An 89,196-nucleotide genomic window follows, 5' to 3' on the forward strand; every position below is an offset into this window, starting at 1 on the left:
CGGAGCTCGTAGAGGCGGTCGGCGTACGGCTCCAGTTCGTGGGCGTCGGGGTCGACGATCTCCGGCTCGAACGAGAGCCCGAGCTCGTCCGCGGTCCGGCGGATGCTGTCGCCGTCGCCGAGCAGCACCGGCTCCGCGATGCCCTGCTCGGAGAGCTGGTAGGCCGCGCGGATCATCTTCTCGTCGGTCCCCTCCGCGAGCGCGATGCGCTTCGGCTCGCTTTTCGCCTTGTTGAGCACGACGCGCATCATCTCGCGGGACTTGCCGAGCCGCGCCTCGAGGCGCTCGCGGTACTCCTCGGGGTCGACCGCGGTCCGGGCCGCGCCGGAGTCCATCGCCGCCTGCGCGACCGCGGGCGCGACCTCGAAGAGGACGCGGGGGTCGAGCGGCTTCGGGATGACGTAGTCGGGGCCGAACTGGAGGGGGTCGTCGCCGTACGCCTTCACGACCGCGTCCGGCACGTCCTGTCGCGCGAGGTCCGCGAGCGCCTCCGCGGCGGCGCGTTTCATCTCCTCGTTGATCTCCGTCGCGCGCACGTCGAGCGCGCCGCGGAACAGGAACGGGAACCCGAGCACGTTGTTCACCATGTTCGGGTAGTCGGAGCGCCCCGTCGCCATGATGACGGTGTCGTCGCGGGCCGCCTTCGCGTCCTCGTAGGTGATCTCCGGGTCCGGGTTCGCCATCGCGAAGAGGATGGGGTCGTCGGCCATCGACTGCACCATCTCCTGCGAGACGATGCCGCCGACCGAGAGGCCGACGAACACGTCCGCGTCCTCCATCGCGGCCGCGAGGTCGCCGCCCGACACGTCGCGCGCGAACTCCCGCTTGTACTCGTTCACGTCGCCCGCGTCCGCGCGCTCCTGCGTGATGATCCCCGAGGAGTCGCACATGGTGATGTTCTCCTTCTCGGCGCCGAGCGAGACGTAGAACTTCGCGGTCGCGATCGCGGACGCCCCCGCGCCCGAGAAGACGATCTCGAGGTCCGAGAGGTCCTTATCGATGATGTCGGCGGCGTTCAGCAGCGCCGCGCCGGAGATGATCGCGGTGCCGTGCTGGTCGTCGTGGAAGACGGGGATGTCCATCCGCTCGCGGAGCTGGCGCTCGATCTCGAAGCACTCGGGGGCCTTGATGTCCTCCAGGTTGATCCCGCCGAACGTCGGCTCCATCGCGGCGACCGCCTCCACGAAGGGGTCGACCTCGGCGATGTCCAGCTCGACGTCGAACACGTCGATGTCGGCGAACCGCTTGAACAGGACGCCCTTCCCCTCCATCACCGGCTTGCTCGCCTGCGCGCCGATGTCGCCGAGCCCCAGCACCGCGGAGCCGTTGGAGACCACGCCGACGAGGTTCCCCTTCGCGGTGTACTCGAACGCCTTCTCGGGGTCCTCGTCGATGTCCAGACACGGCGCGGCCACGCCCGGCGAGTAGGCCAGGCTCAGGTCGCGCTGGGTGTTCGTCGGCTTCGTCGTCGCGATCTCGATCTTTCCGGGGGGGTCCTCGCGGTGGTACTCCCGCGCGTCGTCGTCCAGTCCCATACCGTCGCTTCCCCCGACCGAACCAAAAAGGTATCCGATGGCGTCGAGCCTCTCGTTCGACGCGCGTCGAACTACTCTCCGGTCCCGGACGCCGGTTCCGTGCCGTCTCCGGACGCGGGTCCCGTATCGTCCCCGGACGCCTCGTCCGCGTCGTCGACCTCGTCGTCGCCGGACAGCACGACGGGCGCGTGCCGCTCCAGCGTCAGGTCGGGGACGCCGTCGAGGTCGACCGCGTCGACCGCGATCGTCGGCCACCGACCGGTCTTAGTGAGGTTCTCGACGCGGTCGTCGGTGACGAGGTGGGTATCCTCGCTTTTCGCGCCCTGGACGGTCGGGTTCCAGGCGTAGCCCATCGGCGCCGTCACGGGGTCGTCGGCGTCCGGGGTCGCGATCCACTCCCGGCCCGCGAAGCCCGCCGCGCCGCCCTGGTGGTGGTGGCGCCACTCGCCCTCGAAGCCGACCGCCTCGTAGGCGTCCTGGACGACCGCGAACACGTCGCCGGCGGTATCCGGTTCGGGGCCGTCCGTGAGGTCGCCGCGCGCGGCCGCCTGCGTCGCGGCCAGCGCGGTGACCTCGACCCGGCTCGCGGCGTAGTGGCGCCCCTTGAGCCAGTCGGGGGCGTCGAAGACCACACAGCGGGTGAGCGACGCGTAGAGCCCGTCGCGCTCGGCGGTGACCGACACGAGCGCGTAGTCGCCGAGCTCGGCGTCGGTGGGCGTGTAGTGGCGGTACGACCGCGCGCGCTCGCTCCCGCCCACGAGCACGACCGGGGTGTTCACGCCGCGCGAGGCGAGCGCGATCTCGAGGCCGGCCGCGACCTCGTACTCGGGGTCGGTCGGCTCCAGCTGGCGACAGACTGTCTCCAGCGCCGCCGCGGCCTCCCGACCCAGCTCGCGGTACCGCTCCGCGTCCCCCTCGGTGAGGGGCTGTCGGAGCCGGCCGGCGTCGACGGCATCGAACCCCGGCACGTCGAAGTCCGCGGCCGCGGCCTCGGGCGAACGCGCGGCGACCGCCTCGGCCAGCGACCCCTCGTGCCAGGGGCGCTCCTCGACCGCGAACGCGTCCGGGAGTTCCTCGTCCCGGAGCCGGTCCGCCTCGATGTTGTCGGTCACGACGCGGAACGAGCCGTCGTAGCCCGCCGCGGCCACGCCGACGTCGGCGTCGCCGTCGACGACGTTCGAGCCGCCGGTGAGCCACGCGAAGCCGTTCGGTCGCGCGAACCAGACGACGTCGAGGTCCCGGTCGTCGAGGTACGCGTCGAGGCGCGCTGCGCGCGCGGAGAGGTCGACCATACCCGAGGGTGACCGTCGGCGAACTTGAAGAACCGGGGATCCGGCGCGCGGGCCGGGCGTCCGGGGTCCGCCGTCGCGCTCAGTACGGGATGACGGTGAGCGCGACCGCGAGGAACGGCACGAGCAGCAGCAGCATGGCGATGGCGTAGCCGAACATCTCGCGGGCCTTCACGCCGGTGATCGCCAGCAGCGGCAGCGCCCAGAAGGGGTTCAGCAGGTTGGTGTGGGCGTCGCCGACCGCGTACGCGATCGTCGCCTTCCCGACCGGAACGCCGAGGTTGTTCGCCGCCTCGATCACCGAGGGGCCGAGGACGATCCACTCGCCGCCGCCGGAGGGGACGAACACGTTGACCACGCTCCCCGTGATCCACGCGACGATCGGGAACGTCTGGGGCGTCGAGACCGCGAACAGCGCGTCCGCGAGCGTCTGCGAGAGGCCGGAGGCGTTCATCATCCCCTGGATGCCGGCGAAGAAGGGGAACAGCAGGATGATCCCCGCGGCGGCGCCCGCCGCCTCGCCGAACTTCTCCCGGTAGTGCTGGGGCCGCAGGTAGATCAGCAGGCCGCCGAACAGGAACATGAAGTTGACCAGGTTCAGCGTCCACGCGTCGAGTCCGCCGGCGAGCAGCTGGCTGACGACCATCAGCACGCCCGTCAGTCCGATGATGCCGCCGAGGATCCGGCTGTTGTTGAGCCGGTCCGCGATCGTGTCGCTCTCGACGATGTCGCTGACCTGCTCGTCGGGTTCGGCGGGCGCGGCGTCCGAACCGCCGTCCGCGGCCGCGTCGAACAGCTCGCTCTCGTCGACGTAGTGGGCGATCCCGCGCGCGCGGTCGCCCGTCGGCGCGAGCAGGTAGAGCATCGCCGCCCCGAACAGGGTCGAGGTGACCGTCAGAAGGAGCGCGTACGGCGAGAAGATGGTCATCGACGTGCCGACGACGCCGTCGAGGATACCCTGCTCGATGAAGGCGTTCCCGGGCGTGTTGATCTGCAGCGGCGCGGAGCCGGACAGTCCCCAGTGCCACGTCAGCCCGAGGCCCATGTAGCCGGCGACACAGAGGATCGGGTAGTGGACGTCGATGCCGCGCTCGTGGGCGGCCTTCCCCATCTCGCGGGCGAAGATGGCCCCGAGGATGAGGCTCAGCCCCCAGTGGAGCCACGCGATCGCCATCGCGAACGCGCCGACGAGCGCGGCCGCTCCCTTCCCCGAGTTGGGGACGGACGCGAGCTTCACGATCAGGTCGTTCACCCGCGGGTGGTACGCGATGACGAAGCCGGTCATCAGGATGAGCGTCATCTGCATCGCGAACGTCAGGAACGCCCAGAAGCCGTCGTACCAGAAGCCGACCATCTCGACCGGTCCGTTCCCCTCGACGAGGATCCCCGCGAGGAACACCAGGTACGAGAGGATGATCGCGAACAGGAACGGGCTCGGCATCACGTTCTCCACGATCGTCGCCATCCGGAGACCGAACCGCTCGATCGCCGACGGTTGTGTGTCGCTTACACCCATGGGAGAGCGAATCAGACTAAGGAGCCTTAAAGTATCGGTATTCATCTACAAATCGAACCGAGAATCCCGCGACAGCGTCGGCCTTTCTCGCCGGCCCCGGCACGGTGCGGACGCGTCACGGCGGGAGCACGCGGCGCGTCCGCGGCCGGCGGCGACCGACCGCGACCGACCGCGAACCCCCGCCGACGGCGGATCGTCGGGCGTATAAGTGGGTGACGGAACGCCGATCCGGGCCGGCGATTCGAAAGGTTCATTTATACTGGCCGGGTACGTCGAAACGCGTCAAGGAAGCCCCCGAGCGGGTTGGTGGTCTAGTCTGGTTATGACACCTCCTTGACATGGAGGAGGCCGGCGGTTCAAATCCGCCCCAACCCATTTCTCGTCGACTCAACACCGGAGAGCGCCGCCGCCGTTCGTCGATAGTTCTTCCTCCCGACCACCGTCACAAGCCCTTTTGACGCCCGCGAGCGACGTGTTCCCCATGACGCACTTCGTGCCGTTCGACGGTGGGGAGCTCTCCCGGATGGCGCTGCGGCGCGCCGCGACGCTGGGAGCGGCGACGGGGGAGCCGGTGCTGGCGTTCGCGGTGATCCCGAAGAACAACGAGGCGTACGCCCGCGACCGGTGGCTCGACGAGGACGAGGCGTACGACCGCGACCGGATCTTGGAGCGGCTCCGCGAGTCGGTCACGTCGATCGCGCCGAACGCGGCGTTCGACCACGAGGTCGTGGGCAAACACGCCCAGAGCGGCCGGATCGCCACCGCGATCCGCGAACGCGCCGAGGAGGCGGGTGCCTCGGTCGTGTTCATCGGCAGCGAGAACGCCGGCCACATCGTCTCCTCGGTCGCGGACGTGGGCCCGACCGTCGCCGCGGACGACACCTACGACGTCTACATCGCGCGGTCGACCGCGGAGTAGGCCGGCCCCGCGGCGCGAGCGTGAGTCGGCCCTCGCCGTGTCGAGGGCGGTCCGCGGAGCGACTCCGAATGCCCCCACTTTCAATACCTGTCCCGGCGTAGGTCCCGATTGGACCATGAACATTGCCGATATCGCAGTGCCGGAGTACGTCGAGGTCGAGGCCGACGAGCGGTTGGCCAAGGTCCGCTCCATCTTCGAGCGCGAGAACCCGAAGGGGATCATCGTGACCGAGGGCGGCGAGTACGCCGGCGTCGTCGGGGAAAAGCAGCTGATGCGGTCCCGGATGGAGGACGACACGAAGGTGTCGGCGGTGATGACCCCCGCGCCGGAGATCGACCGCCACGAGGACATCCGCGAGGCGGCGCGGCTCCTGCTGGAGGGGAACGTCAAGGCCGCGCCCGTCTACGAGGGGGAGAAGCTGTTCGGCATCGTCACCGTGGACGGGATCCTGGCGGCCGTCATCGACAGCTTCGACGCCAACACCGTCGAGCAGGTGTACACCGACGACGTGGTCACCATCGGCGAGAAGGAGCACGTCGGACAGGCGATCAACCGCCTCCGCAAACACAGCGTCTCGCGGCTCCCCGTCGTCGACGAGGACGACCAGCTGACCGGCGTCGTCACCACCAACGACATCGTCGACTTCGTCGTCCGCGACCAGGAGCGGCAGGGCAGCGGCGACCGCGCGGGAGACATCGACCGGATGCTCGACCTCCCGGTCTACGACGTGATGTCGAGCCCGGTCCTCACCGCCCAGCCCGGCGAGACGACGAAGGCGGCGCTGGAGCGCATGTTCGACAACGACGTCTCGGGGCTCGTCGTCACGCCGACCGCCTCCGAGGAGACCGTCTCGGGCGTCATCACCAAGACGGACATCCTCCGCTCGCTCACGTTCACGGAGGAGCAGTCGATGGACGTCCAGATCACGAACATCAACCTGCTCGACAACATCTCCCGCGAGCACGTCGTCGACGCCATCGAGCAGGTCGCCGACAAGTACGGCGCGATGCAGGTGTTCCACGCGCACGTCCGCCTCCACCAGCACAAGGAGAAACTCCGCGGCACGCCCCTGATCCAGTGTCAGATCCGGCTCCGCACCAGCGAGGGCCAGGTCGCCGGCACCGGTGAGGGGTACGGCGCCGAGCACGCGTTCCACGTCGCGCTCGACAAACTGGAGCGCAACGTCCTCGAGCTGAAGGGGATCAACGCCGACGAGCAGTACCGCGGCCAGCTGCTCCGCAAGCTGGGCGAGCTGTAGCGACGGATCGACTGCACGGCGCGGCGCGCTCGGCACGCGCGATACGGCTTTTTTGAACTGCGGTTCCGGTCGGCTCGCTCGACCGCGCCTCAGGCGGAGAACTCGTCGGTCCCTTCGACGCCCGCGTCCGTGATCCGGAACGCGGCCTTGTCGCCGGCCGCCTTCGAGCGGTGTTTCTCGAGCGTGGCGCGGCGATTGCCGCCGCGGAACCGGTCGATGCGGAGGATCGCGCCCGTCCAGTGTTCGAGCGTGTTGCCGCCGAGCGGCCGCGTGCGGTCCGAGTCCGGGTCCGAGAACACCTGGTTGGTGAGGACGACCGCGAGGTCGTGGCGGCGCGCCAGCGACAGCAGGTGCGTCACCTGTTTGGCCACCTGTCGGAGCGAGTCGCCGCCGTGCGCGTCGCCAGCGCGTTCGATGCGGTAGAAGCCTGTCGCGGAGTCGAGCACGATCAGGTCGACCTCCTCCGCGAACTCCGCGGCGTCGCGGACCGCCTCGGCCTGGTCCTCGAAGTCGTACGCCTCGGTGATGATCAGCCGCGAGGCGACCTCCTCGACCGGTTCCTCGCATCGGTGTTCGACCATCTGCCTGAAGCGGTCGATGGAGAGCCCCTCGGTGTCGATGTAGAGAACGCGCCCGCCGCCGGCCGCGACCTCCACCGCCGCCGCGAGCGCGAGGTTCGTCTTGCCGGCCGCCGGCGGGCCGTACAACTGGGTGACGACGCCGGGCTCGAAGCCGCCGCCGAGCAGGTCGTCGACGGGATCGCAGCCGGTGGTGACGGGGTCGGACACTGGCGACCGTTCGCGGTCGGCCGAGAAAAACGCGGTGGTCGCGGGGCGAGGTCGCCCCGCGGTCGCCGAAACCGCCACGTCACGGCCTCGCACCCGGCCCGTGAACGGCAACCGTTTTGAGTCGGACACGCGGAGTGAGGATATGTTGTTGACAGTCTCCGGCCCGCCGGGGAGCGGGAAGAGCACGAACGCGAAGGGGCTCGCGGACGCGCTCGGCCTCGACCACGTGAGCGGCGGCGACATCTTCCGCGAGATGGCCGCCGAGCACGACATGACGCCGGTCGAGTTCAACGAGCACGCCGAGGACGACCCCCAGATCGACCGCGACCTCGACCGCCGCCTGTACGAGGTCGCGACGGAGCGCGACGACGTGGTGCTGGAGTCGCGGCTCGCCGGCTGGCTCGCGGGCGACCACGCCGACCTCCGGATCTGGTTCGACGCCCCGGTGCAGGTGCGCGCCGAGCGCATCGCGGAGCGCGAGGGCAAAACCGTCGAGCAGGCCCTCGAGGAAACGCAGCGCCGGGAGGCCTCGGAGGCGAAGCGCTACCTGGAGTACTACAACATCCCCATCGAGGACCTCTCCATCTACGACTGCGTCTACAACACCGCGCGCTGGGGGCCGGAGCGGTTCCTCGACGCGCTCGTGGCGACCGTCGAGGCGTACGACCCCACCCACGACGAGGGGAAACACCCCGTCGAGGGCGTCGAGTACGACTTTTAACCCCAGCCGCCCCACTCCCCACAACCCACCGTGACGGACACAGACACCGACGACGTCGACGCCACTCCCGCGACCGGCGGCGCCGACGGCGATCCACTCCGCGCCGCGCCCGCGGAGCGCTCGCCGGCCGCGCTGTTGCGCTTCGGCGTCGTCAACCTCGACAAGCCCGCCGGCCCCTCCTCCCACCAGGTCTCCGCGTGGGTCAAGCGCCTGATCAACGAGGCGCTCGCGGACCTGGACCCCGAGGGTCCCCGGATCGACGGCGTCGCGCACTCGGGGACGCTCGACCCGAAGGTGACGGGCTGTCTGCCCACCCTCACGGGGACCGCGACCCGCGCCGCCCAGGTGTTTCTGGAGGGGACCAAGGAGTACGTCTCCGTGCTGGAACTGCACAAGCCGGCCCCCGCGGACCTGCGCTCGGTCGCCGCGGAGTTCGAGGGCGAGATCTACCAGAAGCCGCCCCGCAAGAGCGCGGTGACCCGCCGGCTCCGCACTCGGACGATCCACGACCTCAACGTGCTCGAGGTCGCGGAGCGGCAGGCGCTGATCCGGATCCGCTGTGAGTCGGGTACCTACGTCCGCAAACTCTGCCACGACCTCGGACTGGCGGCCGGGACCGGCGCGCACATGGGCCACCTCCGCCGGACCGCCACGGACCCCTTCGACGACCGCGACCTTCACACCCTCCAGGACCTGACGGACGCGCTGGCGTGGGCCCGCGAGGGCGACGCCGACTTCCTCCGCGAGGTCGTTCGCCCCGCGGAGGACGCGCTGACGCACCTGCCGCGCGTGGAGATCGCCGCCTCCGCGGCCCGCGAGGTGGCACACGGCGCGCCGGTGTACGCCCCCGGCGTGCTGGACGCGCCCGACGACCTCACCGCGAGCGCCGACGACGCCCCGCTCGTCGCCTGCTTCGCGCCGAACGGGAGCGCGGTCTGTCTCGGTCGGCTGGTCGGCGACCCCGACGCGGACTCGGGGACGGTCGTCGACCTCGAACGCGTCCTGCTGTAGGCGCGCCGTTCCGGGTCCGCGGTCGGCTCCCCCGCGGAACCCCCCGTCCCGCACCGCGAGGCTGACGCTTTTGTCCCGGCCGCGATACCGGCGCACATGCACCTCGGAACGGCGGAGGCGGCCCCGGGCGAACTCGCCCGCGGCTGGCTCGACGTGACGGACCTCCCGACCGGCGGCGCAGAGCGTCTCCCGATCCTGATCGCGAACGGCGTCGACGACGGCCCGACGCTGTGGCTCACCGGCGGCGTCCACGGTGACGAGGCGACCGGCGTCGCGGTCGCGCAGGACGCGATGCGTGAGGACCTGCCCGAGCGGCTCGCGGGCGCGGTCGTCTGCGTGCCGGTCGTCTCCCCGGCCGGCCTCCGGCGCAACGCCCGCCACACCTACTACGGCGACGACGACCCGAACAGACACTTCCCCGACGCGGAGCGGGACGCGAGCCGACCGCCGGAGGTCCAAGAGCGGATCGACCGCCGGCTCTACGAGGCCATCGTCGGCGAGCCCGCGCCGGGCGGGGACGACGGAGAGGCGGAGAACGACGACGAAGGAACGGAGACCGGCGACGACCTCGCGGTCGACGCCAGTCCCAAAGTCGCCGCGGATGCGCTGATCGACCTCCACACCGCGGGCGTCGGCTCGGTGCCGTTCACCATCCGCGACCGCGTCCTCTACGGCGAGCGCCGGACCGAGGCGGAGGCCGAGGCGCTCGCCGCCGACCTCGACCGCCTCGCGGACGCCTTCGGATTCCCGGTCCTGACCGAATATCCCGCCGAGGAGTACCTCGACCAGCGCCTCCAGCGCTCGACCGCCGGCGCGGCGCTCAACACCGGCGGCGTGCCCGCGATCACCGTCGAGCTGGGCGCCCACAGCGTCGTCGAGGAGGACACCCGCGCCGCGGGCGTCGCGGGTGTGTACGCCGTCGCGGCCGAGTTCGGCCTGCTGGACGCCGCGGACGTACCCGACGACCTCCCGGCGCCCGGCGAGGGGATCCCCGACGCGCCCGTCGACTTCCCCGTCCGGCGCTTCCGCGGCCCGCGCACCGAGACCGCGGGCCTGCTCCGTCACCGCGTCGCGGCCGGGGACGCGGTCGAAGCAGGCGATACGGTCGCCGACGTGGTCTCCCCCACTGGGGAGCCGCGCGCCGAGGCGACCGTCGACCGCGACGGCTACGTCCTCGGCCGCGCCGAGGGACTGGCCGCCTACGAGGGTGACGCGGTGGCGAGCCTCGCGGTCCGCGACGACGGCGACCTCGTCGTCCCGCGGGACGCGAACGAGGACTGAACCGGGCGACTACGGCCCGACACTGCCGGACGACACCGTGAGACACGGGGCGCGCGAAGCGAAGTTCTTAATTACGGGACTCTCGTTGCTTCGGGTGTAGTTCGGGACCGTGGGGTAGTGGTATCCTCTGCCGATGGGGTCGGTAGGACCTGAGTTCGACTCTCAGCGGTCCCACTCAATTTCTACAGCAGTCCATCCGCGTAGCGGCGCTACTACGGCGAGGGCTTTTCTCGTCGGCACCCCACCTCACCATCGTGACCGACGACCCACCGAGGAACTGGACCATAATCCCGAGCGACTTCCTGCTGCCGGTCGCGGTCGCGGCGCTGTACGGCGTCGTCTACCTCGCGCAGCTAACGACGGTGGTTCGCGTCGGGGGTGAGGCGCACGTCTTCTGGTTCCTCGCGACCGCCGACCCCTCGCCGGGGTGGCTGCTCGCGCCGTTCGCGCACGCGAGCCCCGGTCACGCCGCGACCAACGCGGCGCTGACGGCGCTGTTCGGCGGGCTGGTGGTCTCGCTTGCGGGGCGGCGGACGTTCCTCGTGCTGTTTGGGGCCGCGTCGTACCTCGCGATCGGGGGGTCGGTGGTGCTGTACAACCTCGGGCCGCTGGCGGGCGGGGCTGCGGGTGCGAGCGCGGCGGGGTTCGCGTTCGTCGGGTACGTCGCGGTCCGGTCGCGGGACCTGCTGTCGCCCGCCGCTGCGTCGGGGACCGACCGGCACCGGATCGCGGCGGCGGGGGCCGGCGCCGTGCTCGTCGCGGTCGTCGGCGTGCAGGTGGCGGCGGACCTCTCCGCGGTCCGCGGGCTGGAGGGCGTCGCGGCCGCGTACGGCCACCTCGTCGGCGCCGCGGTCGGCGTTGCGGCAGCGCGGCGGGACGAGTAGCGGAGCCAGCTATTTATCGCGACCTACCGACGGGGCAGGCATGAGCGACGACCGACCGTCGGCGGGCGGGGACGGGGGAAGCGATCCGACGTCCGCGAGCGGTGACCACGGTCCCGAGAACCCGGACGTCGACGACCTGCTGGCGAAACTCGACGCGCTGGAGGATGTCGTCGACGACCCGGACGAGCGCCGGAAGGTCCGACAGACCATCTCGCTGGTCGAGCGGATGCCCGGCAGCGCCGCGTTCACGGAGCGTATCAGCAAGTACACCACCCGCGACATGGCGGAGGCGTTCGTCGGTGCGGTGCTGTTCGCGCTCCCGCTGCTCGTGGAGGGGGGCGTCTTCGAGATCGCGGCGTGGTTCGCGAGCGTCCGGGTCGGCCCGGTGCCCGTGATGTTCCTCGGCAACGCCGTCTTCGTCGTCGCGATGACCGTCGGCCTGTTGTACGGCGCCGACTTCCGGCAGGTGCAGATCAACAACCCGATCCTCGGCGTGGTCCCCCGTCGGCTCGTGGGCGTGCTCGTCGTCTCCCTGATCGCGACGGTGCTGTTGATGGTGCTGTGGGGGCGGCTGTTCGAGGCGGGACCGACGCGCTTCGAGGCGGTCGCGCGGATCAGCGTCGTCTGGGCCGCGGCCGCGTTCGGCGCCGGACTGGGCGACATCCTCCCCGGCGAGTCCGTCGGCGACGACATCGCCGAGCACATCGACGACATCGGCGACCGGATCGGGTTCGACGACTGATGGCGTGCTCGCCGTCGAGCGGGAAGCGCGTCGCTCGAGGCGAGCGACGGTCCGTAACCGCATCGGCGGTCGCGGGAGGTGTCAGAAACGGCCGCAGCGAGTGGAAAACCGGTCGGGCGCTACTCGTCGTCCGCGTCGTCGTCGATCAGGTCGGAAAGGTCGAGGTCGCCCTCCACGTCCCCCTCGTTGATCTCGTGGGGCGCGGTGTGGGTCCACGTCTCGAACCCCTCGATCTCCTCGATGGCGGGACGCGGGCGCCAGTCGGTGTGGTTGCGCATACCTACACTGTCCACGTTCGAGGGTATAATTCTTTCCTGCGGCGTCACGCTCGCGGTGGGCCCGCAGTCAAGTGCTGACGTAAGAGTGGGTGCGAGCCGCCGCTACAGAAACGTCGCCACAGAAATGCTGCCGCAAAAAAGCCGCCACAGAAGTGCTGCCGCAAAAACGTCGCCGTCAGCGTCCGCCGGGGTTCGGGTTGGGGTCGAAGTCGGCGGTGACGCCCGGGTCGTCGGGGCCGGTGGAGTCCTCGGAGAGGAACGCCCCCGCGAACAGGTCGACGTGGAGCGCAAGCACCGTCTCGGGCTCGATCCCGGCGGTCTCGGCCTGCTCCTCGAGGAACGCCGCGAGGTCGTCGCTCGGCTCGTAGACGAGGACGCCGTCCTCGATCTCGAACTCCACCTCGTGGGCGCCCGTGACGAGGTGCTCGATCTCGAGGACCGCCTGCTCGGCCTTCGACTCCAGCGCGGCCGCCTCGGTCATCACGCGCTCGTCGGCCCACTGGGCCGCGGCCTCGTGGAACCGGTCGGTGAGTTCGACCCGCACGATTACTCGGACTCGGGGGGCCACTCCGCCGGCGCGGGCTCGGGCTCCGCGAGCGTGCCGTAGGCGGTGAGCGTGAACGCCAGGATGACGAGCAGGGCGGCGATACCCACGATGCCGCCGATGCCGTGCTGTCCGACCCAGTTGCTGGTCGAGATCGACCCCATGCTGTTGGCGACGTTGAGCAGCGTCAAAGCCGTCCAGCCGGCGAACAGCAGGGCCCCGACGAGGACGAACTTGTTCTGCTCGTAGGCGGTTCGCATCGACATGACGTGAACCACATGGGACAGCACCGTCTAAACAGTTTGGTTGGCGGGGGTCCCGCCGCGGCGGCCCGAACGAGCGAGCGACCGGGCGGGGCTACGTCTCGTGGTCCCAGCCGGCCTTCTCCGCGGCCGTCTCGAACGGCACGAACTCCCAGCCGGCCTCCTCGGCGATCCAGCGGTCCGCCTCGGTGCCGACCAGTACCATCCGCTTCGCGTAGAACATGGAGGTCTCGCCGACGTTCGCCAGCCGCTCGGCCGGCCCGGTCCCGGTGCCGTTGAAGAAGTCGGCGTCCACGCGGTGTTCGCGCTGGAACTTGTTGATCACGGGCGCCTCCACCTCGCCGACGATGCCGACCCAGTCGGCCCACTCGCGGGCCTTCGCGACGGTGAGCTGCGGGTCCGACAGCTGCGACATCGCGCGGAACGACAGCGCCATGGTCATGTCGTCGGCGCCGCCGCCGTGGGGACCCTTCGCCTCGGCCGCGCCGGCCGCGACCGCCTTCCGGGCGGCGTTCGTTCCCGCCTCGTGGTTCGGGCCGTCCGCGGGCGCGCTCCCGTCGCCGGATTCGGTGCTCTCGGTCGCCTCCGTGGCCTCGTCCGTCGACATCGCGGAGCCGGGACCGGCGCCGGCGCCCGCACCGCCGACGCCCGAGGGGACGCCGACCGGCTTGTCGGCGTTCTCCCTGGGGACGCGGGGGATCGCGGCCGCCTCGTCGGCGTCATCAGTAGCGCCCGAATCGGCGTCGTCACCAGCAGCGTCCGGGTCGGCATCGTCACCAGCAGCGCCCGGGTCGTCAGTATCCGGGTCGTCACCGTCCGCGTCGGGGTCCGTCGCCGGGGACTGCTCGGCTTCCGCTTCCTGTTCCATCAGCCGCGAGACGCCGGACTCGGCGGGGTCGCGCTCCGGCGCGTCCGGCTCCGCGTCGGGGTCGCCCTCGCCCTGCCAGAACCAGTCGCCCCGCCGGGCGTCGGGCTCGTCGTCGGTCGCGTCGTCGGTCAACTCGTCGAGGTCGATGCGGTCGGTGTCTGTCATGGCGTGTCCGGGTCGTCGGCGTCGTTCGTCGGTGCGGTCGCGTCAGCCGGCGGGCGTCCGTCTTCCTCCTCGCCCGCCGACGGCGTCGGCGGGTCGCGGCTCGCGGTCGGGGTCTCCGCGTCGCGGACGCCGGCCAGTTCGAGGCGGTCGAGCGTCTCGGCGGTCGGAACCCCGTCGGCGCCCCAGCCGCGGGCCGCGTAGTAGGCGTCGAGCAGGGCCGCGAACCCCTCCGGATCGATCCGGCTCCCGGCCGCGGGACCGTCCGCGATGGGCTCGCGCAGGGCGTCCGGCAGCGCGTCGTCGTCGCGGTCGGCGCCCTCTCGGACGTTGAACAGCCGGACCAGCGTCCAGATCCGCTCGCCCGTCCGCCGGATCGCGGTCGGGTCGGTCGGGTAGTCGATCCCGGTGTGGTCGGCCAGCGCGGCGAGGAACGGCGCGCCGCAGTCGCGCCACATCGTCTCGCCGGCGAAGTCGTCCGCGACGAGGCTCCACAAAAGCGACCGGGTGTCCTGTGCGGTGATCACGGCCGAGACGCGGTCCTCGCGGTCCCACGCGTCGAACACCTCCTCCTCGATGGGTCGGGCGCGACGGTGGCACCCGCCGCGGTCGCTGGTGGCGTACGCCAGCGCCATTCCCGCGGCCGCTCGCGGGTCGTACGCCGGCAGTTCCATCGACTTCACCGTCGGGATGTCGTCGGCGCCGAACCGCGCGGCTGCGGCGTCGACCCCCTGTGCGAGCGCCGCTGCGACGCCCGCCTCACAGGGGCCGTCCGCGCCGGTCGCGATCGCCTCGATCAGCGCCCGCGCGGCGTCCGGATCGCCGAAAGAGAGGTCCGCTTCGACGGCGCCGGACTCGGCCGCGCGCGCGGCCCACGCCACCGCGTTGCCCGCGGAGATCACGTCGACGCCGAGGCGGTCGCACAGTTCGCCCAGCGCCGCCACCGCGTCGAAGTCGTCGACGCCGAGGCCCGCGCCGAGCGTCATCGGCGCGGCGCCGCGCGGGACCGTCTCCCCCGCGTCGGTCTCGACCCGGAAGCCGCCGGGGACCGCGTCGTCGGGGTTCTCGCGACCGACGGCGGCGTCCTTGGCGGCCTCGATCCCCACGTCCTCCGTTCCCGCGAAGCGGCCCTTCTGCCACCCCTCCGTGGCGAGCGCGCCCACCTCGTTGGCGAAGTCGACCGATTCGAGCGTCTCGCCGGCCGCCTGCCAGCGCCCCGTCTCCTCGTCGGCGAAGCGCTCGCCGTACTCGTCGCGGAGGGCGGCGAGCGGCTCGGGCGGTTCCGGCGGACCGTCCAGCGCCAACACCGCCTTCAGCCCCTTGGCGCCCATCACGGCCCCCGCGCCGCCGCGACCGGCGTGGTGGTCGCCGGCGTCGGAGGCGATCGTCGCGTACGCGACCCCGCGCTCGCCCGCGGGGCCGACGCACGCGACCGCCGCGTCGGGGTGTGCCTCCGCGGTCGCGACCGTGTCTTCCCCCCACGTCTCGGCCGGCCGAATGTCGGCCTCGCCGCCCTCGATCTCGATCCGGACCGGCTCGTCGCTCTCCCCGGTCACCAGCAGCGCGAGGCAGTCGTCGAGCGAGCCGGCCAGTCGGGCCGCGAACTCCCCGCCGGCGTAGGAGTCGAGGAACAGCCCCGTCAGCGGCGACTTCGTCACCGCTGCGTAGCGCGGTTCGCCGGGCAGCGCCCCGGAGAGCGGACCGACGCAGAAGGCGAGCAGATTCTCGGAGCCGAGCGGCGCCGCGCCCGCATCGAGCTCCTCGTAGAGGTAGCGCGCGCCGAGCCCCTTCCCGCCGAGGAACCGGCGGTGCCACTCTTCGGGCACGCGTTCGCGCTCGACGGTGCCCGCCGAGAGGTCGGCTCTGAGGACGTGCGTGCGCCCGGCCATCGTTGCGTCACCGGTTGCCGCTCGGCGCGTATATGCTGTTGGGTCCGGGCCGGCTTCGGGGGGTAGCCGGGAGGTGGCGCCACTCCTCAGTCGAACGCCACGTCCGCGAGCGCGGTCGTCTCGCCGAACAGCCAGTCGGCGTGGTCGACCGCGTACGCCTTGTGGTCCGGCTCGATGTAGCCAAGCGCGTCCGTCACCAGCACCGGGCGGTAGTCGCGCAGCCCCGCGCTGCCCGCGGTGTGGAGCACGCAAACGTTCGCGAGCGTGCCGCAGATCAGCAGGTCGTTCACGCCGTGGGCGTCGAGCCACCCCGCCAGCTGGGTCTCGTGGAACGCGTCGTAGGTGTGTTTCTCGACCACCAGGTCCGACTCCCGCACGTCGAGGTCGTCGTGCAGTTCCGCGCCCCACGTCCCCTCGACGACGTGTTCGCCCCAGCGGTCGAACTCGTCGTAGTAGTGGTTCCCGTCGAACTGCTCGGGGGGATGCACGTCGCGCGTGTAGACGACGCGTGCGCCGGCCGCGCGCGCCCGATCGACCAGGTCCGTTACCGGTCCGATCGCGGACTCGCTGGGCGGCGCGAAGAGGTTCCCGTCGGGGTGACAGAAGCCGTTCTGCATGTCGACGACGACGACCGCCGTCTCGCTCGGGTCGTAGCCCATGGGTGCGGGTTCCGCGGCCGCCGACAAAAACCGTTCGCGGCCCGCACCCGGCGGAGGGCGGGTTTCGCCAAGGTACTTACCCCGGTGGCCGTTAGGAGGGGTATGCGACGGGTTCTCACTGCCCTGGTCGCCGCCCTGTTGGTGACGGCGCTGGTCGCGCCGGCCGCGGTCGCCGCGTCCGGACCGAGCGCGAACGGCGCTGGGACGCTTTCCCCCTCCGAAACGCCCGCAAGCACCGGCCTCGAGGACGCACCGCGGAGCGTACAGGCCACCGACCCGGCCGCCTGCGAGGACGAGAGCGACAACGACCTGATCGGGTGCTGGAACGGCGTTCACTACAGCGAGGACCCCGACGTCGACCGGAGCGACGGCTTCAACGAAACCGAACTCGACCGGTTCGCGGACCTCCAGATGGCCCGCGTCGAGCACCTCCGCAACCGGACCTTCCGGGAGGACGTGCCGGTCGAGACGATCAGCCGGACGGAGTACGCGGAGTCGGTCGGAAACGGCTCGTCGAACGCGACCTACGAGCGCTGGAACGACCAGGTGTGGAAGGGGCTGTTCATAATCGGCGAGGACGGCTCCTCCGGCGAGGAGATCGACTCCACGCTCTCGGGGTCGGTCGCCGGGTTCTACTCCCCCGCACAGGACCGTATCGTGATCGTCGTCCCCGACGGCGAGGAGGTGCAGGTCTCGCCGGCGACGCTGCTGCACGAGCTCGCACACGGCATGCAGGACCAGTACCACGACCTCACCGCCCCCCGATACGCCGGCGCCACGCAGGACGCCGACCTCGGCATCGACGGCATCGTCGAGGGCGAGGCGGCGTACCTGGAGGCCCGGTACGCGGAGCGGTGCGACGACGAGTGGACGTGCCTCGACGAGCCGTCGAGCGGTGACGGCGGCGACGGGAGCGCGAGCCAGCCCAACCTCGGGATCCTGTTGGTCCTGCTCCAGCCGTACTCCGACGGGCCGGCGTACGTCGACGAACTGGTGGCCGAGGAGGGATGGAGCGCGGTCGCGGAGCTGATGGCCGCGCCGCCCAACGCCTCAGCGGAGACGATCCGCCGCGAGCCGGTCGCCCCGACGCCGATCGACTTCGAGGACACCGCCGAGGGCGGCTGGGAGACGTACGAGGGACAGGGCGTCGACGGCGCGGACACGGTCGGCGAGGCGTCGATCTTCGCGATGTTCTGGTACCAGCAGGAGCGCTACGACGCCGACACGATCGACCGGAGCCTGCTGTTCGACACCTCCCACCCGTACCAGGACTACAGCTACGTCTCCCCGCCCTCCGACGGCTGGGCCAACGACGAGCTCTACCCCTACCGCGACGACACGGGCGAGGAGCCGCGGGACGGCTACGTCTGGGTGACGGAGTGGGAGTCCGCCGAGGACGCCGCGCAGTTCCACGAGGCGTACCTCGCGATGCTCGCGGCACACGACGCGACCCACCGCGAGAACGGCGTTCGGGAGGTCACCGACGGCCCCTTCCGCGGCGCCTACGGCATCGACCGCGACGGGACCACCGTGACGATCGCTCACGGACCCGACCCCGACGCGGTCTTCGAGCTTCGCCCGGACATCGACCTCGCGGAGCCGGAGCCGACGGAGACGGGAACCGACGAGCCGCCGGCGGACGGCGAGGGGGACGGAACGACGGAACCGACGAGTAGCGAGACGACCAGCGACGACGCGCCCGGGTTCGGCGCGCTCGCCGCCGCGATCGCGGTCGTGGCGGCCACGCTGGTTGCGCGGCGGACGTAGAACGGCGCCGACCGCGAACCGGCGCCGACCGACGAACAAACGGCGGCGCCCGCGACCCGGGTGGCTTTTTGCGCCCGCCGGGCGAAGCGCGACGCATGACCGAGTTCGACATCGTCGGCGCCGACGCCATCGCGTCGGGGCGGGCGACGGACGCCTACTTCGAGCGGACCGAGGCGGTGCTGGAGGCGGCGGGGCGGAACCCGGAGGTGGTCGCGGAGGTGACCGCCGACCAGTTCCCGACGGGCGACTTCGAGCTGCTCGCCGGGGTGAAAGACGCCGCCGCGCTGCTTTCGGGCCACGACGTTGACGTGGACGCGATCCCCGAGGGACGACTGTTCGACGGCGGTCCAGTCCTGCGGATCCGCGGGAACTACCTGACGTTCGCGCGGCTGGAGACCTCGCTTCTGGGCTTCCTCTCGCACGCCTCCGGGATGGCGACGGCGGCGCTCGACTGCCGCGTCGCCGCGCCCGACTCGACGGTGCTGTCGTTCGGCGCCAGACACGTCCATCCCGCGATGACCGTCGCCGTCGAGCGCTCGGCGCTGGTCGCGGGCCTCGACGGCTTCTCGCACGTCGCGGCGGGCGACCTGCTCGGCCGCGAGGCCGGCGGGACGATGCCGCACGCGCTCATGATCTGCTTCGGCCGCGGGAACCAGGAGGCGGCGTGGGCCGCCTTCGACGAGACGGTCGAGGAAGGGGCCCCCCGGATCGCGCTGTGTGACACCTTCTCGGACGAGAAGGACGAGGTGCTGCGCGCGGTCGAGACGCTCGGCGACCGCCTCGACGGCGTCCGACTCGACACCACCGGCTCCCGACGCGGCGACTTCCGACACATCCTCCGCGAAGTCGCGTGGGAGCTCGACGTCCGCGGGCACGAGGACGTGGACCTCTACGTCTCCGGCGGTCTCGGGCCCGCGGACCTCCGACGCCTCCGAGACGTCGCCGACGGGTTCGGCGTCGGCGGGACCGTCTCGAACGCCGACCCGGTCGACTTCGCGCTCGACATCGTGGAAGTCGACGGCGAGCCGGTCTCCAAGCGCGGGAAGCTCTCCGGCGTCAAGCAGGTCTACCGCACGCCCGACGGCGGCCACGGCGTCGGGCTCGCCGACCGCGAGGGGCCCGCGGACGCGGAACCGCTGCTGGAGCCACTCATCCGGGACGGCGAGCTGGTCGACGGCCGGGAGTTCGACGTCGACGCGGCCGCCGAGCGCGCCCTCGCGGACGCGGGCCGAGTCGGCTACGGCGACGAAGCGCCCTGACGGTCCGCGCCCATCCCCGACTGCACTCACGGCGGGGATCGCTCGGCATCGCTGAAAAGCGTCCGGGGGAGGACGGTGTAGTGGCGGTGGTGGTACGGTGGTGGTACGATGGTGGTGCGGTGGTGGTGCGGTGGTGGTGCGGTGCTGCGGTGGTGGTGATGCGGTGCTGTGCTGCCGGCGCGCGCCGCGGCGACCCTGTGTCGCCGCGACCGCGCGAGGGAGGGCTGGACGCGGCCGCGATGCGGTGCGGTTCCGCGGCCGCGTCCAGCCCGAGGCTGGGGAGGCGTGAGGCTGCTGTGCGGTGTGGTTGCGGTGCTGTTGCGGTGCGGGGTGGGACTGAAAGGGGCAGCCGGCTCGGTCCCGCCCGGACGAAGTAAGCACTCGCGGCGGGCGTTGCTGAGAGACGCGAGCGCGCAGCGAGGCCCGGCGGGTCGAGCCGGCTGGGGCTTTCTGGGTGTTGCTGTCCCGATCAGCAGGATCAACAGCAGTTCCAGATCAGTATGAGGGAGAGCCGGCTGGGGCTTTCTGGGTGTTGCTGTCCCGATCAGCAGGATCAACAGCAGTTCCAGATCAGTATGAGGGAGAGCCGGCTGGGGCTTTCTAGGTGATGCTGTCCAGATCAGCAGGAGCTACGACGGAAACAGACCCGTCTCGCGCGGACCCCTCGAAGTAGACTCAAACCTCCCGCACGTACTCCGCGTCCGTCACCGTCTCGCCGAACAGGTCGCTCTCGCGTTCCTCGTACAGCGAGAACCCCCGCGAGCGGTAGAAGGCGCAGGCACGGTCGTTCTCGGCGAGCGCGATGGCGTGCACGCGGTCGTAGCCCGTCTCACGACACGTTTCCAAAAACGCCGACAGCAGGGCGCTTCCGACGCCGTCGCCCCACCGATCCGGACGGACGTAGATGGAACCGAGGTGGATCCCGCGACCGTCCTCCCCGGCTTCCCGACCGGCGCTGGCGTAGCCGACGATGTCTCCGGCTCCGGCTCCCACGACCAGAAACGTCCGTTCGCCGTCGACGCGCTCGCGAAGGACCGCCTCGTCGTACCACGCATCGAGTGCGCGGTCGATCGTCTCCTCGCGGAGGAGGTCCGCGTACGCTGTTCGCCAACAGGTCTCCGCGACGGCCGCGATCCGGGGGTCGTCGGCCGGCGCGGCGTCGCGAACGGTCACGCGGTCGGTCGCGGGATCGCGCACGTCCGGAGCGGAGGTCGAGCATTGAAAAGCGTTCGCCGTCCGGCGAAAGTGGTCTCGGGGAGGGACTTCGGCGCCCGTTCCGGCGCAACCGGCGCGTCGAAGCCGCAATCGGCGCGTTACGGTCCCGACCCCCACGTCATGCGTGGCAGACACACGCATTCCGCGCGGAACCGTGCTTCTTAAGGGTGAAACGGCTGTTGTTCAGCCCATGAGCGACCAAGAGCAGGCCGACGCGGCCGACGACGCCGAAGAGGCCGAGAGCGAGGAAGCGACGGAAGAAGAGACCGGCGGCCTGCAGGACGGCGACTTCGTGCGCATCGCCTACACGATCCGCACGGTCGACGACGGACAGGTCATCGACACGACCGACGAGGAGACCGCCGAGGAGGCGGAGATCGACACCGAGGAGTACGAGTTCGAGCCCCGCATCATCGCCATCGGCGCGGGCCACGTCTTCCCGTCGGTGGAGGAGGCGCTTATCGGCCAGTCCGTCGGCGACACCGGCACGATCGAGATCCCGGCCGCCGAGGCGTTCGGCGAGTTCGACGAGGAGGAGGTCAAGACGGTCAAGGCCGACAAGATCCCCGAGGACGACCGCTATCCCGGCGCGCAGGTCCAGATCGACGGCGAGCAGGGCCGCCTCGAGACGATCATCGGCGGCCGCGCCCGCGTCGACTTCAACCACCCGCTCGCGGGCGAGGACCTCGAGTACGAGTACGAGATCCTCGAGGAGGTCGACGACCGCGAGGAGCAGGCGGCCGGCATGCTCGGCATGTACCTCCAGGAGGCCCCCGAGGTCCGCATCGAGACGGTCACCGAGGAGGAGGAGGTCACCGTCGAGTCCGACGACGAGGACGGCGAGCCCGAGACCGAGACGCAGGAGGTCGAAAACGAGGTGCTGTACATCGAGGCCACGCCGCAGATGACGATGAACCAGCAGTGGATGTTCTCGAAACAGCAGATCGCGCAGGACCTCATGCAGCGCCTCGACCTCGACAAGGTCATCGTCGAGGAGGTCATCGACGGTGGCGGCATGGGCGGTCTCGGCGGCATGATGGGCGGCATGGGCGGCGGCGCCGGCGGCGCCGACATCGAGGAGGCCCTCGAGGAGGCCGACGTGGACGCCGACGAGCTCGTCGAGGAGCTCGACGAGGAGTAACCCAGTAACCCCGCGGTCGCCCGGACGCGCCCCGACCCGCGGCCGGGGCCGTCCGCCCGCACCCCGTCGCGAACCGAGATCTTTTGAACGGTCACGTGCCGTAGCCACGGGCATGGAACTCGACCGCGCCCGCGAGGACGTGTTCGTCGCCGCCGTCGCCGCGCTCGGCACCGTCGCCGTGACGCTCGCGGTGCGGTTCGGCGGGCTCGCGGACCCCGGCATCCTTGTCAGGCTCGCGCCGCTTTTCGTCTACTTCCTGTACCTGTTCACGCGGTCCGGCCTGCCGGACCTGCGGTACGACACCGCGCGGAACTGGGCGCTCGCGGCCGTCCTCGTCGCGCTCGCGGCGCTCGGCTACGCGGTGACGCTGTAGGGGACCGGCGCCGGGAGCGGGGACGGGGCGGGCTGACCGCGGTCAGGCGATGTCCCGGCTGGTGTCGATCCGGACGCTCTCCTCGAGGTTCAGCTTCATCGGCTCGTCCAGCGATCCGCCGCCGCGGAACTTCGGGACCGCGAGGCGGTTGATCACCTCGGTCGGCGTCACCTCCGTCTGGAGGTCGAACACGACGTCGGCGACGTGTTGGGTGATGTCGCGGTTGTTCGCCACCTCCTCGCCCTTCAGGGCGTGGAGGTAGGCGATGCCGCCGGTGTTGACCATGTGCGTCTGGAGCTCGTTGAGGAACCGCCGGTAGCGCGAGGGCTCGCTTCGCTCCAGCGGGTCGACGGGGTCGAGGATCAGGTTCGCGCCGTCGGGCAGCGTCGACACCAGCCCGTTCGCCTGGTCGAGCGCCGTCGCGCCCTCGAGTTCGCGAACGGTCGGCGCGTCGGCACCCGTGCGCTTGAACCCGTCGCGGACCGCGCTCTCGGACCGGACGCTGGTGAGGTACAGCGTTCCGCGCTCGGCGGCCAACTCCGAGAGGAACAGCTCGGACTGGCTCGCCGGCTCCGCACAGAAGGCCACGACGGTCCCGGCCGGAAGCCCGCCGCCGAGGCGGCGGTCGAGAACGGAGATCCCGGTCGGGAGTCTGTTCATGGGCCTCACAAGGACTTCCAGCGTTAATTGTCTATCGGGAGCCAGTGTCAGACCTCCGTCCGACAACCGCCGAGAACCGGGCGAGCGGCCGATCGCCACGAGCGGCCGCTCGGTCGCGACCGCCACGGATCGATCGCCGCCGATCGATCGTCGGTCAGTCGAGCGACGTCGCCGCCTCGGCGTACGCCGCCCGCGGACCCGACCGACCGAGAACGGGCGCTGGAACCGGCGGAACGGCGGTCAGTATCGGACAGCCGAGGAGGTCGGCGACCCCGGAGAGTCGCTTCCGAGCGCGGACGAGCACCGTCCCGACCGGCGGCGCATCGAGCGCGCGGGCGAGCGCCGCGGTCTTGACCGTATCCCGAAGCGCAGGCGCGGAGAGCGGCGTCACCAGTACCGACGCGTCCGCGATCCGGAGCGGCGCCGCGGCGTCCGGTGCGGCCCCGGCCGGACAGTCGAGCAGCACCGGATCCTCGCCGCCGAGGCGGTCCGCGCGCGAGAACACGGCGGCCGGGTCCGGATCGACCGAGGTACGGGGTGCCGGAACGACCCGCACCGAGCGGGTCGCCTCGGTCGGGGGCGGTGCGTCATCGCCCCCTGGAACCGCGAGGGGGAATTCTCGCGGCACGGCGTTCGCGGCCGCCGTGAGCGCCGCCGCAGTCGGATCGCGGTCGACGCCCGCAAGCGCGTGCAGGTTCGGGAGATCCCAGTCGGCGTCGACGACGGTCGGAGTCCCCGGCAGTGCCGCCGCCAGCCCGAGCGCGGTCGTCGTCTTGCCGGCGCCGCCCTTCCCGCCTGCGATGGCGATCATGGGCGGTGTGGCGCGCTATCGGACAAAAGGGTCGGGACGGAAAGCGACGGTGCGGTGAGGCGGGCCTGGAAAAGCGAGGGGCAAAGCGGAGCGCCGAACCGACCGGCGCGCCGAGCGTCGTCAGTCCTGACAGCAGCCGCCGGCCTGGCCGCCGAAGTCGACGTCGAGCGGCGCGGAGATGGCCTCGTTGACCGTCTCCAGCGTCTCGTCGAGCTCCTCCTGCGCCTCGAGGAACTCGCTCATGACCGGCATGGAGTGGAGCTCCTCCTGTGCGCTCTGGACCTCGTGGAGGTCGGACTGCGTGGCCTGTCCGCTGCCGCGAGCGGCCATGAACTCCTCGCGGAGGCGCTCGAACTCCTCGATCTGCGCCTGGACCTCCTCGTCGCGCTGGACCGCCTCGCGGGCTTCCTCGAAGCGCCGGTACTCCGGCGTCTTCGCGATGCGTTCGCCCAGTTCGCGACCGAGGTCCTCGATGGTCACCTGTTCCGCACTCATGGTTTCGGGTTCGGCCGCGATCCGTTTGAAGGTGCCGAAAGGGGTCGGTGCGGCCGGGGATCGGTCGCTGTGCGGCCGACGCTCGGTCGCGGTAGCCTCGTCGGCGAAACGCTTGTGTCCCGTCGAACCAACCGTGTACCGTGCCACCAGTCCCCGCGGACGTGCTCGCGCGGCGGTTCCGACGCCTCTCCGCGAGCGACCGCCGACGCTTCCTCGCGGCGCTGTGGGCGGCACGCGGGTACGACACCGAAGTCTCCGAGGACGGCATCGTGCGGGCGACGACGGGCGGGCGCACCGTCCGCGTCGACGTCGCCGGGCTGCTGTCGCCGGCGTCCCCCGAAGCGGACGTCGTCGTCGGTACTCGATCCTCGGACCGACTCCGGCGGCGCGCCACGGAGGCGGACGCCGAGTTCCTCGACCCCCACGACCTGCGCGACATGCTGTGCTTCGGCGTCGACCGCGCGGAGGGGATTCGGGTCGGCGAGGAACGCCTCGGACTCGACCCCTGGGTCGATCCTGAACCGGCGACTGCGACGGGGAAGTCGGTCCCACGCCGCATCGCGGTCGTCGCGGTGCTGCTGCTCGCGGCGGCGACGCTGCTCGCGGTGTCCGGCGTGGGCGTTCCGCTCCTCGACGGCGCGGGCGGCGGCGGCGCGGAGTTCGGAACGCCGGGCCCGGCCGGGGAGACGACCGTCGTCTCGACCGCCGCATCCGGGGAGAACAGCGTCGCGGGAGACCCGTCGAACGCGAGCCTCTACTCGCCGGGGCTGAACGCGTCGGGAGTCTCGAGCGTTTCGACGGTCGTCGGGACGCACCTCTACCGGACGCAGCAAGCGCCGCGGAATCTCTCGATGACGTACGTCGGCCCGGCCGAGGACCCCCTGCTCGCCGGGGTCGTCCGGCACGAGTCGACGGCGTCGATCTACACCGCGGAGCGGTTTCTGCTGTCGGCGCGCAGCTACGAGACGAACGGCGAGAACGCGACGCCGACCCGCACGACGGACGCGTGGGCAGACGGCGAACGCGTCCATCGGCTGACGAACGGAACCGTCGCGGAGCGCCGCTACGGGACGCGACCGCTCGGCGAGTACTCGCTCGTCGACGCCTACGAGTCGTTCGTCGTCGACCGCCTCCGCGAACTGCTGACGGCCGAGGAAACGACGGTCAGTACGTCGAGCGACCGCGAGAACTCGCTCGTCATCGTGACCGGAACCGGGGCCTCACACGGCCTCGCCGTCAACGCGACCGACTACCGCGCTACCGCCTTCCTCACGCCGCAGGGACGGCTCGTTCGCCTGACCGTGAGCTACGTCCACGCGCCGACCGGCGCCGAGGTTCGAGTCGACGTGGCGTACAGCGATTTCGGCACCGTGTCCCCGCCGCGCGAGCCCGACTGGGTGACCGAGCCGCGGTGGGAGTGACACCGGCACTGACCGCGCGGTATCGGTCCACCGGCAGCGGCCACACCGACGTCAGTAGTGCTCCTCGACGAACGCGACCAGGTCGGCGAGCTCGTCCGGGCCGATGCCGTGGCCGGCCTGGTACGTCTCGAAGGTCACGTCCGCTCCGACCTCCCGGAGTCGCTCCGCGGCCGTTTCGGCGCGCGTGACCGGAATGACGCGGTCCCCCTCGCCGGCGCCGACGAACACCGGTGCGCCCTCGATGTCGTCCGGATCGAGGTCCGCGTGGCTGTCCGCGAGATACCCGTGGAGCGCAGCGACCCACCGGTAGCGGCCGGGGTTCTCCAACAGGAGGCTCATGCTGGTGATCGCGCCCTGACTGAACCCGAGCAGTCCGAGGCGGTCGGGATCGAGGTCGAACGCCTCGACCGCCGCGTCGACGCTCTCGGCCACCAGGTCGAGGCTCCGTCGGAACTGCTCGGCGTGGGGCTGGCTCTCGTGGAGCCCCCCGCCGGACAGGTCGAGTTCGTACCACGTGTAGCCGCCCTGCAGGCGGTCGGGCGCACGCAGGCTCACGACGTGCATGTCGTCGGGGAGTTCGCGCGCCACCGGCAGCAGGTCCTCCTCGTCCGCACCGCGGCCGTGCAGCACGAAGACGGCCGGGGCGTTCGCGGGCGCGTCGTCCGGCGCGACGTGGATGTGGGTCAGCGGGATCTCCGCATCGGTCTCGCTCATGGGTCCCGTTCGGACGCACGGGGCATGTCGGTGTCGCTCGCGGAAACGGGCTGGTGTCGCTCGCGGAAACGGGCTGGTGCCGCTCGCGGAACCGCCCGTCCGTCGCAGTCCGGGGCCGCTCTCGTGTCGGTCGCGATCCCGTGCGGTTCCGGCAGTTCTGGGGCCATAAATGCCGCAAAAACGGTTCGAACGGATCGAACGAACCGCAACGGTCGGCCCGCTTGAAGTGGTGTGCGCGCACCGTCGGAAGCATGGAGTGGGACGGGTCGGTCGTCGTGGCGGTGGAGAACGAGCGGACGCGCCGGCGCATCGAGACCGCGCTGTCGGACCGCGAGATAGAGGTCCGCGATCCGGCCGAGTGGTCGGTGGGCGACGAGCGCGCGCGACCGGGCGTCGCCGTGGTCGAGGCGGACGCCGCGCCGCAGTGCGACGACGGGACGGGTCGGGACGACGCGACGAGTCGGGACGACGCGGACGACGCGGACGACGCGGACGACGCGGCGGACCGGGACGGGGGAGGCGACGCGGTGGTGGTGGTGACCCGCGGGACGGCCGACGACCGATGCCGGACGCTCTCTCGTCCCGTCGGCCCCAACGTGGTTCGTGCAGCCGTCGACCGTGCGGCGCGGCGCGTCGCTTACGCCGAGGGGCTCGACGCGTTGGCGACCGCCGCGACGACCTCGGCGCGGACGGGGGACGACACCGCGGGTTCCCAGGTGCCGTCGGCCGGGTTCGCTCCCACCGCCGCCCGGCTCGATGAGGTCCTCGCGGAGTTCGACCACGAGGACTTCGTGGCCGCGTTCCGAACCGCGGTTGGCGAAGCCCACTGAACGGCGGGGAGGCTCGCGCCGCCGCGGGACCGAGTCGCGGCGAGGATCGACCGCGGGGTCGGGGCGCCCGGGTCCGACCGCGGTCCGAGCCCGACCGCGGTCCGAGAGAACGTCTGTCCGAGAGCGTGAGGCGGTCGCACGGCGGCGCACGGAGCGCGCTACTTAACCGTCGCGGGTCGCAAGTCGGGGGCATGAGCGGTGGGTCCACGGAAGGCGATCTCACGAAGACCGGGATGGCCCTGAAACACGACCGAGAATGGGACTACGAACTCGAGCGCATCCTCGAGGAGATCGACGAGCGCGACGCGACGAAGGTCGGGCTGCAGTTCCCCGAGGGGCTCAAGCGCCGCGGCCCGAAGGTGGCCGACGACCTGCGCGAACTGGCGCCCGACGACGTGACGTTCATGTTGTCCGGCCAGCCCTGCTACGGCGCCTGCGACCTCGACACCTACCTGATGCGGCGGACCGACGTGTTCGTCCACTTCGGCCACACGCCGATGAAGGAGTCGGACAAGATCATCTACGTCCCCCTGTTCTCCAACGTCGACCCCTTCTCGATCATGGAGGAGTCGCTGGAGGAGCTCGCGGACCCCGACGACGACCCCGACGTGGGCCTCGTGACGACGGCCCAGCACATGAACCGGTTCGAGGAGATGACGGAGTGGCTGGAGGAGCGCGGCTACGAGGTCCACACCCGGCGCGGCGACGACCGCCTCACGAAGGAGGGACAGGTGCTCGGCTGCAACTACGCCTCCGCGGACATCGACGCCGACCAGGTCCTGTACGTCGGCGGCGGGAAGTTCCACCCCCTCGGGCTGGCGATGGAACACCCCGACAAGACCGTCGTCATCGCGGACCCGGTCAACAACGTCGTGAAGATCGCGGACCACGAGAAGTTCCTCAAGCAGCGCTACGGCGCCGTCCACCGCGCGATGGACGCCGAGAAGTGGGGCGTCATCTTCTGTACCAAGATCGGGCAGGGGCGCTGGGAGCAGGCCAAGGAGATCGTCGACAACAACGACGACGCGTACCTGATCACGATGGACGAGGTGACGCCGGACCGCCTGCGCAACTTCGACATGGACGCGTTCGTCAACACCGGCTGCCCGCGGATCACGACGGACGACGGCCCGCGGTTCCACAAGCCGATGTTGACCCCAGGCGAGTACGAGGCCGCGATCGGGGAGCGCCCCCTCGACGAGATCGAGTTCGACACGTTCCACGGCACCTGGTAGGCAGGTCGCCGCCGTCTTCGACCCTCGAGAGACGCGTTTTCTCCGCAGTTCGAGTTCCGTAACGCGCGGTTCCGAACGCCGTCCTGTCCGCAGAACCACGGCACTCCGGAGGGGAACTTTGAAGAATCCGGTGGGAGAGTAGCCGGACATGGTCCCCCTCTCCATGCTGACGGACCTCCCGGTCGCCGCCGCCGCGGTGCTGGGACAGACACAGCCACCGACCGGACCCACCTCGCCGACGGCGGGGCTGGAGTGGCACATCCGGTTGGCGATCAGCTTCGTCGTCTCGTTCGTCGTGAGCGCGGTCGTCGCGGGCATCGTCTACGGCGTCAGTCCCGGCTTCACCGAGGACGGCGTCCGCGAGGTCCGCGAGGACCCCGTGGGCACGTTCCTGACCGGCCTGATCGCCAACGTGGTCATCATCATCGCGGCGGTGCTTCTGTCGATCACCGTCATCGGCCTGCTGGTGGTGATCCCCGGGATATTCGTGCTGATCTTCCTCGGGATCGCGGGCAACGCGGTCGGCACGATCGCGCTCGGCGCGGCGCTCACCGCGAACGGCGCCGGCGTCGGGGAGGCGGGGAAGTCGATCCTCGTCGGCGCCCTGACGCTCGCGGTCGTCGGCCTTATCCCCGTGGTCGGCGGGATCTTCTCGTTCCTCGTCTCGACGGCCGGCTTCGGCTACGTGATCAACTACCTGCTGGAGCGCCGCCGCGAACGCAAGAACGGCGGGGCCTCGTCGGACGCCCCGAGCGCCGGCGTCTGAACCGGCGGGCGCTTTTGCCGGTCCCGGCGGTCGACGCTGCGACGGTCGCCGGATCAGGCGTCGCCGTCGGACTGTCCCGGCTCGCCGACCGCCTCGACCGGGAGCACGTTCTGAAGGGCGTCGAACAGGTCCCCCGGGTCGTCGAACGCGTCCGGATTCGTGTCGTCGACCAGTTCGCCGAGGTTCGCCTGTCCGTCGGCGAAGGTGATCGTGACCTCGTGGAGCTGGACCGCCGCCTCGTCGCGATGGACCGGGTACGACAGCTCCGCGAGCCGGTTCTGCACCCTGCTTAGTTTGATAGTTTCTCCCATACTCATGTGTTTGACACCCCGCCACTTAGCTTCGCTGGCGTTCGCGGGCGCTCGCGGCGAGTGCGGGTCCGCGTTTCGGTCCTCGCAGCGGCCGCTCCGCATCGCACCCCGCAGCGGCCGCTCCGCATCGCACCGGCCGCGTCGGCTTCAGAAGGGCCTTTACCCGACCCGTCGAATCGGGGCGTAGATGGGCCTCCCTCTGCCGTCGTTCGTCACGGACACGGACCGGCGCGTGATCGTCCTCGCGCTGGCGCGAATGGTCGGCGCAGTCGGTAACTCCTTCCTCATCGTCGTGTTGCCGCTGTACATCGCCAGCGAGGCGGTCGACGTGGAGGCGCTGCTCGGAACGACGGTCGGAACCGGGGCGCTCGCGGTCACGCTGACGGAGCCGCTACTGATCGGCGTCGTGCTCTCGCTGTTCGGCTTCCTCAACAGCCTCTCGCAGCCGTTCACGGGGCGCCTCTCCGACCGCATGGGGCGCCGCAAGCCGTTCATCCTCGCGGGGATCGCGCTCCTGGGCACCGCGAGCGGGCTGTACGTGCTCGCGTCGAACTACTACGCGCTCGTCGTCCTGCGAGCGCTGCAGGGGCTCGGCGCGGCGCTTACTATCCCCGCGACGGTCGCGCTCGTCAACGAGTACGCCGCCTCCGCGAACGAGCGCGGCGGCAACTTCGGCGTGTTCAACACCTTCCGACTGATCGGCTTCGGCTTCGGGCCGGTGCTCGCGGGCGGGGTCGTCTCCGCGGGCCCGTACGACCTCGGCGTCGTGGGCATCGACCTCGTCGTCTCGGGCTTTAACGCCGCCTTCGTCGCGGCGTGTGCGGGCGCGTACCTCTCGTTCGGCCTCGTCGCGCTGCTGGTCAACGACGCCGCCAGCTCCGCCGAAGCAGCCGGCGACGACCTCTCGGTCCGGATCCGGGGCGAGGGGCAACTGCTCGACCCCGTGTTCGCGCTCGGGCTGGCGACCATCGCGATGGGGATCTGCATCGCGCTGTACGCCACGCTGCAGGTGCAGGTGAACGCCCGACTCGACCAGGCGCCGGTGTGGTTCGGCGCGCAGTTCGCGGCCGTCACCATCTCGAACGTCCTCCTCCAGGTGCCGGTGGGCCGCGCTGCCGACCGGATCGGCCGACGGCCGTTCCTGCTGGCGGGCTTCGCGCTGTTGATCCCCTCGACGCTGCTGCAGGGGGTCGTGCTCTCGCCGGTTTCGATGATGGCCGTTCGGCTCGTGCAGGGCGTCGCGGTCGCGTTCGTCTTCGCGCCCTCGCTGGCGCTGGCGGGCGACCTCGCACGCGAGGGCGAGTCCGGGTCCACGCTGTCGATCCTCACGATGGGGTTCGGCTTCGGCGTCGCGCTCGGCCCGCTCGTGTCCGGGTTTCTCGTCACCGGGTCGTTCCTGGCGCCGTTCGCGCTCGGTGCGGTCCTGGCGGTGGTCGCGCTCGCCGCGGTCGTGACCCAGGTCGAGGAGACGCTGGATACGGACGGTTCCGAGAGCGAGCCGGCGGGTGGATAACCGGGGGCAGGGGAGAGGCACCCCGAAATCGGTACCGTAGATGTCGACGCGCGGCCCCCGACCACGCCGGCATCGAAACCCGGATGGGGGCGGCACGCCTCCGCACGATAAATGGAACGCGGCGCCATCGACATCGCCGACCTCGACGGGGCGTTCGACCTCCAGTCGACGGTCGAGAGCGGACAGAGCTACCTGTGGGACCGCGCCGACGGCGGGATGTACGAGCGGACGGCCGCCCACGGCGGCGACCACTGGTACGAGACCGTCGTGCCGCCGATCGACGGCGTGACCGACGAGCGCGCGGTCGTCCGCGTTCGGGAGGTCGGCGGGCCGCGGGAGGGAACCCTCGAGTGGGAGTCGACGGTCGACGCGGTGCCCCTGTTGACGCACCTGCTCAGGCTCGACGACGACCTGGACGCGATACTCGGGGAGACGCCGGATCTACCCCTTCTGAGCCGGGCGTACGACGCCTACGAGGGGATGCGGCTCGTCCGCGACCCGCCGTTCCCGTGTCTGATCTCGTTCATCTGTTCGGCGCAGATGCGCGTCGAGCGGATCCACGGCATGCAGCGCGCGCTGGCTGAGGCGTACGGCGATCCGGTGACGCTCGCCGGGGAGACGTACGAGGCCTTCCCGACCCCGGAGCAGTTGGCTGCGGCCGGCGAGGCGGCGCTGCGCGACCTCTCGCTCGGCTATCGCGCGCCGTACGTCGAGCGGACCGCGGAGATGGTGGCGACCGGGGAGGCGCACCCGAGCGAGGCGGCCGGACTGTCCTACGAGGAGGCCCGCGAGTCGCTCACCCGGTTCGTCGGCGTCGGCGACAAGGTGGCCGACTGCGTGTTGCTCTTCTCGCTCGGCTACCTCGAGGCCGTACCGCTTGACACGTGGATCCGCTCGGTCATCGCGGACCACTACCCCGACTGCGACCGCGGCTCCTACGCCGAGACGTCGCGAGCGATCCGTCAGCAGTTCGGCGGCGAGTACGCCGGCTACGCGCAGACGTACGTGTTCCATCACCTCCGGTCGGGCGGGGAGTAGCCGGCGAGAGAGAGGAGGGGCGGCCCCGAATGAGGCGAGTGCGATCCGGGGGCGAACCTTCATGCCCTCGGGTGCGGTACCACACCACACAAATGGACCGTCGCGTGGTCGTCGAGGCTGCCGTCCCCGTCTACGACGTGGAGACCCCCGAGGAGGCGATCCGCATCGCCATCTCGAAGACGGGCGAGATGCTGAACCCCGACCTCAACTACGTCGAGATCGAGATGGGGTCGCGGAGCACGCCGGAGGGAGAGTCGCTGCCGCCCGCGTTCATCGCGGCCGACGAGGCGCTCGTGGCGCTGGAACTGGAGATGACGGTGTTCAACGTCGACCGCGACGAGCACGCGAGCCGGATCGCGCGCAAGGAGATCGGCCAGCGCCTCCGGGACATTCCGCTGAAAGTTCTCCGAGTCGAGGCCGTCGACGACGCGAACGAGAGCGAGTCCGCGCAGGCTCTCGCGGACGAGACGGGCGAGACGGGCGAGGCGGGCGAGGCGAACGAAGCGGACGAAGCGGAAGACGATGCGATAACCGGAGACGAGTGAGTGCTCGGTGACGGACGAAGCAGGCGGTCTCCGGGCCGCGTCGGGCGCGCGCGGACGCGTCGCTACGCGGTGTGAGTATCGCCGAGGAGTGTCCTCGAAGTGTTCAGTCGGCCGTCGGGGCCAGCGGTTCGGACTCCGCGTCTCCCATCGGTGCCGTGATTCCCTTCGCGAGTTTGAAAACAGCCGCCTTGTGGTCGGTCTTCGATTTGTGGATGGATGTCGGCTTGACGCCCATCGTCTCGTACTCCTCGAGCGCGAGGTCCTCGTCCCAGTCCTCACACTGCTGTCGTACCTCGGCAAGAAGACCGTGAAGGTGAATGAGTTCCTGCTTCTTCATGAGCAACCTCGAATAACGACCGGAGGGTTATATTACTATCCTGAGAACCGTTATCATGCATTACCCTCAAGAACCCCGATATCCGCCGCGAACGGAGGTTTCCGTCCGATAGCCATGAACGCTTAACAGCTTCCGGGCGTATCCTTCGGGCATGGAGTACGACGATCAACTCGACCGCGCGCTGGAGGAGACGCCGGACATCGACCAGCAGGCGAGTCGGTTCGAGATACCGGACCCCGAGGTTCGGTCGGAGGGACACGAGACGGTCTTCGAGAACTTTCAGGACGTCGTCAACCGACTGGACAGGAACGAGGACCACGTCCTCCAGTACCTGCAGGGGGAACTGGGGACGAGCGCCTCGATCGACGAGAAGGGGCGCGCCCGGCTCACCGGCGACTTCCGCCGGAGCCGCATGGCGGACACCGTCGAGGAGTACGCCGAGGCGTACGTCTTCTGTCCGGAGTGCGGGCTCCCGGACACGCGACTCGAGACGCAGCAGGGCGCGAAGGTCATCAAGTGTGAAGCCTGCGGCGCGATCTCGCCCACCGGCGAGTGAGCGGCCGCGAACGACCGCGTTACTGGAACTCGCGGACGACCTCGAGGTCGCGCTCCGTCCGCATGAACTGCGTGAGGCGGCGGGTCGCGTGACAGTCGGGGCAGCTGAAGTTCTTCTGTAGATCGGGGAGGTCCGTCGGCGTCTCCTCCCAGTCCTTCTCGCATTCGGGACACAGTAGACGGACAAACGCTTCGACCATACCGTCCACTCTCGTGGGCGGAGTAAAAGAAGGTGTGGCCGATTCCGATCGGGTGTCGGTCGTGGCGGTCGTGGCGAACCACCCCGGTTGCCGGGCGGAGGCCGACTCAGACGAGGTCGGGGTGACCGGCCTCGAGCAGCTCCTTGTACCGGTTGCGGATCGTGACCTCGGAGATGTCCGCGACCGCGCTCACCTGGCTCTGGGTCACCTTCTCGTTCGCGAGCAGGGCGGCCGCGTACACCGCGGCGGCGGCGAGCCCGACCGGCGACTTGCCGCTCGTGACCCCGTCGTCGGCCGCGGCCCGGAGCAGTTCACGCGCGGTTCGCTCGACCTCCTCGGAGCAGCCGAGACGCGAGGCGAACCGCGGGACGTAGCTCTCGGGGTCGGCGGGCTTGACCTCCAGTTTGAGCTCGCGGATCACGTAGCGGTACGTCCGGGTCAGCTCGGTCTTGTCGACGCGCGCGACCGCGGTGAACTCGTCGAGGCTCCGCGGGGTGCCGACCTGTCGCGCGGCCGCGTACAGCGCCGCAGTCGCGACGCCCTCGATGGACCGGCCCGGCAGGAGGTTCTCGTCGAGTGCGCGGCGGTAGATGACGGAGGCGGTCTCGCGGACCGTCTCCGGGAGACCGAGCGCGGAGGCCATGCGGTCGATCTCGCCGAGCGCCTGCTTGAGGTTGCGCTCCTTCGAGTCGCGGGTGCGGAACCGCTCGTTCCACGTCCGCAGGCGCTGCATCTGGCGGCGCTTCTCGGGCGAGAGCGCCTTCCCGTAGCTGTCCCGGTCGCTCCAGCCGATGTTCGTCGAGAGCCCGTTGTCGTGCATCATGTTCGTGGTCGGCGCCCCGACGCGCGACTTGCTGTCGCGCTCGCCGGCGTCGAACGCGCGCCACTCCGGCCCGCGGTCGACCGACTCCTCCTCGACGACGAGCCCGCAGTCCACGCAGACGGTCTCGCCGTGCTCGGTGTCGCTCGCCAGCCGACCGCGGCACTCGGGACAGCGAGTCGTCTCGTCGGCGGTCTCCGTCTCGGGCTCCGTGACGCGCCCGCCGGTTCGCTCTCGCTCCGTCTCGGTCCCGCCCCTCCCGGTGCGGTCCCGCTCGCTGCTGCTGGTGAACTCGCGTGTTTCTGTCTCTGTCATGGTGGCTCCGGATCGAACGCCGGCGAAGAAATCGTCGGCCGAGGCGGCTCGATTGCTACCCTCACGTAAGTGACGTTAGTATATATACTTGCCGTAGATAGATCAGGCGGATTGATAGCCGTACATCGGGCTCTGCGGCTCCCTTCTACCATTTCCTCGGATTTTTGTTCCTCAGGTCTCTCGGATCGTCGAAGAGAAGACCGCACACGAGAACATAAATAGGTGTCGTCGATAGAGGGCCGGGGCGCAGCGGCGACCGCCGGAGAGCGGTCGGACGCGGTTCAGTCCCGACGGACCGCGACGAGCGCGGCGGCCAGGAGCGCGACCAGCGCGACCGCGACGCCGAAGCCGGGCGCGTCGTCGCCCGTTTCGTCCATCGTCTCGGTCTCGTCGTTCATCATCTCGGTCTCCTCGCTCATGTCCTCCGTCTCCTCGGCGGTCGTCTCGTCGCCCCCGTCCATGCCGCCGGCGACGGAGGCGTCCGCGGTGACCATGACGGGGCCGCCGGCCGCGACGTAGGGGCCGTCGTCGGCGCCCTCCGAGGTCACGAAGTCGTAGGACTCGTCGCCGTCGGTGTCGCGGTGGGCCATCGCGAAGACGGTGTCGTCCTCGGTCAGGGGGTCGTCGAGCGTGATCTCCACGTCCTCGTGCGTGCCGGGGCCGAGGTACTCGCTCGTGCCGCGCACGGAGTCAAGCACGGCGCCGTCGGCCAGCGTGGAGTCGTGGACGGTGACGAAGCCGCCGTCGTGGAGCGTCACCGAGTTGACGACTATCGTCTCGCCGTCGGTCTCCTGTGCGCTCGCGGCGACGAACGCCGTCACCTGCGCGGTGCCGGCGTCCATCACGATGTCGCCGTTCGCGGTGTACGGGCCGTCCTCCTCGCCGTCGGAGTCGGGGAAGTCGTACGCCTCGTTGTCGTTCGTGTCCTGATGTGCCATCGCGAACAGCTGACTGGTGTCGCGGACCGGCTCGTCCAGTCGGACCTCGACGTCCTCGTGCACGCCGGCTTCGAGGTACTCCGAGGTGCCGCGGATGGACTCGAAGACGGCGCCGCCGCCGAGGCTGGCGTCGTGAACCGTCACGAAGCCGCCCTCGCTCAGGTCGACGCGGTCGACGGTGACCGTGTAGCCGTCCGCGCTACCGCCCTCGTAGTGGACGGCCGCGGAGACGGTCACGTTCCCGTCGTCCATCGCGGGGTTCTGGTCGTCGTTCGTGTATGGGCCGTCCTCCTCGCCGTCGGAGTCGGGGAAGTCGTACGCCTCGTTGTCGTTGGTGTCCTGGTGCGCCATCGCGAAGATCGCGTCGTCCTCGGCGAGGGAGTCGTCGAGCGGGACCACCACGTCGCGGTGGATGCCCGGTTCGAGGTACTCGCTCGTGCCGCGGATGGAGTCGAAGACGGCGCCGTCGCCGAGCGAGGAGTCGTGCGCCGTCACGAAGCCGCCGTTCGGGAGGTAGACCTCCTCGACGACGACCGCGTTCCCGCCGGAGGCCTGTGCGTCGAAGGTCACGGACGCCTCGTCGCTCAACTCGACCTGCGCGCTGTCGACGACGGCGTCACCGTTCGCGGTGAAGGGGCCGTCCTCCTCGCCGTCGGTGCTCGGGAAGTCGTACTGCTGGTTGTCGTTCGTGTCGCGGTGGGCCATCGGGACGAGCGTGTCGTCGTTCTCCAGCGGCTCGTCGAGCTGGATGCGCACGTCCTCGTGGACGCCCGCCTCGAGGTACTCGCTCGTGCCGCGGATCGAGTCGAAGACGGCGCCGTCGAGCAGGCTGGAGTCGTGAACCGTCACGAAGCCGCCCTCGCTCAGCTCGACGCGATCGACGATCACGTACTCGCCCTCCGAGGGCTGTCCGCTGAAGGAGACTGACGCGGAGACGGTCACGTTCGCGTCGTCCATGACGATGTCGCCGTCCGTCGTGTAGGGGCCGTCGACCTCGCCGTTCTCGGAGACGAACGTGTAGCGCCGGTCGCCGTCGGTGTCCTTGTGGGCCATCGCGTGGAACGTCCCGTCCGCGACCTCGTCGGTCAGGTGGACGGTGACGTTCTCGTGCGTGCCGGCCTCGAGGTACGCGCTCGTGCCGACGACGCTACCCAGGACGTTCCCGTCCGCGAGCGTGCCGTCGTGGATCGTCACGAAGCCGCCCTCCGGCAGGGTCACCTCGTCGACGACGACGGTCGACCCGCCGCTGGCCTGCTCGGAGAAGGTCACGCTCGCCTGGTGGTCCGACGCGGACGCCGCCGCGGCGGCCGCCCCGGCCGGGCCGGCTATCGCCGACACGACCATCGCTACTACCAACGTCACTGTGAGTGCGCGTTTGCGCATACTCGGTCCGAGCACGGATACTTAAAAGAGGATTTTCCGAACTCCGGCCGGAGTCTCACCCAAATTCGTTCCGAAAGCGGTCCTGTCGGGGATTTCTGGCAACTGGAAGTCGGCGTGGAGCGCGCGCCGACCGCATCGGTCAGCAGTGTAGTGACACCGCACCCACGGTGTTACAGATTCGACTCGGCGCGGCGATCTTCCGTCTCAAAAAGCATCGAGTGACCGCTCCAGACTCACTCCGCTCGAACGTCGTACGAGAGCACCACGCCGTCGTCGAGCCGTTCCACGTCCGTCAGGTCCAGCCGCGGGAAGTTCTCGGTGAATCCCTCCCCGTCCGCGAGCGTCGGCGCGTCGCGACCGCCGACGATCATCGAGCCGACGTAGACCGAGAGCTCGTCGACCAGCCCCGCCTCGAACAGCGAGAAGATCACCTCGCCGCCGCCCTCGACCATCAGGCGGTCGACGCCGCGGTCCGCGAGCGCGTCGAGCCCCGCGGCGAGGTCCACGCGGTCCTCGCCGGCCGGTATCACCTCCGCGCCGGCGTCGGCCAGGTCCTCGCGGCGCGCGGGCGTGGTCGCCTCGCTCACGAGCAGGTAGGTGGTGGCGGCCCCGTCCAGGATTCTGGCGTCCGGCGGCGTCCGACCCGAGGAGTCGACGACGACGCGGGCCGGGTGCGGGGGGCGGTCCGCCTCGCCGCGCTCGGCGCGGAGGGCGGCGTCGTCCAGCGTCAGGTGCGGGTCGTCCGCGAGCACCGTTCCGACGCCGACCATGACGGCGTCCGAGCGCGCCCGGACGCGGTCGACGCGCGCGAAGTCCTCTTCCCCGGAAATGCGGAGCTGCTCGCGCCGCCGCGTGGCGAGTTTCCCGTCCACGCTCTCGGCGGCGTTGACGACGACGTGCATGCCGACCTCTGGTCCGGCCGCGGGGATGGTCGTTTCGGTGGGGCGCGGCGACCCGACCGCGTTCGGGAACGCGCGACGCGTCCGGCGCGTTCCACGTTCGCCCCGGCCAGCGAACCCTTTTGTGCCAGTACGCCGAACCGTGGGCCGATGGACGTCGACAACCATGCCGAGGATCTCGCCTCCGATCTCGGCGTAGACAAAGAGGAGGTCAAAGCGGACCTGGAGAACCTGCTGGAGTACAGCGTCCCCATCGAGGAGGCCAAACAGAGCGTCCGCCGGAAGCACGGCGGGGGCTCCGGCGGCTCCTCGCCCACTCCCGACTCGGTCGACCTCGGGGAGATCACGACCGACCACGACAGCGTCACCGTGACCGCCGTCGTGCTGACGGTCGGCACCCGAACGATCCGGTACCAGGGTGACGACATCACGATCCGCGAGGGCGAACTCGCGGACGAGACGGGGACCATCTCCTACACCGCGTGGACCGACTTCGGGTTCGAGCCCGGCGATGCCGTCACGATCGGCAACGCCGGGGTCCGCGAGTGGGACGGGAAACCGGAGCTCAACCTCAACGACTCCTCGACCGTGGCGATGGCCGACGAGGCCCCGGACGTCGACGCCGAGGTCGGCGGCGACCGCGCGCTCGTCGACCTCGAACCGGGCGACCGCGGCCGGAACGTCGAGGTGCGCGTGCTGGAGGTCGAGTCGAAGACCATCTCCGGACGCGACGGCGAGACCGACATCCGCGAGGGGATCGTCGGCGACGAGACCGGTCGGCTCCCGTTCACGGACTGGGACCCGCGCGAGGAGGTGGCCGAGGGCGCGGACCTGCGGATCGAGGACGTGTACGTCCGCGAGTTCCGCGGCGTTCCGTCGATCAACCTCACCGAGTTCTCGCAGGTGACGCCGCTCTCGGACGCGGTGACCGTCAAGGAGGACGCCCCGCGGCTCTCGGTCGCCGAGGCGGTCGACACCGGCGGCATGTTCGACGTCGAGGTCGTCGGCAACGTGCTCGAGGTCCGGGACGGCTCCGGACTGATCGAGCGCTGTCCCGACTGCGGGCGCGTCATCCAGGGCGGACAGTGCCGGAGCCACGGCGCCGTCGACGGCGAGGACGACCTGCGCGTGAAGGCAATCCTCGACGACGGCACGGACACGCTGACGGTCGTGCTCGACGACGAGCTGACCGCCGAGGTGTACGGCGGCGGGCTGGACGAGGCGCTCGCGGCCGCCCAGGAGGCGATGGACAAGGACGTGGTCGCGGCGGACATCCGCGACGAACTCGTCGGGCGCGCGTTCCGCGTCCGCGGGAACCTCTCCGTGGACGACTACGGCGCGAACCTCGACGCCGAGACGTTCGAACCGGCGAGCGACGACCCGGCCGACGCAGCCGAGGCCGTCCTCGCGACGCTCGGGAGGTCCGGGGAGGCCGGCGGGGAGGCGGCGACCGACGGCGGCGCCCCCAGCGACGCTGACGCCGACCCTGACATCGACCCCGACGCCGCCGCGGACGCGGAGGTGGACCGATGAGCGACGACGACGGGCCGGGCGCCCGTGAGGTCGCTTACCGGCTCTTCGCCGCGGAGTTCGACGACGCCTCGCTCTCCTACTCCGAGAGCGACGAGGAGCGCGCGCCGAACTACGTCGTCACGCCGACCGGCGCGCGCGTCAACCGCCTGTTCGCGGCGGGCGTGCTCACCGAGGTCGAGCGCATCAACGACGACACGCGCCGCGGCCGCGTGGTCGACCCGACGGGCGCGTTCGTCACCTACGCCGGCCAGTACCAGCCCGACGCGCAGACGTTCCTCGAGCGCGCGGACCCGCCGAGCTTCGTCGCGCTGACGGGGAAGGCCCGGACCTTCGAGCCGGAGGACTCCGACCGCGTGTTCACCTCCGTCCGCCCGGAGAGCATCAACCACGTCGACGCGGACGTGCGCGACCGATGGATCGTCACCGCCGCGGAGACGACGCTCGACCGCCTCGCGGTCCTCGAGAAGGCGCTCGAATCGGACCTCCGCGGCGAGGACCTCCGCCGCGCGCTGGAGGCCGGCGGCGTCTCCGCGTCGCTCGCGGCCGGGATCCCGCGCGCGCTGGAGCACTACCGCACCTCGCCCGCCTACGTCGAGGCTGTGCGGCGGATGGCGGTCGACGCGCTGGAGATGATCACTGGCGACCGCGAGGAGGTCCGGTCGCCGGAGATCGCTCCCGACGAGGGGGGTCACGCGGAGATCGGTCCGCTCCCCGAGACGGACGTGTCCGTCGAGGCCGCGGCCGCGACCGGCGAGGCGGATTCGTCGGAATCGGAGGCTGAGACCGAGACGGAACCCGAAGCGGACGTCGAGGCAACCGCCGAGTCGGAACCGGCAGAGACCGCGGAGGCGGAACCGACGGCGGAGGCCGAACCGGAGGCGGAGAGTGAATCGGGGACCGAGGCAGAGACAGAGACCGAACCGGAGACGACGACTGAGACGGAGACGACGACTGAGACGGAGACGGCGACTGAGACGGAGACGGAACCGGCGGAACCGGAGATGACCGAACCCGCGACGGCGGGAGGCGCCGACGAGACCACGGCCGAGGAGCCGCTCGGTGACTTCGACGAGTCGCTCGGGGACTCCGACGGCGACGCGAGCGCCACCGGGAGTTCCGCCGACAGTGGGGTCGCAGACACGTCCGACGCCGCCGACACGGAGGCCGCAGGCGGCGAGATGTACGAACTCGACGAGGAGGAACGCGAGGAGATCGAGTCCGAGTACGGCACCGAGTTCGCGACCGGCGGCGAGGTCGAGGAGGCGGGCATCGACGTGCCGGACGCCGACGAACTCGCCGAGGAACTCGAGGAGCGCGAGGACGGGGAGCCATCCGCCGCCGACGAGGCGGAGGCCGGGTCGGAAGCCGGGTCGGAGTCCGACGCGGCGGGCGAGAGCGCGGCCGCCGAGGAGGCGGAAGCGTCAGCCGACGGGGAAGACGCGGAAGCGTCCGCCGACGAGGACGTCGACCTCACCGCGGTCGCCGTGGAAACGATGCGCGACCTCGACGACGGCGACGGCGCGGACCGCGAGGCCGTGACCGCGGCGGTCGTCGACGAGTACGGCGCCGACCGGGCGGAGGTCGACGACGCCATCGAGGACGCCCTGATGGGCGGCCAGTGCTACGAGCCGACCGAGGGGACGCTGAAAGCGATCTGATGGCGGTCGTCGACCCGGTGCCGGACGCGCCGGCCGCGGTCGCGGACCTCCCCGGCGAGCGCGCGCTCGTCGTCGCCGACTACCACGCCGGCATCGAGGTCGGACTGCGCTACCAGCGCGGCGTCGAACTCGACAGCGCCGCGCCCGAGCGCCGCGAGCGCCTGCTCGCGCTGCTGGACCGCACCGACGCCGACCGCGTCGTCGTGCTGGGGGACCTCGCGCACCGCATCGCCGCGCCGGAGGGCGAGGAGCGCGAGGAACTGGCGGCGCTGATCGACGCGGTCACCGACCGCGTTCCGCTGACGCTCGTCGTCGGGAACCACGACCCCGGCGTCGCGGAGGCGTTCGCGGCCGACCTCGACGTGATCCCGGCGGGCGGCGAGCGCCGCGGCGACGTGGCGTTCGTCCACGGGCACACGTGGCCGGATCCGGAGGTCCTCGGCGCGGAGACGGTCTGCATGGGCCACGAACACCCGCAGGTCAGACTGGAGGACGCGGTCGGCGGGAGCCGGACCGAGCGCGCGTGGCTCCGCGGGACGCTCCGGTCGGAGCCCTTCGAGGCCGAAGTCGGCGCCGGGGCCGCCGCGGCGTGGAACGACCCCGAACTCGTCGTCTTCCCGGCGTTCAACGAGCGCTCCGGCGGGACGTGGATCAACGTCGCTGGGCAGGAGTTCCTGTCGCCGTTTCTGCCCGACGGGCTGGCCGACGGACAGGCGTACCTGCTCGACGGGACGCGCCTCGGGGCGTACCGGTCCGTGTGAGGGCGCCTCGCCGGCGGGCGCACCGACCCCGCGGCGACGCCCTTAATCGCGTGAGGACCGAACCTCGGAGCGATGGCTGAGGGGAGCGCCGACGGGGTCGAGGACGGGGATGCGGACGCGACCGCGCAGCCGAGCGCGGACGCGGACGCCGAGACCGCCGACGGCGCGGACGACGGGATGGACGCGTTCACGCACCTCGGGGCGACGGTCCGCGAGGCGCTCTCGGAGCGGGGCTTCGAGACGCCCACGGAGCCGCAGCGCCGGGCGATCCCCCCGATAGCGGCGGGCCGGAACGCGCTCGTGCTGGCGCCCACCGGAACGGGGAAGACCGAGACCGCGATGTTGCCGGTGTTCGACGCGCTCGTGGACGCCCGCGAGACGTCCGCGGGCGCGCCGCGGGAGGGGATCTCCGCGCTGTACATCACCCCGCTCCGTGCGCTCAATCGGGACATGATGGACCGGCTGGAGTGGTGGGGCGATTACCTCGACCTCGAGGTGGCGGTCAGACACGGCGACACGACGCAGTACGAGCGGTCGAAGCAGGCCGACGACCCGCCCGACGTGCTGATCACCACGCCCGAGAGCCTGCAGGCGATCCTCACGGGGTCGAAGATGCGGGCCGCGCTCGCGGACGTGGCCCATCTCGTCGTCGACGAGGTCCACGAACTCGCCTCCGCGAAGCGGGGCGCACAGCTGACCGTCGGCATGGAACGGCTCCGCGAGGTCGCGGGCCCCTACCAGCGGATCGGCCTCTCGGCGACGGTTGGTTCACCCGAAGAAGTCGGTCGGTTTCTGGTCGGCTGCGGGAAGCGAGACCCCTCGCGTGAGGGCGACCGCGAGTTCGAGATCGTGGAGGTCGCGGCCGGCACGCGCGTCGACTTCTCGGTGGTCCAGCCCGAGATCACCGACGCCGACGACCGACTTGCCGGCGAGTTGGCGACCACCGAGGAGATCGCCAGCCACGTCCGCGCGATCAGGGAGATCGTCGCGGCCCACGAGTCGACGCTGATATTCGTCAACACGCGCCAGACCGCGGAGGCGCTCGGCTCGCGGTTCAAGACGCTCGCGGAGTCGGGGGGCGGCGGGGTCGGCGGCGGAGCCGGGGCAGACGGCGCCTCGGTCGACATCGGCATCCACCACGGCTCGCTCTCGACCGAGGCGCGCGTCGACGTCGAGGACCGGTTCAAGGCGGGCGACATCGACGGGCTCGTCTGTACCTCCTCGATGGAGCTCGGCATCGACGTGGGCCGCGTCGACCACGTCGTCCAGTACGGCAGCCCGCGCGAGGTCGCCCGGCTGCTCCAGCGCGTCGGGCGGGCGGGCCACCGCCGCGACCTGGTCTCTGAGGGGACCGTGGTCGCGAGCGGCGACGACGACGTGCTGGAGTCACTCGCCATCGCCCGACGTGCCGAGGAGGGGCTCGTGGAACCGGCGAGCATCCACCACGGGAGCCTCGACACGGTCGCGAACCAGATCGTCGGCGTCGTGATGGACCACGGCGAGGTCCACGCGCGGAAGGTCTACGAGGTCGTGACGAACGCCTATCCCTTCCGGGACCTCTCGGAGCCCGCGTTTCAGGAGGTCGTCCGGGAGCTCTCCGGCAACCGCCTGCTGTGGCTCGACGAGGAGACGGACACGCTGGAGAAGTCCGGCGGGACGTGGCAGTACTTCTACGCCAACCTCTCGATGATCCCCGACGAGGCGACCTACGACGTCCACGACCTCTCCTCGCGGTCGCGGATCGGAACGCTCGACGAGCGGTTCGTCCTCAACTTCGCGGGGCCGGGCGAGACGTTCGTCCAGCGCGGCGAGATGTGGCGGATCAACGACATCGACGAGGAGGAGGAACGCGTCAACGTCTCGCCGGTGGAGGACCCCGCCGGCGAGGTGCCCTCGTGGACCGGCTCGGAGATCCCCGTCCCGAAGCCCGTCGCGGGCGAGGTCGGCCGGCTGCGGGGGGAGGTCGCGAACCGGCTCGCGGACGGCACCCCTCGGTCGGCGGTCGCGCGCGGGCTGACCGAGCGCTATCCGACGGACGCGGGAACGGCGGCGGCCGCGCTGGAGTCAGTCGAGGACCACGTCGCCGCGGGCCACCCGGTCCCGACCGACGAACGGATCGTCGTGGAGTCGCTCGGGCGCTCGCTGGTGGTCAACGCGGCGTTCGGTCACGAGGTGAACGAGACGCTCGCGCGCCTGCTGTCGGCGCTGATCGGTCAGCGCACCGGCTCCTCGGTCGGGATGGACGTGGACCCCTACCGGATCGAACTGGAGGTTCCCCCGGACGTCGGGCCCGGCGTCGTCATGGAGATATTGGAGGGGACGGAGCCGGCGCACCTGGAGTCGTACCTCGAACTCGCGGTGAAGAAGTCGGACGCGCTGAAGTTCACGCTCGCGCAGGTGGCCGCGAAGTTCGGCGCGCTCAAGCGCTACCGCGAAGGGCAGGGTCGATTCGGCGGCGACCGCCTGCTCGCGGCGCTGGAGGACACCCCCGTCTACGAGGAGGCGGTCCGCGAGACGTTCCACACGGACCTCGCGGTCGAGGAGACCGCGGACGTGCTCACGGCGGTTCAGTCCGGCGAGGTCGACCTCGTGGCGGCCCGCGAGCGGACGCCGCTCGGATCCGCCGGTACCTCCTCGGGCCGCGAGTTCCTCGTGCCGGAGAACGCGGACGCGAGCGTCATCGAGGCCGTCCGCGAACGCATCCGCGAGGACCGCGTGATCCTGTTCTGTCTCCACTGTCGGGACTGGACGCGGAAGACGAAGGTGCGCCGCGTCCGCGACCAGCCGGAGTGCCCCGAGTGCGGGTCGACCCGCATCGCGGCGCTCAACCCGTGGGACGAGGAGGCGGTGAAGGCGGTCAGGGCCGAGGAGAAGGACGAGGAACAAGAGAAGCTCACGAAGCGCGCGTTCCGCTCGGCGAGCCTGGTCCAGACCCACGGCAAGCGCGCGGTGATCGCGCTCGCGGCCCGCGGCGTCGGGCCCGAAAACGCCGCCCGGATCATCAACAACCTCCGCGAGGACGAGGAGGAGTTCTACCGCGACATCCTCGGCCGCGAGCGGGAGTACGCGCGGACGCAGGCCTTCTGGGACTGAGGAGACGACTGCGCCGGCAATTCGTCCTGATCGTAGTGCTGGCTGTCCCGTTCAGTGCGGCGCCGCAGTGCCGCCCGATCCGCCCCACTCCGCCCCGCTCGGCGACCGCACAGCACTGCAGGCCTCATCCCTCCCCAGCCTCGGCCGCGAGCCGGGCGCGGAACCGCACCGCATCGCGCCCGGACGCGGCCTCCCTCGCGCGCGAGAAACGCGCGCGCCCACCGCATCAGTACCGCACTACTGCACCGATACCGCCGCGCCCACCGCATCAGTACCGCACTACTGCACCGATACCGCCACAGCACCGCTCTGGACAACCGGGGGGTCAGGGAGTGGTCGGGACTCCGAACCGATCCGTCACGATCCCACACGTTTTTACAGTCCGTGGGAAATTGCGCGCCATATGGATCACGCACTCGCGGTCGTCGGACCCACGGAGGAGTCGAAGGAACTCGTGCGCGAGGCGGGCGAACTCGCCGCGGGCGTCGACGCGAAGCTGACGCTGCTGTACGGGACCACCGAGGAGGAGTACAACGACCAGCGCGTCGAACTCGAGGAGATCTCCAACTACGAGGCCTCCTACAGCGTGACGCAGGCGATGCAGGGCGCGAAGAACTACGCCGCGGACGTGGGCCGCGAGGTGCTCGACGACCTCGACGTGGAGTGGGAGGCCCACGGCGCCATCGGCGACATGGGGGAGACGGTGCTGACCGAGGCCGACCGCTACGACTGCGACCACGTCTTCGTCACCGGACAGAAGCGCTCACCGACGGGGAAGGCCATCTTCGGCGACGAGACGCAGCGGATCGTCCTCGACTTCGACGGCCCCGTAACGGTACTGACGGTCTGATCCGGTTATCAGCGCGGAGGATCGGCCCGTGTAATTTAAGTTAGTCGTCGCGAACCGGTGGTCCATGAGCGACCCGACGACCGACGACGCGGCCGTGTCCGTCGAGGACGGGGGCATCAGGGTCTCGAAGTCCTTCTCGAACGACGAGTTCCCGGTCCCCGCAGTGGTGTTCGAGATAGCTTCGGACCGCGAGGACCCCGCCCGACTCCGGATCGTGGACGACATTCCGGAGTCGTTCCCGATGGACCGCGTCGGGTTCCACCCCGACTACGAGAGCGAGGACTGGACCGCCTACAACGACCACCGCGTCGAGTTCGAGCGCGTGTTCGAACCGGGCGAGACGCTGACGACGGTGTACGGAATCCGGGACGACGACCCGGACACCGACGCGTTCCTCGGCGTTCCCACCGTGGAGACGGCGCGCGAGGGCGAGGAGATGGACGACGTGCTCGGCGCGGACGGCGCGGAGGTCGTCCGCGACGTGCTCGGCGGCGAGCGGTCCTCGCTCCCGGGCATGGACGAACCCGAACAGGAACCCGACACTGGCGGGGCCGCCGAGGATACCGGTGGAACCGGCGCGTCACAGGACGCCGTGGCGGCGGCCGCGGACCCCGCGGAGGCGGCCGACCCGCTCGACGGGCTCGACGCTCCGGATCCGGACGAGTCCGCCGAACCCGCCGAGTCCGCGGAGTCCGCCGAGTCCGCCGAACCCGTTGATCCGGTCGTAACGGGCGCGGACGAGGAGCCGGACGGGACGGAACCGACCGACTCCGTCGCCCCGGACATCGGCGTCGACGAACTGCAGCCCGCCGAGCCGCAGACCGACGAGCCCGAGTCCCCCGATCCTCGTCCCGTCCCGGACGAGGCGATCGCGGCGGTCACCCCGCACGACACCCGGATCGAGAAACCGCAGGCCGGCGAGTCCGGAGGCGCGGAAGCCGACGACGCGGCGTCGGAGCCGGATGCGGACGACGCGACGGACGGACGGTCGGACGCGACGGGCGACGAGAGCGGTGGGACCGACGAGGACGACGGGAGCGACGCGGCCCCGGTGACGGAGACCGGGGGAGTCGCGGCGGCGCTGGCCGCGGAGATCCGCTCCGGCGAGGTCGACGAGGAAGACCTCGACGTGTTACAGGAGGAACTCGACCTCGGCACGCCGAACAGCGTCGACGTCCGGCTCAGCCGGGTGCAGTCCCGGCTCGGCGACCTCGCGGCGTACGTGGAGGCGCTCCAGACGTTCATCGACGAGGAGGGGACCGCCGACGGCGTTCTCGCGGAGATCCAAACCGAGATAGACGACCTCGACGACGCGGTCGGGGACCTCAGCGTCCGGGCCGAGCGGGCCGACTCCGAGCGGGAGGGGCTCGCGGACGACGTGGCCGACGTCGAGGAGTTCGTCGAGAGCGTGCGCGACGAGGTGTCCGCGCTCGCCGACGACCTCGAGACGACCGACGACCGCGTCGGCGCGGTCGAGGACCACGCGGAGACGATCGACGACGAGCTCGGCGACGTGTGGGACGACATCGCCGAAGTGGACGCTCGGCTCGTCGAGGTCGAGAAGACGGTCGAGGACACCGTGGGCGACAGCGAGGTGTCTCTCGAGGAACTGGAGGGTGAGATCGCCCGCATCGACGAGGAGCTCGCGGAGCTGGAGGAGTTCCGCGAGCGGCTCAGCGACGCATTCGGCGCCTGACCCTCACGCCCCGGCCTGCTCGGTAGCACGCCGGAAACGCAACCCGTTTTACCCGCGCTCCCTGAACGTCGCCAATGACTACGCCGGTTCCGGTCGCCGTCCCGCGCAAGGGCCGACCGCTCGAAGCCGTGCTCGAGCGTCTCGCGCACGTCGGTGACGCGGCGCCGCTCGCCGACGACGTGAGCAGCACGCTCCGCTACGAGAAGGCCGTCACGAAGGACGAACTCGATGCGGACCGCGGTCCCTACGAGCGACTCGCGGACTACTCCGACCACGAAGCCCCCGCCGCGCCCGAGTACACTCTGCTGCGGGACGACCGGGACGGCAAGCCGCGCCGGATCGTCTTCGACGCCGCGACCGTCGAGATCGGTGACGTGTCCGTGAAGCTCGTCGGCCGCGAGGAGCCGTTCCGCGCGCTCAGAACGCACGAGTTCGCGCTCGGGTTCGACTCCGCGGACCTGGTCCTCGAGGAGGTCGTCGGCATCGAGCGGGAGGGCATCGCCGAACTCGCCGACATCAACCGCCGGATCGACCCTCGGGATACGGACGTGCGCGTCGTCACGGGCCTCGGCGACACCGTCTACCACACCCTGATGGCCACCCCCGACGTGCTGCCCTCCGGGACCGACCTCGACCGCGCGTTCGTCGCCGACTACGAGGGTCCGCTCTGTATCTCCCCCCGGTACGAGCGCCTGGTGACGGCCGTCCTCGGAACCGACGCGCTCGCGGACGTCGACTTCGCGTATCCCGACCCGGACCAGGAGGAGGAGGCGGCCATCGCGGAGACGGGCCTCGGCGTCTACCTCACCGTGACCGGCTCGACCGCCCGCGACCACGGACTCGTCCTCGGCGAGCACCTGTTCCCGAGCGAAACGGTGCTCATGGAGAACCGCGCCGAAGCCGATCCGTCGGTCGAGCGCGTCCGCGAACTGCTCGTCGGCCCCGACCTCGAGTCGGCGCTCACGGTCTGAACCCCGGACACTCGACTGCGGACGCGGTGTGCGGTTCTGACGCCTGTTCTCGAGTTCGGCCGCCGTCTCCAGTAGGACTTGTCGATCCGCCCGGCGATCCTGGCTCGAACACGGCGACCGATACGGACGAATTAGGTATAGCGGAATGTAGTTTATGTGTTCGCTGCTGGCCGTTCCCGTCCTCGGAGAAGAAACGGAAACACGGGAGAGATCTCGCCATATCGGTAATGGGTTTGTCCGGAATCGTCTCCATCGAGGGCTCCACCTCGGACTGGCTCCGAGGCCCTGCGAAGCCCGATCGCCGACCGACGCCGACTCGAGGTGCTTCCCGAACGCGTCCAGTTCTCACGACCGCGTGCAGCGCCGAGACGGAACGGTTTCGGTGTGTGTCCGTCAGGCGGAAGACGCCGAGAAACGCGTTCACGCGGTCTCATGCGGGTTCTGTGTCGGGATGGCTCGGGAGGGACCGCTCACCGGGAATACGTCCATCCGGCGTCAAAGCCGCGGTTACGATCAGGGTCCTTCCGCGCTCGTCGTCTCACCGCTCGGCCGCGGTATCGGTGGCGTCCGGGATCCCGGGCCCGTCAGCCGTCGCTGGGGGCGGGGAATTCGTCACGCAGGCCGGCGCGGCTCCGCGGCCGACGCCGTGGCGACTCGCGGTCGCCGATCCGGCCGCCTCATGTTCGAGACACCCCCATACCGGCGGAGCCGGAGCCCCGGAAGCCGTCGCTGCCGGGACGGTTCGTCGTCCGCCCGAACTCCTGTCCCGACTTCGCGGTCGACGTGGTCGGCCGGAGCTCACGTCGCAGCGTCGCCCGTGACTCTCGGGGGAGGGGCCCGGTCGGACTAGTCAGGCGTCTGCTCAAGTCGCGGCCGTATTCCACGCGGGTCGGGTCAGCGAACGGCGGAGATGAAGTATCCGAAAACTGATGAATGTGCCGAACGGGAATCTCTCTTTGCTCGAGAGGCGGGACGAACCGGCGGTCGACAGCGAAATTTTTGACCGTTCTCTAAGAACGGAATTCGCTTCGGACGTCGATTCATTATCCAATATTTTGGGACTATCTCGGCCGTTTGATGGTCATGTTTTTCCAGATATGCGTAGAATGGTGGTCGTATTATGGTGCCGGATATTTTGATAAGGTCTCTTATCCACCAGTGTGGGGATAGATTGATTAGCGGGGCGGGCGAGCCTCGGATCACGAATGTCGTCGGAACCGGACACCGATCGAACGGCGGTGAAGACGTACGTACCGTCCTACCAAAAATCCGAGTGGAAGCGGCACGCGGACGAACTCGACATGAGCCAGAGCGAGTTCGTGCGAACGATGGTACAGGCCGGGAGACGGGGGTTCACGACGGGGAACGGGAGTAACCCCGAGGAGGGCGACGAGGAGGGGACGAACCCTGGGGGTAACGGCCTCGAAAGCCGGGTCGAATCGGTGCTGTCTCGGGAGGGGCCGCTCTCGTGGGAGGATCTGCTCGACGCTCTCTCGGGCGACCTCGAGGAGCGACTGGAGAACGCGCTCGATGACCTCCAGTCCGAGGACCGGGTTCGGTACAGCGGCCGCGAAGGGGGGTACGTCCTGATGGGCGACCAGCGATGAGCGGACGGGCCACCGGCACCGACGCGGTCGATCCCGCCGATCCGGTCGGATACTTCCTGGAAGACCTCACTTTCCACGGAAAGACGGACCGGACGCGGACGGCCTACGAGCGCGTCCTGCGGCGGTTCGAGGAATTCCTGTCGGACCCCGAGACGAACCCGCGCGGCGTCTCCGTCGCGCCCAGCGAGGCCACGCACCGCGACTGCATGGCGTTCGTCCACTCGCTGCGGGGCGAGGCGGCCGCGAGCACGGTCGCGACGTACGCGGCGTATCTCCACCGCTTTTACGCCTACATGACGCAGGTGGGCGCCTTCGACGCCAACCCCATGACACTCGTGATGGAGGAGATGGACGAGTCGGTCGACAAGGACCCCGCCCGCCGGGAGATCGACGTCCCCACGATGCGGTCGTTCGTGGGGTCGATCCGGCACCCACTCCACCGTGCGCTCGTGGTGACGCTCTTAAAGACCGGCATGCGCGTGGGCGAACTCTGCAACCTCGACCTCCGGGACGTCTCCCTGACGGACCCGGAACTGCAGGAGGGCTTCGAGCTGGGGACGCGACCGGCGCTCGATTCGCGCCCGGACTCGGTGTTCGTCACCGCCGACGCCGCGGTCGGCGAGCCCCTCAACGGGGAGGTGCGGACGGCCGCGAACAAGCGCAAACGGGATACCGTGATACCGGTCGACGACGAGCTCGCGCGGACGCTCAAGCGGTGGCTCGCAGTGCGTCCCGACGGCGTCTCCGAGGCCGATCCCCTGTTCGTGGGGACCGCCGACGGCTGGGGCGAGCGCGTCGACCCCGAGACCGTCCGCCACATCGTCGAGCAGCACGCTCGCGAGCGTGGCTGGTACCGCACCGGCGGCGGCGCCGCGGAGAACGTCACGCCCCACTACTTCCGCCACTTCTTCACCACCCACCTGCGGGACAGAACCGGCGACCGCGGCGTGGTGAAGTACCTCCGAGGCGACGTCGCCGACGACATCATCGACACCTACACCCACAACTGGGGCGGACAGGTCCGGGAGACCTACGAGGCGAACGTCTTCCGTCTCGGCGTCTGAGAACCCTCCAGAGCGATTTTTGGGAGACGCCCGCAGCAATTGCGTTGTCGTGGAACCGTCGAAAGTCTGATCGAGAACGAACTCATAAACTTCATAGCGCGATATAGAGTTTCGGGCGGTAGCTACTCCGATCGAGGCGGGAAATCCGGGACCGATCGGTGGGTCGGGCAGAGAGGCGGTGGAACCGAGACTCCGAACCGAGACTCCGAACCGAGACTCCGAACCCAGACTCCGAGATCGCGAACCGGCTCCGGGCCCGCGGCGGCCGCGGGGTCGGCTGACACATGGCTTAAGACCGGGGGGCGACGAGGTGCGTCCATGTCGGAGGGGACCTCGACGGACGACCGCCGCCGGTTCGGACGGGCGGCGCTGGTCAACGTCCTCGGAAACGCGGTGAAGATCGCCGTCGAGGGGGCCGCAGGCGTCGCGTTCGGCAGCGTGGCGCTGGTCGCTGACGCCGCCCACTCTGTCGCGGACCTGGTCGCCAGCGTGGTCGTGTTCCTGTGGGGCGGCAGCCGGTACGAGACCGCCGACGAGGGGCACCCGCACGGCCACCAGCGGATCGAACCGCTCACGGCGCTGTTCGTCGGCGCGGTGATCGTCGTCCTGGGGCTGAACCTGCTCCGGGAGTCCGCCCTCGGCCTCCTGGAGGGGGCCGGCGTGACGTTCAGTCCGGTACTGGTCGCGGCGCTCGGCTTCGCGATGCTGGATATGTACGTCGTCTACCGATACACCGCGTGGGTGAACGCGGACCTCGGATCGGCCGCGCTGAGCGCGCTGGTGGCCGACTGCCTGAACGACATCTACACGACGGTGGCCGCGATGGTGGGGATCCTCGGCGTGTACGTCGGATACCCGATCCTGGACCCGCTCGCCGGCGCGCTCGTCAGCGTCCTCGTCGTCTATCAGGGGGTCGAGATCGCCCGGGAGAACGTCGACTACCTCGTGGGTGCGGCGCCGCCGGAGGGCGAACGACGGCGGATCGTGGAGGCGATCCGCGAACACGCCGAGGTCGAGGGGATCCACGACCTGCGCGTCTTCTACGACGGGACCGACCTGGAAGTCGAGGTCCACGTCGAGGTCGACGGGAGCCTGCCGTTCCGCGAAGCCCACGACGTGGAAACGGAAGTCGTGAGTCGCCTCCGCGGGATGGAGGGCGTCGGCGACGTCCACGTCCATCTCGACCCGTCGGGCCTCGGCGAGTGGAAGGACGCACCGGAGTCCGGCGACGGGGGCGAGCGACCCTCGGAGTGATCGCCGAAGCGGGCGGCCTCAGACCGGGTCGACGAGGCCCGGATCGTCGTTCGCGGGGTCGTTGACGCGCGTCGACACCGGGTAGCTCCGCAACTCGTCGGCGGGATACGTCCGTAGCTGCGCGGCCGCCTCCTCGGGGCTCCCGTGGAGGTACGTCTCAGCGTCGTCGGGGGTCAGGATAACCGCCATGCGGTGGTGGAGGTCGGCGACGAGGTCGTTCGGATCGGTCGTGAGCACCGCGAACGTCTCCGTCGGGCCCGCCTCATTTTCGTCCGTCGCTGTACCGCCGCCGAAGGCGTCGAGGCCGGTCTGTGCCGCGGCATCGGGATCCTCCCAGCGCGCGTGGATCCCCGCCATGAGGAACGGGCGGTCGTCTGCGAATGCGACCCGATGCGGGCGCTTGCGTCCGCCCGTCTCGGTCCACTCGTAGAACCCGTCCGCGGGGACGACGCAGCGCCGCGCCTCGAAGGCGTCGCGGAACGCCGGCTTCTCGCGGACGGTCTCGGCGCGAGCGTTGATCTGGCCGAACGCGTCGTCGGCCCACGTCGGCGTGAACCCCCACTCGCCGCGGGTCGCCTCGTCCGGCTCCGACGCCGAGATGAACGGCAGCCGCTGGCCGGGCGCGCAGTTGTAGCGTGGCTCGTGTTCGGGGAAGGCGGCCCCGAACCGGGCTTCGAGGGCGTCGCGGGAAGCGGTCAGACTGTAACGGCCGCACATGAGCGGTCGTTGGCGCGCCGCGGTCATAAGCCGGCGGGACGCGGTCGCCGGAGCGCGAGGTTGAAGGCCGGCGAGCGCGGGGGTCCGGTATGCGCATCGAGAACAGCTTCATCCCCGTTCGGGGGGTCGGCGAGGCGACCGAGCGCCGGCTCTGGGAGCGCGGGATGACCGACTGGGACGCGTTCGACCCGTCCGCGGACGTGTCCGGGGTGGGTCCGACGACCGCCGGCCGCATCGAGTCGTTCATCGCGGAGGCGTGGACGCACCTCGACGACGGAAACGCCGCGTTCTTCGACGGCGCCTTCCCCTCGGGCGAGCGCTGGCGACTCTACGAGAACTTCCGCGCGGAGACCTGCTTCTTCGACATCGAGACCACCGGACTGGACGAGCGCCGCGACGAGGTGACGACGGTCAGCTTTCACCGAGACGGCGAGACGACGACGCTGGTGCAGGGCGAGGACCTCACGGCCGAGCGCGTGCGCGAGCAGTTTCGCGAGGCCGAATTGCTGGCGACGTTCAACGGCGCCCGCTTCGACGTGCCGTTCCTGGAGACGAGCCTCGACATCGAGGTGGAGACGCCGCACCTCGACCTGATGTACCCCTGCAAGCGGATCGGGCTCTCGGGGGGGCTCAAGCCCATCGAGAAAGAACTCGGCATCGACCGCGACCGGCCGGACATCTCCGGGCGCGACGCCGTGCGGCTCTGGCGCGAGTACGAGCGCGGCGACGAGTCGTCGCTGGAGACGCTCGTCTCCTACAACCGCGAGGACGCGGTCAACCTGCGTGCGCTCGCCGACACGGTCTGTGAAACGCTCCACGACGACGTCTTCTCGCCGGTCGTCGAGCCGTAGCAAAACCCGCGGTCGAACCGACCGCGAACCGTTCCACGCCGGCGGACGCGCTCGTCACCGACCCGGGTCGAGAGACAGCGGGCGGTCGGTGACGCTAGCTCGCGGAGCCCTCCGCCGGTTCGTCGTCGTCGGACTCGTCGGCTTCGTCAGCGTCGCCGGCCGCGTGCTCGGTCGTCCCGCGAACCGCGTCGGGGTCCAACTCGTCGTCGAGGATGGCTGCGGTCACTCCGTCCGCGTCGTCGCCCGCCCTCTCCACGCGTTCGGTCGACTCCTCGTCCTCCCCGGCGCCGGTCTCGGCTTCGTCATCCGCCGGTTCGTCGCTGTCCTCGGTCGCGTCACCGTCTTCTGACACGCCGACACTCTCGGCCTTATCGTCGTGGTCGACCTCATCATCCTGGTCGACCCTATCGTCATCCCCAGGCTCACCGTCCCCCTCAGGCCCCTCACCGTCGGCGGACCCGTCGTCCACATCCTCGGCATCGCCCCCGGGAGTCCTCGCCTCGTCGCGCTCGGCCCCGTCGTCGGTATCGTCGGTCTCGTCGCGCTCGGTCCCGTCGTCGGTCTCTTCGGCCTCGTCGCGCTCGGTCCCGTCGTCGGCCTCGTCGGTCTCGTTGGGCCCACCGGCCGCGCCGTCTTTCGGTCGCACGAGTTTCATCTCGCCGCGGGCGCGCAGCGTCCCCTCGATCTCGGCGCCCTCGTGGACGATCAGGTCGCCCGCGACCACGTCGCCGCGGATCTGTGCGCCCGGCTCGACCGTGACCGTCCCGCGGCGCGTGGTCACGTCGCCGTGGACGAGCGTTCCCTCGCCGACGGTTATGTCGCCGCGAGCGCGCAGCGACCCGAATACGTTGTTGTCGCGGCCGACCGCGATCTCCTCGGCGCGGACGTTGCCGTGGAGGCGGCAGTCGTCGCCGATCGTGGCGGGCGTGGAGACGCGCCACGCGTCGTCGGAGACCTCCGCGCCGCGGGGGATGACGAGGGGATCGCGCGGGTCCTCCTCGCCCGACAGCGCCTCCGCGAGGTCGTCCGCGGCGTCCGCCTCGCCCAGCCGGAGCAGCTGCGAGAGGACGATGAAGTAGAAGACGAGCGTCGGCACCGGGTTGCGGATCACGATCCAGCCGTTGGCCTCGAACCCCTCCTCGATGTCCACGTCGTCGCCGATGTCGAGGTCGCCGGAGACCATCAGCCGGCCGGTGATGTGGACCCGCTCGCCGAGGTACGCGTCGTCGCCGACGAGGACGTTCCCGTCCACGTCACACAGCATGTCCAGTCGGCAGTCCCCCTCGGCCTCGATGTCGTTGCCGAAGGAGGCGCGCTCGCCGGCCGCGACGTTCCGCCCGCGGACCCCGAACTCCACCGTCGACTGGCCGCCGACCAGCACGTCCCCGTCGGTGACGAGGTCGTGCTCCTCGACGGTCGTCCCCGACGGCACCGACAGTTCGGCGATCGGGTCCCCCCTGAGTGACACACACGGTCGCAGACGCCCGACGGGCATAAACGGTCGGGGGGCGTCGGACGCGCGGCGGACGCCGCTCCCGAACCTGTACTGTTGCATGCCCACACACCACACAACACTGAAGCGGGAGCGGGCGAATTATCAGGTACGATGAACGTTTCCCGGCACGGTGCGGGCGTCGGCGCCGCCGGTCGCGCGCTCGCCTCGCAGGTGCACCCGGTGTTCATGCTCCCGCCGCTGGCCGCCTCGTGGTTCGGCGCGGCCGTCGCCGGCGAGTTCTCGGTCGGGTTGGGCGCTGTCCACGCGCTGGCCGCCTTCTTCGCCGTCTACACCGCGCACGTGAAGGACGGCTACGTCGACTTCCACGTCCGCGGGGAGGACGACGACCACCCCCTGACGGCGCGGGGGTGCCGGCTCGCACTCGCGGGCGCGGCGGTCGGCTTCCTGGGCTGTCTGACCGCGCTGTGGCTCGCGGCCGGCCCCGCCGCGGCGGCGGTGACCGCGCCGATGTGGCTGATCGGCTACCTCCACGCGCCACAACTCGACGTGCACACCCTCGGCGCGACGATGGGCTACCCGGCGGGCATCGCGGTCGCGATGATCGGCGGCGCCGTGGTGCAGGCAGGGAGCGCGGCGCCCGCCACGCTCGCGTTCGCGGCCGTGTTCCTGGTCGTCCTCACCGGCGTGAAGGTGGTCGACGACGAGGCGGACCTCGCGTACGACCGCTCCATCGACAAGCGCACGGTCGCGGTGGTGCTCGGTCGCGTCCGCGCGCGACGCCTCGCGTACGCGCTGCTGCTCGTCGGCTGTATCGCGGTGCTGTGGTTCACCGTCGCGGGCCTGTTCCCGCCCGCCGCGCCCGCGGCCGCGATCGCCCTGCTCGCGGTCGCGGCGGTCGCCTACCGCGCGCCCTCCGACCTGGCCACCATGCTCCTCGTGCGCGGGACCTACCTGTTCTTGGCCGCCCTGCTCGTAGCGGTGTGGTTCCGGCCGCTCTCGGGGGTCGGTCTCCCCGACATCACGGCCCTCGGCCCCTACACCTACCTCGCGACGGAGGTCGTCTTCGGCGCGCTCGCGTTCGCCCTGCTGTACCGCGCGGAGGCGCTGTGGAGTGCCGCGCGGACGGTGCTGGCGCTGTACCCCGTGGCGTACGTCTGGGACTGGTACACGCTGGAGGTCGGCGTCTTCGCCATCGTCGCGCGCACGGGTTACGACCTGTTCGGCATCCCGGTCGAGGAGCACCTGTTCATGGTCGTCGTTCCCGCGCTGGTGATCGGGTTCCACGAGACGCTGCGGCGGGCGGACGGGCCGGCCGCGGTCGACGCCGGAACGTCGCTCGAAGGCGCGACCGGCGACCCCGGCACCTCCGCCGACGCCCCCGACACCGTCGCGGACGTGGACGACTGACGGGCGGCGGTCGAGTCCCGACCGCGTCGACGCCGTCACCGTGGCCTTATAAATGACTGCGGCGTACGACGCGGCATGAGCACGGTACTGTCCATCCGCGAGGACGGCGTCGACGTGGTGTACGAGGGCACGGAGTTCGAACTGGAGGTCGACCTGATCGAGGAGGCCACCGGGAAGAACTATCAGGACGTGACCGACCACGAGATCCTCCAGATCGTCGCCGAGGACCCCGACCTGTCGGGCGAGCCGCGGCGCGTCGGCGACGTCCTCTAAGCGGCCGGGGCCGACCGCCGCACGCGGGGGCGCGAGGCGGCCGCGACCGACCGAAAGGCGCTTTTTCCGGGCGAGCGAGCGTCGGGTATGATCACGGTCGCGCTCGCGGGCAAGCCGAACGCGGGTAAGTCGACGTTCTACACCGCCGCGACGATGGCGGACGTCGACGTGGCGAACTACCCGTTCACCACCATCGACGCGAACCGGGGAGTGACCCACGTCCGCACCGAGTGCCCCTGCCTCGACCGCGAGGAGCGCTGCGGCAACGAGAACTGCCACGACGGGAAGCGCTACGTCCCGATCGAACTGCTCGACGTGGCGGGACTGGTGCCGGGCGCCCACGAGGGGAAGGGCCTCGGCAACCAGTTCCTCGACGAGCTGACGAACGCCGACGTGATCCTCAACGTCGTCGACGCCTCGGGCGCGACGAACGCGGAGGGCGAACCGGTCGAGCCCGGGAGCCACGACCCCCTCGACGACGTGGACTTCATCGAGGAGGAGATGGACCTGTGGCTCGCGGGCATCGTCGACCGCAACTGGGAGGGGGTCGAGCGCAAGTCCCGGTCGCCCGACTTCGACGTCGACGAGGCGCTGACGGACCTGCTGACGGGCTTCGGTGCGACCGAGCACGACGTGACGCGCGTCCTTCGGGAACTGGAGTACCCCGAGGACCCGATCCAGTGGACCGACGAGCACCGCGAGTCGCTGGCGCGGGCGGTCCGCCGCCGAACCAAGCCCATCGTCGTCGTGGCGAACAAGGCCGACGCGGCGCCCGAGGGGACGCTCGACCGCCTGCGCGAGGGGACCGACAAGCCGGTCGTGGCGGCGACCGCGGACGGCGAACTCGCGCTCCGCCGCGCCGCGGAGGCGGGCGTCGCGGAGTACGACCCCGGCGACGCGGAGTTCGAAATAACCGGCGACGTGAGCGACGCGCAGCGGAGCGGGCTGGAGTCGATCCGCGAGGTGATGGCCGAGGTCGACGGCACGGGCGTCCAGACCGCGCTGAACGAGGCGGTGTACGACCTGCTCGACCGGATCACCGTCTACCCCGTCCAGGACGCCGCCAAGTGGACCGACGCGAAGGGGAACGTCCTCCCGGACGCCTTCCTGCTCCGGTCGGGCGCGACGCCGAAGGACCTCGCGTACGCGGTTCACACGGACATCGGCGAGGGGTACCTCCACGCGGTCGACGCGAAGTCGAGCCGCCGGATCGGCGAGTCCCACGAGCTGAGCGAGGGCGACGTGATCAAGATCGTCTCCACGGCGGGGCCGTAGCCCCGCGATCCGGGGTCGGTCCGACATAGCGGCAAGGGGATCTGCTTTCCGGAACGCGCCGATATCGGAGCGAGCCGCCCGTGTCACTGAGTGTCAGTCCTCGCAACGCCGGCCCTCGGTTTTCTGCCGGTCGTTCTCGGTTTCCGACTCCAGATCCCTAGGAGAAAAATAACCACAAGACATCATAGAGCGGACTGAATATTCTGCGTAAGCATACGTTAAGGGAGGCCGCCGGCGTGTCGGTGAACATGGAACGACGACGATTCCTCGGCGCGGCCGGCGCGGTCGGGGCGACGGCGCTCGGCGCGGGATGTATCGGCAACCTCGGCGGCTCCGGCGGGTCGCGGACCGTGACGGTCGACTGGGCCTACTACAACCCCGTGAGCCTCGTCATCCGCGAGCACGACTGGATGCAGGAGGCGTTCGCGGAGACGGACGCGGACGTCGAGTGGGTGCTCAGCCTCGGCAGCAACGAGGCGAACGAGTACTCCCAGAGCGGCGAGGCGGAGTTCGCCTCCACGGCGGGGATCGCGGCGCTGATGGCGCGCTCGAACGGCGTGCCGATCCGGACGCCGTACATCTACTCGAAGCCGGAGTGGACCGCGCTGGTCGCGCCGAGCGATTCGGGCATCTCCGAGGTCGCGGACCTCGAGGGGAAGTCGGTCGCGGCGACCCGCGGCACGGACCCGCACTTCTTCTTGCTGCAGGCGCTCGATCAGGCCGGACTGAGCGAGTCCGACGTGGAGGTCGTCCACCTCCAGCACCCGGAGGGACAGACCGCGCTCGTCGAGGGCGAGGTCGACGCGTGGGCCGGGCTCGACCCCCACATGGCCGAGCTGGAGCTGGAGAACGACGTGGACCTGTTCTTCCGCGAGCCGAACTTCAACACGTACGGCTTCCTCAACGTGCTGGAGGGCTTCGCGGAGGAGCACCCGGAGGACGTGCGGCGCGTGCTGGAGACGTACGAGCGCGGCCGCCAGTGGGCGCTCGACAACCCGGGAGAGACGGCCGGCATCCTCGCGGCCGAATCGGAGATGTCCGAGCCGGTCGCCGAGCGCGTGTTCACCCAGCGGACCGACCTCTCGACGCCGCTCCCGGGCGACCAGCACCGCGAGTTGCTCTCGGACCTCGCCCCCATCCTCCACGAGGAGGAGATGGTCAGCGAGGACGCAGACCTCCAGGCGGCGGTCGACGAACTGATCGACTCCGAGACGGCACGGCCGGTGATCGAGTGATGGCGACCGTCTCCGAGGCGGGCGGGTTCGGCGACGACCGCCTCCCGAGCCTCGACCGCCTGCGCTGGGCGCTCGGGCTCGTGGTGCCCGCGCTGCTGGTCGTCGTCTGGCACGTCCTCGTCGCGACCGGCGTCTTCGCGTCCCACCAGCTTCCGGCGCCGCTCACCGTGGTTGAGACGCTCTACGGAATGGCGGTCGCCGGCGAACTCGCCGGGCACATCTCCGTCACCGTCCAGCGCGTCTTCTTCGGCGTCCTCTTCGGCGCCGCGGTCGGCGTCGCGTTCGGGACCCTGACGGGCGTCTCCGACCTCGGGAGCGACCTGCTCGACCCCCTGTTCCAGAGCGGGAAGAACATCCCCTCGCTGGCGTGGGTCCCCCTATTCCTGCTGTGGTTCGGCATCGGCGAGGTGGCGAAGGTGACGCTGATCGCCGTGGGCGCGTTCTTCCCGGTCTACCTCAACCTCTCGACGGGGATCCGCGACGTGGACGAGGACTTACTGGAGGTCGTCGAGGTGTACGACCTCGGTCGGATCGAGTCCCTGCGTCGCGTCGTTCTGCCCGCCGTGCTGCCGAACCTGCTGGTCGGGCTCCGCGGCGGCGTCGGGCTGGCGTGGATGTTCGTCGTCGCGGCCGAGCTGATCGCCGCCAGCCAGGGGCTCGGCTTCCTGATGAGCGACGGGCGCGTGATGAGCCGCCCGGACATCATCGTCGGCTCCATCCTGCTTTTCGCCTTCTTCGGCAACCTCTCAGACCTGCTCGTGAAGGGGGTGCACGACCGTGTCGTCGACTGGTGACGCCGGCGAGGTCGACGGAGCGACGACCGCGGGGGAGGGCCCCATCCTCGGCGTCTCCGGGCTCGGAAAGGCGTATGGCGACACGGTGGCGCTCCGCGACGTGGACCTGTCGGTCGCGGACGGGGAGTTCGTCTCCGTCGTCGGGCCCTCGGGCTGTGGCAAGAGCACCCTGCTGCGCGTGCTCTCCGGCCTCGAGGAGACGTTCGACGGACGCGCGACCGTCGCGGGCGCGGACGTCCGCGAGGAGGGCAGCGACCGCGTCGGCATGGTCTTTCAGGAGCCGCGGCTGCTCCCGTGGGCGACCGTCCGGGAGAACGTCTCGGTCGGACTCCCGGCTGAGGTCGATCCGGACACGGAGGGGGCGCGCGAGCGCGTCGACGGGCTGCTGGATCAGGTCGACCTCGGTGACTTCGCGGATGCCCGCCCCGGCGAGCTCTCCGGCGGGATGGCTCAGCGCGTCTCGCTCGCGCGCGGGCTCGCCTACGAGCCGGCCGTCCTGCTGCTGGACGAGCCGTTCTCGGCGCTCGACGCGCTGACGAAGCGCGAACAGCAGGACCACCTGCTCGACGTCTGGGACGACCGCGACGCGACGGTCGTGCTCGTCACCCACGACGTGGCGGAGGCCGCCTACCTCTCGGACCGCGTGGTCGTGCTCGGCGGCCAGCCCGGCACCGTCGAGCGGGTCGTCGACGTGGACGCGGAGCGCCCGCGCGACCGCACCGACGAGGCCCTGCTCGACGCCCGCGAGACCATCACCGACGCGCTCGGGGTCTGAGACGGCAGCTCGCCGCGCCGCGGTCGAAACCTCTTTTCAGTCCGGCGGGCGCGAAGCCGTTGCGTACCTTTATTGAGAAACCTCGGTTGAATGAGGTATGAGCGACCCCACTCCCGACGAGCCGTCACCGGCGCGGCGGGTGCTCGGTCGATACGGCGGCGGGGTCGTCGCGGGACTCGGGTTCGTCATCACGCGCTTCTTCGTGAGCGAAGCGGTGATCGTCGCCGGCGGTCCCCTGACGGTCGCCGCGACCCTCGTGCCGCTCGTGGTGGGGTTGGCGCTCACGGTCGCGGGCGTCGCGCTGGCGGTGGGCGCGTTCACGCCCGCGTACGTCGCGGACGTGACCGCGGGCTGTCTGCTCGGCACGGCCGCGATGATCGTCGCGCTCGGCGTGACGTTGGCGGCTACGGGCGTCGGCATGGTCTCCGAGACCTTCGAGGTCCAACTCCTCGTCGCGAACGTCCTGCTGGCCGGCGCCGTCGGCGGGATCGTCAACGGACACCGCAAGGCGTCGCTCCGGGATCGACGCGAGGAGATCATGCGCGGCGCCAACCGCGCCCGGTTCATCAACCGCCTCCTCCGTCACGAGGTGCTGAACGCGGCGACTATCGTTGACGGGCACGCCGAGTTGCTCCGGGAGGCCGCGGCCGACCGCGACCGCTCGGTCGACGCCATCCGCCGCGGCGCGGCCCGGATCGAAGAGACCGTCTCCGGGATCGGGTCGATCGCTCGCTCGACCGAGGGCGGCGAGCGTCTCCGGCTCTCGGCGCTTGCCACGACGGTCGGGGACCGCGAGGGGGCTGACGTGCGCGTCGCGCTTCCGGCCGACGCCGACGACGCGCTGATCGACGCGGACGAACGGCTCGCCGCGGCGATCGACCGGCTGATCGACCACGCGGTCGAGGTCCGAAACGCCGACCGCGTGGACGTCGAGGCGGCCGTCGAGCGTCACGCGGTCGCGATCACCGTCGCGGACGACGGGCGGCCCCTCTCCGAGCGCCAGCGGGACGTGCTCGAACGCGGCTCGTTCCCGGAGTACGACGACCCGTCGAGCGGCTTCGACCTGCAGGCGGTGACGCTGCTCGTCAGCGGCTACAACGGCTCCGTCGCGGTTACGAACGGCGACCTGACCCGCGTCACGCTCCGGCTTCCGCGCGCGGACACGGACGCCGCGGAGGCGACGGTCGGCGTCGCCTACCCGAACCTCCGCCGCGCGGTGGCCGCGGGACTCGGTGCCGGCGTCGTGATGGGTGGCGTCTACTGGCTCGCCAGCGGCGTGCTGCCGGTCATCGGAGCGCTGTACAGCGTCGAGAGCGCGGCGGTCGGCTGGATCACGCACCTGTTCCACAGCGTCGTGTTCGCGCTGACGTTCGTCGCCGGGGCCTCGACGTGGCGGCTCCGCGACCGCGTCGGCGGACCGTTGCGGGCCGGCGCCGCCGGCGTGACGTGGGGGATCCTGCTCTGGCTCGTCGCGGCCGGCGTGGTGATGCCGCTGTGGCTCCGCGCCGTGGGGATACCGTCGCCGCTGCCGAACCTCCCCGCTGTCGGGCTCGTCGCGCACGTGCTGTGGGGGGCCGCGGTCGCGGCGGGGTACACGACGCTGGGCGGCCGCTTCGAGTGAACGCCGCCGCCGGGACCGACTACCCCTCCCACTCCTCGTAGGAGCGATACACGCCCTTCGAGAGGTAGCGCTCGGAGGAGTCCGGGAAGACGGTGACGACGGAGTCGTGCGGGAGGTCGAGTTCGCCGTCGGCCGCGCGTTCGGCGATCTCCAGCGCCGCCAGCGAGTTCGCGGCCGAGGAGGAGGCGACGAGGTGGCCCTCCTCGGCGGCGAGGCGGCCCATCTCCTCGTGGGTGTCGCGGTCGGGGATCGGGAGGATCTCGTCGACTTTCTCGGGGTCGAACAGGACGTTGGTGGAGATGTCGTGGGTGCCGATCCCCTCGGTCTTGTACTCCTCGTGCTCGACGTCCTCGTCGAAGAACTCGCGGTAGGCGGAGCCCTCCGGTTCGACGGCACCGACGAAGGTGTCCGGTTCGCGCTCGCGGAAGTAGTCCGCCATCCCCATCAGCGTGCCCCCGGTGCCGCAGCCGGCGACGACCGCGCCGACCTCGCCGTCGAGCGCGTCGTCGATCTCGGGCGCGGTCGTCTCGTAGTGCGCCTCCGCGTTGAGGGGGTTCGAGAACTGCTGCGGAACCGCCGCGTTGTCCAGCTCGCTCGCCAGTTCGTGGGCGCGCTCGATGGCGTAGCCCATCCCCTCGTCGGTGGGCGTGTTGATCACCTCGGCGCCGAGCGCGCGCATGAGCTGCTGTTTCTCGACCGAGAACCGCTCCGGGACGACGAAGACGGCCTCGAGGTCCAGCCGGCCGGCCGCGACCGCGATGCCGATGCCGGTGTTGCCCGCGGTCGGCTCGATGATCGTGCCCCCGGGCTCGACGTCGCCCCGTTCCAGCATGCGCTCGAGCATGTGCTTCCCGATGCGGTCCTTGATGCTCGCGCCCGGGTTGAACGACTCCAGCTTGGCGTACACCGGCACCGCGTCGGGCGAGGCCTGCACGCGGACGAGCGGCGTCTCCCCGACCGTCTCCAGCACGGAGGGAAGCGGCTCCCGATGGGTGGTCATAAGGTGGCAAAAGTTGTCCCGGCTTGTGTAGGTTTCCATCCCCCCGCAGCGGGTGGGTTATCTCGGACGGTGGCCGCCGCGGGGGAGGAGGCCGCTACCACTCCGCGTACAGCGAGTAGAGGATTACGCCGAAGCCGGCCGTCGAGAGCGCGGACTCGATGATCAGGACCGCGTCCGTGTCGAAGCCGAACGCCTGCTGGGCCGCGCCCGCGAGCAGGGCGCCGAGCGTCACCAGCCCGAACCCCACGGCCAGCGCGCCGATGGGCCGCGCACCGGTCCGCCGGTACGCGCTCGCCGCGAAGTAGGTGATCAGCCCGCCGAGCACCAGCGTCGCCGTCTTCAGCGCGACCACGAGGGAGGGAGCGAGCGCGCCCTGTAGCGGGAGGAATGCCGCCGCTGAGGCCGCGAGCAGCGCGCTCACGTCTCCCTCCGCAGCTCCGACCACATGCCGAGCAGCTGTCGTTCGGGCTCCGCGAGGTCCCGCTCGACGCTCACCGCGAACTCCCGTCGCTCGTCAAGCCCGACCACGAGGCGGTCGAAGGCGGTGACGTATCTGGACCGGTGGTGGCCGCCGGGATGAAGCTCCGTCTGCTCGGCGACGAGGTCGGCCTCGGTCAGCCGGTCGAGCTTCTTGTACGTCGTCGACAGCGGGACGGACGCGGCGTCCGCGACCTCGCTGGCGGTCATCGGCTCGTCGAGCGATCCGACGATGTCGCGGCAGGCGGGATCGTCCAGCGCCGCGAACACCGCCTCGGAGGGCGGGTCGTCGGACCGCGATGCGGGCTGCTTCATGGCGACGGCTGCGCCCGGCATCGTAATCAAAGGGTCGGCGTCGGCAGCGCACGCGGTCCGCGAACGCGGGTCGTACACGCCGCGTCGCACGTTCTCCGATCCGGAGAACCGCTGTCGGTATATATGCTGCAGTCGCGCGTCCGTTCAACCGGAGAAACACAATGGCAACCAAGACACCCCTCACCGGCGTCAACACCTTCGAGAGCACCCTCGGCGGGCTCACCGTCCGCGGCCGCGCCCACTCGCTGTCGGCGTGGTTCGTGCTCGCGCTCCGGCTCATGATGGGCTTCGCGTTCCTCAACGCGGGCCTGAGCAAGCTACTCGGCCCCGAGCCCTTCAGCGCATACGGCTACCTCGCGTTCGCGGTGCCCGAGAACGGCGGCCCCGCGGTCGGCGCGTTCCTCTGGATGGCCAACAGCGCGGCGTTCATGGCGTTCGTCGACGTGGCCGTGCCGTTCGGCCAGATCGCCATCGGGCTGGGCCTCATCGTCGGCGCGTTCGTCCGCCTCGCGGCGTTCTTCGGCGCGAGCATGATGGGCATGTTCTACCTCGCGAACTGGGACGTCGCCCACGGACTGATTAACGGCGACTTCGCGTACCTGCTCGTCTTCCTCGCGGTCGCGGCCTTCGGCGCGGGCCGCATCCTCGGGCTGGACCGGTATATCGAGAACTACGAGGTCGACGGCGAACCGCTCGTGGAGAAGTACCCCCTGCTCGACTACGTCCTCGGGTAAACTACCCCACCCTACTCCCTCGGCGCTACGCTTCGGTCGCTCCTTGAGGCCGGAGGCTCCACCTCGAAAACGCTGAACGCGGCCGAGACGCGCCCTATTTGTCTCCGTCCAACGCTTCGTCGCCCGACTCGCCGCCGTCGACTCGACCCAGCAGACGGGGCAGGAACTGCGAACCCTTCCCGCTCTTTTGCCCGTGTTCTTTCGCCCTCTCGCGTGCCTCTCTGCTCACGGAAGCGTATTCCCGTCCGACCGTGAAAACGCGAGCGGCCGAGGCGGAGCCGCTTCGAGACGGGTCGACGAACGAGAACGTGGAGGCGATCAGTTCCGGGCGTGACCGTCATCGGCCACGCTCACGTCCCCCACCTCGATCCGCGCGCCGCCCGCCTCGCTCTCGGTCGCGCGGACGGACCAGCCGTGGGCCTCCGCGACCGCGGCGACGATGGCGAGGCCGAGGCCCGTTCCCTCGTGGGTCGTGGAGACGCCGGTCTCGAAGATCTCCTCGCGCACCGCCGGGGGAATCCCGGGCCCGTCGTCGGCGACGTAGAAGCCGTCCGCGGTCGCGCCCACGGTGACCGCCACCCCGTCGCCGCCGTGCTCGACCGCGTTGCGGAACAGGTTCTCGAACAGGTGCGCAAGCGGGCCGGGGTCCGCGTCGAAGACGAGGTCGTCGACGACCGACAGCGTGGCGCGAGCGGTCGGCACCTGCGCCCACGCGTCCCGCGCCTCCGTGGCGAGGTCGACCGGCTCGACCGACACCGCGTCGTCGTGGCGCGCGAGCACGAGCGCGTCCTCGATCAGCTCCTCCATGCGGGACAGCGAGTTGGACACGCGGTCGAGTCGGTCATCGTCCGGGTGCTCCGCGACGACCATCTCCGTGTAGCCGAGCGCCACCGCGAGGGGGTTGCGCAGGTCGTGCGCCAGCAGCCCGGAGAGGGCCTCCAGCCGGTCGGCGCGCGCCTCGGCGGCCCGTTCGGCGAGCACCCGATCGGTGATGTTCAGGTGGAAGACGAACACCCACGTCCCGCCGTCGTGCTCGAAGCGAGCCGCGCGCATCAGGAACCACCGCTGCTCGTCCGGCGAGTGACAGGGGTACTCGAAGGCGAACGTCTCCTCCTCACCCGCGAGGATCGACCGCAACCCGGCCGCGGCCGCCTCGGCGTCGGGATCGTCGGCCGCGTCACAGACCCCGAGATAGTTCACGCCGACGGTATCCGGCTTCCACGCGATGTCGTTCTCCTCGCCGAACTCCTGCCACCGTCGGTTCGTGTAGCGGATGACCCCCTCGCCGTCGAGGATCGCGGCCTGGATCGGGAGCGCGTCCAGCCCCGCCGCGACGAGCGGGTCGGTGTCCTCCATGACGCCCCCGTGTCGCGTCGGCATGTTAAAAGTGCGTCTCAGACGTCTGCACCGTCGTCCGTGGCGTCGTCCGCGGCATCCGCGGTCTCGGCGCCCTCGTCGTCCGCCTCGGCCTCGTTGATGTGCGCCTCCGTGCTGACCGCGTCGAGGTCGACGCCGACCTCGGTCGCGACGGCGTCGAGCACCGCGCGCTGCTCGGCCATCTCGTTCTCGAGGTGTTCGACGCGGGTCGCGGTGCCGTTCACCGTGTCCTGCGTCTCCTCGACCTCCTCACGGAGCTCCGTGATCTTCTGGTAGGTCTGTTCGGCCTTCTCCGCGAGCGTCTGGATCTTCTTGGCTGTGCCGCCGAGTCCCATACCCCCCGTTTCGGCCGAGACCTTGTGTGCGTTTCCGTTCCGGCCACGGGCGGTCGGCGCCATCGTCTCACGGCCGAATTCCTGCGTGGACCGCTCGACCGCCGGTGCCGGTGTGCTTTTGCGCGCCGCCGCCCCACACACGGTCATGAGCGTCGACCGGGTCCTGCTGACGAACGACGACGGCATCGACACGGTCGGATTCCGCGCGCTGTACGACGCGCTCGCGGACGCCTACGACGTGGTCGCGGTCGCGCCCGCGGAGGACCAGAGCTCCGTCGGCCGGTCGCTCTCCGGCGACGTGACCGTCCACGACCACGAGTTGGGGTTCGCGGTCGAGGGAACGCCCGCCGACTGCGTGGTCGCCGGGCTTGGCGAACTCGTCGCGGACGCCGACGTCGTCGTCTCCGGGTGCAACAAGGGCGCGAACCTGGGCGCGTACGTCCTCGGGCGCTCGGGCACCGTCTCGGCCGCGGTCGAGGGGACGTTCTTCGACGTGCCCGCGGTCGCCGCCTCGGTGTACGTCCCCGGCGGCGACGACTGGTGGAAGCGCGACCTCTCGCCCGCGAACTACCGGAACGCCACCGCCGCGACGCGCTACCTCGTCGACCACGCGGTCGACGCCGGCGTCTTCGAGCACGCGGACTACCTCAACGTCAACGCGCCGCTGTTCGAGGATTCCGAGGGGTTCGACGCGCCCGCGGAGGCGGTCGCGCCCATCGAGGTGACCGAGCCCTCCACCCTCTACGAGATGGACGCCGAGCGCGGCGAGAACGGCGACGTGGTCCTCCACGACCGCATCTGGGACCACATGCGCGCCGGCGACATCCCGGATCCGGAGGGCACCGACCGACGGGCCGTCGTGGAGGGTCGGGTTTCCGTGTCCCCGTTGACCGCGCCGCACACCGCCTCCCACCACGAGGCGCTCGACGGACTGGCGCAGACGTACGACGGCACGCGCGTGCTCACGGGCGATTGATGGACGACTGATGGACGGTTGATAGACAGCTGATGAACGGCAGATCCGGGCGCGAGAGCCGGGCGATTCAGCGCGCCGTGTGGATCCGTGCCAGTCGGACCCGCGTCTCGTTGCGACTCGTGCCGCGAGCGCGACGCGTGGCGGGGTCCGAGAGCGGCGACACCGAGAGCCGGTCGAGCGACGGCGGCCAGTCGCGGTCGCCGGCGGCGTCGCGGGCGAACGCGAGCGCGTCGATCAGTCCCTCGCCGCGGTCCGCGGCGCGGACGGCGTCGTCCGCTCGCCGGCGTCCGCCCCCGATCAGCAGGCGGTCCCCGAGCGCGAACGCGAGCCAGAACGGGACCGCGAGCAGCAACAGCAGGACGCCGGCGCCCGTGTACGCGGCGGGAGGGACGCCCCGACGGCGGTCCCGCTCGCCCAGCATCCGGGGGCCGTCGTCCTCGTCGCCGTCGTCGCGGTGACGCAGCAGGTCGATCCCCACCAGAGTCCACAACTCGACGAGCAGCGCGGCGCCGAGCGTCAGGGTGACGAGCAGCGCGTTCCGATTTCGCAGTCGAGTCAGCGCGTGCGCGATCGCCGCGTCGCGGGCCGCGTCGTCGAACTCGCGGAGCCGCGTCGGCGCGACGAGGGTCGGCGTCGCGAGCAGGCCGCCGTCGACGACCGCGAGGGTCGCGGCACGGGAGCCGACGACGCGCACCGCCGGGCGATCGGCCTCCGGTATCCCCAGGTCGGCGGCGACCGCGTCGACCGCCTCCGTCAGCGCGTCGTCCTCCGCGTCGGGGAGCGTGCTGACGGTGCGCCGGACCAGGACCGGACCCGCCGCGAGCCCGCCGAGGAGGCCGACCGCGGCGCCGGCCGCGGCCGGCACGGTCGGCGGAGCGGGCAGCAGCGGGGCGACGGCCGCGGCGGGGAGCGCGACGAGCACCGCCGGCACGGCCGCGAGCAGCAGCGCCCCGAACGCCTCGCCCGCGGTCGGTCGTGTGACGGCGTTCATGTCCCGTCCCTGCACGGAGGCACACAAATGTCTGCCGACCGTCGGCCGGTGGCGGTGAGCGGGGACCGGGACCCCGGCACACACCGTCTTCCGGAGCTTTTAAACGATTTCCGGGCCGACTTTCCCGCAATGGCTTTTGAGGATCTGTTGAACGACCCCGTCATCCAGAAGTACTTACACGAGCTGGTCGGGCCGACGGGCATGCCGGTGGCGGCGGCACCCCCGGACGGCGAGGTCACCGACGAGGAGCTCGCCGAGGAGCTGGGGCTGGAGCTGAACGACGTCCGCCGGGCGCTGTTCATCCTCTACGAGAACGACCTCGCGGAGTACCGTCGCGTGCGCGACGAGGACTCCGGATGGCTCACCTACCTCTGGACGTTCCACTACGAGAACATCCCGGAGAACCTGGAGGAGGAGATGTACCGCCTCCTCTCGGCCATCGAGGACCGCGAGGAGTACGAGCGCACCCACGAGTTCTACCTCTGTGAGGTCTGCTCGATCCGGTTCGAGTTCGGCGAGGCGATGGACTTCGGCTTCGAGTGTCCGGAGTGCGGCTCCCCGCTCGACGCCATGGAGAACGACCGCCTCATCGACGCGATGGAGCAGCGCGCCGACGAGCTCCGCGACGAGCTCAACGTGGACGTGACGGGCTGATGGTCGTCCTCGCAACCAAGTGCTACGTGGCGGGCGACGCCCGCGACCGCGCGCTCGACGGCATGAACTCGCTGGTCGGCAACGACGTGGGCGACCTCCGCGTCGAGTGGGACGTCTCCGTCCGCGAGGACGACTTCGTCGCGGTCGCCCTCGACGGCGACGACGCCACCGTGGCCGCGAACGTCCTCGCCGAGGAGTGGGGGGCGGTCGACCCGGACGCCCACGAGCCCGACGAGACGTTCGTCGGAACGCTGGAGCGCTGGGACGAGGACGGATTCGTCCTCGACGCCGGCGTGGAGATACGGGTCCCCACGAGCGAACTCGGGCTGGGCGCCGGCTCGCCCGAACAGATCGTCGAGCGCTTCGGCCTCGTCCAGCACACCCCCATGACGTTCGTCTATCAGGGCGGCGAGGACGGCGCCCACCGGCTCGCGGACGCCGAGCGCGACCGCCTCTACGACTGGCGCCGCGGCGACGGCCGCGTCAACGTCAACTCCGCGACCCGCGGCGAGGTGCGCGCGACCGTCAACCGCGCCGGCCACGCCCGCGACATCGTCACCGTCGAGCGACTCGGCCTGCTCGAACAGAGCGTCGTCGTCGGCGAGGGGACGGACCCGCCGGGGCTGTTAGCCTCCATCGGCTCCTACCTGCCGGCGGAGATGCGGTGTGTCCTCCCGGCCTGAGATGAACAGGAAACTCCTCGCCCTGCTCGCGGTGCTGACGCTCGTCGCCAGCGCCGGCTGTCTCGCGTACGTGACCGACGGCGGCGAGGTGTCCAACGAGACGCTCGACGCCGAACCGCCCGCAGAGTACGTCTTCGACAGCGAGTACGACGCCCGGATCGACCTGCAGGGGTCGACGTTCACGGCGGTGTACGCGGTCCCGGACGACGGCGAGTTGCGGATCTACCAGGAGACCGGGTACGGCGTCGAGGAGCCGCGGAACCCCCGCGCGTTCCGCTATCAGTACCCCAACGGCACCGTGATCACGGGCTCGGAGTTCCGCGCGACCGGCGGCGAGATCGAGCGCACCGCCGACGAGGTGTGGGTCCGGTTCGACGACGACATGACCGACGGCAAGGTGGCGTTCGCGGGCGACGGCTCGCCCCGCCGGTTCGTGTTGCCCACGTTCGTCGAGGGCACCTACGAGGTCACGTTGCCGCCCGGCTTCACCACCGACTTCGCGCTGTTCGGCGAGATCTCGCCGAGCGGCTACGAAATCGACCGGGGCGGCGACCGCGAGCGCATCACGTGGGCCGAGGACGTGACGACCGACACCGTGCTCGTGCAGGCGTACAGCGAGCGCGACTTCTGGATCTTCCTCGGCCTCGTCGGGATCGCGCTGGTCGTCGGCGCGGCCGGGCTCTACCGCTTCCGCCGCCAACTCGAGGCGCTCCGCCAGCGCCGACTGGAGATGGGCATCGGCTCCGGGGGCGACGACGGCGACGACGGGCCGCCGCGCGGTCCGCGCTGATCGGCGGCGCTCAGCGCGGGGCGCCCCGGCTCGCCCGGCGGGCTTTTCACCGCGCCGTCCCTCCGTCCGTCCATGCAGGTAGGGATCGTCACCGTGGGGGACGAACTCCTCGCGGGCGACACGGAGAACACCAACGCGACGTGGCTCTGCGACGAACTGGACGCCCGGGGCGTGCGCGTCCGGCGCGTCACGACCGTCCCGGACGAGACGGGAGAGATCGCGCGCGTCGTCAACGAGTACCACGCCGAGTACGACGCGGTGATCGTCACCGGCGGCCTCGGCCCGACGCACGACGACGTGACGATGGAGGGCGTCGCGGCCGCGTTCGGGCGCGACGTGCGCGAACACCCCGAGGCGGAGGCGTGGCTCGACGAGCGCGATGGGTACAGCGCGGACGACCTGGACCCGCGGACGACGCACCTCCCGGCGGACGCGCGGCTGCTTCCGAACGAGGCGGGGGTCGCGCCGGGCGCGGTCGTGGAGTCCGCGTACGTCCTCCCGGGCGTTCCCGCCGAGATGAAGGCGATGTTCCGCGGCGTCGCCGACGAGTTCACCGGCGAGCGGACCTACGCGGAGACCGTGGAGACGACGGAGCCCGAGAGCGCGCTGCTGGACCGCATCGGCGACCTCCGCGCGGAGTTCGACGTCTCCGTCGGCTCGTACCCCGGCGAGACGGTGCGGATCAAGATCACCGCCACCGACCCTGAAACCGCGGCGGCGGCGGCCGCGTGGCTCCGGGACAGGGTGGAGGCGACGGACGCGGAGGCGTGAACCGGAAACGCGGCTCGCGGCCTCAGCGGAAGAGGTAGGCGGCCCACACGGCCGTGATGAGCAGGCTGACGAGCAGGACGGCGCCGGCGGTCTCCGGGATCGGAAGCGGCTCCGGTTGGAGCGCGGACTGAAGCATGAGCGACCCTTGTGCGGGCCGGCGCTTAACGTTTTAGTCTTCGGCCAGTGGCGGGTCCGCGGGAGGCGGCGTCGCCCGGTCCGTTCCGCCTCGCGTCGCCCCCAGCGAGAGGGTTTATCAGCGCGGCGGCCGTTCCCGGAGACAGATGGAGCTCCGCCGGCTCGTGCGCGGGACGGTCGACTGGCCCGACCTGGAGCGGGTCGTCCGCGAGCTGGCGGCTCGCTACGACCGCGAGGAGGTCCGTGTCGAGTTTCTCGACGCGGACAACTGGCTCTCGACGCCGCTGGTGCTCGACGACGACCTCTTCGTGAAGGTGATCACGCCGCAGAACACGCTCGTCCACGCGCTGTTCACGACCGGCAGAAATCTGGGGGCGTTCTCGGCCGGCACGGAGGGGTTCTTCCAGCGGTTCGACTCCCCCTACGAGATGGCCCAACACGAGCTGGAGGCGACGCGCCGGATGCGCGAGTTGGGGGTCAACGCGCCGGAGCCGGTCGAGGCCCTGGAGGTCGGGGAGTTCGGCGTGCTCGTGCTGGAGTACCTCCCCGAGTTCCGCACGCTGGACGAGTTGGACCGCGAGCGGGAGGCCGCGCTAGCCCCCGAGCTGTTCGGCACGCTCCGCACGCTCCACGACGCCGGCCTCGCGCACGGCGACCTCCGCGCCGAGAACGTCCTGATCCGCGGCGACGACCTCTACTTCATCGACGCGACGAGCGTCGACCAGGAGGCGGGCCGCGAGAGCGCGACCGCGTACGACCTCGCGAGCGCGATGGCGGCGCTGGAGCCGCTGATCGGCGCCCCCCAAACCGTCGCCGCCGCGTCGGAGTGGTACGAGTCGGAGGAACTCCTCGCCGCACAGCGCTTCTTCGACTTCGTCGCCATCCGGCCGGACCACGAGTTCGACGCCGCGGCGCTGAAGGGCGAGGTCGAGAAGCGCGCGAGCGGCATCGAGCAGTAGGGCGGGTCGAAAAACGCAGCGAAGGTCGTCGAGCGTCGGCGACCCCGCGACAGCACCGAGGTTGCCTGCCGAGTTTGGTCGCCGGGTTTAGCCGCCGAGGTACAGCTCCGACACCTCGTCGTCGGCCAGCAGCTCCTCGCCGGTCCCCTCGAACCGGACCGTCCCCTGGTCGAGGACGTAGCCGCGGTCGGCGATGTCGAGCCCCTTCGTCACGTTCTGCTCGACCATCAGGATCGCCGTATCCATGTCGTTGACCTGCTGGACGTTCTCGAACACGTCGTCGGCGGTGTTGGGCGCGAGGCCGGCCGAGGGCTCGTCGATGAGCAGCACGTCCGGCTCCATCACGAGCGCGCGGGCGAACGCGAGCACCTGCCGCTGGCCGCCCGAGAGCGTGCGCGCCTTCGCGGTCCGCTTCTCGTCGAGGATCGGGAACCGCTCGTAGAGCCGGGCGATGACGTCGTCGAGCCCCTCCTCGCGGGCGACGCCGCCCATGCGGAGGTTCTCGTCGATCGAGAGCGAGCCGAACACGTTGTCGGTCTGCGGGACGTAGCCGATCCCCTCGCGGACGATCTCCTCGGGGGCCATCCCGCCGATCTCGCGGCCGTGGTAGGTGACGGTCCCGGTCCACGGCTCCAGCATGCCGAACGCCGTCTTGAGGACGGTCGACTTCCCGGCGCCGTTCGGACCGACGAGACAGACGATCTCGCCGGCGTCGAGGTGCAGGGAGAGGTCGTCGAGCACCTGCACCTCGCCGTAGCCGCTGTCGACCGCCGACAGCGCGAGGACGGTCTCTCCGGCCGCGTCCGACGGTTCCGCTTCCGCCGCGACGTCCGGGGCGTCGCTCACGCGCCACCCCCCAGATACGCCTCGATGACGCGCTCGTCGTTTCTGACCTCCTCGGGGGTCCCCTCGGTGAGGACGCTCCCCTGGTCTAAGACGATCACCGGGTCGGCGAGGTTCATGACGAACTCCATGTCGTGTTCGATCAGCAGGAACGTGGTGCCCTGCTCGTTGAGGCGGCGGATCTGCGCTTCCAGTTTCTTCGCGAGCGTCGGGTTGACGCCCGCGACCGGCTCGTCGAGCAGGAGGATCTCCGGCTCGGCGAGCATCGCCCGCGCCAGCTCGACCAACTTCATCTGGCCGCCGGAGATGTCGGTCGCGGGCTGCGTGGCGAGGTGGTCGATCTCGAACTCCTCGAGGATGCGCTGGGCGTCCGCGAGGTTCTTCGACTCCGCCTCGCCCACGCTGCCGGGCGAGGTGAAAAGCGAGAGGAACGACTCGCCGGGCTGGTTCCGCGGCCCGACCAGCATCGCCTCGCGGACGGTCATCCCCTCCAGTTTCCGGGGCGTCTGGAACGTCCGGATCAGGCCGCGCTCGGCGACCTGATACGGCTCCATTCCGGTCACGTCGGTCTCGCCGACCGTCACGGTGCCGCCGTCCGGCTCGTAGAACCCGGAGATCAGGTTGAAGATCGTGGACTTGCCGGCGCCGTTCGGGCCGATCAGGCCGGTGATCGTCCCGCGCTCGACCTCGAAGGTCGCGTGGTCGGTCGCCTGGAGCCCCCCGAACGACTTCTGGAGGTCGTCGACGCGCAACACCACGTCCTCTTTCGGGAGCAGCTCGGGGTTCTCACTCATCGGACTCACCGCCCTTCCGCTCGCGAACGCCGGTGTCGGGGCGCTCCGGCGCGCGCTCGCCCTCGACGGCGCTCGGCCAGATCAGCTCCCGCTGCGGCGGGAGGATCCCCTGCGGCCGGAACCGCATCACGACGACGATCAGCAGGCCGATCAGCAGGAGCCGCAGCGGCGCGGCGTCGACCGCGATCGGCAGGTCGCCCATGAACCGGGTCCCCTCGCGGATCGCGACGACGACGATGCCGCCGAACAGGGCGCCGCGGTTGGAGCCGCTGCCGCCGAGGATGACCGCGACCCAGACGTAGAACGTCGTGATCGGGTCTAGGTCCCCCGGCCCCACGTAGAGGTTGAGGTGGGCGTAGAAGACGCCCGCCAGCGCCATGATCAGGCTGCCGAGCACGAACGACTGCATCTTGAACGAGTAGGTGTTCTTCCCGAGCGCCCGCGCGAGGTCCTCGTCCGACCGGATCGTCCGGAGGACGCGTCCCCACGGCGAGCGGTGCGCGCGGCGCAACACGAGGTACGCGATGGCCGCGAACGCCACCACCAGCAGGACGTTCAGACACGCCTGCCAGAACGGCGTCTCGAGCAGGACGGGCGAGCCCGGGATCACCTCGATCCGCAGTCCGGGCATCGCCTCGGGGAACGTACCCAGCACCGGCCAGCCGTCGAAGAAGCCCGGGATGCCGCGAAGCCCCGCGCTCCCGTTCGTCCACTGGCGCTCGTTGAGCACAACGAGCCGCACGACCTCCGCGAGGCCGAGCGAGGCGATCGCGAGGTAGTCGGCGCGAAGCCGGAGCGTCGGGATGCCGATCAACAGCGCCAGCACGAGGGCGACGACGAGCGCGGTCGCCAGTCCGGCGAGCGGCGAGAAGCCGCCCGCGACCGGCGAGGAGTCCGCGGTCATCAGTGCGGTCCCGTACGCGCCGACGCCGAAGAAGGCGGCGACGCTGAAGTTGATCAGGCCGGTGAACCCCCACTGGGCGTTCAGCCCGAACGAGAGCAGCCCGTACATCCCCGCCAGCCCGACGAGGAACATGAAGTACGACGCGCCGAGTCTGCCGGTCAGGAGCGCGACGAACAGGAACGCCGCGAACGCGAGGCTCACGACGAGCACGCCCTTCTCCGGCGTCGTGAGGTCCGCCCAGTAGCCGGCGGGGTCGTCGAGGAGGCTCATTTCAGGTGGCCTCCCCGGCGATGCCGTTGGGACGGACGAGCAGGACTGCCACCATGATCAGGAACGCGACCGCGTTGGCGTACTCGATGCCGACCGACGGGACGAGCGGGAGCGCGTCCGTGAGGTCGGAGACGAGCGGCATCATCTGGTTGATCATTCCGATCAGGAACCCGCCGAGCATGGCGCCGTAGACGGAGCCGATCCCGCCGAGGATCACCGCGGCGAAGATCACTAGAAGCAGGTTGAAGCCCATCCGCGGCGAGAGCTGGTTGAACAGGCCGAGGAAGACCCCGCCCGCGCCCGCGAGGCCGGCTCCGATAACCCACATCCACAGCGTCACCCGCCGCGTGCGGATGCCGCTGACGCGGGCCAGGTCGGGGTTGTCCGCCATCGCGCGCATCTTGCGCCCCAGGTCCGTGTACTGCAACAGGACGTGGAGCCCGGTCACGAGCACGGCCGCGGAGACGACGATGGCCACGTCGTGTTGGGTCACCCGGATCCCGTAGGGAATGAGCCACTCGATCGGCGGGAGCGTCCCCACGCCGAACCGGGTGAAGTCCGCGCCGAAGCGGATCTGGATGACGGCGCGGTAGATGAACGCGATCCCGATCGACGTGATCAGCAGGCCGATCGAGTCGGTGTCGATCGACTCGTAGACCAGTTTCTCCGTGGCCACCGCCACGACCGCGGCCGCGGCGATGCCGACCAGCAGCGCGAGGAAGAAGCCGTACGGGAGCCCCAGGACCGCCCCGCCGAGGCCGCCGACGGCCCCGAAGGTGACGAACGACGCGTAGGCGCCGACCGTCATGGTGTCGCCGTGCGCGAAGTTGGCGAAGTCGGCGATGCTGTACACCAGCGACAGGCCGATGCTCCCGAGCACGATGATGCTCGAGAAGACGAGCCCGTTCGCCAGGTATTCGAGGACCATCGGAGGGGGTTAGCCTTCGATGAAGCCGACGCCCTCGTAGGCGTGGTCCTGTACTTCGAGGATCTGCAGGAAGCCGACGGGGTCCCCGTTCTCGTCGAAGTCGATGGGACCGCTGACGCCCTGGTAGTCCACGTCGTCGGGACCGCCGCCGTCGGCGAGGATCTCGCTCGCGGCCTCGAAGGACGTGACCGTTTCGCCCTCCGGACCGGAGACGCGCCGGACCGTGTCCTGGAGCGCCGCCCCGGTGAACTCGTCGGCCGCCTGGATCGCCAGCGCCGCGTTGACGACGCAGTCGTAGGCGTACGCGGCCCACGCGGTCGGCTCCTGGTCGTACTCGTTCTGGAACTCGTCGGCGAACTGCTGGTAGTTCTCCTCCTCGACGGGCGCGGAGGGGACGACGATCTTCATCCCGTCCATGCTCCCCTCGGGGGTGTTCTCCAGCACGTTGTCGCCGGAGACGGAGTCGGCGCCGTAGAACTGCGCCTCGTAGCCGGAGGAGACGACCTCGTTGACCATCGTCGCGAACTCCGCCTGGTAGGTGATGAACAGCCACGCGTCCGCGCCGGAGTCGTTCATCTCCGAGATGACGCCGGAGTAGGACTGCTGTTCCTGGTCGTGGGGGCTGTTGTACGCCACGTCGCCGCCCCACGCGTCGACGAACGCGTCCGTGAGGCTCTGTCCGTAGTCGTTGTTGACGTAGGTGATCGCCACCTCGTCGTAGCCGTCCTCGTCGATGAGGTTCGAGAGCGCGAGCGACTGCGCGCGGCCGGACGGCGACATCCGGAGCAGCCCCGGGAAGTCGGTGAGGTTCAGCCCCGTGGAGTTCTGGCTCAGCTGCACCACGTCGGTGCCCTGCACGACGCTCTCGTAGATGGCCAGCGAGACGCCGGAGCCGACGGCGCCGATCAGGAACGGCACGCCGTCCTGGTTGACGAGCTTCTGGGCGGCCGCGATGCCGCCCTGGTTCTCGCTCTCGGAGTCCTCGACGGTGATCGACAGCTCGCGGCCGTCGATCCCCACGTCGTTGACCGCCGCGAGCGCGAGGTCCTTCCCACGCTGGTTGCGCTCGCCGAACGCCGACAGCGAACCGGTCAGCGAGTCGACCATCCCGATCTCGTAGGGACCGGTCTCCCCGCCGCCACCGCCCTCCGTGGCGGTGTCCTCGCCGCCGTTCCCGTCCTCGGTCTCGGTGCTTCCCTCGTCGTCGGTCGTGCTGACGCAGCCCGCGAGCGCGGCGATCCCCGCGCCGCCGGTGGCCTTCAGCAGCGTTCTCCGGTCGGTGATGTCCATGTTACTTTGTGACATGCGTGTTCACGTAATTCCGTTGGATTGGGGGTGGGTCAACCCACACCCTCCCATGGTCGGCTTTCGCCTATCTCCCCGCCATCTCCGGCATATATTGCCGCAACTATTGTGTTCGGTTATCGGAGAGCGAAAGAATTGGTCGGGTACCCACCTATGCGCGTAGGGAGGTGACGCTCATTCATGATCCCACCGATCGCGAACGACTTCGTCGCCGGGGAAACGCCGGAGGCGGCGCTCGCGCACGTCGACGAGATCAATGCTCGCGGCGTCGCCGGCATCCTGAACCTGCTCGGCGAGCACTACGACGAGCGGCCGCCCGCGGACGCCGACGCGGACGCGTACGTCGCCCTCGTGGAGGCCATCGCCGACCGCGGGACCGACGCCTGCGTCTCGGTCAAGCCGAGCCAGATCGGACTGGACGTGGGCGACGCCGTCTTCGAGGAGAACCTCGCCCGGATCGTCGCGGCGGCCGACGCGGCCGGCGTCTTCGTCTGGATCGACATGGAGGACCACGAGACGACCGACGTGACGCTCGACGCCTTCGAGCGCCACGCCCGCGAGACCGACGGGGGCGTCGGCGTCTGCGTGCAGGCCAACCTGAAGCGCACCCGCGAGGACCTCGATCGCCTCGCGGAGCTGCCGGGGAAAGTGCGACTGGTGAAGGGGGCCTACGACGAGCCGGGCGAGATCGCCTACCGCGAGAAGCGTCGCGTCGACGAGGCGTACCGCGAGGACCTCGCGTTCATGTTCGAGGCGTTCGACGACGGCGTCGCGGTCGGGAGCCACGACCCCGCGATGATCGAGCACGCGCGGGAACTGCACGCCGAGTTCGGCACGCCCTACGAGGTGCAGATGCTGATGGGCGTCCGCGAATCCGCGCAGTTCGACCTCGCGGCGAACGAGGACGTGACGGTCTATCAGTACGCCCCCTACGGCGACAAGTGGTTCTCCTACTTCTACCGGCGGATCCGCGAGCGGAAGTCGAACGCGCTGTTCGCGCTACGGGCGATCCTGGGCAACTGACCGGGCGCGTCGGCTCCCCGTCCGCGCCGGCCTCAGGGGTCGAGCAGCTTCGACTCGGCCTTTCGGAGGTGTTCCAGCAGGGTGGTCTTGGAGACGTCCAGGTCGTCGGCCAGCTCCCGGGTCGAGGCGCCCCGCGGCCACTCGTAGTACCCCTCCTCGCGCGCGTGCTCGTACACGTCACGCTGGGTCGGCGTGAGCGTGTCGAGGCGCTGCTCGCGGGCGGTGGTCCCGGCGCTGCCGCTCGCGGAGACCGACTCGACGGTCACCTCCGCGCCGGACGCTTCGCGGACGGCGTCGAGCGAGTCGCGGATCTCGGCGCGCTCGCCGACGTAACACACCTGCCACTCCTCGCTCCCGCCCTCGATCCGGACGGGGGCGCTGTGAACGAACCCGTGTTCCAGCAGCGTCGGACACATCATGTCCGCGGGGTCGTACTCCAGGAAGAACTCGCGGACGACGTTGCCCGGTGCGTTTCGCGCGCGGCCGAACCGTTCCTGTAACTCGAGCAGGTCGCCGGCTCGGTCCGAGGCGCGGATCGCGTCGAGCAGCTCCTCGACCTCCTCCTGTGAGTCGCCGAAGGCGGTGAACAGGCCGTTGACCGACTGCGGCGCGTCCGCGTCGGTCTTCGGGGAGTTGTAGATCGCGTGAGCCAGCACGCCCCCGCTCGTTCGCTCGGTCGCTTCGATCGCCCAGCAGTTGGGGTGCCAGAGGTCGAGCGTCAGGCGCGTTCCCGACGCCGCCTCGGCCCCACCCGTCTCGAAGGTCGACATGCGGATCCGTCTACGAGCTTCGACAACAAGAACCTACCCTCCCATGGTCGGGAGGGATCGTTAACTGGTCGGGCGACACAGATCGATCCATGCCGGACGTATTCGAGCACTACATCGACGGCGAATGGGTTTCGGGCGAGGGCGACGAGACGTTCACGAGCGAGAACCCGGCGACGGGGGAGACGCTCGGCGAGTTCCAGCGCGGGACGCCCGCGGACGTCGAGCGCGCGACCGCGGCGGCCGACGAGGCCTTCGAGGAGTGGCGCGAGCTCTCCCGGATCCAGCGCGCGGAGTACCTCTGGGACGTGTACCACGAGCTCCGCGAGCGCACCGACGAGCTCGGCGAGATCGTCACCAAGGAGTGCGGCAAGGAGATCAGCGAGGGGAAAGCCGACGTGGTCGAGGCCGCGCACATGGTCGAGTGGGCCGCAGGCGACGCCCGACACCCGAAGGGCGACATCGTCCCCTCGGAGATCCCCTCGAAGGACGCCTACATGCGACGGAAGCCGCGGGGCGTCGTGGGCTGTATCACGCCGTGGAACTTCCCGGTCGCCATCCCCTACTGGCACATGGCCATCGCGCTGGTCGAGGGGAACACCGTGGTGTTCAAGCCCGCCGAGCAGACGCCGTGGTGCGCCCAGATCATCGCGGAGATGTTCGCGGACGCGGGCATCCCGGACGGCGTCTTCAACATGGTGCAGGGCTTCGGCGACGCCGGCAACGCGATCGTGGAGTCCGACGACGTGGGAACGGTGCTGTTCACCGGCTCCGCGGAGGTCGGCCACAAGATCCAGGACAAGCTCGGCGGCGTCGCCGGCAAGCGCGTCGCCTGCGAGATGGGCGGCAAGAACGCCATCGTCGTCACCGACGAGGCGGACCTCGACGTGGCGGTCCACTCCGCCGTGATGTCGAGCTTCAAGACCACGGGGCAGCGCTGCGTCTCCTCCGAGCGCCTCATCGTCCACACGGACGTCTACGACGAGTTCAAGGAGCGGTTCGTGGAGGTCGCCGCGAACGTGGCGGTCGACGACCCGCTCGACGAGAACACGTTCATGGGCCCGCTCATCGAGGAGGAGCACGTCGAGAAGGTCAAGCAGTACAACCAGCTCGCCCGCGACGAGGACGTGAACGTGCTTGTCGACCGCGAGGAGCTCGACGACTCGGAGATCCCGGACGGCCACGAGGACGGCAACTGGGTCGGGCCGTTCGTCTACGAGGCGGACGCGCACGCGGACCTGCGCTGCACCCACGAGGAGGTGTTCGGCCCCCACGTCGCCCTCCTCGAGTACGACGGCGACATCGAGGAGGCCGTTGCGATCCAGAACGACACCGACTACGGGCTCGCGGGCGCCATCATCTCCGAGGACTACCGGCAGATCAACTACTACCGCGACCACGCCGAACTCGGGCTGGCGTACGGCAACCTCCCCTGCATCGGGGCCGAGGTCCAGCTCCCGTTCGGCGGCGTGAAGAAGTCGGGCAACGGCTACCCCTCCGCCCGGGAGGCCATCGAGGCCGTCACCGACCGCACCGCGTGGACCCTCAACAACTCGAAGGACATCGAGATGGCGCAGGGCCTCTCCGCGGACATCAAGACGAAGGACGACTGAGGCGGTCGCGCCTCGCGGTCGGAAGAGCGGCGGATCACGGCGGACTGCCCGCCCGGCCGTTTTTTGAACCCGGTTGCGGACGGACGCGTTTCTGAACCGGTTGCGAACGGACTTTTGACCCCGACTGCGGACCGACGGGTTTCTGAATCCGGTCGCGAAGCCGGTCGCCCGTCCGCCGCGCTCGCCAGGGGGGTACGTCGGGTCACGGCCGCGCTCCTCGGAGCGGCGACGAGTGCCTTCGGAACGGCCAGAAAACGGGGCGGGGCTCGGGTGGTGTGGGTGTGGGTGGCTGAGCCCCATTCCCGGTGCGCGAGCGGCGTGGGTGGGTACCGGTCACCCCTCGAGGGGGGCCGGCGGACGCGCTCGCGACGACTCGATCTGGCGGCGGCCCCCTGATAAATGACCGGCTCGGATTATCGGTTCTGAAAACTCGCACCGTGGCTCCCCCCGCTATCGAGGCGGGAGGCGGGGAAACGCGACGCGGAGCGAGGCGCTACGGGACGAGAAACGACGAGAGGCGGAGCGAGGGACGACGCCAGCGGTCGGGCGCGTCGCGGCGGACCCCCATTGCGCGACGCGGGCGGCGTCGTCCCGGGCGTCGGGACGGGCGTGGATCGAGTTGTACCGACCTTCCGACGAGAAAAGCGTCGAAAGCTCGGCATCGAACCGTACGCCGTTCTCTCGGATAAATGTACGCAATCGGGGCGGGATGGCCGCGTTCGGAGCCGTCGCTCAGAGCCGGCGGTCGCGCAGCGCTGGGAACTCCTCGCGGACCGCGGCGACGCGGCCGGGGTCGACCTCGGCGAACACCGTCCGCGGGTCGTCGGCGGCGGACGCGAGGGTCGTCCCCCAGGGGTCGTACACCGTCGTCCGGCCGAGCAACTCCGCGTCGTCGAAGCTTCCGCTCCCGTTGATGGCGGCGACGTACGCGAGGTTCTCGATGGCGCGGGCCCGCGGCAGCGTGCGCCAGTGTTCGACCCGGGGGTAGGGCCACGCGCTCGGGACCAGCACGAGGTCGACGCCCTGATCGACGAATTCGCGGTAGAGCGCCGGGAACCGCAGGTCGTAGCAGGTGCTCACGCCGACCCGGAGCCCGGCGACCTCCGCGGTTTCGACGCGCTCGCCGGGGACCAGCAGGTCCGTCTCGGCGGAGTCGTAGCCGAACAGGTGGTGCTTCCGGTAGACGAGGCGGCGCTCGCCGTCGGCGTCGAACAGCACCGCGGTGTTCGCGAGCCCGGCGTCTGCCGGCACCTCGATCCCGTCGGCGGCTGAGGCCTCGAGGTCCTCGACGACGGTCCCCGCGAGGAGAGCCACGTCGTGTTCGGCCGCCCGCTCCGCGAACCGCGCGAGCTTCGGGCCGTCGAGGCTCTCGGCGGCGCGGGCGTACGAGTCGAACGCGAAGTACCCCACGTCGAACAGCTCCGGCAGCGCGACCAGGTCCGCGCCGCGTTCGGCGGCGTCGTCGATCGCCGTCAGCGCGCGGTCGAGGTTGCCCTGCACGTCGCCGCCCTCGACGGACAGCTGGACGCAGGCGAGTCGCATCAGTCGCCCCCCGCTCCCCCGCTCCCGCGCGCTTCCGACTCGGCCTCCGCGTCCTCGATCCGCGCGTCGGCGTGAAGCGCCGCCTCGAGGTTGTCCAGTTCCTTCTCGAAGTTGCGCTTGAAGAACTTCTCGACGCCCGGGATCTCTCCCTCGACGACGAACTCGTTCGTGAGGCGACAGCCGCCGTCGGCGGTCTCCTCGATGGTGTGTTCGCCGGTGACTCGGAGCGCGCGGGACTTGCCGACGAACTTCACCCGGTGGGGCGGTTCGCGTTCGATTTCGGTCGTCTCGACCGGGACCGTGGAGTCGAGAAACGGGATCGGCAGCGAGACCTGCCACGTCGCGTTGCGCTCGTCGTGGACCTCGTAGGAGTCGACGACGCTTATCGCGCTGGCCCGCTTGCCGGGGTCGCTGATGAACGCCCAGACGTCGGCGGGATCGGCGTCGAACTCGAAGGTCCGCGAGACACGGACGGTCATGGCGCGAGATACGCCGGGGGGTCTCAAAAAGGGCGGGTTCCCGGCGGCCGTGGTCGGTTTGCCGAGACGCCGTCGGTCAGCCCTGCGTGACGCGCCAGGTGGTCGACTTGGCGCGGCCCCACTTCTCGATCTCGACCTCGTCGGTCTTCTCGGCGAGGTTGGGGAGGCGGACGCCGACCTGTTTCGCCGTCAGGCCGATGGCGTTCGCGATGGTCTTCGAGCGGACGTACCGCTCGCCACGGGCGGCGCTGTCCCGGAGGTACGCGAGGATGCGCCGTTCCTCTTCCGTGTAGTCGGTCATTGGCGGGAGATAAGGACGGTCCAGCCTTACGGCTTCCGGTCGATCCATTGACCGAGCGAAACCGCGCCCGGTCTGTTAGTCGAACGCCTGGAACGCCGCGACGGAGACGACGGCCGCGACCATCGCGCCGCCGAAGCCCCACGCGGTGCCGATCTGTGTCGGTGCGCCGAACATCGCGACCGCGCCCACGAGCGTGATCGCCGCGAACGCCAGCCCGATGCCGAGCCCCTTGTCGGACTCGATGGATCCCTCGCTCATACCCGAACCTTCCCGGGGCCGTACTTAGTTCATTCGACCCCGGAGGACTGCGGCGGCCGCTCCGCGCGCCGACCGAGTCCGGCATGCGCGACGGCGACCCTCCGCGATCGGTCTGGGCTGTCCCCCGTTCCGACGTATCACGCCATCAAGAGGACGGGATGGCGTTTTATGTCTCGCCCGTGTCCGACCGGTATGGCACTCGGCGGCATCACGAGTCTGGGAACGGGGAAGCTGGCGATACTCGCCCTGCTCGGCGTCGGCGTGACGCTCGGCGGCGCGTTCGCGGTCGGCGTCATCGGCGCGCCGAGCGTCGTCGGCGTCGACAACGGCTTCGGCGACGTGACCGAGGAGACGACGGTGATCGAGACGAACCTGACGGTGAACAACCCGAACCCGCTCGGGGTGCGCCTCGGCGGGCTGACGATCGACTACGAGGTGCTGTTGAACGACGTCTCGATGGCGCAGGGCGTCCGCGAGGGCGTCCCCCTCGAATCGGGCAACTCCACGGTCGCGTTCACGACGGAGATGTCCAACGAGAAGATCCCGGCGTGGTGGGTGAGCCACCTCCGGAACGACGAGCACACGACGCTGTCGGTGAACGCGGACGTCCACTCCTCGCTTCTCAACCGGTCGTTCGAGGCGCCCGCGGTCGAGCGGTCGATAAACACCAGCCTCATTTCGGCGTTCAACTCCGACGAGGAGCGCGAGGTGAACGCCGACACGACCGGCGTCGAGGACCCGGTGCTCATCGTCCGCGAGACGCGCGGCGAGTGGGGAAGCGTCTCCGAAGAGACGACGGAGGTTCGGATGGCGTTCGACGTGTACAACCCGCGGGAGTACCCCGTGGCGATCAGCAACGTCGGCTACGACGTGGCGATGAACAACGTCTCGATGGGCGGCGGCGAGACGAACGACTCCGTGGTCATCCCGCCGGGCGGGACGGAGACGCTCGAGGTGACCTTCGAGTTGACCAACGAGAACCTCGACGAGTGGTGGGTGAGCCACCTACAGAACGACCAGGTGACCACGCTGACCGCCGACTTCTACCTCCGCGTCGACCTCTCCGACGTGGGCGCCGGCACGACCGAGGTCCCGCTGGACACCATGGAGCAGACCATCGAGACGGACATCTTCGGCGAGGGCGGTGGTGACGGGACTGGCGGCGGGACCGACGACGGGACGAGCGACGACGGGAGCACGACCGAGGAGCCGACGGACGACGGAACGACCGAGACGGAGGGCGACGCGGCGACGGAGACGGCCACGCCGACGGAGACCGCGACGGAGACCGAGAGCGGCACCACGGAGACCGAGACGGATGACGGCGGCGGCCTCCTCGACGACCTCGACGCGTCCGACGCGGCGGCCGCCGGTGCGTAGCCGGCCGGCCGCGCCCGGTCGAGGATCGCCCCGCAGTCACCCGGTTTAACTCGGCTTAATCCGGGCTCAGGGACCTGACCGTATAAGGCGACGAGCCGCCTTCCTCCAGTCATGAAGCGAAGCATCCTCGCCGTCCTGCTGGCGGTCGCAGTCCTCGCGGGCGCGGGCCCGGTCGCCGCGCTCGCGGGGAACGCGGTCGGGCAGGCGGAGGGTACCGAGACCGACGGAGCCGGGAATGAGAGCGACGGCGTCGCGCCGGGCGAACAGTTCGGCGGCAGCGTGAGCGTCTCCGAGGCGGAACTCGAGGGCGAACTCGACGTTCGCGCGTTCGACCGGCGCGTCGCCGAGGCGCCCGACGACGACGCACGAGCCGCGGTCGTCGCCGGCGCGGTCAACGGGACCGCCGAGCGCCTCGCGGAGCTGCGCGAGCGACGGAACGAGCTGCGCGAGCGCCACGAGAACGGCACGATGAGCGAGGGCGAGTACCGCGTCCGGACGGCCCGCCTCGCGGCGGAGCTATCGACGGCCGAACGGGTGGCGAACCGGAGCGCGGCGGTCGCCGACGGGCTCCCGAACGAGACGCTCGCCGCCAACGGCGTCGACGCGGAGCGGATCGAGACGCTCCGATCCGAGGCCCGCGACCTGCGCGGCGGCGAAGTGGCCGAGATCGCCCGGGGGATCGCCGGCGCGAACGCCGGCGGATCGCCCGGCTCGCCGCCCGCCGACCGCGGGCCCGCCGACCGCGGGCCCGCCGGCACCCCCGGAGCGCCCGGGGAAGCGGGCGGCGGCGACGACCGGCCGGGCAACGAGGCGCGGAACGGTTCCACCTCCGGCGGCGCCGGAACGGCGGACGGAGCGGGCGACGACGGAGCCGCGAACGGCACCTCCGAGGAGTCGGACCGCTCGGGGACGGACGGGTCTGACGACTCGACGGAGGACGGGTCGACTGACGACGGGTCGACTGACGACGGGTCGGCGGACGGCACCTCGGACGACGGAGAGACCACGACGGCGGACACCGAACCGACTGACGACGGCGCCGACACCGAGTCCCGGTGACGCGGCCGGTTTCCGCCGTGGCCCCCGACCTCCCGCGCCGGTAGGGTTTTGAGGTACCCGAGCGAACCCCCTCGCATGCACCGGAGTACCCACGCTCCTGATCGAGTTCTCGGACGGTGAGACCGATTCCGACGCGGCCGGCGGCGATCCCGGCGACGGGACTGCCGACGCGGCCGGCGGCGCCGTAGAGGGCGAACGCGCACTTTCTGCGGACGACCGACAGGCCGACCGGGCCGCTGTCGACGCCTCGCTCGCGGCGGACGGGCGCACGGTCGCGGTCCGGCTTCCCGACGGGGAACACGAGTTGCGCAGGGCGGACGCCGCCGCCCTGCGCGACGCGCTCGGGGACGCCCTCACAGCCCGCCGCGAGTTCTTCAGGACGGTCGGGCGTCACCGTGAGGACGGGCGCTACGTGGTCGCTCGCCGCGGTGCCGACTCGGCGGGAAACGAGAAGGTGTTCGCGGACTTCGCGGCCCTGCGACGGCTCTACGACCGCCTGCCCGCGGAGTTCTCCGCGGAGGAGGTGAGTCGGGCCGGAATCACCGGATCGCGGCGCCACATGGTGGTGCGCCACGTCGCCGAGCATCCGGCGTTCGACTGCGAGGTCGTCTCGCGGAGCCCGTTACGCGCGAAGAAAACGGAGGACGGCGGGCCGTAGTCGCGACGGCTCGACGACTACGTGATCTCGACGTGCTCGGACTCCTCGTTGAGCGCGAGGTTCGCGGCGATCTCCGCGTTCCGCATGGCGTATTCGGCGGTGTGCTGGAGGCTCACGAGCACCTCGCGGACGCGCAGGAGGTCCTCGTTGTCCATCTCGGGCAGGTCGTCGAGGATCTCCGTCTCGTTGGTGCTGAGCTCGTTGAACAGCACGCGGCACTCGACGGTGATGTCGTAGTCACGCTCGACGACCGCGCGCACGGCCATCTCGGTCAGCTCGTCGACCTGGTCGGTGAACTCGCGGATGCGCCGCATCGTCGCCTGGTCGATGTCGAGGGTGTGGCCCTCGGTCTCCATGACGATCTCGGCGATGTCCTCGGCGTTGTCGGCCGTGAGCTCGAGGTTCTTCGCGACCGACCGGTAGCCGATCAGGGGGAAGCCCTCCTCCAGCCCCACGGCGCGCGCGAGGTTGGGGTTCTGGTAGGCGGTGAAGATCAGCCGGAGCATGAGGACGAAGATCTTGTTCGCCTGCCGCTCGCGGTTGAGCGCGCGCTGCGCGAGGTCGGTGTTCCCGTGTGCGAGCGCCTTCACGGCCTCGCCGCGCATCGTGGAGCCGGTGTTCTCCAGCCGCTCCATCAGGTTGTCGAGGGTGAAGTCCTCCGGGTCGACAGAGCACCGGATAGCGATGCTCTCCGGCGTCTCCTCGATGACGCCGAGGCCCATCAACTGCGTCTCGGCCTTGTAGACGGCGTTGATGTGGTCGCTCGCGAGCGGCCCGTCGCTCTCGACGTGGATGATGCGCCGCCCGAGGACGTACTGCGCCACGATGGCGCGTTCGAGCGCGCTCGCGTCGAGGTTGTCCGCGTGGATGACCGCCTCCGACTCCTCGGTGCTGGCCGACTCGGAGAGGACGGTGAGCGTCCCCTTGCCGCCCATCCGAAGCGAGACCTCGTCGCCCTTGTCGACGCCGTGTTCCTTGGCCCACTCCGCCGGCAGCGTCATCGCCAGCGTCGAGGGACCCAGCCGCTGGACCTTACGGGTTTCCATGGCAGGGGATAGCGCGCTGTTGACCTTAACCCTATCCCTATGTGCATTATATATTCGATCAATGTACAAGGTTCTTGACCGGCGTTCTCGAGGGAGTATCCGTCCCGTCGCCCTGCATCCATTACCCCCGCGGTAGATGCCGATACTGAGTGTTACAGACCGATTCAGAAGTTTTGTTTTTCTGAAATTCGCGGCGGTGCGGTGCTGTGCGGTCGCGGAGCGGTGCGGTTGCGGTGCTGTGCTGTCGGCGCGCGCCGCGGCGACCGCGACGCGCGTCGCCGCGACCGCGCGAGGGAGGCGGCGGCGCGGCCGCCTGCTGTGCGGTTCGCGGCCGCGCCGCCGCCGAGGTTGGGGAGGTGCGAGGCCTGCGGTGCGGTCGCGGGGCGGGGCTGTGCGGGGTGGGGCTGAAAGGGGCAGCCGGCTCGATCCCGCCCGAACGACGCTCTCGCGAGCCTGCCGAGCGAGAGTCAGCAAGTCGCAGCCCGGACCCGTCCGTCGGGCTGTGCCGAGAGACGCAACGGAACGCCCGGACCGTCTTGCCAGACAAGCACCGCAGCGGGCGGTGTCTCCAGCGTCGCCGTGAGCGCGGTGCGGAGCGAACGGCGGCTCGAAAATCTCCGATTTTCGGCGCGCTACTGCACGCTGGAGGCTCGCGAGACGCGGTTTGTCTCGCCAAGCGGAGAGCGAGGAGCGCAGCGAGGGTCCCGCGAGCTTGCCGAGTGGGACGACGGCAGTCGCAGCCCGGCAGCCCGCTACTGCAGGCAGCCCGGACCGTCTGCCGGAACCCGGC

At 70.5% G+C, this 89,196-nt stretch carries 89 protein-coding genes and 1 tRNA gene (1 of these 90 only partly in view); 50 read left to right on the forward strand and 40 right to left on the reverse strand.

The features are described from left to right. The 3 genes from ACQE3L_RS10830 to ACQE3L_RS10840 all read right to left on the reverse strand — a co-directional run. Positions 1-1,535, reverse strand: the 5' portion of a protein-coding gene (locus tag ACQE3L_RS10830) for an NADP-dependent malic enzyme (RefSeq protein ID WP_426963798.1). Its footprint begins 718 nt before the window's first position; the window shows 1,535 of its 2,253 coding nt (coding positions 1-1,535); the start codon lies at positions 1,533-1,535; its stop codon lies off the left edge, out of view. A 71-nt stretch (positions 1,536-1,606) separates the two neighbouring features. Then, complete coding sequence (locus tag ACQE3L_RS10835; protein WP_426963799.1) at positions 1,607-2,827, reverse strand: M24 family metallopeptidase; 1,221 nt, start codon at positions 2,825-2,827, stop codon at positions 1,607-1,609. A gap of 79 nt (positions 2,828-2,906) precedes the next feature. Then, on the reverse strand, positions 2,907-4,340 hold the full coding sequence (locus tag ACQE3L_RS10840) for a short-chain fatty acid transporter (protein ID WP_426963801.1): 1,434 nt from the start codon (positions 4,338-4,340) through the stop codon (positions 2,907-2,909). A gap of 300 nt (positions 4,341-4,640) precedes the next feature. On the opposite strand from ACQE3L_RS10840, the gene ACQE3L_RS10845 reads away from it, so the two are divergent. From ACQE3L_RS10845 to ACQE3L_RS10855, 3 genes are all read left to right on the forward strand, one after another. Then, positions 4,641-4,715: transfer RNA gene (locus ACQE3L_RS10845), tRNA-Val, on the forward strand. A gap of 106 nt (positions 4,716-4,821) precedes the next feature. After that, positions 4,822-5,259, forward strand: coding sequence for a universal stress protein (locus ACQE3L_RS10850; protein ID WP_426963802.1), 438 nt, complete (start codon positions 4,822-4,824; stop codon positions 5,257-5,259). Between the two features lie 115 nt (positions 5,260-5,374). Next, entirely contained in the window at positions 5,375-6,517 is a 1,143-nt protein-coding gene (locus ACQE3L_RS10855) for a CBS domain-containing protein (RefSeq protein WP_426963803.1), read from the forward strand. Positions 6,518-6,606: 89 nt separating this feature from the next. Here the strand turns inward: ACQE3L_RS10855 and radB are convergent, their stop codons facing one another. Beyond that, positions 6,607-7,305, reverse strand: coding sequence for a DNA repair and recombination protein RadB (gene radB / locus ACQE3L_RS10860; protein WP_426963804.1), 699 nt, complete (start codon positions 7,303-7,305; stop codon positions 6,607-6,609). A gap of 142 nt (positions 7,306-7,447) precedes the next feature. Between radB and cmk the strand changes: the two genes are divergently transcribed. The 5 genes from cmk (at position 7,448) to ACQE3L_RS10885 (ending at position 11,944) form a co-directional block, all read left to right on the forward strand. After that, positions 7,448-8,026, forward strand: coding sequence for a (d)CMP kinase (cmk, locus tag ACQE3L_RS10865; RefSeq protein ID WP_426963805.1), 579 nt, complete (start codon positions 7,448-7,450; stop codon positions 8,024-8,026). 30 nt (positions 8,027-8,056) lie between these two features. Further along, positions 8,057-9,037: an RNA-guided pseudouridylation complex pseudouridine synthase subunit Cbf5 gene (locus ACQE3L_RS10870; RefSeq protein WP_426963806.1), complete on the forward strand. Its 981-nt coding sequence runs from the start codon at positions 8,057-8,059 to the stop codon at positions 9,035-9,037. Between the two features lie 96 nt (positions 9,038-9,133). Then, a complete protein-coding gene (locus ACQE3L_RS10875) occupies positions 9,134-10,318 on the forward strand; it encodes a succinylglutamate desuccinylase/aspartoacylase family protein (RefSeq protein WP_426963807.1) in 1,185 nt (394 codons plus the stop codon). A gap of 254 nt (positions 10,319-10,572) precedes the next feature. Next, the gene (locus ACQE3L_RS10880) at positions 10,573-11,202 is read left to right on the forward strand and encodes a rhomboid family intramembrane serine protease (protein WP_426963808.1); all 630 of its coding nucleotides are present in this window, start codon (positions 10,573-10,575) and stop codon (positions 11,200-11,202) included. 40 nt (positions 11,203-11,242) lie between these two features. Further along, positions 11,243-11,944 carry a DUF2391 domain-containing protein gene (locus tag ACQE3L_RS10885; RefSeq protein ID WP_426963809.1) on the forward strand — a complete coding sequence of 234 codons (702 nt, stop codon included), beginning with the start codon at positions 11,243-11,245 and terminating at the stop codon, positions 11,942-11,944. 119 nt (positions 11,945-12,063) lie between these two features. Here ACQE3L_RS10885 and ACQE3L_RS10890 read toward each other — a convergent pair whose 3' ends face one another. The 6 genes from ACQE3L_RS10890 to ACQE3L_RS10915 all read right to left on the reverse strand — a co-directional run bounded on the left by ACQE3L_RS10890 (position 12,064) and on the right by ACQE3L_RS10915 (position 16,607). Then, positions 12,064-12,222, reverse strand: coding sequence for a hypothetical protein (locus tag ACQE3L_RS10890; protein WP_176696668.1), 159 nt, complete (start codon positions 12,220-12,222; stop codon positions 12,064-12,066). Between the two features lie 175 nt (positions 12,223-12,397). Next, positions 12,398-12,766: a hypothetical protein gene (locus ACQE3L_RS10895; protein WP_218055074.1), complete on the reverse strand. Its 369-nt coding sequence runs from the start codon at positions 12,764-12,766 to the stop codon at positions 12,398-12,400. 2 nt (positions 12,767-12,768) lie between these two features. Then, positions 12,769-13,032: a hypothetical protein gene (locus tag ACQE3L_RS10900; RefSeq protein ID WP_426963810.1), complete on the reverse strand. Its 264-nt coding sequence runs from the start codon at positions 13,030-13,032 to the stop codon at positions 12,769-12,771. A 91-nt stretch (positions 13,033-13,123) separates the two neighbouring features. Then, a complete protein-coding gene (locus ACQE3L_RS10905; protein ID WP_426963811.1) occupies positions 13,124-14,062 on the reverse strand; it encodes a DUF7124 domain-containing protein in 939 nt (312 codons plus the stop codon). Then, positions 14,059-15,948 (reverse strand): aldehyde ferredoxin oxidoreductase family protein, encoded by a 1,890-nt coding sequence (locus ACQE3L_RS10910; RefSeq protein ID WP_426963812.1) that lies wholly within the window; start codon positions 15,946-15,948, stop codon positions 14,059-14,061. Before ACQE3L_RS10910 ends, ACQE3L_RS10905 begins: the two co-directional genes overlap by 4 nt. Before the next feature lie 86 nt (positions 15,949-16,034). After that, on the reverse strand, positions 16,035-16,607 hold the full coding sequence (locus tag ACQE3L_RS10915; RefSeq protein ID WP_426963814.1) for a cysteine hydrolase family protein: 573 nt from the start codon (positions 16,605-16,607) through the stop codon (positions 16,035-16,037). A gap of 102 nt (positions 16,608-16,709) precedes the next feature. Between ACQE3L_RS10915 and ACQE3L_RS10920 the strand changes: the two genes are divergently transcribed. Together ACQE3L_RS10920 and ACQE3L_RS10925 are read left to right on the forward strand one after the other, a co-directional pair. Continuing rightward, complete coding sequence (locus ACQE3L_RS10920; RefSeq protein ID WP_426963816.1) at positions 16,710-18,374, forward strand: Hvo_1808 family surface protein; 1,665 nt, start codon at positions 16,710-16,712, stop codon at positions 18,372-18,374. A 95-nt stretch (positions 18,375-18,469) separates the two neighbouring features. Further along, on the forward strand, positions 18,470-19,633 hold the full coding sequence (locus tag ACQE3L_RS10925; protein ID WP_426963817.1) for a nicotinate phosphoribosyltransferase: 1,164 nt from the start codon (positions 18,470-18,472) through the stop codon (positions 19,631-19,633). Positions 19,634-20,308: 675 nt separating this feature from the next. On the opposite strand, the gene ACQE3L_RS10930 is transcribed toward ACQE3L_RS10925, so the two are convergent. Next, positions 20,309-20,830 (reverse strand): GNAT family N-acetyltransferase, encoded by a 522-nt coding sequence (locus ACQE3L_RS10930; protein WP_426963818.1) that lies wholly within the window; start codon positions 20,828-20,830, stop codon positions 20,309-20,311. 208 nt (positions 20,831-21,038) lie between these two features. Between ACQE3L_RS10930 and ACQE3L_RS10935 the strand changes: the two genes are divergently transcribed. After that, on the forward strand, positions 21,039-21,989 hold the full coding sequence (locus ACQE3L_RS10935; protein ID WP_426963819.1) for an FKBP-type peptidyl-prolyl cis-trans isomerase: 951 nt from the start codon (positions 21,039-21,041) through the stop codon (positions 21,987-21,989). A 112-nt stretch (positions 21,990-22,101) separates the two neighbouring features. Beyond that, positions 22,102-22,362: a DUF8049 family protein gene (locus ACQE3L_RS10940; protein WP_426963821.1), complete on the forward strand. Its 261-nt coding sequence runs from the start codon at positions 22,102-22,104 to the stop codon at positions 22,360-22,362. 42 nt (positions 22,363-22,404) lie between these two features. Here the strand turns inward: ACQE3L_RS10940 and ACQE3L_RS10945 are convergent, their stop codons facing one another. From ACQE3L_RS10945 to ACQE3L_RS10955, 3 genes are all read right to left on the reverse strand, one after another. Further along, entirely contained in the window at positions 22,405-23,022 is a 618-nt protein-coding gene (locus tag ACQE3L_RS10945; RefSeq protein WP_426963823.1) for an RAD55 family ATPase, read from the reverse strand. A gap of 154 nt (positions 23,023-23,176) precedes the next feature. Next, positions 23,177-23,833: a MinD/ParA family ATP-binding protein gene (locus ACQE3L_RS10950; RefSeq protein WP_426963824.1), complete on the reverse strand. Its 657-nt coding sequence runs from the start codon at positions 23,831-23,833 to the stop codon at positions 23,177-23,179. Positions 23,834-23,953: 120 nt separating this feature from the next. Then, positions 23,954-24,328 carry a YlbF/YmcA family competence regulator gene (locus ACQE3L_RS10955; RefSeq protein WP_426963825.1) on the reverse strand — a complete coding sequence of 125 codons (375 nt, stop codon included), beginning with the start codon at positions 24,326-24,328 and terminating at the stop codon, positions 23,954-23,956. A 140-nt stretch (positions 24,329-24,468) separates the two neighbouring features. Here ACQE3L_RS10955 and ACQE3L_RS10960 point away from each other — a divergent pair, with 140 nt between their 5' ends. After that, positions 24,469-25,749, forward strand: coding sequence for a hypothetical protein (locus ACQE3L_RS10960; protein ID WP_426963826.1), 1,281 nt, complete (start codon positions 24,469-24,471; stop codon positions 25,747-25,749). 51 nt (positions 25,750-25,800) lie between these two features. Here ACQE3L_RS10960 and ACQE3L_RS10965 read toward each other — a convergent pair whose 3' ends face one another. Beyond that, positions 25,801-26,463 carry an alpha/beta hydrolase gene (locus tag ACQE3L_RS10965; RefSeq protein WP_426963827.1) on the reverse strand — a complete coding sequence of 221 codons (663 nt, stop codon included), beginning with the start codon at positions 26,461-26,463 and terminating at the stop codon, positions 25,801-25,803. Positions 26,464-26,714: 251 nt separating this feature from the next. Here ACQE3L_RS10965 and ACQE3L_RS10970 point away from each other — a divergent pair, with 251 nt between their 5' ends. From ACQE3L_RS10970 to ACQE3L_RS10980, 3 genes are all read left to right on the forward strand, one after another. Further along, positions 26,715-27,293, forward strand: a complete 579-nt coding sequence (locus ACQE3L_RS10970; RefSeq protein WP_426963828.1) for a hypothetical protein — start codon at positions 26,715-26,717, stop codon at positions 27,291-27,293. A gap of 191 nt (positions 27,294-27,484) precedes the next feature. Further along, on the forward strand, positions 27,485-28,528 hold the full coding sequence (gene dph2, locus ACQE3L_RS10975) for a diphthamide biosynthesis enzyme Dph2 (protein ID WP_426963829.1): 1,044 nt from the start codon (positions 27,485-27,487) through the stop codon (positions 28,526-28,528). A 148-nt stretch (positions 28,529-28,676) separates the two neighbouring features. Beyond that, positions 28,677-29,294: a DUF8173 domain-containing protein gene (locus ACQE3L_RS10980; protein ID WP_426963830.1), complete on the forward strand. Its 618-nt coding sequence runs from the start codon at positions 28,677-28,679 to the stop codon at positions 29,292-29,294. A 53-nt stretch (positions 29,295-29,347) separates the two neighbouring features. Here ACQE3L_RS10980 and ACQE3L_RS10985 read toward each other — a convergent pair whose 3' ends face one another. Continuing rightward, on the reverse strand, positions 29,348-29,605 hold the full coding sequence (locus tag ACQE3L_RS10985; protein ID WP_426963831.1) for a DUF5789 family protein: 258 nt from the start codon (positions 29,603-29,605) through the stop codon (positions 29,348-29,350). 187 nt (positions 29,606-29,792) lie between these two features. Here ACQE3L_RS10985 and ACQE3L_RS10990 point away from each other — a divergent pair, with 187 nt between their 5' ends. From ACQE3L_RS10990 to ACQE3L_RS11000, 3 genes are all read left to right on the forward strand, one after another. Continuing rightward, a complete protein-coding gene (locus tag ACQE3L_RS10990) occupies positions 29,793-31,118 on the forward strand; it encodes an MFS transporter (RefSeq protein WP_426963832.1) in 1,326 nt (441 codons plus the stop codon). Positions 31,119-31,229: 111 nt separating this feature from the next. Next, positions 31,230-32,156, forward strand: coding sequence for a DNA-3-methyladenine glycosylase family protein (locus ACQE3L_RS10995; RefSeq protein ID WP_426963833.1), 927 nt, complete (start codon positions 31,230-31,232; stop codon positions 32,154-32,156). A gap of 92 nt (positions 32,157-32,248) precedes the next feature. Further along, positions 32,249-32,701 (forward strand): DUF555 domain-containing protein, encoded by a 453-nt coding sequence (locus tag ACQE3L_RS11000; protein WP_426963834.1) that lies wholly within the window; start codon positions 32,249-32,251, stop codon positions 32,699-32,701. 103 nt (positions 32,702-32,804) lie between these two features. On the opposite strand, the gene ACQE3L_RS11005 is transcribed toward ACQE3L_RS11000, so the two are convergent. Next, entirely contained in the window at positions 32,805-33,038 is a 234-nt protein-coding gene (locus tag ACQE3L_RS11005) for a UPF0058 family protein (protein ID WP_058366744.1), read from the reverse strand. A 151-nt stretch (positions 33,039-33,189) separates the two neighbouring features. On the opposite strand from ACQE3L_RS11005, the gene ACQE3L_RS11010 reads away from it, so the two are divergent. Further along, positions 33,190-33,594 (forward strand): translation initiation factor IF-2 subunit beta, encoded by a 405-nt coding sequence (locus ACQE3L_RS11010; RefSeq protein ID WP_058366743.1) that lies wholly within the window; start codon positions 33,190-33,192, stop codon positions 33,592-33,594. A 19-nt stretch (positions 33,595-33,613) separates the two neighbouring features. Here ACQE3L_RS11010 and ACQE3L_RS11015 read toward each other — a convergent pair whose 3' ends face one another. The 4 genes from ACQE3L_RS11015 to ACQE3L_RS11030 all read right to left on the reverse strand — a co-directional run bounded on the left by ACQE3L_RS11015 (position 33,614) and on the right by ACQE3L_RS11030 (position 38,151). After that, positions 33,614-33,793: a DUF7836 family putative zinc-binding protein gene (locus ACQE3L_RS11015; protein WP_058366742.1), complete on the reverse strand. Its 180-nt coding sequence runs from the start codon at positions 33,791-33,793 to the stop codon at positions 33,614-33,616. Positions 33,794-33,899: 106 nt separating this feature from the next. After that, the gene (locus tag ACQE3L_RS11020; protein ID WP_426963836.1) at positions 33,900-34,928 is read right to left on the reverse strand and encodes a transcription initiation factor IIB; all 1,029 of its coding nucleotides are present in this window, start codon (positions 34,926-34,928) and stop codon (positions 33,900-33,902) included. Positions 34,929-35,209: 281 nt separating this feature from the next. After that, positions 35,210-37,249: a DUF7282 domain-containing protein gene (locus tag ACQE3L_RS11025; protein WP_426963838.1), complete on the reverse strand. Its 2,040-nt coding sequence runs from the start codon at positions 37,247-37,249 to the stop codon at positions 35,210-35,212. Between the two features lie 233 nt (positions 37,250-37,482). Beyond that, positions 37,483-38,151 carry a 2,5-diamino-6-(ribosylamino)-4(3H)-pyrimidinone 5'-phosphate reductase gene (locus ACQE3L_RS11030; protein WP_426963839.1) on the reverse strand — a complete coding sequence of 223 codons (669 nt, stop codon included), beginning with the start codon at positions 38,149-38,151 and terminating at the stop codon, positions 37,483-37,485. 147 nt (positions 38,152-38,298) lie between these two features. Here ACQE3L_RS11030 and ACQE3L_RS11035 point away from each other — a divergent pair, with 147 nt between their 5' ends. The 10 genes from ACQE3L_RS11035 to ACQE3L_RS11080 all read left to right on the forward strand — a co-directional run bounded on the left by ACQE3L_RS11035 (position 38,299) and on the right by ACQE3L_RS11080 (position 52,635). Further along, positions 38,299-39,681, forward strand: a complete 1,383-nt coding sequence (locus tag ACQE3L_RS11035) for a Single-stranded DNA binding protein (RefSeq protein WP_426963840.1) — start codon at positions 38,299-38,301, stop codon at positions 39,679-39,681. Further along, entirely contained in the window at positions 39,678-41,339 is a 1,662-nt protein-coding gene (locus ACQE3L_RS11040; RefSeq protein ID WP_426963842.1) for an RPA family protein, read from the forward strand. The genes ACQE3L_RS11035 and ACQE3L_RS11040 overlap by 4 nt, the downstream gene beginning before the upstream one ends. Further along, positions 41,339-42,100, forward strand: a complete 762-nt coding sequence (locus ACQE3L_RS11045; RefSeq protein WP_426963843.1) for a metallophosphoesterase — start codon at positions 41,339-41,341, stop codon at positions 42,098-42,100. The genes ACQE3L_RS11040 and ACQE3L_RS11045 overlap by 1 nt, the downstream gene beginning before the upstream one ends. Positions 42,101-42,277: 177 nt before the next feature. Beyond that, positions 42,278-45,193 carry a DEAD/DEAH box helicase gene (locus tag ACQE3L_RS11050; protein ID WP_426963893.1) on the forward strand — a complete coding sequence of 972 codons (2,916 nt, stop codon included), beginning with the start codon at positions 42,278-42,280 and terminating at the stop codon, positions 45,191-45,193. 403 nt (positions 45,194-45,596) lie between these two features. Then, complete coding sequence (locus ACQE3L_RS11055; protein ID WP_426963844.1) at positions 45,597-46,043, forward strand: universal stress protein; 447 nt, start codon at positions 45,597-45,599, stop codon at positions 46,041-46,043. A 64-nt stretch (positions 46,044-46,107) separates the two neighbouring features. After that, the gene (locus ACQE3L_RS11060; RefSeq protein ID WP_426963845.1) at positions 46,108-47,739 is read left to right on the forward strand and encodes a hypothetical protein; all 1,632 of its coding nucleotides are present in this window, start codon (positions 46,108-46,110) and stop codon (positions 47,737-47,739) included. A 74-nt stretch (positions 47,740-47,813) separates the two neighbouring features. Then, positions 47,814-48,710, forward strand: a complete 897-nt coding sequence (locus tag ACQE3L_RS11065) for a phosphoribosyltransferase HisG-related protein (RefSeq protein ID WP_426963846.1) — start codon at positions 47,814-47,816, stop codon at positions 48,708-48,710. A 1,205-nt stretch (positions 48,711-49,915) separates the two neighbouring features. Further along, entirely contained in the window at positions 49,916-50,317 is a 402-nt protein-coding gene (locus ACQE3L_RS11070) for a DUF5805 domain-containing protein (protein ID WP_426963847.1), read from the forward strand. Next, positions 50,314-51,381 carry a tyrosine-type recombinase/integrase gene (locus ACQE3L_RS11075; RefSeq protein ID WP_426963849.1) on the forward strand — a complete coding sequence of 356 codons (1,068 nt, stop codon included), beginning with the start codon at positions 50,314-50,316 and terminating at the stop codon, positions 51,379-51,381. The genes ACQE3L_RS11070 and ACQE3L_RS11075 overlap by 4 nt, the downstream gene beginning before the upstream one ends. A 318-nt stretch (positions 51,382-51,699) precedes the next feature. Further along, on the forward strand, positions 51,700-52,635 hold the full coding sequence (locus ACQE3L_RS11080) for a cation diffusion facilitator family transporter (RefSeq protein WP_426963850.1): 936 nt from the start codon (positions 51,700-51,702) through the stop codon (positions 52,633-52,635). Between the two features lie 18 nt (positions 52,636-52,653). On the opposite strand, the gene ACQE3L_RS11085 is transcribed toward ACQE3L_RS11080, so the two are convergent. Continuing rightward, positions 52,654-53,352 (reverse strand): SOS response-associated peptidase, encoded by a 699-nt coding sequence (locus ACQE3L_RS11085; protein WP_426963851.1) that lies wholly within the window; start codon positions 53,350-53,352, stop codon positions 52,654-52,656. Positions 53,353-53,441: 89 nt separating this feature from the next. Between ACQE3L_RS11085 and ACQE3L_RS11090 the strand changes: the two genes are divergently transcribed. Continuing rightward, on the forward strand, positions 53,442-54,203 hold the full coding sequence (locus ACQE3L_RS11090; RefSeq protein ID WP_426963852.1) for a ribonuclease H-like domain-containing protein: 762 nt from the start codon (positions 53,442-53,444) through the stop codon (positions 54,201-54,203). A gap of 94 nt (positions 54,204-54,297) precedes the next feature. On the opposite strand, the gene ACQE3L_RS11095 is transcribed toward ACQE3L_RS11090, so the two are convergent. Next, positions 54,298-55,671 carry a polymer-forming cytoskeletal protein gene (locus tag ACQE3L_RS11095; protein WP_426963854.1) on the reverse strand — a complete coding sequence of 458 codons (1,374 nt, stop codon included), beginning with the start codon at positions 55,669-55,671 and terminating at the stop codon, positions 54,298-54,300. Between the two features lie 138 nt (positions 55,672-55,809). Between ACQE3L_RS11095 and ACQE3L_RS11100 the strand changes: the two genes are divergently transcribed. From ACQE3L_RS11100 to ACQE3L_RS11130, 7 genes are all read left to right on the forward strand, one after another. Further along, positions 55,810-57,066: a UbiA family prenyltransferase gene (locus ACQE3L_RS11100; protein WP_426963855.1), complete on the forward strand. Its 1,257-nt coding sequence runs from the start codon at positions 55,810-55,812 to the stop codon at positions 57,064-57,066. Between the two features lie 75 nt (positions 57,067-57,141). Next, positions 57,142-57,339, forward strand: a complete 198-nt coding sequence (locus ACQE3L_RS11105; protein WP_058366789.1) for a DUF5800 family protein — start codon at positions 57,142-57,144, stop codon at positions 57,337-57,339. 87 nt (positions 57,340-57,426) lie between these two features. Next, positions 57,427-58,614: a redox-regulated ATPase YchF gene (locus ACQE3L_RS11110; protein ID WP_426963856.1), complete on the forward strand. Its 1,188-nt coding sequence runs from the start codon at positions 57,427-57,429 to the stop codon at positions 58,612-58,614. A gap of 248 nt (positions 58,615-58,862) precedes the next feature. Continuing rightward, on the forward strand, positions 58,863-59,849 hold the full coding sequence (locus tag ACQE3L_RS11115; protein ID WP_426963857.1) for an aliphatic sulfonate ABC transporter substrate-binding protein: 987 nt from the start codon (positions 58,863-58,865) through the stop codon (positions 59,847-59,849). Then, positions 59,849-60,643 carry an ABC transporter permease gene (locus tag ACQE3L_RS11120; protein ID WP_426963858.1) on the forward strand — a complete coding sequence of 265 codons (795 nt, stop codon included), beginning with the start codon at positions 59,849-59,851 and terminating at the stop codon, positions 60,641-60,643. The genes ACQE3L_RS11115 and ACQE3L_RS11120 overlap by 1 nt, the downstream gene beginning before the upstream one ends. Next, positions 60,627-61,418 (forward strand): ABC transporter ATP-binding protein, encoded by a 792-nt coding sequence (locus tag ACQE3L_RS11125; protein ID WP_426963859.1) that lies wholly within the window; start codon positions 60,627-60,629, stop codon positions 61,416-61,418. The genes ACQE3L_RS11120 and ACQE3L_RS11125 overlap by 17 nt, the downstream gene beginning before the upstream one ends. A gap of 97 nt (positions 61,419-61,515) precedes the next feature. Continuing rightward, positions 61,516-63,039, forward strand: a complete 1,524-nt coding sequence (locus tag ACQE3L_RS11130) for an ATP-binding protein (RefSeq protein WP_426963860.1) — start codon at positions 61,516-61,518, stop codon at positions 63,037-63,039. Between the two features lie 19 nt (positions 63,040-63,058). Here ACQE3L_RS11130 and ACQE3L_RS11135 read toward each other — a convergent pair whose 3' ends face one another. The 3 genes from ACQE3L_RS11135 to ACQE3L_RS11145 form a co-directional block, all read right to left on the reverse strand. Next, positions 63,059-64,039, reverse strand: a complete 981-nt coding sequence (locus tag ACQE3L_RS11135; protein WP_426963861.1) for a PLP-dependent cysteine synthase family protein — start codon at positions 64,037-64,039, stop codon at positions 63,059-63,061. Between the two features lie 94 nt (positions 64,040-64,133). Further along, positions 64,134-64,451: a DUF7521 family protein gene (locus ACQE3L_RS11140; protein WP_426963894.1), complete on the reverse strand. Its 318-nt coding sequence runs from the start codon at positions 64,449-64,451 to the stop codon at positions 64,134-64,136. Positions 64,452-64,456: 5 nt separating this feature from the next. Next, the gene (locus ACQE3L_RS11145; RefSeq protein ID WP_426963862.1) at positions 64,457-64,831 is read right to left on the reverse strand and encodes a helix-turn-helix domain-containing protein; all 375 of its coding nucleotides are present in this window, start codon (positions 64,829-64,831) and stop codon (positions 64,457-64,459) included. A 161-nt stretch (positions 64,832-64,992) separates the two neighbouring features. Between ACQE3L_RS11145 and ACQE3L_RS11150 the strand changes: the two genes are divergently transcribed. Continuing rightward, positions 64,993-65,565 (forward strand): DoxX family protein, encoded by a 573-nt coding sequence (locus ACQE3L_RS11150; RefSeq protein WP_426963863.1) that lies wholly within the window; start codon positions 64,993-64,995, stop codon positions 65,563-65,565. Between the two features lie 318 nt (positions 65,566-65,883). Here the strand turns inward: ACQE3L_RS11150 and ACQE3L_RS11155 are convergent, their stop codons facing one another. Together ACQE3L_RS11155 and ACQE3L_RS11160 are read right to left on the reverse strand one after the other, a co-directional pair. Continuing rightward, entirely contained in the window at positions 65,884-66,921 is a 1,038-nt protein-coding gene (locus tag ACQE3L_RS11155) for a sensor histidine kinase (RefSeq protein WP_426963865.1), read from the reverse strand. Positions 66,922-66,959: 38 nt separating this feature from the next. Next, entirely contained in the window at positions 66,960-67,277 is a 318-nt protein-coding gene (locus ACQE3L_RS11160; protein WP_426963866.1) for a DUF5798 family protein, read from the reverse strand. 145 nt (positions 67,278-67,422) lie between these two features. Here ACQE3L_RS11160 and surE point away from each other — a divergent pair, with 145 nt between their 5' ends. Further along, positions 67,423-68,253, forward strand: coding sequence for a 5'/3'-nucleotidase SurE (surE, locus tag ACQE3L_RS11165; protein WP_426963867.1), 831 nt, complete (start codon positions 67,423-67,425; stop codon positions 68,251-68,253). Between the two features lie 67 nt (positions 68,254-68,320). Here the strand turns inward: surE and ACQE3L_RS11170 are convergent, their stop codons facing one another. Then, positions 68,321-69,244, reverse strand: a complete 924-nt coding sequence (locus ACQE3L_RS11170) for a hypothetical protein (RefSeq protein WP_426963868.1) — start codon at positions 69,242-69,244, stop codon at positions 68,321-68,323. 129 nt (positions 69,245-69,373) lie between these two features. Between ACQE3L_RS11170 and ACQE3L_RS11175 the strand changes: the two genes are divergently transcribed. The 5 genes from ACQE3L_RS11175 to ACQE3L_RS11195 all read left to right on the forward strand — a co-directional run bounded on the left by ACQE3L_RS11175 (position 69,374) and on the right by ACQE3L_RS11195 (position 73,236). Then, on the forward strand, positions 69,374-69,898 hold the full coding sequence (locus ACQE3L_RS11175) for a transcription factor (protein ID WP_426963869.1): 525 nt from the start codon (positions 69,374-69,376) through the stop codon (positions 69,896-69,898). After that, positions 69,898-70,581 carry a DUF2110 family protein gene (locus ACQE3L_RS11180; RefSeq protein WP_426963870.1) on the forward strand — a complete coding sequence of 228 codons (684 nt, stop codon included), beginning with the start codon at positions 69,898-69,900 and terminating at the stop codon, positions 70,579-70,581. Before ACQE3L_RS11175 ends, ACQE3L_RS11180 begins: the two co-directional genes overlap by 1 nt. A 1-nt stretch (position 70,582) precedes the next feature. Next, a complete protein-coding gene (locus ACQE3L_RS11185) occupies positions 70,583-71,371 on the forward strand; it encodes a DUF5803 family protein (protein WP_426963895.1) in 789 nt (262 codons plus the stop codon). Positions 71,372-71,443: 72 nt separating this feature from the next. Then, positions 71,444-72,142 (forward strand): competence/damage-inducible protein A, encoded by a 699-nt coding sequence (locus ACQE3L_RS11190; protein WP_426963871.1) that lies wholly within the window; start codon positions 71,444-71,446, stop codon positions 72,140-72,142. A 281-nt stretch (positions 72,143-72,423) separates the two neighbouring features. After that, complete coding sequence (locus ACQE3L_RS11195) at positions 72,424-73,236, forward strand: RIO1 family regulatory kinase/ATPase domain-containing protein (RefSeq protein ID WP_426963872.1); 813 nt, start codon at positions 72,424-72,426, stop codon at positions 73,234-73,236. Positions 73,237-73,323: 87 nt separating this feature from the next. Here the strand turns inward: ACQE3L_RS11195 and ACQE3L_RS11200 are convergent, their stop codons facing one another. From ACQE3L_RS11200 to ACQE3L_RS11220, 5 genes are all read right to left on the reverse strand, one after another. After that, positions 73,324-74,013 carry an ABC transporter ATP-binding protein gene (locus tag ACQE3L_RS11200; RefSeq protein WP_426963896.1) on the reverse strand — a complete coding sequence of 230 codons (690 nt, stop codon included), beginning with the start codon at positions 74,011-74,013 and terminating at the stop codon, positions 73,324-73,326. A 65-nt stretch (positions 74,014-74,078) separates the two neighbouring features. Then, complete coding sequence (locus tag ACQE3L_RS11205) at positions 74,079-74,873, reverse strand: ABC transporter ATP-binding protein (protein ID WP_426963874.1); 795 nt, start codon at positions 74,871-74,873, stop codon at positions 74,079-74,081. Continuing rightward, positions 74,866-76,047, reverse strand: a complete 1,182-nt coding sequence (locus ACQE3L_RS11210) for a branched-chain amino acid ABC transporter permease (RefSeq protein WP_426963875.1) — start codon at positions 76,045-76,047, stop codon at positions 74,866-74,868. Before ACQE3L_RS11210 ends, ACQE3L_RS11205 begins: the two co-directional genes overlap by 8 nt. Before the next feature lies 1 nt (position 76,048). Beyond that, positions 76,049-76,975, reverse strand: coding sequence for a branched-chain amino acid ABC transporter permease (locus tag ACQE3L_RS11215; protein WP_426963877.1), 927 nt, complete (start codon positions 76,973-76,975; stop codon positions 76,049-76,051). A gap of 9 nt (positions 76,976-76,984) precedes the next feature. After that, complete coding sequence (locus tag ACQE3L_RS11220; RefSeq protein ID WP_426963878.1) at positions 76,985-78,265, reverse strand: ABC transporter substrate-binding protein; 1,281 nt, start codon at positions 78,263-78,265, stop codon at positions 76,985-76,987. A 195-nt stretch (positions 78,266-78,460) separates the two neighbouring features. On the opposite strand from ACQE3L_RS11220, the gene ACQE3L_RS11225 reads away from it, so the two are divergent. Continuing rightward, entirely contained in the window at positions 78,461-79,303 is an 843-nt protein-coding gene (locus ACQE3L_RS11225; RefSeq protein ID WP_426963879.1) for a proline dehydrogenase family protein, read from the forward strand. Positions 79,304-79,335: 32 nt separating this feature from the next. On the opposite strand, the gene ACQE3L_RS11230 is transcribed toward ACQE3L_RS11225, so the two are convergent. Continuing rightward, positions 79,336-80,073 (reverse strand): helix-turn-helix domain-containing protein, encoded by a 738-nt coding sequence (locus ACQE3L_RS11230; RefSeq protein ID WP_426963880.1) that lies wholly within the window; start codon positions 80,071-80,073, stop codon positions 79,336-79,338. 89 nt (positions 80,074-80,162) lie between these two features. On the opposite strand from ACQE3L_RS11230, the gene ACQE3L_RS11235 reads away from it, so the two are divergent. Further along, complete coding sequence (locus ACQE3L_RS11235) at positions 80,163-81,683, forward strand: aldehyde dehydrogenase family protein (RefSeq protein WP_426963882.1); 1,521 nt, start codon at positions 80,163-80,165, stop codon at positions 81,681-81,683. Between the two features lie 732 nt (positions 81,684-82,415). On the opposite strand, the gene ACQE3L_RS11240 is transcribed toward ACQE3L_RS11235, so the two are convergent. The 4 genes from ACQE3L_RS11240 to ACQE3L_RS11255 form a co-directional block, all read right to left on the reverse strand. Then, positions 82,416-83,225 carry a carbon-nitrogen family hydrolase gene (locus ACQE3L_RS11240; protein WP_426963883.1) on the reverse strand — a complete coding sequence of 270 codons (810 nt, stop codon included), beginning with the start codon at positions 83,223-83,225 and terminating at the stop codon, positions 82,416-82,418. Then, positions 83,225-83,704, reverse strand: coding sequence for an SRPBCC family protein (locus ACQE3L_RS11245; protein WP_426963885.1), 480 nt, complete (start codon positions 83,702-83,704; stop codon positions 83,225-83,227). The genes ACQE3L_RS11240 and ACQE3L_RS11245 overlap by 1 nt, the downstream gene beginning before the upstream one ends. A 76-nt stretch (positions 83,705-83,780) precedes the next feature. Next, the gene (locus ACQE3L_RS11250; protein ID WP_058366816.1) at positions 83,781-84,005 is read right to left on the reverse strand and encodes a DUF7123 family protein; all 225 of its coding nucleotides are present in this window, start codon (positions 84,003-84,005) and stop codon (positions 83,781-83,783) included. Between the two features lie 75 nt (positions 84,006-84,080). Then, positions 84,081-84,263 carry a DUF7525 family protein gene (locus ACQE3L_RS11255; protein WP_426963886.1) on the reverse strand — a complete coding sequence of 61 codons (183 nt, stop codon included), beginning with the start codon at positions 84,261-84,263 and terminating at the stop codon, positions 84,081-84,083. Positions 84,264-84,455: 192 nt separating this feature from the next. On the opposite strand from ACQE3L_RS11255, the gene ACQE3L_RS11260 reads away from it, so the two are divergent. From ACQE3L_RS11260 to ACQE3L_RS11270, 3 genes are all read left to right on the forward strand, one after another. After that, a complete protein-coding gene (locus ACQE3L_RS11260) occupies positions 84,456-85,643 on the forward strand; it encodes an LEA/WHy family protein (protein WP_426963887.1) in 1,188 nt (395 codons plus the stop codon). Between the two features lie 111 nt (positions 85,644-85,754). Further along, positions 85,755-86,702 carry a DUF7096 domain-containing protein gene (locus tag ACQE3L_RS11265; protein WP_426963888.1) on the forward strand — a complete coding sequence of 316 codons (948 nt, stop codon included), beginning with the start codon at positions 85,755-85,757 and terminating at the stop codon, positions 86,700-86,702. Between the two features lie 304 nt (positions 86,703-87,006). Then, on the forward strand, positions 87,007-87,360 hold the full coding sequence (locus ACQE3L_RS11270) for a DUF7528 family protein (RefSeq protein WP_426963889.1): 354 nt from the start codon (positions 87,007-87,009) through the stop codon (positions 87,358-87,360). Positions 87,361-87,377: 17 nt separating this feature from the next. Here the strand turns inward: ACQE3L_RS11270 and ACQE3L_RS11275 are convergent, their stop codons facing one another. Next, entirely contained in the window at positions 87,378-88,406 is a 1,029-nt protein-coding gene (locus tag ACQE3L_RS11275) for a PhoU domain-containing protein (RefSeq protein WP_426963890.1), read from the reverse strand. Positions 88,407-89,196: the final 790 nt, after the last annotated feature.

The organism is Haloparvum alkalitolerans, assembly GCF_050122995.1.
GTDB lineage: Archaea > Halobacteriota > Halobacteria > Halobacteriales > Haloferacaceae > Haloparvum > Haloparvum alkalitolerans.

What these genes read in the sequence shown, in the direction of transcription:
- ACQE3L_RS11195 (WP_426963872.1), top strand. Translation starts at nt 72,424, where the DNA reads ATGGAGCTCCGCCGGCTCGTGCGCGGGACGGTCGACTGGCCCGACCTG.
- ACQE3L_RS10905 (WP_426963811.1), bottom strand. Translation starts at nt 14,062, where the DNA reads ATGACAGACACCGACCGCATCGACCTCGACGAGTTGACCGACGACGCG.
- ACQE3L_RS11185 (WP_426963895.1), top strand. Translation starts at nt 70,583, where the DNA reads ATGAACAGGAAACTCCTCGCCCTGCTCGCGGTGCTGACGCTCGTCGCC.
- ACQE3L_RS10965 (WP_426963827.1), bottom strand. Translation starts at nt 26,463, where the DNA reads ATGAGCGAGACCGATGCGGAGATCCCGCTGACCCACATCCACGTCGCG.
- ACQE3L_RS11160 (WP_426963866.1), bottom strand. Translation starts at nt 67,277, where the DNA reads ATGGGACTCGGCGGCACAGCCAAGAAGATCCAGACGCTCGCGGAGAAG.
- ACQE3L_RS10925 (WP_426963817.1), top strand. Translation starts at nt 18,470, where the DNA reads ATGACCGAGTTCGACATCGTCGGCGCCGACGCCATCGCGTCGGGGCGG.
- ACQE3L_RS11190 (WP_426963871.1), top strand. Translation starts at nt 71,444, where the DNA reads ATGCAGGTAGGGATCGTCACCGTGGGGGACGAACTCCTCGCGGGCGAC.
- ACQE3L_RS11055 (WP_426963844.1), top strand. Translation starts at nt 45,597, where the DNA reads ATGGATCACGCACTCGCGGTCGTCGGACCCACGGAGGAGTCGAAGGAA.
- ACQE3L_RS11115 (WP_426963857.1), top strand. Translation starts at nt 58,863, where the DNA reads ATGGAACGACGACGATTCCTCGGCGCGGCCGGCGCGGTCGGGGCGACG.
- ACQE3L_RS11085 (WP_426963851.1), bottom strand. Translation starts at nt 53,352, where the DNA reads ATGTGCGGCCGTTACAGTCTGACCGCTTCCCGCGACGCCCTCGAAGCC.
- ACQE3L_RS10875 (WP_426963807.1), top strand. Translation starts at nt 9,134, where the DNA reads ATGCACCTCGGAACGGCGGAGGCGGCCCCGGGCGAACTCGCCCGCGGC.
- ACQE3L_RS11030 (WP_426963839.1), bottom strand. Translation starts at nt 38,151, where the DNA reads ATGCACGTCGTCGTCAACGCCGCCGAGAGCGTGGACGGGAAACTCGCC.
- ACQE3L_RS11240 (WP_426963883.1), bottom strand. Translation starts at nt 83,225, where the DNA reads ATGCGACTCGCCTGCGTCCAGCTGTCCGTCGAGGGCGGCGACGTGCAG.
- ACQE3L_RS11060 (WP_426963845.1), top strand. Translation starts at nt 46,108, where the DNA reads ATGAGCGACCCGACGACCGACGACGCGGCCGTGTCCGTCGAGGACGGG.
- ACQE3L_RS11260 (WP_426963887.1), top strand. Translation starts at nt 84,456, where the DNA reads ATGGCACTCGGCGGCATCACGAGTCTGGGAACGGGGAAGCTGGCGATA.
- ACQE3L_RS11150 (WP_426963863.1), top strand. Translation starts at nt 64,993, where the DNA reads ATGGCAACCAAGACACCCCTCACCGGCGTCAACACCTTCGAGAGCACC.
- ACQE3L_RS11175 (WP_426963869.1), top strand. Translation starts at nt 69,374, where the DNA reads ATGGCTTTTGAGGATCTGTTGAACGACCCCGTCATCCAGAAGTACTTA.
- ACQE3L_RS11225 (WP_426963879.1), top strand. Translation starts at nt 78,461, where the DNA reads ATGATCCCACCGATCGCGAACGACTTCGTCGCCGGGGAAACGCCGGAG.
- ACQE3L_RS11105 (WP_058366789.1), top strand. Translation starts at nt 57,142, where the DNA reads ATGAGCACGGTACTGTCCATCCGCGAGGACGGCGTCGACGTGGTGTAC.
- ACQE3L_RS11040 (WP_426963842.1), top strand. Translation starts at nt 39,678, where the DNA reads ATGAGCGACGACGACGGGCCGGGCGCCCGTGAGGTCGCTTACCGGCTC.
- ACQE3L_RS11250 (WP_058366816.1), bottom strand. Translation starts at nt 84,005, where the DNA reads ATGACCGACTACACGGAAGAGGAACGGCGCATCCTCGCGTACCTCCGG.
- ACQE3L_RS11215 (WP_426963877.1), bottom strand. Translation starts at nt 76,975, where the DNA reads ATGGTCCTCGAATACCTGGCGAACGGGCTCGTCTTCTCGAGCATCATC.
- ACQE3L_RS10920 (WP_426963816.1), top strand. Translation starts at nt 16,710, where the DNA reads ATGCGACGGGTTCTCACTGCCCTGGTCGCCGCCCTGTTGGTGACGGCG.
- ACQE3L_RS11020 (WP_426963836.1), bottom strand. Translation starts at nt 34,928, where the DNA reads ATGACAGAGACAGAAACACGCGAGTTCACCAGCAGCAGCGAGCGGGAC.
- ACQE3L_RS11220 (WP_426963878.1), bottom strand. Translation starts at nt 78,265, where the DNA reads ATGGACATCACCGACCGGAGAACGCTGCTGAAGGCCACCGGCGGCGCG.
- ACQE3L_RS11045 (WP_426963843.1), top strand. Translation starts at nt 41,339, where the DNA reads ATGGCGGTCGTCGACCCGGTGCCGGACGCGCCGGCCGCGGTCGCGGAC.
- ACQE3L_RS10970 (WP_426963828.1), top strand. Translation starts at nt 26,715, where the DNA reads ATGGAGTGGGACGGGTCGGTCGTCGTGGCGGTGGAGAACGAGCGGACG.
- ACQE3L_RS10840 (WP_426963801.1), bottom strand. Translation starts at nt 4,340, where the DNA reads ATGGGTGTAAGCGACACACAACCGTCGGCGATCGAGCGGTTCGGTCTC.
- ACQE3L_RS11005 (WP_058366744.1), bottom strand. Translation starts at nt 33,038, where the DNA reads ATGAAGAAGCAGGAACTCATTCACCTTCACGGTCTTCTTGCCGAGGTA.
- ACQE3L_RS11100 (WP_426963855.1), top strand. Translation starts at nt 55,810, where the DNA reads ATGAACGTTTCCCGGCACGGTGCGGGCGTCGGCGCCGCCGGTCGCGCG.
- ACQE3L_RS11050 (WP_426963893.1), top strand. Translation starts at nt 42,278, where the DNA reads ATGGACGCGTTCACGCACCTCGGGGCGACGGTCCGCGAGGCGCTCTCG.
- ACQE3L_RS11180 (WP_426963870.1), top strand. Translation starts at nt 69,898, where the DNA reads ATGGTCGTCCTCGCAACCAAGTGCTACGTGGCGGGCGACGCCCGCGAC.
- ACQE3L_RS10890 (WP_176696668.1), bottom strand. Translation starts at nt 12,222, where the DNA reads ATGCGCAACCACACCGACTGGCGCCCGCGTCCCGCCATCGAGGAGATC.
- ACQE3L_RS10945 (WP_426963823.1), bottom strand. Translation starts at nt 23,022, where the DNA reads ATGAACAGACTCCCGACCGGGATCTCCGTTCTCGACCGCCGCCTCGGC.
- ACQE3L_RS10835 (WP_426963799.1), bottom strand. Translation starts at nt 2,827, where the DNA reads ATGGTCGACCTCTCCGCGCGCGCAGCGCGCCTCGACGCGTACCTCGAC.
- ACQE3L_RS11255 (WP_426963886.1), bottom strand. Translation starts at nt 84,263, where the DNA reads ATGAGCGAGGGATCCATCGAGTCCGACAAGGGGCTCGGCATCGGGCTG.
- ACQE3L_RS10980 (WP_426963830.1), top strand. Translation starts at nt 28,677, where the DNA reads ATGGTCCCCCTCTCCATGCTGACGGACCTCCCGGTCGCCGCCGCCGCG.
- ACQE3L_RS11145 (WP_426963862.1), bottom strand. Translation starts at nt 64,831, where the DNA reads ATGAAGCAGCCCGCATCGCGGTCCGACGACCCGCCCTCCGAGGCGGTG.
- ACQE3L_RS10950 (WP_426963824.1), bottom strand. Translation starts at nt 23,833, where the DNA reads ATGATCGCCATCGCAGGCGGGAAGGGCGGCGCCGGCAAGACGACGACC.
- ACQE3L_RS11035 (WP_426963840.1), top strand. Translation starts at nt 38,299, where the DNA reads ATGGACGTCGACAACCATGCCGAGGATCTCGCCTCCGATCTCGGCGTA.
- ACQE3L_RS11010 (WP_058366743.1), top strand. Translation starts at nt 33,190, where the DNA reads ATGGAGTACGACGATCAACTCGACCGCGCGCTGGAGGAGACGCCGGAC.
- ACQE3L_RS11000 (WP_426963834.1), top strand. Translation starts at nt 32,249, where the DNA reads ATGGACCGTCGCGTGGTCGTCGAGGCTGCCGTCCCCGTCTACGACGTG.
- ACQE3L_RS10935 (WP_426963819.1), top strand. Translation starts at nt 21,039, where the DNA reads ATGAGCGACCAAGAGCAGGCCGACGCGGCCGACGACGCCGAAGAGGCC.
- ACQE3L_RS11065 (WP_426963846.1), top strand. Translation starts at nt 47,814, where the DNA reads ATGACTACGCCGGTTCCGGTCGCCGTCCCGCGCAAGGGCCGACCGCTC.
- ACQE3L_RS10900 (WP_426963810.1), bottom strand. Translation starts at nt 13,032, where the DNA reads ATGTCGATGCGAACCGCCTACGAGCAGAACAAGTTCGTCCTCGTCGGG.
- ACQE3L_RS11025 (WP_426963838.1), bottom strand. Translation starts at nt 37,249, where the DNA reads ATGCGCAAACGCGCACTCACAGTGACGTTGGTAGTAGCGATGGTCGTG.
- ACQE3L_RS10855 (WP_426963803.1), top strand. Translation starts at nt 5,375, where the DNA reads ATGAACATTGCCGATATCGCAGTGCCGGAGTACGTCGAGGTCGAGGCC.
- ACQE3L_RS11170 (WP_426963868.1), bottom strand. Translation starts at nt 69,244, where the DNA reads ATGAACGCCGTCACACGACCGACCGCGGGCGAGGCGTTCGGGGCGCTG.
- ACQE3L_RS11135 (WP_426963861.1), bottom strand. Translation starts at nt 64,039, where the DNA reads ATGACCACCCATCGGGAGCCGCTTCCCTCCGTGCTGGAGACGGTCGGG.
- ACQE3L_RS10850 (WP_426963802.1), top strand. Translation starts at nt 4,822, where the DNA reads ATGACGCACTTCGTGCCGTTCGACGGTGGGGAGCTCTCCCGGATGGCG.
- ACQE3L_RS11275 (WP_426963890.1), bottom strand. Translation starts at nt 88,406, where the DNA reads ATGGAAACCCGTAAGGTCCAGCGGCTGGGTCCCTCGACGCTGGCGATG.
- ACQE3L_RS11110 (WP_426963856.1), top strand. Translation starts at nt 57,427, where the DNA reads ATGATCACGGTCGCGCTCGCGGGCAAGCCGAACGCGGGTAAGTCGACG.
- cmk (WP_426963805.1), top strand. Translation starts at nt 7,448, where the DNA reads ATGTTGTTGACAGTCTCCGGCCCGCCGGGGAGCGGGAAGAGCACGAAC.
- ACQE3L_RS11070 (WP_426963847.1), top strand. Translation starts at nt 49,916, where the DNA reads ATGTCGTCGGAACCGGACACCGATCGAACGGCGGTGAAGACGTACGTA.
- ACQE3L_RS11210 (WP_426963875.1), bottom strand. Translation starts at nt 76,047, where the DNA reads ATGAGCCTCCTCGACGACCCCGCCGGCTACTGGGCGGACCTCACGACG.
- ACQE3L_RS11120 (WP_426963858.1), top strand. Translation starts at nt 59,849, where the DNA reads ATGGCGACCGTCTCCGAGGCGGGCGGGTTCGGCGACGACCGCCTCCCG.
- ACQE3L_RS10910 (WP_426963812.1), bottom strand. Translation starts at nt 15,948, where the DNA reads ATGGCCGGGCGCACGCACGTCCTCAGAGCCGACCTCTCGGCGGGCACC.
- ACQE3L_RS11080 (WP_426963850.1), top strand. Translation starts at nt 51,700, where the DNA reads ATGTCGGAGGGGACCTCGACGGACGACCGCCGCCGGTTCGGACGGGCG.
- ACQE3L_RS10885 (WP_426963809.1), top strand. Translation starts at nt 11,243, where the DNA reads ATGAGCGACGACCGACCGTCGGCGGGCGGGGACGGGGGAAGCGATCCG.
- ACQE3L_RS11265 (WP_426963888.1), top strand. Translation starts at nt 85,755, where the DNA reads ATGAAGCGAAGCATCCTCGCCGTCCTGCTGGCGGTCGCAGTCCTCGCG.
- ACQE3L_RS11230 (WP_426963880.1), bottom strand. Translation starts at nt 80,073, where the DNA reads ATGTCGACCTTCGAGACGGGTGGGGCCGAGGCGGCGTCGGGAACGCGC.
- ACQE3L_RS11075 (WP_426963849.1), top strand. Translation starts at nt 50,314, where the DNA reads ATGAGCGGACGGGCCACCGGCACCGACGCGGTCGATCCCGCCGATCCG.
- ACQE3L_RS11015 (WP_058366742.1), bottom strand. Translation starts at nt 33,793, where the DNA reads ATGGTCGAAGCGTTTGTCCGTCTACTGTGTCCCGAATGCGAGAAGGAC.
- ACQE3L_RS11130 (WP_426963860.1), top strand. Translation starts at nt 61,516, where the DNA reads ATGAGCGACCCCACTCCCGACGAGCCGTCACCGGCGCGGCGGGTGCTC.
- dph2 (WP_426963829.1), top strand. Translation starts at nt 27,485, where the DNA reads ATGAGCGGTGGGTCCACGGAAGGCGATCTCACGAAGACCGGGATGGCC.
- ACQE3L_RS11155 (WP_426963865.1), bottom strand. Translation starts at nt 66,921, where the DNA reads ATGGAGGACACCGACCCGCTCGTCGCGGCGGGGCTGGACGCGCTCCCG.
- ACQE3L_RS11205 (WP_426963874.1), bottom strand. Translation starts at nt 74,873, where the DNA reads ATGAGTGAGAACCCCGAGCTGCTCCCGAAAGAGGACGTGGTGTTGCGC.
- ACQE3L_RS10985 (WP_426963831.1), bottom strand. Translation starts at nt 29,605, where the DNA reads ATGGGAGAAACTATCAAACTAAGCAGGGTGCAGAACCGGCTCGCGGAG.
- ACQE3L_RS11235 (WP_426963882.1), top strand. Translation starts at nt 80,163, where the DNA reads ATGCCGGACGTATTCGAGCACTACATCGACGGCGAATGGGTTTCGGGC.
- ACQE3L_RS10990 (WP_426963832.1), top strand. Translation starts at nt 29,793, where the DNA reads ATGGGCCTCCCTCTGCCGTCGTTCGTCACGGACACGGACCGGCGCGTG.
- ACQE3L_RS11090 (WP_426963852.1), top strand. Translation starts at nt 53,442, where the DNA reads ATGCGCATCGAGAACAGCTTCATCCCCGTTCGGGGGGTCGGCGAGGCG.
- ACQE3L_RS11245 (WP_426963885.1), bottom strand. Translation starts at nt 83,704, where the DNA reads ATGACCGTCCGTGTCTCGCGGACCTTCGAGTTCGACGCCGATCCCGCC.
- ACQE3L_RS10955 (WP_426963825.1), bottom strand. Translation starts at nt 24,328, where the DNA reads ATGAGTGCGGAACAGGTGACCATCGAGGACCTCGGTCGCGAACTGGGC.
- ACQE3L_RS10915 (WP_426963814.1), bottom strand. Translation starts at nt 16,607, where the DNA reads ATGGGCTACGACCCGAGCGAGACGGCGGTCGTCGTCGTCGACATGCAG.
- ACQE3L_RS10995 (WP_426963833.1), top strand. Translation starts at nt 31,230, where the DNA reads ATGGAACGCGGCGCCATCGACATCGCCGACCTCGACGGGGCGTTCGAC.
- surE (WP_426963867.1), top strand. Translation starts at nt 67,423, where the DNA reads ATGAGCGTCGACCGGGTCCTGCTGACGAACGACGACGGCATCGACACG.
- ACQE3L_RS10940 (WP_426963821.1), top strand. Translation starts at nt 22,102, where the DNA reads ATGGAACTCGACCGCGCCCGCGAGGACGTGTTCGTCGCCGCCGTCGCC.